The following is a 113,717-nucleotide window of genomic DNA, read 5'->3' as shown; positions in this document are numbered from 1 at the left end:
CGGACCTCGCCGGTGGTGCCCGGGTTCGACAGCACGACGCCGACCAGCGGCACGGCGGTCTCGGCTGCGCCGTCATCTCCGCCGTGCACCCCGGTCGCCTCGGCCAGCGCGGCGGGGACGTCGTCGCCGATCTCGGCGATGCGCACGTCGATGCCGGCGGCTTCGGCGCGGGCCAGCGTGACGGTCAGGCTCTGGCGGTGCAGCGCGGCGTCGAGCAGGATCACGCCGCCCTTCTTCGCCGCCTTCGCGTTGCCGCGGGCCATCATCTGGACGGCCTCGGCGACGGCGGTGGCTTCGTCGAGAAGCGACGCGCCCGCCACCGGCAGCCCCGTCAGGTCGGACACGGCGGTCTGGAAGTTGAGCAGCGCCTCCAGCCGGCCCTGCGAAATCTCCGGCTGGTACGGCGTGTAGGCCGTGTACCAGCCGGGATTCTCCACGACGTTGCGGCGGATGACCGCCGGCGTGACGGTGTCGTAGTAGCCGGCGCCGATGAGCTGCTTCTTCAGCGTGTTCTTGGCGGCGAACCCGCGCAGCGCCGCCAGCGCGGCGGTTTCGTCGAGGGCGTCGGGCAGCGGCGTCGGCTCCGCCTGGGCGATGTCGGCGGGCAGCGCCGCCGCGGCGAGCTCCTGGGTGGAGCCGTAGCCGAGGAAGTCGAGGATCTCGGCCGTCCCGGCGGGGTCGGGGCCGATGTGGCGGTGGACGAAGGCATCGTGCGGTGTGGCCATGAACTGGGCTTTCCGGTCGCGGGGCAGGGGAGATCGCCTCCCCGCTCTGTCGACGGTGCCTGAGAGCTTTCGCCGGCGCGCGCCGGTTTTCTCCTTCGGCGGTCACGGCGCAGACGAGTGCGCGCGACTCTTTCCAGAGGTGCCTCGCTGCGACGGTGCTGGTGCCTGAGAGTGTTCCGGGGAGGAATTGCCCCTACGGCGGCCGGGCGTGGCGCTCCGGCCTCTCCCGCCGCAGCTGCTGGCGGCGTATGCGGTTGTGGCGTGCGGGGCGGCGTCGGCCGCCGCCCTCGTTGCCCCCGCGATATTACCCGCGTCACACTCCGTGGCCGGGGGTTTCGGGTGTGAATTCCTCGTTACGCTTTCGGCTGGTGGCCGACGGGCTTTGCGACGGGACCGTCGTCAAGCCCATCCGCCCCATCCCTGGCATCCGCCGCCCGCAGGGCGCAGACGATGAGCGCGACGAAGGCCAGACCGCCGAAAATGCCCTGCAGATTGCCCCACACCCACTCGGCCGGGTTGAGGGCGAAGCCCCACGGGTTGCCGGGGAAGGTGTCGTACGGCGCGAGGAAATGCGCGACGTAGAAGCCGGCGGCGAGGAGGATCTGCCACGGGCGGCGCAGCGTGAAGATCAGCGGCAGGAAGATCATGGTGATCGACCAGTGGTGGCTGACCGTGTACGGGCCGACGAAGCAGACCGCCAGCGCCACGACCGCCAGGGAGGCGACGCGCAGGCCGCGCTGCTCGAAGCGGAAGGCGGCGACGCCGGCGAGGACCGCGCCGAGGACGAAACAGCCCATGACGATGATGTTCAGCGCCGGGTCCTCGAGGGTCGCCCGCGCCAGCAGGCCGGACAGCGCCTGGTTGGCCTCGTAGGTCGGGGCGCCGCCGCGGTTGCCCTCGAAGAATTCGTCGGTCCAGAAGTAGATGGACTCGTCGAAACGCATGGCGAAGCCGATGGCGACCGTGACCAGGAACCACAGGAAGCTGGTGAGCACCGCGCGGTAGTCCTTGCGCACCAGGAAGACCAGGGCGTAGGCCGCCGGGGTGATCTTGATGCCGGCGGCGACGCCGATGCCCAGGCCGCGCAGCTTCTTGGGCAGGAAACCCAGGACGTCGGCGACGACGAGGACGGCCAGGAACACGTTGATCTGGCCGAAGTTGATGTTCTCCGACAACGGGTCCATGAGCAGCGCCGGGCCCAGCAGCAGCGCCGCGATCAGCGCCGGGGCGGGCATGCGCAGACGCTTGGCCACCATCCACAACATCGCCCACACCGCCGCGATGGTGGCGGCGGTCCAGATGATCTGCAGCGTCACCGGCCCCGCCCACGTCATGGGGTAGAACAGCAGCGCCGCGAACGGCGGATAAATGAAGCGGTAACCCGAGCGGGTTGGGAAGTCCTCCGAATACAGGTCCTGGCCGCGGCGCAATGCCCAGCCGGCGTCCTGGAAGACCTCGACGTCCATCATGTAATACGTCGCCGCGCGGTACATGTGGAAGCCGACCACGGCGATGGCGAAGATGGCGCCGACGACGGCGATGAGGCGTCGCGACCGTTCCGGCAGCGCGATCAATCGATCCTGGAGCATGAATCGAACGTACCGCACCGCCCGGATCGCACCCGGGTGGCGGCGGCGGTGACGGGACGGTGGCCGACCGCTCCGGCCCGCGATGGTCGGGCGGGGGCGGATCGGCGCGGCGGTAACCTCGGGGTCATGGAGCACAACGAGCACGCTTCTCCCGCCAGCCCCGCGGAGGTCACCGCCCGCCATGACGCAATCCGGGCGCGCATCGACGACGCCGCCCGCGCCGCCGGCCGCGACCCGTCGGAGATCCGGCTGCTGCCCGTGAGCAAGACGGTGCCCGCCGAAGCGGTGCTCGCCGATTGGCCCGCGCTGCGCGACGCCGGCTGCCCGACGCTCGCCGAGAACCGCGTGCAGGAGGCGTCGGCGAAGGCGGAATTCTTCGCCGCCGCGGCTGCTGGAAGTGACGCTGCCGGTTCCTCCGACGCCGGCACCGCAGCCTCTTCCGCCATCACTCCCCTCCCGAGTTGGGCGGTGATCGGCCCGCTGCAGACGAACAAGGCGGGCCAGCTCGCCGCCTTCGCCGACGAGTTCCAGGCGCTCGACCGCCCCAAGGTCGCCGCCGCCCTCCAGCGTCGCCTGGCCGACGCCGACGCGCCCGCCTCCGCCCCGAACTCCTCCGCCGAACTCTCTCCCGGAATCACCGGCCGCACCCTCGACGTGCTCATCCAGGTCAACACGTCGCACGAACCCCAGAAGGCGGGCATCGCGCCGGAGAACGTGGAGGCGTTCGTCGCCGACTTCGGCGAGGACGGCCCCTACCCGAATCTGCGCCTGCGCGGCTTCATGACCATGGCCATGATCGTCGACGCCTCCTCCCCCAACGGCGACGACGACGTGCGCCGCTGCTTCGCCACCCTGTGCGAACTGCGCGACCGGCTCGCCCCCAACGCCCCCGACGGCGTCACGCTGGACGAATTGTCGATGGGCATGTCCGGTGACTTCGAGCTCGCCATCGCCGAAGGCGCCACCACCGTCCGCGTCGGCCGCGCCATCTTCGGCGAACGCCCGAAGCCGTAGCGCCGCACCCCGGGTTCCGGCCGGTCGGGTTGGCGACGGGCCGTCGTAAAGCAATGCCCCGCCCGGTACCCTGAAAACCATGAACGACACGGCAGCCCCCAAGTTCACCTGCTCCCGCCGAGGCTTCCTGCTCGGCACCGCCACCACCGCCGCCGGCGCCCTCCTCGCCGCCTGCGCGCCCGGCTCCGACGTCGAACGCGTCGCGGCCACCGACGTCCCCGTCGGCGGCGGCACCATCGTCGGCGACTACGTGGTCACCCAGCCCGAAGAAGGCGTGTTCAAGGCATGGTCCGTGCGCTGCCCGCACCAGGGCGGCAGCATCAACGCCGTGCGCGACGGCGTCATGATCTGCCCCGACCACAACTCGCACTTCGACATCGCCACCGGCGACGTCGTCTCCGGCCCTTCGCGCCAGCCCGCCGGACCCGCGAAGATGGCGGCGGAGGACGGCGAGCTCGTCGTCGGCTAGGCGGTCTTGCCGCCCGCCCCGCGGCGCCGGATGCCGCTCGTGCCCACCAGCGCGGCGGCGCCCGCGAGGACGAACAACCCCACCAGCCAGCCGATGAGCACCCCCCAGCCGCCCCAGTCCAGCACGTGGCCGGAGAACCACCCGACCACCGACGACCCGAGGTAGTAGCTGAACAGGTACATCGAGCTGGCCTCCGCACGGTCGGCGGTGGCGATCAGCCCCACCGACGACGACGCCAGCGAGTGCGCCACGAAGAACCCGCCCGTGAACAGCGCCACGCCCAACAACAGCGTGACCAGCCACGGGGTCGCCGTCAGGGCCAGGCCCGCGATTCCCGCGGCGATGGCAGCGAGCATTGCTTGACGACGCCCCAAGCTCCGCGCATACGCCCCCGCCCGCGCAGACGACCACGTGCCCGTGAGGTAGAGCAGGAAGACCATGCCGGCGACCGCCGCCGAGAGGCCGAACGTGTCGCCCAGGCGGAAACCGACGTAGTTGTACAGCGACACGAACGCGCCCATCGACAGGAACGCCAGGGCGTACAGGCCCACCAGGCGCGGATTGCCCAGGTGGCCGACGATCGCCCGGAACTCGCCGCCCAGCGTCAGCTTCTTCGGCGTGAAACGGCGCTGGCGCGGCAGCAGCCACACCGTGGCCAGGGCGAAGGCGAGGGCGACGAGGGAGGAGGCGACCGTCGCCACGCGCCAGCCCCCGAACTCCAGCACCACCGACGGGATGATGCGGCCCAGCAACCCGCCGACCGTCGTGCCCGCCACGTACAGGCCCATGATGCGGGGCACGTGATCGGGGTGGACCTCCTCGGAGACGTAGGTCATGGCCACCGCCGGCACGCCCGCGATGATCAGCCCCTGGGCCAGGCGCAGCGCGATGAGGGACGCCGCGCCCGGGGCCAGCGCCAGCGTGAGGCCGAGTACCGTGGCCAGCACAGCGCCGATGAGGATCAGCGGGCGGCGGCCGAAGCGCTCCGACAGCACCGACACGGGGATGACCGCGCAGGCCAGGCCGCCGGTGGTCGCCGAGACGGTCAGCGCGGCGGTGGCCGGGCTGATGGCCAGGTCCTGCGTGAGCACCGGCAGCAGCGCCTGCGTCGCGTACAGCGCCTGGAAGGAGGCGATGCCCGCGAAGAGCACCGCGACCAGCGCACGCCGGAAGCCGGGGTCGGCGGGCGTGAGGCCCTCCGGCGGCGGGGCCGGGATCGCGGGAGAGGGGTGCGCGTTGCTCATGCCCGCCATGGTGCGCCGCGGTCTCCGATACGTCCAATGCATTGGGGGGCGCGTTGTGTTGCGCGCTTGACATAGGCGGAGGTGGGCTACCGTGATTTCATGCTGCCCACCGACCTGGATTGGTTTCTCGACCTCGCCCGCACCGGCCACATGGGCGATTCCGCGGCGAATCTGGGCGTCCCGCAGCCGACTCTGTCGCGGCGTCTGGCGCGGCTGGAGGCGACGCTGGGCGCCCGGCTTTTCGACCGCCACGGCCGCGGCCTCGAGCTGAACACCCGCGGCCGCGCATTCGCCGACGCCGCCGCCGAGGCCACCGGTGCCCTGCGCGCGGGTGCCGCCGAGGTCGCCCGTCTGGTCAATCCGGACCACGGCCCGGTGCGCCTGGACTTCATGCATTCGCTGGGCACGTGGATGGTGCCGGAGATCCTCCGCACCGCCCGCGCGACCAGGCCCGATGCGGCGATTTCCCTGCATCAGGGTGCCGCGCGCCTGCTCGTCGAGCGCGTCCTCGCCGATGAGGCGAACCTCGCGCTCGTCGGCCCCCAGCCCCCGGAGTCGCTCGGCGGCGGCGCGCTGGAGTGGACGCCCCTGGCTCGTCAGCGCCTGGCCATCGGTCTGCCCGCCGATCATCGCCTCGCGGGTTCGACCGCGCCGTTGCGCCTGCGGTCGGTGGCCGACGATCCGTTCATCGCGATGCTGCCGGGGTACGGCACGCGGTTGTTGCTGGATTCGCTTGCCGACGCCGCCGCCTTCCGCCCCCGCCTCGTCTTCGAATCGATGGAGCTGACGACCGTCGCGGGCCTGGTCAGCGCCGGTTTGGGAGTGGCGTTGCTGCCCATCGACGACCCTTTCCTCTCCGTGACGGGGGTCGTCCTGCGCCCGATTGCCCCGGCCGCCCATCGCGAGCTGGGCATGATCCGCCGGCGCGACGCCGACATGACCCCGCCGGTCGCGGCGCTGTACGACGACGTCGTGGCCCTCGCCGCCTCCGATCGTTGGGCCCAGCAGTAACTCGGCCCCAAAAACCCCTCGCCACCCCTCCCCGCCGCCGCCGTCAGTTCCCCTACGCCGAACTCCCCTGCCCGCACGCACCGCCCCCTTCCGCAGCCGCACGCCCCACTTCAAACTCCCCCGCGTCTCCCCACTCCCCACCAAGCCCGCCGCCAACTTCCCCGCCCTCGCCGCCAAATCCCCCGCCCTCGCTCCCCCACGCCGAACTCCCCCATCACCGCCGCCAACTCCCCCGCGCCCGCTTCGCCCAACCAATTTCACGCGGTGAATGGCACTAACTGCCGACGCTTCGGCGTTTTCATGCAACGAAATCGCGGAAGCGTCGGCAGTTAGTGCCACTCACCTCGTGCAGCCCCCGCCTTCGCGACCGACTCATGCCAATCCCCGCCCCTTTGCGCCCGGCCGAACCGAAACCAATCCCCTCGCCAGCGACTCTGGGCAGCGCCGCGCCTTCACGGGCCGTTGAATTCAACTTCATCCCGTACGTGTGGCGGATCCTCGACGCGCACGGGACGAGATTGAATTTTTCGGGGGCCATTTCTTCAACTTCATCCCGTGCGCCATTCGCCCCGGCGCCACCTACGGGACGAAATTGAATCCGTGGGTCTGCGCCCACCAATCCGCACGCTTTCCGACGCCGTGACCTGCGCATATGCCGAGGCTCCGCACAAGGCCCTCAGCGCGCTTCAGCCACACGGGAGGTCACGCACACGGCTCCGACGGCGCTACGGGGCACACAGCGCACGCGGCCCAAAATCGCAGAGTTGAGGAGCGCGCCGACGATAAGGGAGCGCTCGACGACGCACGCATGGTGGCGGACGCATGGTGACAGACATGCGACACGCGGCCCGCGCTACTCGTACAGATAGCCCGTCATCGACAGCGATCCCATCGCGCGGCCCTCATCGATGACGCGCACGCCACGAGCTCCGCCGGCGCCCACACCTGCCCCGTCGGCAGCGTCGGATCCGCCAGCGCCCACACCTGCTCCGCCGGCAGCGCCAGCAGCGCCAGCACCGCCACCCTCACGCACCGCATCGCCCGCGGCGCCAGCGACGTAGGCCAGCGGCAGGAAGTGGTCGGGCGTCGGCACGGCCAGCCGGTAATCGCGGTGCCCGCGCAGGTCACCGAGCGTCGACGGGTCGCGGAGCATCACCTCGCGCGCGGCCTCGTCGAACCGGTCGGCCCAGTCGAAGCCGCCGCCGGGATTGCCCCAGTCGATGGCGCGCAGGTTGTGGACGACGTTGCCGGACCCGAGGACGAGCACGCCCTCATCACGCAGCGCCGACAGCTTCCGCCCCAGCTCAAGGTGGTAATCGAGCGGCTTCTCGGCGTTGATGGACAGCTGCACCACGGGCACGTCGGCGTCGGGCATGAGGTGTTTGAGCACCGACCACGTCCCGTGATCGAGCCCCCACGAGTCGCGGTCCTGCCCCACCCAGTCCGGCTTGAGCACGTCGCCGATCCGCTCGGCGAGTTCGGGGGATCCGGGTGCGCGGTATTCGACGTCGAAAAGCGCCCGCGGGAAGCCGTAGAAGTCGTGGATGGTCCGCGGGTCGGGCATGGCGGTGACGGCGGTCATGTTGCCGTACCAGTGGGCGGACACGGCGACGATGGCGGCGGGTTTGTTCCGCGCGAGTTCCGCGCCCAGTTCGGCCCATGCGCGCGAGTGGCGGTTGTCCTCGATCGCGTTCATCGGCGAGCCGTGGCCCAGGAAGAGGGCGGGCTGGCGGGTGGGGGCGGCCGTATTTGTTGTCATGTCACCTACTTTACGACGGTCAGCCCACAAACACCAGACCCGCACACCGAAGAGATGTGCGGGCCGGGGAAACGGGGACGCCCACCGGGGGTGACGGTGGGCGTCGTAAAACGAAAAAGGTGGGGCTTTAGAGCTGGTCGAGGGCCTGCGCCAGATCGGCGATGAGGTCGTCGACGTCCTCGATGCCCACGGACAGGCGGACGAGATCGGCGGGGATCTCCAGCTGCGTGCCCTCCGTCGACTGGTGCGTCATGCCGGCGGGGACCTCGATGAGCGACTCCACGCCACCCAGCGACTCGGCGAGCAGGAACTCGCGGGTCGACTCGCACAGCTTCGCCGCCGCCTCCGCGCCACCGGCCAGGCGCGCGGAGATCATGCCGCCGAAGCGCTTCATCTGGGACTTCGCCACCTCGTGGTTCGGGTGGGACGCGAGGCCCGGGTACAGGACCTGCGTAACCTCCGGGCGCGACTCGAGGAAGGCCGCGACCTTCTCGGCGTTGTCGCAATGGCGGTCCATGCGCAGGCCCAGCGTCTTCAGGCCGCGGGCGGTGAGGAACGCATCGAAGGCGCTCGGCGTGGCGCCGACGCCGCCGCGGAGGAAGTCGAGCTCCTCGTCCAGCGCGGCATCGTTGGTGACCACCGCGCCGCCGATGACGTCCGAATGCCCGCCGATGTACTTCGTCGTCGAATGCAGCACCGCATCCGCGCCCAGCTCCAGCGGGCGCTGCAGGTACGGCGAGGCGAAGGTGTTGTCCACGACGAGCTTCGCGTCGGCGCCCAGCTCGGCGTTGGCCTCCTTGACGGCCGCCGCGATGCCGGCGATGTCGCCGACGGTGAGCAGCGGGTTGGTCGGGGTCTCGATCCACACGACCTTCGTGTTCGGCCGGATCGCCGCGCGCACCGACTCGATGCTGCCCAGGTCCGCCACCGAGTATTCCACGCCCCAGTCGCCGAACATCGTGTCCACCAGGCGGAACGTGCCGCCGTAGGCGTCGTTCGGGATGACGATGTGCGACCCCGGCCGCAGGTACGCGCGCAGCAGGATGTCCGTCGCCGCCATGCCCGAGGCGAACGCCCGGCCGAAGCGAGCGCCCTCCAGCTCGGCTATCGCGCCCTCCAGCGCCGCCGACGTCGGATTGGCCACGCGCGTGTACTCGAAACCGCCGCGCAGCACGTTGACGCCGTCCTGCGCGAACGTCGAACTGGCGTAGATGGGCACGTTGACCGGCCCGTACAGCGAATCCGGGTGGTAGCCGGCGCGGACGGCCGCGGTGTCGAAGCGCCGCTCCGGGTGGGTGATCTCGTGGGTCGAGTCGTAGTCGGCGCCGTCCTTGGGGGCGTGGGACTGGTCGGCGTCGGCCTGGCTCATCTGCGATCTTCTCCGTGGTCGTGACTGGTGCGCGCCGCCGGTCGCCGCGGGGTGCGCGGCCGGCCGACGGCGTCGGGCTGCACGCCATTATGCCCTTAGACCAAGCTGTCTACAAAAGAACGCCGGAAACGCCGCGAGAATGCCCATTCGCCGTTAACGTGGGGCCATGACACGGGACGAAAACACTTCTGACCGCACCAACCACTCCGACCGCGCCCAGGCCGACGGCGCCCAAGCCACCGGCGCCGCCGCACCGGACCGCGCCGACCGCGCCCACGACATCGTGGTGTTCGGGGCGACGGGGTTCGTGGGCGAGCTCGTCGCAAAGCATCTTGCCGCCCACGCGCCGGCCGGGACTTCCATCGCATTGGCCGGCCGCGACCGGGACAAGCTCGCCGCCCTGCGCGACGACCTCGCCGGCGCGCCCGGGGCGACCGCCGCCGACTGGCCGCTGATCGTCGCCGACGCGTCCTCCGACGCCGACATGCGCGACCTGGCCGAATCCGCCCGCGTGGTGCTCACCCTCGTCGGGCCCTACGCCCGCTACGGCCACGCGCTGGCCCACGCCTGCGCCGCCGCGGGCACGGACTACGTCGACCTGACCGGCGAGGTCCTCTTCGCGCACGACTCCATCGCCGCCAACCACGAGCTGGCGCAGTCCACGGGCGCGCGCATCGTGCACTCGTGCGGGTTCGATTCGATCCCGTCGGACATCGGGGTGAAGGTGCTTCACGACGCCGCCGCCCAGGCAGGCGACGGCAACCTCGGAGAGACCACCCTCGTGGTCACCCACATGCGAGGCGGGGTGTCCGGGGGCACGATCGACTCGATGCGCCAACAGCTCAAGGACATCAAGGCCGACAAGGAGCGGGCGCGGATCGCGCGGTCGGCGTACTCGCTCAACCCGGGGATGGCCGGGCCGGGGCCGTCGCGGCAGGATGACGTGCCCATCGTCGCCCGCGAAGAGGTCTACGCCGGCGAGACCGGCGCATTCGCCCCCTTCTTCATGGCGCCGTACAACACGCGCATCGTGCGCCGCACCGCCTCGCTGCTCGACGCCGATGCCGGGCGCGCCGGCGTCGAGGGCGACCCCGGGCCCGACGGCGCGGGCATCGAGGGCGCCAACGTCAGCGGCGCCAACACCGGCGACTCCGCCGGCTACGGCGAGGGCTTCCGCTACCGCGAGGTGATGAACGTCGGCCGCGGCCTCAAGTCCGCCGCCCGCGCCCGCGGCGTCAAGGCCGGGCTGGGCGCGCTCATCGGCGGCATGGCGTTCGGCCCGACCGCGAAACTGCTGGACAAGAAGCTGCCCGCCCCCGGCGAGGGCCCGTCGGAGGAGAGCCGGGCGCGCGGCCGCTTCACCATCGACGTGCATTCGCTGACGCTGTCGGGCGCGCAGTGGGCCAGCCGCGTCGAGCTGGAGAAGGACCCCGGCTACGACGGCACCGCCATGATGATCTCCGCCGCCGCCCTGGCGCTGGCCTTCGACCGCGATCGCCTGCCGGACCGCGCGGGCGTGCTCACCCCGGCGGCCGGCATCGGCGACGCGCTGGTCGACCGCCTGCGCGAGGGCGGCATGAAGATCGACGCCCGGAAGGTGAAGTAACCACCATGGCCCTGCCCCGCACGTCCCTCACCCACGGCCCGAAGCTGCCGGCGGTCACGGCCGGCTCCGGCGGCGGCGGCAGCGTTGGTGGTGGCGGCGGTGGTCAGGCGCCGCGCGCGCTGGTCACCGGCGCGTCGTCGGGCATCGGCTGGGCGTGCGCGGAGATGCTTCGCGACGCCGGGTTCACCGTCATCGGCACCTCCCGCAAGGGCGTCGAGGCGCCGCACCCCGATGGCATCGGGATGATCGCCCTCGACATGGGCGACCCCGCCTCCATCGCCGCGGCCGCCGACGAGGTTCTGGCGGGTGGGCCACCATTCGTCGTCATCGCCAACGCCGGCGAAAGCCAGTCCGGGCCCTTCGAGGAGTTGCCCGCCGAGGCCCTGAACAGGGTGTTCCAGGTCAACGTGCTGGGCCAGGTGGATCTGGTGCAGCGGCTGCTGCCGGCTATGCGCGCCGCCGGGCGCGGCCGGGTGATCCTGGTCGGTTCGATGCTCGGCGGACTGCCGCTGCCGCACCGGTCGTCGTACGTGGCCACGAAGGCGGCGCTGCGCGGGTTCGGCCTGTCGCTGCGCGGTGAGGTGTCGCGCTTCGGAATCGGGGTGACGGTCGTGGAGCCGGGCAGCATCAACACCGGCATTTCCACTAGGCGCACCAAGTACGGCGCGGCCGAGGGCTCCCCCTACCGCGAGGACACCACCACCATGGTAAACAACCTCGACGCCAACGAGGCCAAGGGAATCTCCGCCGCCGACGTCGCCGCGACCGTCATGGAGGAGGTCGCCGCCGAGCGCCCGTTGCCCCTGGTCGCGCGGGGTTCGCGGGCCGGGTTGGTCGTGCCGTTGACCAGGGCGCTGCCCACGGAGGCGACGCTCGCCCTCATGCGCCGCGTCCACGGCCTGAAGTAGTCCCGCCGCGCCCCATCCCCCGCGGTCTCGTGACGAGGGGATGCCACCAATTTCGGCGACCTGCGGAAACGCAGTAGGCGACGCGGCGTTGGTATCTCCTCGGCACGGGGCCCTGAGGCGGCGACCGAATTGGCGACCGAATTGGCCGCCGTCACGGGCGATGCTCGAGGGCGCCGGTCACATGCGCCGGTCGTCGTCAAGCGTCTCGCTGCGGTGCTCGCGCAGCTCGATGCGGGGCCGCTCGTCGCGGGCGCGCTTGGCCTCGGCCTTCTCGCGCATCGATCGCCGCACCGCGAACGCCACGAACACGACGGCCGCCACCGCGCACAGCACGTAAATCACGGTGGAGAACCGGTCGATCCACTCGCCGACGATGTGCCACTGGTTGCCCAGCAGCACGCCCAGGTACACGAGCACGCCGTTCCACAGGGCCGAGCCCGCCGTCGTGTACAGCACGAACTTGCCCAGCGGCATCCGCTGCAGCCCCGCGGGAATGGAGATGATCGACCGGATGCCCGGCACCATGCGCCCGAGGAACACGGACGCCTCGCCATGCCGGCCGAACCAGTCGAGGGCCTTGTCCACGTCGGACACCTTGGCCAGCGGGATCTTGTCGGCGATCGCCCGCACGCGATCCGCGCCCAGCGCCGCGCCCGCCCAGTACAGCAGCAGCGCGCCGAGCACCGAGCCTCCGGTGGCCCACGCCACGGCGCTCCACCAGCTGAACTTGCCGGTCGTCGCGGTGAACCCGGCCAGCGGCAGGAACAGTTCGGACGGCACGGGCGGGATGATCGTCTCGATGAGGATCGCCAGCGCCACGCCCGGCGGCCCGAGCGTGCCCATCAGGGAGACGGACCAGTCGATGATCGTTTGCACGGGACTCCTCTTTCGTGGCGGCGCCATTGCGCGCGCGGCTTCGGGCACGGCACCGGGCACCGCGGCGGGGCGCTCTTTCGCAGTCTGGCACCCGAATCGAGCCGCCCGCAGTGATTTTCGCGCTTGCGGGGACTCCTCCACAACTCCCGCGCGCCGCCGATGGTTCCCGCACCCGCCGCCGGGGGTAGCGTGCGCACTACCGGGATACGGGCCCGCAGGCCACTGTATTTTCGCTGGTGGAGCGGTGGAATTGGGTCAGACGGGGCAACCGGGCCCCGCACCGGGATACGGAAGGACCCGCCATGGACACCATGCACGTACACGACACTTCGCTTTACGACGACGCCGAGCGGCGCGGGCACCAGACCGTCGCAAAGCAATCCGAGAGGCGCGGCAGCGGCGCCGCGACCCTGGGCGCGGCGCTGGCGCGGCCGAGCTACCTGTTTTCGAAATGGCCGTGGCTGGCGCTGGCCAACATCATCGTGGGGCTGGCGCTGGCGTCGGTGATCGGGTCGGTGATCCTGCCGCTGCTGGTGCTGAGCATCGTGCCGCAGATCCGGAACCTGGTGTGGCCGGGGCTGCTGCGCGTCGAGGTGTGGCGGCTGAGGCTCATCGACCGGCCGGGGGCGGATGAGATCGCGCCGCCGATCGACAGGCTCGCCGAGAAGGGCGGCACCCCGACGTTCGCGCAGTTCGCGCACCTGGCGCTGGTGGTGTTCCTGCTCATCCCGTTCACGGTCGGGGCGGCGTTCCTGCCGATGCTGTTCACCATGCTGTTCTCCCCGTGGCCCTTCTTCGACGGCACCCCCGTCGAGGCGCTGGGCAACGACGCCACCGACGCCGAGGTCGCGCAGGGCGTGTACGACACGTTCATCGCGCCGCTGCCGACGTGGGTGCTCATCGCGTGGGTCGTCGTCGCGGCGATCGTCTTCGCCGTCGCGCTGCTCTACGCCGCCGGCCTGTGGGCGTGGGCGACCGGGAAGCTGGCGCGGACCCTGATGGCGCCCGACGAGGGGCAGCTGCGCGCCGACGTCGACCGCCTCGAATCGGCGCGGTCCGACGTTCTCGACGCCGCCGCGATGGAACGCACGCGCATCGAGGGCGCCCTGCACGACGGCGTCCAGCACCGGCTGGTCGCGCTGACCATGAAGCTCGGCATGGCCGAGGCCGAGGACCCCGACGGCCCGACCGGCAAGCTCGCCGCCGATGTCCACGGCGACGTCGACGCCGTGCTCGCCGACCTGCGCCGCGTCATCCGCAACATCCAGCCGCGCGCGCTGTCCGAGCATGGGCTGCGGGCGGCGGTGGCCGATCTCGCCGCGGGCATGCCGATGCCCGTCGACGTCGACGTCCCCTCGGTGCGCATGCCGCGCCACATCGAGGAGGCCGCGTTCTTCTTCGCCTCCGAGGCACTGTCCAACGTGGCCAAGCACTCGGGCGCGAGCCGGGCGACGGTCGTCGCCGGGATCGACCCGGTCGCGGGAATCGGCGGTCATGGCGGCCATGGCGGCGCTGACGTCACGAGCGGTGCAGCCGGCGCGGTGCTCACGGTGACCATCGCCGACGACGGCCGCGGCGGCGCGGCCGAAGATCCCGCCGGGGCGCACGGCGCCGGCCATGGCCTGCGGGGAATGCGCCAGCGCGCCGCGGGCGTCGACGGTACCGTGACCGTGACCAGCCCCGACGGGCGCGGCACGACGGTGACGCTGACGTGCCCGACGCGGGTTCTCGAGGTCGAAAGCCCGACCACCCCGACCGGCCCGACTAACCCGGCCACACCGGCCGCCCCGACCACCCCGCTCCCCGAGGAGGATCAGCCCCGATGACCGCCGCCACCCCCGCGCGCGAGCCGCTGCGCATCGTCCTCGCCGAGGATTCGCCCCTGCTCCGCGCGGGGGTGGAGGCCGTTCTGGGCCGCGGCGGCCATGAGGTCGTCGCGGCGGTCGGCGATGGTGTGGCGCTCGTCGACGCCGTCCGCGCCACCGTCCCCGACCTGGTCATCACCGACGTGCGCATGCCGCCGGGCCATTCCGACGAGGGCCTTCGCGCCGCCGCGCAGATCCGCCGCGAGCGCCCGTCGCTGCCGGTGATCGTGCTGTCGCAGTACGTGTCGGTGGCCTACGTCGACGATCTCATGGCCGGCGGCGGCCGCGGCCTGGGTTACCTGCTCAAGGATCGCGTCGCGCACGTCCGCCACTTCCTCGACGCCGTCGGCAATGTCGCGGCCGGCCAGACCATCATCGATCCGGAGGTCGTCCGCGCGCTCGTCGGCGGTGCGGCGGCGTCGGGCCCGATTGCGCTGCTCACGCCCCGTGAGCGCGAGGTCCTGTCGCTGATGGCGGAGGGCCGCACCAATCACGCGATCGCCGACGAGCTCGTGGTGTCGGAGGCGGCCGTCCGCAAGCACATCGGCGGGATCTTCTCCAAGCTCCCGCTTGACGACGGTGCCGACCGCCGCGTCTCCGCCGTCCTCGCCTATTTGCGCTCGGAAGGCCGGTAGCGGGGCGCTACCCCAGCCGCTCCCACACCTCGCGGTACGCCGCGGCCAGCGACTCGACGGTCTCGTGCGCGTTGAGCCCGCTGGGGTTGGGCACGACCCAGGTTTCCGCGCCGCCGATCCCGCGCTCTTGCTTGCCGACGCCCACCTTCTCCCCCTCCGCCGTCGTCGCCCCGAATGCCGTGCGGAATGCCCCGATGCCGGCGACCATGACGATCTCCGGGCCGCCGCGCTGCTCTCGCTGTCGGGCGACCTTGTCCTCGAGAATGCGGCCGCCGTCGCGGATCTCGGCGTTCGACAACTCGCCGGCTCGCGCCGTCGCACGGGCCACCACGTTGGTGAAGCCGAGGCCGGCGGATTCGAGGTGGCGGAGGTCATCGTCGGAAAGCCCGTCCCGCGCATCGATGAGCCGGGGCGTGATCCCCGCGGCGTGCAGCGCCGGCCAGAAGCGGTTGCCGGGGCGGGCGAAGGGGGCGCCGACTTTGGCTGTCCACAGGCCGGGATTGATGCCGACGACGAGCAGGCGGCAGCCGTCGACGTTGATGTCGTCGATGACGGCGCCGCGGAAATCGTCGAGGTCCCCGCTCACCGGCGGCGCTCCTCCGCGCCGAAGAGCACTGCGCGGCCAGTGCCACCGGTGCGATCGGCGTCCTCACGGCGGGCAGCGATGGCCAGCTCCACGGTGCGGTCGAAACGGGCGCCCATGGCGGGCACGTCGGCCAACGGCACCCAGGCGACCTCGGTGTTCTCGCCGTCGGCGGGATGGGGCGCGGTGGTCTCCCCCGGCACCCCGGAATCCCCGGCGTCCCCCTGCGCCACGGCCTCTCCGGAAGGCACGGCCTCCCGCGCCAGGAACGCGTGGTCCAGGTACTGGGCGCGATCCCCGTTGGGGTACTCGATCTTTCGGGTGACCTGGACGGACAGGAGCTCGTCCACCTCGACGTGCAGCGCCGTTTCCTCGGCCACCTCGCGCACGCCCGCGACGTCGGGTTCTTCGCCGGGATCGACGATGCCGGTGACGGGCGTCCAGCGGCCGTCGTCGGCACGCCGCACGAGCAGCACTTCCTCGGCGCCGGCCTCGCCGCGCACGACGATCATGGTCACGCCGAGCAGCCACAATTCCGCGTGCCCGACGTGACGGCGCAATTCCACGATGAATTCGGGGGTCATGGCCCCCACGGTAGGCCCCGGCGCACGCCTGCGCTGTCGGGCCGGAGTCGGGCCGGAGTTGGTCCGGAGCCGGGCCAATCGGGAAGCCCAGACTGCCGAGCCCGCCCGCGCTACTCCGCCAGTGCGCGGATCTCCACGGTGTTGGCGCACGCCTCGGCGGCCTCGGTGGCCAGGTTGAGGGCGGCTTCGTCGCCGTCGGCCTGGATGATCCAGAAACCGCTGGGGAACGTGTCGGCGTCGAGGTACGGGCCGTTGACCACGGAGCCGTCGGGAAGCACGGTCTTGGCGGATTCCGGCGGCACCAGCCCGCCGGCGAGAACCCAGTGGCCGCGGTCCTGCAGGGACTGGTTGAATGCACCGACGCGCTCGAACGCGGCGTGCATGTCCTCGTCGGAGTCGTAGGGGTTGATGTCCCGTCGCCCGTGGACGCTCAGGAGATACTGCATGGCGTTCCTCCATTCCGGGGCCGGCGCCCGCTCGCCGTCTTGGCCGACGGCTGCGGGCGTGATCGCGCCGCCCCTGCATTTGCCTACGAAATGGTAACACCGGATCACCATCGGGGGCAGTGCGCGAATCCGCCCGGATCACCGATGATGGGGCCATGAGCACCGACCAGGCCCGAAATTCCGCCAACCCCGATGCGTCCGCCGATGCCGGCCGCCCCGCCGATGCGCGGGTGAATCTGCTCCGCGAGGGCGGCGCAATCTACAAGGCCCTGATCAAGGTCGCGGGCGAGTCGCGCCAGTACGCCGCCGACAGCGGCATCGACCGGGCGCTCGCCGAGTTGATCAACGTCCGCGCCAGCCAGCTCAACGGCTGCGTCGCCTGCCTCAACCAGCATCTTCCGCAGGCCCGCGAGGCCGGGGTGTCCGAGCAGAAGCTCGACCTCCTGCCGGCGTGGCGGGAGTCGGAGCTTTACGACGACCGCGAGCGCGCCGCCCTCTCCCTCGCCGAATCGCTGACGCTCATGCCGTCCCACGCCGAGCGGCAGCGCGCGTATTCGTTCGCCGCCCGGCACTTGGGCGACGCGGAGATCGCCGCGGTGGAGTGGACGGCCATCGCCATCAACGCGTTCAACCGCGTGTCCATCGCCAGCGGCCACCAGGTCCGGCCCCGCGACTGAACCGGGACTGAACCGGGGATTGCGCCGGTGGTGGTGGCGGGCTACCGCACCCACACCCACAGCATGGTGATGGTGACCACCGCCCCAACGAGGAAGTTCAGCCACAGGAACACGGTCCAGCCGCGGTGGGCGTCTTCGCAGTCGGCGTCGGTGATGGTCCAGAAGCGGCCCGCGTTGACGGCGTAGGTGGCGGCCGCGGCGGCGACGATCCACGCCGGCGCCGGCAGCAGAAGGAGGAGTGCGGCGGCGAGGGCGTACGTGACCGTCGCCAAGCGGGACGTCGCGCGCGCACCGAGGGCCGTCGCAATCGAGCTGAGACCACCCTCCCGGTCGGCGCGGACGTCCTGAACCGCGCCCAGCGCGTGGCTGGCCACGCCCCAGAGGAAAAACGAGGCGATGGCGACCCAGAAACCCCCGGTCAGGGAGTCGGGCGCCATGGCGCCGCCGACGAGCGCGGGGGCGACGAAGTGCGTCGACGACGTCACCGAATCGAGGAACGGGCGCTCCTTGAAGCGGAGGCCCGGCGCGGAATACGCCACCACCGCGAAGAGCGCGACCGTCAGCCACGCCGCCGACGCCCACGTGCCCGCGGCGTAGAGGTACACCGCGAAGGGGATGACCGTGATCGCCGACGCCCACAACAGCGCCGAATGCAGGTCCTTCGACAGCACCGCACCCTCGACGCCGCCCTTGCGGGGGTTGCGGATGTCGGACTCGTAATCGAAGACGTCGTTGATGCCGTACATCGCGATGTTGTACGGCACCAGGAAAAACACCGTGCCCAGCCAGAAGGCCAGGTCGAACCCGCCGCCGGCGATGAGGTACGCGGCACCGAAGGGGAAGGCCGTGTTCACCCAGCTGATCGGGCGCGAGGCGCCGAGCACGCTCAGGATCGTCCTCATGCGGGGTCCGCCTTTCGCGTGTCCGAAGTGGCGGTGCCGTGTTCTGTGGTGCCGCGTTCTGTGGTGCGACCCCGTCCGGCCCGCGCGTGCCCCGTCCAGATCGCGGGCACGGCGATGGCGGCGACGATGGCGTAGAGCAGGTCCTCCACGGGCATCACGCCGATGTACAGGCCGCTCATCCGGGCGTCGTCGTAGCCGACCAGACCGGCGAGGATCATGAAGTTGTCGAAGATCGTCGTCAGCAGCACCAGCACCGCGACGACGATGGCCGTCACCGCAAGCTGCCGGGGCGCGCTGCGGCGGCGCCACAGCCAGACGGCCAGCGCGAGGACGATGAACGGCACGCTGATGAGCAGGTACGTCATCGCGCCACCTCCCGCGACGCCAGGATCAGCCGCGCCCCCGACGTCAGGTTCATGGTCAGGTACGTGAGAAAGAACAGGAAAATCGGCTCCTCCAGCGGCATTTCGGGGGCGAGGACGACGCCGGTCATGAACGGCGACCCGCCGCGGAAGAACACGCCGGTCATGATCCCCAGCGCGTCCCACGCCAGGAACAGCGCGAGCATCACGGCGCTGACCGCCCACGCCCGCCGCGCGTCGTGGAAGAAGGTCAGGCGCCAGCGAAAGTCGCACAGCACCATGCAGACCAGCGTGGCCAGCAGGATGATCAGGTAGAGCCAGGGTTCGAGGGCGTCAGGAATCATGCGCGCCACGCCCCATCCGGGCCGCCGCCACGGCCGCCCGGCCGGCGATGGCGGCCTTCGTCGGGCCCGGCACGCGGATCCTGGTGGTGGCCACGAGCTGCGCCGGGGTGCCGCGCAGCCGCCGGGACAGCTCGGCGAACAGGTCGGTCGCGGCGAGCACGCCGGCGCGGGCGGCGCCGGGCAGCAGCGGGATGGCCACGCGCGCGTCGGCGAGGTCGGCGTCGATGTCGTCGAGAAGCTTGTCCTTGACCGGCTCGGTCAGCGCCCGCCCGTCGAGCTCGTCGAAATACGTGCGCCCGAGTTCGCCGGTGTCCTCGGCGAGGTCGCGCAGGAAGTTGATCTTCTGGAACGCCGCCCCCAGGCTGCGCGCACCGGCGACCATCCGCGCGCGATCCTCCTCGGACGGCGGGTTGTCCGCGAGGAAAATGGACAGGCACATCAGGCCGATGACCTCGGCGGATCCGTAGACGTACTCGTCGAGCGCCTCGTGGTCGTAGGTCGATTCGGTCAGGTCGCGGCGCATCGACCGGAAGAACGCGCGGACGTGCTCCTCCTCGATCCCGCAGCGCCGCACCGTGCCCGCGTACGCGTGCAGCACGGGGTCGGGGTGGAAGGGCATGGTCGGCGCGTGGAGCACCAGCGCCTCGTAGTGGTCGAGCAGCTCGCGGACCTGCACGGGCGTGCAGCCGGCTTCTTCGGCGGTGCCGTCGACGATCTCGTCGGCGATGCGCACCATCGCGTACAGGTTGCGGATGTCCTGCCGCTCCCGCGCGCCAAGCAGCCGCGTGGCCAGGGAGAACGACGTCGAGTACGTGCCGATCACCGTCGAGCTCGCCTTGCGGGTCATGCGGTTGTAGCGCGGGGTGAATCGCTTTCCGACGTCCCGGCGCCGTTTCTCAGCGGCCATGCTTCACCAGGCTCCCTTCGATCGAATCGGCGACGCCCGACAGCCCGGACGCCACCTCCCCGGGCAGATCCGCGGCGGCGATGGCGCGGCGCGCGCGGTCGAGGTACCCGCGGCCTTCGGCGATGACCTCGGCGATGACGTCGGCGTCGGCGCCGTCGCGCATGGTCACCAGGGTGGTCCGGCCGCGGGCGACGTCGCCGGCGGCGGTCTTGCCGGTGTCGGCGGTGGCACCGAAGACGCCGGCGAGGTCATCGGCGGCCTGGTACGCGCGGCCGAGGTTGCGGCCGATGGGCACCATCGCCTCCTCGTCGAGCCCGGCGACCATCGCGCCGAGCTGCAGCGGGGCCTCGAAGGTGTACACGCTGGTCTTCATCCAGCTGCTGTCGCGGACGTCGTCGCCGGTGGCGCCGGACGGGCGGGCGCCGTGGATGATGTCCATCATCTCGCCGCCCAGCGTCACCGTCATGGCGTTGCCGACGATCCGGAGCGCCCGGCGCGCACGTTCGTCGGAAAGCCCCGAGGACAGGATCATCTGCTGCACCCCGACCAGGGCCAGGTCGCCGGCGATGATGCCCATGGACGTGCCGTCGTGGGCCGCGGCATCGGCATCGGCACCGGCGGCGGCGAGCTCGTCGCGCACGGAGGCGTGGATGGTCGGCTCGCCGCGACGCAGGTCATCGCGGTCGATGATGTCGTCGTGGATGAGGAACGCCCCGTGCAGCAGGTCCACGCAGGCGCCGAGCAGGATCGCCGCGTCGGCGTCGTCGCCGTCGACGGGGCCCGCGGCGATGTGGACCAGCCGCGCCCGCAGGTGCTTGCCGCCCAGCGCCGCCCGGCCGATGCCGCCGAGGACGTCGGCGAGCAGGCCCGGCCGGTCGCCCGTCGCGCCCCTGATCTGGCCGTCGAGGACACCGCGCAGGAGCTCGACGGACGCCTCGGTCCGCCGGGCCACGCGATCGGCGGCGGTCCCGCCTGTTCCGCTCATCGCGTCATCGCCGCCGGCAGAAGGCCGCGGGCGCCGAGGCGCCGCGGCGGTTTCTGGTCGCGCCAATTGACGCGGATGGTGTGCGCCCCGCGCCGGAACCGGCGGACGATCTGCCGCGCGCCGACCAGCGCCCGCGGGTCCATGTCCAGCACCAGATCGGGCTGGAACCACACCGTCTCGTGCGGCCGCACGGCGAACGACAGGTGCATGTCCTCGTGGACCTCGACGTCGGAGAAGTCCACGCCGCCGCGCACCTCCTCCCACCAGGTCCGGCGGATGGAGTAGTTCGTGCCGAAGAACGGCTGATGCCCGAGCGCCGAACCGACGCTGGCGCGGTAGGCGCCGAGGTACATGGCCGTCGTCACGCGCCCCCACATCCCGGGCAGCTCGAAGCGCCCGGACCCGGTGACCCCGACGACGTCGCGCTGGCCGTGCGCCGGCCCGGAGTTGGCGTCGGCGGCGTCCCAGGCGGCGTGGAGGTCGGCCACGAAGTCCGCCTCCGGAGCCACGTCCGCGTCGGTGCGCAGCATGACGTCGCAGGTCGAAGCGTCGAAACCCGCCGCCGTCGCCCACGTGATGCCGCGGCGGGGTTCCTCCACGACGCGTGCGCCGAACTCGCGGGCCACCGCCGCGGAGTCGTCGGTGGAGCCGTTGTCCACGACGACGATCTCGTCGGCCGGGACGGTTTGCGCGGCGAAGGCCGCCAGGCAGCGCCGCAGAAGCTCGCCGTCGTTGAGGCAGGGGATGACGACGCCCAGCGTTCGGGATCGGGTCACTGAAGTCCTTTCGGGGGTGATGGTGACCAGCCTAGCCGTGTCACCCGGTGCAGGTGTCCGGCGTTCAACTCCGCGACTCCCGACAGAATTTCCTAGGATGTTTCCCATGGGAATGCTTCGCGTCGGGATCATCATGATGACGGTCTTCACCGTCTTCTGGTCGAGCTGGGCCTGGCCCCACCCCGACCCGGCATTGCGCATCTCCGGTTTCGCGCTCGCGGCAGCTGCGGTGCTGATGTTCGTGGTCTCGCTGGTGGGCGGACGCGGCAGGGCGTCGCAAAGCAAGGACAAACCCGTGCTTGACGACGCCCACCGCCCCCGCGACCGCCGCGGCGCCGGGAAAACCACCCTCATCGCGATCGCGGTGGAGGTCATCGCGATTTTCGCCGTCGTGCGCTGGCTCGGCGCCGTGAACCCGGATCTGATCCAGCCGGCCATCGCGCTCATCGTCGGCGCGCATTTCCTGGTGTTCCAGTTCAGCCCCGCGACCCGCGGCGGCGTGCACGTGGTGACCACCGTGCTCGGCGTGACCATCGGCGCCGTCGGCCTGCTGATGATCAACGGCGACCGGCCCGCCGACCTCGTCCACGCGCTCGTCGGGCTCGGCATGGCCGCCATCACCCTGGGCTACGGGGTGCTGTTCACCCGCGCAGTGCGCTGATCAGCTCGTCCTTGTTCATGGATGAGCGGCCCTCGATGTCCAGCTCGCGGGCGCGGTCGCGCAGGTCATCGACGGTCCAGTCCTCGTAGGAGCCGGACTCGCCGCCCTTGCGGCCGACCTTTTCCCGCGACGAATTCGCCGCGGCGTTGGCGATGCGCGCGGCCTTCTCCTTGCTGGCGCCGTCGTCGCGGAGTGCCTCGTAGACCTCCGGGTCCTTCACGGACGGGCCCGGATCTTCCCTCTTCCCCGAACCGCCGCCCGAGTTGCTGCGGGAGTTCTTGCTGCCCGAGTTCTTGCTGCCCGAATTGTTGCTGCCGTTGCCTGCCATGGTCGCGCTCCCCTTTCGGTGGCTTCCGCCGCCCGAGCACCGGGCGGCCGAGTGTGCGCGATGGTAGCGGGATCGGGCCCGGTGCGTGGGCGTGCCCGGCCCCGCCCGGCCCCTCCCCGGCCCCGTCCCGGCATTCGTTCGCCAATGCTCCGACCCGTTTTACGACATCTCGATAGAATGGCATTCACCTTTCCGACGAGAATCGAGGCCCGATGACCACCGCGGAACACGCACTCGTCACGCCCGCGCCCGACCCGGCCGGCCCGCCGACCCCGCGCGGCCCGGCCAGCGCGGCGCTGCTCGGCCTGCTGACCGGCCACGACGACCACACGCCGGCCACCATCGCCGCGATCGCGGACCACGTCGATGCCGCCCTGGCCGAATGCACCGGCGCCGCCAATTCCGGCACCACCGCCAACACCGGCGCCGCCAACTCTGACGCCAACATCTCCGCCGCCGACGACGCGCTCCTGCACCACGATGATCTGCAGCTGACGCTCTTCCTCCTCTATCTCCTCCATTACGGCCCGGCGCCCTACGTCACGGGCGACTTCGAGTGGGATCCGGATCTGCTGGCCATCCGCACGCGCATCGAGGACGCCTTCGAGCGCGTCCTCCGCGACATCGTCGACGTCCCCGACACCGCGCCGGACGGGAACACCTCCCCGACCAGCGGCGATCAATCCCCCGGCGCCTCGGTGACGGAGGCGCTGTTCGCGATGACGGATGCCGTCGCAAAGCCGAAGCTGGCCATGTGGGCCGGCCGCAAGGCGACCGAGAAGCAGCTGCGCGAACTGCTGATCCTGCGCACTATCTACACGCTGCGCGAGGCCGACCCGCACTCGTGGGCGATCCCGCGGCTGCGGGGGCGCGCGAAGGCGGCGCTGGTGGAGATCCAATCCGACGAGTACGGCAACGGCCGCCCCGGCCGCATGCACGCCGAGATCTTCGCCGGCACGCTGCGCGGGATGGGCCTGTCCGACGCCCCCGACGCGTACGTCGACCGGGTGCCCGCGATCACGCTGGCCTCGCTGAACATGATGAGCTTCTTCGGCCTGCACCGCCGCCTGCGCGGCGCGATCGTCGGGCACCTCGCGGCGTTCGAGATGACGTCGTCGATCCCCAACAAGCACTACGCCCGCGCTTTCCGACGCCACGGGCACGGAGACGACGTCACCTGGTATTTCGACGAACACGTCGAGGCCGACGCCGTCCACGAGCAGATCGCCGGGCGGGATCTCGCCGGCGGCCTGGCCGATGACGAGCCCGCGCTCGCCGGCGACATCCTCTTCGGCGCCGCCGCAAGCCTGCACATGGACGACCTCATCGGCGGGCACATGGACGCCGCGTGGTCGAGTGGGCGGTCCGCGCTGCGCGATGTCGCGGATGCGGCGAAGGGGGAAGGGGCGGGTGCGCGATGAGCGGGAGCTCCGGCGATGTGCCCGCCGATGTGGAGATGCCCGAGCACGAGACCGCCGGCGACGTACCCACCGATGCCGCCCGTGCCGGCGACGCGGGAGCCGTGATCACCGCCTGCCCGAACGGTCCGCTGCTGGTCCGGGGCGATTTCGCCATCGCCGCGGAGCCCGGCGCGGACCCCGAACGTGCCGAGCGCGCCGTCGTGGCGCTGTGCCGCTGCGGCGCGTCGAGCATCAAGCCGCTGTGCGATGGGACGCACAAGCTGATCGGCTTCACCACGGAGAAGTCCGGCGACACCTCCGGCGGGGCCTCCGAGCGGACGAGCCCCGACCGGCGCAGCTAGCCTGACGCGGCCTTCACCCCGGCGCGGCCCCTTTTCACGCCGGCCCCACCCCCGGGGCGGCCATTTTCACGCCGGCCCCGCATTCCGTAGCCGACGACTGCAGCCACACGATTTTTCCACCTGGGGTTTTACCGGCGTTCACTCGGCGTGTGGCTGCATTCGTCGAATTGGGACGCGTAGCGGGGACATGGTGGGACGCGTAGCGGGGCACATGGTGGGGACGCGTAGCGGGGCACATGGTGAGGCGGGTAGCTGGGCACGTGGTGGGTCCCCGACGAATGGCGGCCGGTCGCAGCCCACAGACCGCGACCGGCCGAGCCGCTAACTCGGGTCGAGGACCAGCAGCAGATCGCCGCCGGTGACCTGCGTGACGCCGGCCAACGGCACCTCCGTCACCGTGCCCGCGACGGGCGCGGTGATGGACGCCTCCATCTTCATGGCCTCGATGGTCGCCACCTGCGCCCCGGCCTCGACGACGTCGCCGACCTTCGCCGTGACGCTGACGGCACCCGCGAACGGCGCGGCGACGTGCCCCGGGTTCGACGGGTCCGCCTTGCTCACCTCGGCGATCTCCGGGTCAATCGAATGGTCGCGGACGTCGACCAGGCGCAGCTGGCCGTTGAGCGCGACCATCACCGTGCGCATGCCCTTCTCGTCCGGCCCCGAAATCGCCTCGAGCGTCACCAGCAGCCGCACGCCCTTGCCCAGCGAGATGACGTGCTCGCGCTCCGGGGTCAGCCCGTAGAGGAAATCGCGGGTGTGCAGCGACGACAGATCGCCGTACTTCGCGCGGTGCTGCAGGAAGTCCCGGGTCGGCCCGGGGAACAGCAGCCTGTTCAGCGTCGCGCGCCGGGTCGCCGAATCGGAACGGAGGGCCGCTGCATCATCGTCGGAAAGCTCCTTGATCCCCGCGGTGACCGTGCGCCCGCGCAGCGCCCTCGTGCGGAACGGCTCCGGCCACCCGCCCGGCGGCGTGCCCAGCTCACCGGCCAGGAAGTTGACCACGGAATCGGGGATGTCGAAGTTCGCGGGGTCGGCGGCCAGCTCGGCCGGGTCGACGCCCATGCCGACCATCGCCAGCGCGAGATCCCCGACGACCTTCGACGACGGCGTGACCTTGACCAGGCGCCCGAGGATGGAATCGGCGGCGGTGTACATGTCCTCGATGGCCTCGAAACGGTCGCCCAGGCCCAGCGCGATGGCCTGCTGGCGCAGGTTCGACAGCTGGCCGCCGGGGATCTCGTGGCGGTAGACGCGGCCGGTCGGGGCGCTCAGCCCGGACTCGAAGGGGCGGTACATGGTGCGGATGAGCTCCCAGTACGGCTCCATCGCGGAGATCGCCTCGAGCGGAATGCCGGTGTCGCGGTCGGTGTGCTCCAGCGCCGCGACCAGCGCCGACGCCGAGACCTGCGAGGTGGTGCCGGCCATGGAGGCGTCCGCGACGTCGACGGCGTCGACCCCGGCCTCCACCGCCGCCATGATCGTGGCCAGCTGGCCGCCGGCGGTGTCGTGGGTGTGCAGGTGGACGGGGAGGTCGAACCGCTCGCGCAGCGCCGTGACCAGCTTCGACGCGGCCGCCGGGCGCAGCAGGCCGGCCATGTCCTTGATGGCCAGGATGTGCGCGCCGGCGTCGACGCAGCTCTGCGCCAGGTCGAGGTAGTAGTCGAGGGTGTACAGGTCCTCGCGCGGGTCGGTGAGGTTGCCGGTGTAGCACAGGGCGACCTCGGCTACGGCGGTGCCGGTGGCGCGCACGGCCTCGATGGCCGGCCGCATCTGCTCGACGTCGTTGAGGGCGTCGAAGATGCGGAAGATGTCCACGCCGGTCTCGGCGGCCTCGCGGACGAACGCCTCGGTGACCTCGACGGGGTACGGGGTGTAGCCGACGGTGTTGCGGCCGCGCAGCAGCATCTGGATGGGGATGTTCGGCATCGCCTCGCGCAGCAGCCGCAGCCGCTCCCACGGGTCCTCGCCGAGGAAGCGCAGCGCGACGTCGTAGGTCGCCCCGCCCCACGCTTCGACGGACAGCAGCTGCGGCAGGGTGTGGGCGTAGGCGGGTGCGGCGGCGAGCAGGTCGCGGGTGCGCACGCGCGTGGCCAGCAGCGATTGGTGGGCGTCGCGGAAGGTCGTCGACGTCACGGCGACGGCGCGCTGGCGGCGCAGGGCCGCGGCGAACCCTTCGGGGCCTTCGTCGATGAGCACCTGGCGCCACCCGGCCGGCGGCACGTGGCGCGACGGGCCGTCGAACGGCGAGCGCAGCGGTTCGTCGAGCTTGTCGCCGGGGTGCCGGGGCAGCTTGGCGCGCGGGTCCGGGCCCGCCACGGGGTCGCCATGGGGCTTGTTGACGGTCACCTCCGCCAGCCACGTCAACGCCTTCGTGCCGCGGTCCGCCGACGCCTGTCCCTGCAGGAGCTCGGGGCGCTTCTCGATGAAGTCCGTGGTCACGTTGCCCGCCAGGAACTCCTCGTCGGCGACGACCGCGCGGAGGAAACCGATGTTCGTGGCGACGCCGCGGACGCGGAACTCGGCCAGCGCGCGGCGGGCGCGGCGGACGGCGGCCTGGTGGTCGCGGCCGCGGCAGATGAGCTTGACCAGCATCGAGTCGAAGTGCGGGGAGATCTCCGCGCCCGCGTAGATCGTCCCGCCGTCGAGGCGGACGCCGGCGCCGCCGACGGAGCGGTACGCGGAGATGCGGCCGACGTCGGGGCGGAAGTCGTTGGCCGGGTCCTCCGTGGTGATGCGGCACTGCATCGCCGCGCCCCGGATGCGCAGGCGATCCTGCGCGATGTCCAAGTCGGCGAGCGTCTGGCCCGCGGCGATGCACAGCTGCGCCTGGACCAGGTCGACGTCGGTGATCTCCTCGGTGACGGTGTGCTCGACCTGGATGCGCGGGTTCATCTCGATGAAGACGTGCTCGCCGGCGCGCTCGCCGACGGTGTCCACGAGGAACTCGACGGTGCCGGCGTTGACGTAGCCGAGCTCCTTGGCCAGCTTCACGGCGTCGCGGTGCAGCGCCTGGCGGATGTTCTCGTCGAGGTTGGGCGCCGGGGCGATCTCCACGACCTTCTGGTGGCGGCGCTGGAGGGAGCAGTCGCGCTCGAAGAGGTGCACCGTCTCGCCGGTGGCGTCGGCGAGGACCTGGACCTCGATGTGGCGCGGCCGCAGCACCGCCTGCTCGAGGAAGACGGTGGCGTCGCCGAAGGCGGTGGCCGCCTCGCGCATGGCGGCGCCGAGGGCGTCGGGAAGCGCCTCGCGCGTCTCCACCCGCCGCATGCCGCGCCCGCCGCCACCGGCGACGGCCTTGACGAAGATGGGGAACCCGATGTCCTCGGCCTGCTCCAGCAGCGCGTCGACGTCGTCGGACGGGTCGGTGGAGCGCAGCGTGGGGATGCCCGCGCGCTCGGCCGCGCGCAGGGCCTCGACCTTGTTGCCGGCCAGCTCCAGGACCTCGGCGCGCGGGCCGATGAAGGTGATGCCCGCGGCCTCGGCGGCGCGCGCCAGGTCCGGGTTCTCCGACAGGAAGCCGTAGCCCGGGTAGATCGCGTCGCACCCGGACTCGGTGGCCACGCGGATGATCTCGTCCACGTCGAGATAGGCGCGCACGGGATGGCCCTCGACGCCGATCTGGTAGGCCTCGTCCGCTTTTTGACGATGGATGGAGTAGCGGTCTTCGTGCGGATAGACCGCCACGGTCTTGATTCCGAGCTCGTAGGCCGAGCGGAAGGCGCGGATGGCGATTTCACCGCGGTTGGCGACGAGGATCTTCGTGAACATCAGTCTGTTTTCCATTCCTCCCCGGGGGCGGCGGGTCGCGCCGGCCGGGGCAGTGTTCGGGCGGGTGTGTCGGGTGCTTTGTCGGGTGCTTTTGACGGGTGCCGTGTGGGGTGGTGTTGGAGCCGTTCCCGCTCAGCCGAGCAGGATGACGTCGAGGCGGCGTGGCCCGTGGACGCCTTCGACGCGCTCGAGCTCGATGTCGGACGTCGCCGACGGGCCGGAGATCATGGTGATCGGCGCGGTCGGCTCGACCCGGGCGAGCGCCTCGGGGACGAGTTCGACGACGCTGCCCACCGGCACGACGCAGATGTGGTGGTCGGGCACGAGGCTGATCGCCCGGCGGCCCTCGTCGGCGCGGCCGGACAGGAAGATGGTCCCGGTCTCCGCGCACGACACCGTCGAGGAGGTCACCACGGCGTCGATGGTGTCGTTGAGCTCGCGGACGCCGAGCGGCTTGTCGACGTCCTCGGCGTGGAACCGACCGCCGCCGCCGGGGCCGTCACCGCCCGCGATTCCGCCGCCGGGCAACCACGCCGGGTCCAATCCGGAGGGGACGATGATGCGGTGGGTGTCGCCAAGCAAATCCTCCAACCTGCCCGGGAGCGACGCCGGGGTCTCGCGGAAAACGGCGGCCTTGTAGTCGAGCAGGCGGTCCTCGAGCATGTCCAGGATCGCGGCGCGCTCGAGCGCCGACCGCCTGCGGTAACCGCGCGGGACCTGCGGGGCCACGGGCGCATCGGCGAGGGCCGTGCGGATGCGGCCGAGGATGTCGTTCTTGGCGTCGCTCACTGCTGCTCCTCGTTTCCGGTGGTGCTCGTGTCGGTGGTGCTGGCGTTGGTGCTTGTGCCGGAGTTGGTGCCGGCCCTGCCCCCGTGCCTGCGCCACCAATGGCGGAAGGACTGCTTCGGCGGCGCGGGGATGTCGCGCTGGTCGGTCCATCCGGCGGCGATGCCCGGCAGGCGGCCGATGCGGCGGTCGCGGCCGGCGAGGATGCGCCCCAGCGGCAGGCCGCGCTCGAGCAGCGACATGCGGGAACCGGAGGACATCGCGGCGGACGCGGCCTTCATCATCAGGTCCATCTGCGACGGCACCGGCCCGCGGTCCGCCTCGACGGCCTTCGCGCGCAGGTGGACGAGGATCTCCGGGATGTTGATTTTGACCGGGCACACGTCGTAGCAGGCGCCGCACAGCGACGACGCGAACGGCAGCGACGCGTTTTCCTCCGACTCGATGCCGGTGAGCTGCGGCGACAGGATCGCGCCGATCGGCCCCGGGTACGTCGACCCGTAGGAGTGCCCGCCGGCGTGCTCGTAGACCGGGCAGACGTTGAGGCACGCCGAGCAGCGGATGCAGTGCAGCGCGGCACGGCCGACCTCGTCCTCCAGGACGGCGGTGCGGCCGTTGTCCAGCAGCACCACGTGCACGTCCTGCGGCCCGTCGCCGGGCGTGACGCCGGTCCACATGGAGGTGTACGGGTTCATGCGCTCGCCCGTCGACGACCGCGGCAGCAGCTGCAGGAACACCTCCAGGTCGGTGAACGTGGGCACGATCTTCTCGATGCCCATCACCGTGATCAGCGTGTCCGGCAGCGTCAGGCACATGCGGCCGTTGCCCTCGGATTCGACGACGGTGAGCGTCCCGGTCTCGGCGACGCCGAAGTTGGCGCCGGACACGGCGACGGTGGTGCCCAGGAATTTCTCGCGCAGGTGCAGCCGGGCGGCTTCGGCGAGGTCGCGCGGGTCGGAGGTCAGCGATTCGTCGGTGTCGGGCATCTCCTCGAGGAAGATGTCGCGGATCTCGTGCCGGTTGCGGTGGATCGCGGGCACGAGGATGTGCGACGGCTTGTCGTCGCCGAGCTGCACGATCAGCTCCGCCAGGTCGGTCTCGGTGGCGGTGATCCCCTGCTTTTCCAGGTGCGCCTCCAGGCCGATCTCCTGGGTGGCCATGGACTTGACCTTGATGACCTCGCTCGACCCCGTCTCCCGGATCAGCTTTGCGACGATGCCGTTGGCCTCCTCGGCGTCACGCGCCCAATGGACCGTGCCGCCCCGGGCGGTGAAATTGCGCTCGAATTCCTCCAGCAGCGCCGGGAGGTCGGCGGCGACGGTCTGCTTGAGGGCGGATCCGGCGTCGCGGAGCAGCTCCCAGTCGGGCAGCTCGCCCGCGACGGCCGCGCGCTTGCCGCGGATGGTGTGCGTGGCGTGGCGGATGTTCGCGCGCATCTGGGTATTGCGCATCTGCTCCTTCGCCGCCGCCGGGAAGGCGGTGGTGGCGTGGAGGTTGCCGTGCCCGTGGGCCGGGCGGGCGGCGGGGATGCCCAGGTTGATGGAGGTCATCGCGCACCCCCGAAGGCCGCGGCGAAGCCCGAGCGGCGGGCGGCGGCGAAGCGCCCCGCACCACCTGCTTTGCCCGACCTGCTGCGGCGCGGCGGATTCGGGATGGACAGCTCGACCGGGCCGGTGACGTCGAGCGGCTCCTCCCTGGTGGAGGCGAGGATCTCGGCGAGGTGGACCGCGCGGACCCCGACGTCGCGGCGGGCCATCGCACCGCCCATGTGCAGCAGGCAGGACGCGTCGCCGCCGGCGCACACCGACGCACCGGTGTCGACGATGTTGCCGATCTTCTCCTCGACCATGCCGCCGGAGACGTCCGGGTTCTTCATGGCGAAGGTCCCTCCGAAACCGCAGCACTCGTCGGCGTCGTCAAGCTCCCTGAAATCGATCCCGCCCACCGTGCGCAGCAAGCCGGCCTGGCGGTCCCCCAACCGCAGCAGCCGCATGCCGTGGCACGACGGGTGATAGGTGACCGCGTGCGGGAAATGCGAGCCGAGCTGCTCGGCGGCGTCGGTGATGCCCAGGACGTCGACGAGCAGCTGCGACAGCTCGTAGGTGTTCGCGGCGACCTCGGCGGCGCGCTCGGCCAGGCGCTCATCGCCGCCGGCGCGGGCCACCATGGGCTGCTGGTGGCCGAGCGAGGCGACGCACGAGCCCGAGGGGGCGACGGCGACGTCGTAATCGGCGGCCGAGAAGGCCTCGACGTGGTTGCGCACGACGGGCAGGGCCTCCGGCAGGTAGCCGCTGTTGACGTGCATCTGCGAGCAACAGCCCTGGCCGGCGGGGAAAACGACCTCGTGGCCGAGGCGTTCCAGGATGCGGACGGTGGCCAGGGCGACCTTCGGGTACATCGCGTCGACGATGCACGTCGAGAAGAGCGCGATTCTCATCGGACCTCCAAAGTGGGTGGGTTCGGCACGGCGGCGGGGCGGGGCTGGGACGGCGAGGCGGAGCGGAGCAGGCCCTCGGCCGGGCTGTGGGCGGCCTCAGCCCCCGCTGTGGCTGGCCTCGACCCCCGCTGTGGGCGGCCTCAGCCCCCGCTGTGGTCAGACCACACTAAACCAGTGAGCCACGTCACGCAAACTTCCGGGAAATTTCGTTTTGGTGCTTGATTTACGTGACCGCAGTCACATAGTGTCCTGTGGACTGACCACACGGAGTCTCGGCTCCGCATACAGAACCGGCCACCGCCTCCCCACCCGTTAGCGCGCGGACGGCCGCAGAAAGGACCGATACATGGACAATCTCGCCGTGCTGAGCTTCCTGGCTCTGCTGCCCCTGCTACTGGTGGGCGTCCTTCTCGCCGGATTCCGCTGGCCCGCCAAACTGGCCATGCCCGTCGGCTACTTCGCCGCCGTCATCGTCGCCGTCACCGTGTGGAAGATGAGCGTCACCGGCGTCCTCGCCGCGACGATCGAAGGCGTCATCGTCGCCGGAACGATGCTCTACATCGTCTTCGGCGCCCTCCTGCTGCTGTCGACGCTCACCGTCGGCGGCGCGATGGCCACCATCCGGGCGGGGTTCAACAACATCTCCGCCGACCGCCGCATCCAGGCGATCATCATCGGCTGGCTGTTCGGCTCCTTCATCGAGGGCGTCTCCGGCTTCGGTACCACCGCCGCCGTCGTCGCCCCGCTGCTGCTGGCCATGGGCTTCCCCGCGATGTCGGCCGTCATGGTCGGGCTCATCGTCCAGTCCACGCCCGTCAGCTTCGGCGCCGTGGGCACCCCGATCCTCGTGGGCGTGGCCAGCGGCCTCGGCGGCGACCCCGCCGTCGCACAGCGCGTGGAGATCCTCGGCGTGACCATGCCGGAGTTCGTCAACTCCATCGGCTTCTACACCGCGGCCATCCACACGATCGTCGGCGTGCTCATCCCGCTGATCATCGTCACCCTGCTCACCGGCTTCTTCGGCCCCGACCGCCGCTTCCGCGACGGCCTGGTCATCTGGCCCTTCGCCATCTACGCGTCACTGGCGATGACCATCCCCTACCTGCTCGTGGCCAAGTTCCTCGGCCCGGAGTTCCCCTCCATGTTCGGCGGCATCATCGGCCTGGCGCTGGTCATGTTCACCTCCAGCAAGGGCTTCCTCATGCCCGCCGACACCTTCCGTTTCGAGCCCCGCGAGAGCTGGCCGTCCCGCTGGATGGGCACCATCGAGCCGGCCGAGGCCACCGACGTCTCTTCCCGCATGAGCCTGACCCGCGCCTGGGCGCCCTACGTGCTCATGGCCGCTCTCCTCGTGGCCACCCGCGTCATCGCACCGCTCAAGGAGTGGCTGACCGGCCTGGCCATCCCCTTCGAGAACATCCTGGGCACCGAGGTCACCACCACCGTCCAGCCGTTCTACCTGCCGGGCTTCGTGCTCATCCTCACCTCCGTCTTCGCCTACGTGCTCCACCGCATGAACGGCGCGCAGATCCGCCAGACCATCGGCATTTCGGCCGGTCAGCTCGCCGGCACGGCGGCGGCCCTGATCTTCGCGGTGCCGCTGGTGCGCGTGCTCATCCAGTCCGGCCCCGCGCTCAACGAGTCCGGCCTGTCCAGCATGCCGGTCACCCTCGCCGAGGGCGCGGCCCTGGTCTCGGGCTCGGCGTGGCCGGTCATCGCCCCGTGGATCGGCGCCCTGGGCGCGTTCATCGCCGGCTCGAACACCGTCTCCAACCTGACGTTCTCGCAGTTCCAGTACTCCACGGGCGTGGCCATCGGCCTCGAGCGCCCGGAGCTGGTCGTCGCCGCCCAGGCCATCGGCGGCGCCGGCGGCAACCCGATCGCCATCCACAACATCGTCGCCGCGTCCGCGACGGTGGGCCTGCTCGGCCGCGAGGGCGATCTGCTGCGGCAGACCATCCTGGTGACCACCTACTACTGCCTCGCCGGCGGTGCCGTGGCCTACCTGTTCATCTACGGATTCGGCCTCAACCTGGGCACGGTCATGCTCGCCGCCCTCATCGTCACGCTGGGATTCATCGCCATGAAGCTGTGGCGCAAGGAAACCCCGGCCAAGGTCGCCGCCCGGGTCTGATCCGGGTAACCGGCCGTCACTCCCGCGAGGGGCGGTCGGCCCGGGCCCGGGCGCCGGGCCTAGAATCGACGGAAGTCGTTTCTGCCAGGAGGACCGCCCATGCCCGCGACCACCGCCCGCGCCTACACCGTCGTCCTCGATTGGCTGGAGGAGCGCCTCCGCAGCGGCAAGATCTCCGTCGGCGACAAGTTGCCGGGGGAACGGCAGTTCGCCGAGGACTTCGGCATTTCCCGGGCATCGGTCCGCGAGGCCATCCGCGTTCTCGACGCGATGGGCCTGGTGCGCTCGTCGACGGGCTCCGGCCCGAAGGCGGGCGCCGTCGTCATTTCGGAGCCGTCGGCGGCGCTGGCGTGGGCGCTGCGGATGCACGTGGCCACCCGGTCCCTGCCGGTCCGCGATCTGGTGCAGACCCGCCTGCTGCTGGAGACCCAGTCCGCCATCGAGGCCGCTTCCGCCCCCGATGACGATGACCGCGCCCGCACCCTCGCCCGCGCCGCCGAGCTTCTGGAGGTCATGGACGACCCCGACCTGCCGGCCGCGAAGTTCCACGCCCACGACGCCGAGTTCCACGTGCTGTTGGCCTCGCTGGCCGGCAACGTGGTCGTGGAGACGATCATGGCCTCCCTGCGCCAGGCGACCATCGGCTACGTGCAGGAAACGGTCTCCGGCCTGGACAATTGGCCCGAGATCAGCTGCGGGCTGCAGGACCAGCACCGCGAGATCCTCCAGGCCATCCGCGAGCGCCGCGGTGACGATGCCGCCGAGCTGCTGCGCCACCACATCACCTGGTTCTACGGCTTCAGCGAGAAGAAGGCCTAGAATTACGAGGGCCCGCGACCCCTCAGCCCCCGAGAACCCGTTGGCACCGACCCATCGATTCAATTTCATCCCGCGCGTGTCTCTTCCGAAGGTCGCGTACGGGACGAACTTGAAGAAAAGGGGGCCCAAGAGTTCAATCTCATCCCGTAGGCGGCTCCCCCGAAGGTCATGCACGGGACGTTCTTGAATAGTTTTTTCTCAGGTTCATCCCACGGAGGATTCCGCCTCGCTTGACGACGCCCACCGCCCCCGTGACCAGCGCAAACGAAAAGTCGACGCTGTGCGCCCCTCAGCGCCGTCGGCCGGTGCCGGAGTGCGTGCGGCGGCCCCTGTGGCGGCTGCGAGCCTTCTGACGTCACGGCCTCGATGGGCCCCGATCCCCGACGTCATTTCGCGGCCACCGTCCCGGGTTAAGGGACAGGATGTGGTGGAAAACCGCCCCCGAGACAGCGGAAAACCCCGGACTCTGTACGAATCCGGGGTTTTCCCGTGGTGGGCGAAGGGGGACTTGAACCCCCACGTCCCGAAGGACACTGGCACCTGAAGCCAGCGCGTCTGCCATTCCGCCACTCGCCCGTGGCAACGAGGAATACAATAACACCAGCAGTCCCACCGACACCAAACCCGCAGGCCACGTACCGTTTCCGGCCACCCTTGCGCACCCCTTCCGCAGGTCGCGCGCATGCCCGCGGCGCTTGCGACTTGGGGCTCCCGGGCCCCGCCGCCCCTATACTGGTGGGCGCACATACGCACGCACACGCGGGCGCCGCAGTCGCAGCCGTCACAGCGGTCACGGCGGGCGCGTCCGCACCCGATTGCCCGCGCCCGCCTCCCCCGGTTGGCTCGGGGGAAGGCGAAACGACCCGCAGATGGATTTTCTGGGACGCATCAGGAAGCTCGACAGCTCGCTGCAGCGCGGGCTGGACAATGGCTTCGCGCGCGTTTTCGGCGGCAAGGTCGTGCCGAATGAGCTGGAGGAATGCCTGAAGCAGGAGATCGAGGATTTCCTGATGCAGGATGCCGAGGGCCGCTACCTGGCCCCGAATGATTTCCGCATCGGCGTGAGCCCGAAGGATTTCGCCAATTTGTCGGCGGGTGGCCCGGAGCTGCCGTCGGAGTTGGCGGATCGGATGGGCCGCTATTGCCGCAATAACGGGTGGTCGATGTCGGGTTCGGTGTCGGTGCGCATTCAGCAGGTCGATGCGCTGCACACCGGCCAGTTGAAGACGGCCAGCCAGTTCACGGAGGGCTTCCGCGACGAGTCGGGGTTCATCGGGGAGGACGGTCAGGCGGTGTCGGCGGGTTCCCGTCCGTCGTCGCTTGACGACGGCCCCTCCACAGGTTCCGCACCCGCCCACCCGCAGGCCGCGTCGGAGCAGTTCGGCGGGGACGGCGCCGGTGATGCCGGTGCCGCCGCCGGATCCGCCGGAGCTGCGGGAGCTGGCGGTGCTGCAGCTGGCGCTGCAGCGGGCGCGGGTGTTGCAGGTGCCGCAGGAGGTGCAGGTGCTGGAGGCGCCGGCGCCGGTTCGGCCGATGCGTCCTTCGTTCCCGGCGGCGCGTCGGAAACCGAGGTCCGCTACCGCGATCCGGCGGAGGAGTACCCGGCGGAGCCGCAGGCGGGCGCCACCGGTTCTCCCAACGCCACCAACTCCCCCGCCGGCGCCTACGCCGACGAGGATTTCGCGGCACCGGATGGGGTGGCCGGGCCGTCGGAAAGCAAGGCCCCGACCACCGGCGACCGCCCGGTCCAGGTCCCGCCCGGACCGTCGTCGCCGGAGGAACAGCAGCTCACCGTGATGCTGCTGCTGCAGGACGGCTCTAACCGCACGTTCGAGGTCAAGCCCGGATCGAACATCATCGGCCGCGGCACCATCTCCGACTTCCGGCTCCCCGACACCGGCGTTTCCCGCCAGCACGCCGAGATCACCTGGGACGGCCGCGACGCCGTACTGGTGGATTTGCACTCGACAAATGGCACGATGGTCAACGATTCACCGATCGACAACTGGCTGCTCGCCGACGGCGACGTGATCTCCATGGGCCACTCGGTCATGGAAGTCCGCATCCGATAACCGGGCCGCACCCGGGCCACCACCGGCCCGGGCACCGGGAGGGCAACCACCCACCGGCCGGTACACAGGCGCCGCACGGCGCCGCGAAGAGGAGGTAAGTACGTGGAGGCGATCGTCTTCCTGCTGTCCCGCATCGCCGTCCTGGTCGTGCTGTGGTTCTTCATCTGGATGACCCTGCGCGCACTGCGGGCCGACGCCAACGCGGCATCCGGCCTGCGCCCGGTGCGCGCCGTCTCCGCGCCGTCGCTGCGCGGCCGCCCGTTCCAGCGCTCCCAGACGCCCCAGCAGCTGCTGGTCACCGCCGGGCCGCTGGCGGGGTCGCGCATGAACCTGGCCAACCAGCGGGAGATCACCATCGGCCGCGCCGACGACTCCGCCTTCGTGCTCAACGACGACTACGCCTCCTCGCACCACGCCCGCCTGATCCCCCGCGACGGCGACTGGTACCTGGAGGATCTTGATTCCCGCAATGGCACGTTCCTGAACGGCCAGCGGGTGGAACAGCCCGAGAAGCTCCAGCCAGGCATGGAGATCCGCATCGGCCGAACGACTTTGAGGTTGCAGCCGTGAATTATTCGCTCGATTACACCGCCATTTCGGATCGCGGCCTGGTCCGGCAGAACAACGAGGACTCCGCCTACGCGGGCCCCCGCCTGTTGGCGCTGGCCGACGGGATGGGCGGCCACGCGGCCGGCGAGGTCGCGTCGCAGCTGATGATCGCCCAGGTGTCCAAGCTCGACGCGGATCAGCCGGACGCCGATCTGCTCGATGCGCTGGCCATGGCCTGCGCGGAGGGCAATTCCTCCATCGCCGAGGAGATCGACGCCAATCCCGCCACGGAGGGCATGGGCACCACGCTGACCGCGTTGCTTTTCGACGGCGAGCGCGTCGGCCTGTGCCACGTGGGCGATTCCCGCGGGTACCTCCTGCGCGATGGTGAGCTGACGCAGATCACCAGGGACGACACCTACGTCCAGTCGCTGGTCGACGAGGGGTCGCTGACCGCGGAGGAGGCGTCGGTGCATCCGCAGCGGTCGCTGATCCTCAAGGCGCTAACCGGCCGGCCGGTGGAGCCGACGCTGAAGTACCGCGAGGTCCACGCCGGCGACCGGTACCTGCTGTGCTCCGACGGCCTGTCCGATCCGGTCTCCGCCGAGACGATCGGCGAGGTCCTCGCCGAGGGCACCCCGGCCGAGGCGGCCAACCGGCTCGTGGAGCTGGCGCTGCGCTCGGGCGGCCCGGACAACATCACCATCATCATCGCCGACGTCGTCGACGCCTCCGCCGACACCCCGGTCGAGCCGGCGCTGGCCGGTGCGCTGGGGTCGCTGGATTCGGAGGCTCCGCGGCCGAACACCTCCGCCGGCCGGGCCGCCGCGATGCGCCCGCCCGCCGAGCAAGAGCGCGCCGTGACGTCCGGGCCCGTGGACGAGCCGCCGAAGCAGCGCGGCCGCTGGCTGGTGGCGACGGTCGTCGTCCTGGCCCTGGCGGCCGCGGCGGCCGTCGGCGTGTGGGGCTGGCGCAAGAACGATTCGATGTACCACCTCGCCGTCGAGGACGGCGTCGTCCAGGTCATGCACGGCGCCCCCGGCAGCCTGCTGGGGATCTCCCTGGACTCGCACCACCAGTTCGTGTGCCTGTCCGACGACAACGACGTGACGCTGCCGGACCCGGCCACCGACCGCGCGGCACTGGACTGCCACCTGATGACGCCCGAGGACCTCGCACCGTCGGCTCGCGCGCAGCTCGATGGGCTGCCCGCCGACTCCTACGACGAGATCCGCGGTCAGATCGGCCGGCTGGCCGAGCAGGCCCTGCCGGTGTGCCTGACCGTGGCGGAGCGCCGCAACGACGGCGCCGAGGGCGGCGAGGGTCGCGAAGGCGCCGAAGGCGACAACGCCGGCAGTGCCGCCAATGCCGACAACGCAGACGATCCGGGCACCGGTTCCGAACCGGGGGTCAACTGCCGGGAGGTGCGCCGATGACCGCCACCCGCACGGAAACCCCCGCCCGACCGGGACGCGGCCGCGAGCTGGTCATGCTGCTGCTGGCCGGCGCGGTGACGCTGCTGGCGCTGATCTCCACCGAGCTCGGCCAGGGCAACACGGCGACCATCGAGATGCTGTGGATCCTCGGCGGCTTCATCCTCGTCTTCGGCGTGGCCCACATGCTGCTGCGCTTCTTCGCGCCCTGGTCCGACCAGGTGCTGCTGCCCGTCGTCGCCGCACTCAACGGCTTGGGGCTGGTGATGATCCACCGCCTCGACATGGCCAACGGCACCACCCTGGTGCGCAGCCAGGTGATGTGGACGGTGCTCGGCGTCGGCATGTTCGTCGCCGTCATGGTGCTGCTGCGCGACCACCGGTCGCTGTCGCGGTACTCGTACATCCTGGGCCTGCTGGGCCTGATCCTGCTGGCGCTGCCGCTGGTGTGGCCGTCGTCGATCAACTCCGACGCCCGCATCTGGATCTCCATCGGCCCGTTTTCGGTCCAGCCCGGTGAGTTCGCCAAGGTGCTGCTGCTGATCTTCTTCGCCCAGCTGCTGGTGAACAAGCGCTCGCTGTTCAACGTCGCCGGCAAGCGCGTGCTCGGCCTCGACTTCCCGCGCCTGCGCGACCTGGGCCCGATCCTCGTGGTGTGGGGCATCGCCCTGGTCATCATGGCGCTGCAGAATGACTTCGGCCCGGCGCTGCTGCTGTTCGGCACCGTGCTGGGCATGCTGTTCATCGCCACCGCCCGCGGGTCCTGGCTGATCATCGGCCTGGTCCTCGTCGCCATCGGCGGCTTCGGCGTGTACCAGATCTCCGCGAAGATCCAGGACCGCGTCAACCACTTCCTCGACCCCATCGCCAACTACGACTCCGGCGGCTACCAGCTGTCGCAGGCGCTGTTCGGCATGAGCTGGGGCGGCGTCACCGGCACCGGCCTGGGCAACGGGTACCCGCAGAACGTGCCGGTCGCCCACTCCGACTTCATCCTCGCCTCCTTCGGCGAGGAGCTCGGCTTCGTCGGCCTGGCCGCCATCCTCCTGCTGTTCGCCATCCTCATCGCCCGCGGCATGAACGCCGCGATGCAGGTGCGCGATTCCTTCGGCAAGCTGCTGGCCTCCGGCCTGGCGCTGACCATCGCCATCCAGGTCTTCGTCGTCGTCGCCGGCATCTCCAAGATGATGCCGCTGACCGGCCTGACCACCCCCTTCATGTCCGCGGGCGGTTCGTCGCTGCTGGCCAATTACATCCTGCTGGCCATCGTGCTGCGCATCTCCGATTCCGCCCGCCGCCCGTGGGGGGCCGGCGCCGGTGCCCCGGCGCCCGAGCCGGCCGAGGAGGTGGCCGCGCGATGAACAAGTCCATTCGCCAGGTCATGTTGTTCACGGTGGTGCTCATCGTGTTCCTGCTGGCCAATCTCACGTGGGTCCAGGCGTTCCGCACCGAGCAGTACGCCGAGAACCCCCTCAACTCCCGCCAGTTCCTCGAGGAGAAGTCCCGCCACCGCGGCCAGATCAGCGCCGGCGGCGAGATCCTCGCCCGTTCGGAGCTGGGCGCCGACGGCTACTACTCCCGCGTCTACGAGACCAACCCCGCGGCGTACGCCCCGGTGGAGGGCTACTTGTCGGACATCTACGGCTCGAGCGGCCTGGAGCGTTCGCAAAACGACATCCTCAACGGCTCCGACCCGTCGCTGTTCGCCTCGCGGGCCATCGACACGATCACCGGCCGCGAGCGCGCCGGCGCCAACCTCGAGCTGACCCTGCTGCCCGAGGCCCAGGAGACCGCCTACCGCGCGCTGGCCGACAACGGCTACGTCGGTTCGGCGGTGGCCATCCGCCCCTCGACGGGCGAGATCCTGGCCATGGCGTCGACCCCGTCGTTCGACCCGAACGACATCGCCGCCAACGATTCCGACGAGTGGCAGCGGCTCAACTCCGACGCCGACGCCCCGCTGCTCAACCACGCGACCCAGCGGCCCCTGCCGCCGGGTTCGACGTTCAAGGTGCTCACCACCATCGCCGCCGTGGAAAACGGCGCCGGCCCGGACACCCCGGTCACCGGCGCGTCGGAGATCACCCTGCCGGGCACGAACACGACGCTGGAGAACTACGGCGGCCAGTCCTGCGGCGGCACGACGAATCTGCGCACCGCCTTCGCCCGCTCGTGCAACACCGCGTTCGCGGAGCTGGCCATCAACACCGGCGCGGACCCGCTGCGCGACGCCGCCGAGCGCATGGGCGTCGGCGAGGACCTCGACGGCCTCGGCGTCCCGCAGGAGCCGTCGACCCTGGGCGAGATCCCGGACGACGCCGCCCTGGGCCAGACCTCCATCGGCCAGCGCGACGTGTCCTTCACCCCGCTGCAGAACGCGATCATCGCGGCGACCATCGCCAACAATGGCGTGCGCATGGAGCCGCACCTGGTCAAGTCCGTGCAGGGCCAGGACCTGTCCCCGCTCAAGACCATCGAGCCCAAGGAAGTCAACGAGGCCATCCACCCCGACACCGCCGCGATCCTCACCGATCTGATGCGCGGGTCGGAGAACAACTCCGGCGGCAACGGCTCCGTCATCGCGTCCAAGACGGGCACCGCGGAGCACGGCTCCGAGCGCGGCGCGCTGGCCCCGCACGTCTGGTACATCGCGTTCGCCCCGGATTCCGACGTCGCGGTCGCCGTGGTCGTCGAGTCCGGCGGCGGCCAGGGCCAGTCGGCGACGGGCGCGTCCGTCGCCGCCCCGATCGGCCGCGAGGTCATCGCCGCCGTCGAAAGGTCGGTGCGCTAACCATGAACGACGCAGCCAATCCCCCCAATCCCCCCAATCCCGCAAACCGGTCGACCGACCCCGCCGACCGCCCCACCAATCCCGCCGGCCAGCCCCTCGACGCCGAGGCGGCGGCGGTCCAGGAGGCGCTCGGCACGTCGCGCTACCGCATCCGCTCGGTGCTCGGCCGCGGCGGCATGTCCACGGTCTGGCTCGCCGACGATCTGACGGCCGGCGACCGCCCGGTGGCGGTGAAGGTGCTCAACCGCGAGTTGGGCGACGACGAGGAGTTCCGCCAGCGCTTCCGCAACGAGGCGTCCGCGGCCCGCAGCGTCGACAGCCCCAACGTCGTGGCCATCCATTCGCACGACGAGCCGGGCCCCGGGGCCGACGGCCCCTGCTACATCGTCATGGAGTACATCCGCGGCGAGTCGCTTGCCGACGTCCTGCGCCGCCGCCGCACGCTGCCCGAGCACCTCGCGCTCGACGTCGTGGAGCAGACGGCCCACGGCCTGTCCGCGATTCACGCGGGCGATCTGATCCACCGCGACATCAAGCCGGGCAATCTTCTGGTCACGCCGGAGGGCACGGTGAAGATCACCGACTTCGGCATCGCGAAGGCCGCCGAGGCCGTGCCGCTGACCCGCACGGGCATGGTCGTGGGCACCGCCCAGTACGTGTCCCCGGAGCAGGCGCAGGGCAAGCAGGTCACGCCGGCGACGGACGTCTACTCGCTGGGCTGCGTGGCCTACGAGATGGCCGCCGGCCGCCGGCCGTTCGCCGGCGACACCACCGTCGCCGTGGCGGTGGCGCACATCAACGAGCCGCCGCCGGCGCTGCCGCAGACGGTGCACCCGCACATCCGCGAGCTCATCGGCATCATGCTGCGCAAGGATCCCGCCCGGCGCTACGCCGATGGCCGGGAGCTGGCGCAGGCGGTGCTGCGGGTGCGGCAGGGCCATCGCCCGCCGCAGCCGGCCGGGGTGCAGCCGAGCACCCACCGCCAGTCCGATGCCGCGCATCCGGCCACCAGCGAACTGGGCGCGCTCACGTCGCCCGCCCTGCGCCAGCCGCCGGAGACCGGCCTGCTCGGCGCGGGCGCTGCCGGTGCTGCGGCGACCGGCCGGACGCGGGCACACGACGTTGCGCGACCCGATCGACGCCCCGCCCCGCGGCCGCAGCGGCGCAAGAAGAGCAACGCCGGACTGTGGATGACGCTGATCCTCCTGCTCGCGGTGCTGGCCGGCGCGGTGTGGGTGGTTATGGGCATGATGTCCGACCGCGGCACCGGCGCCCCGACCACGAGCACGCGGACGACCACGGAGTCGGTGACCGAAGAGTGGACCGGCCCGACCGGCACCACCGAGGACGCGCCCACCGAAACGACCACGCCCGACGAGCCCACCGAAACGCAGACGCCGACGCAGACTCCGACGGAAACGGAGACCCCCACCCCGGAGGTCCCCGAGGTGCCCACCCTGCCGGGGATCGAGGACCTCCCCGGCCTCGGCGGCGGCACCGGCGGCACGGGCGGCGGTGGCGGCGGCAACGCCGACGTCAACGGGGCACCCGAGTTTCCGGGTCTCCCGCTTTCGCCCGGATTGACGGGATGATGGACGTGGCACGATGATTTTTCACCGAAACCAAAAATCGGCCGACAATCTGCGCGAGCATTCGAACGAAACGTCACTAGCACCACCACATGAACCTCCACAGCATCACCTGACCGAAGGGAGTCTCCGATGACCAGCGGCGACGAACTCCTCTCCGGCCGTTACCGGCTCGGCGGGCTCATCGGCGTCGGCGGCATGTCCGACGTCTATTCCGCCAACGACACGTTGCTCGGCCGCGAGGTCGCGGTGAAGATGATGCGCGCCGATCTCGCGAGGGAAGAGAACTTCCTCGAGCGGTTCCGTCGTGAAGCGAAGAACGCGGCGTTCCTCAACCACCCGGTGATCGTCTCCGTCTTCGACACCGGCGAGACCGAGGGCCCGATGGGCACGGTGCCGTACATCGTCATGGAGCTGGTGCAGGGCGAGACGCTGCGCGACATCGTGCGCCGCGAGGGCCCGATGGACCCGCGGCGCGCGTCGTCGATCCTGGCCGACGTGTGCGATGCGCTGAATTTCTCGCACGAGCAGGGCATCATCCACCGCGACGTCAAGCCCGCGAACATCATGCTGACCAACACCGGCGCGGTGAAGGTCATGGACTTCGGCATCGCCCGCGCGCTGGGCGATTCGACCACGATGACGCAGACGGCGGCGGTGATCGGCACGGCCCAGTACCTGTCGCCGGAGCAGGCGCGCGGCAAGGCCGCCGACGCCCGCTCGGACATTTACAGCGTGGGTTGCGTGCTCTTCGAGACCCTCACCGGCCAGCCGCCGTTCACCGGCGAGACCCCGCTGTCGGTGGCGTACCAGCATGTCCAGGACGATCCCCCGTTGCCGTCGACCCTGGTCAAGGGGCTTTCCGACGACGACGGCACGGCGTTGGACGCCGTCTTGCTCACGGCGATGGCCAAGGATCCCTCCGAGCGGTACGACACGGCGGCGGATTTCGCCGAGGAGCTGCGCCGCATCAGCCGGGGCGAGGTCCCTCTTGCGGCGCTGCCGCATCTCGAGGATGACGGCGATGACGGCCACGACGATCCCCGCGGCTCCGACGGCCGTACCCGCGTCGGCTCGGCGGTCCCCGCCGCCGCGGCCGGTGCGGGGGCGGGCGCCGCCGCCGCGAGGCCGCGGCGGAGTGGGGCGGCGCCGGCTCGTCGCCAAGCACGCGAGCCCGAGCCCCGCGACCGCGAGGACGAGAAGAAGAAGGGCGGCATGTTCGCCACCGTCGCGTGGCTGGCCATCGCGGCGCTGCTGCTCGGCGCCGTCGGCGTGGTGTCCTACAACCTGTTCACCGACACCGGCCAGACCGAATCCGTGGCGGTGCCGCAGGTCGAGGGCATGTCCGCCGACCAGGCGCAGGAAATGCTGGAGCAGGCCGGCTTCGTCGTCGACCGCCACGATGAGCCGCACCCGGACATCCCGCGCAACTTCGTCATCGCCACCGAGCCCGCCTTCGGTTCGGGGTTGCCGGAGGGCTCGACGGTGGTGCTGAAGGTGTCGTCGGGCCGCGAGATCACCGACGTGCCCGACGTGCGCGACACCCCGGCCGAGGAGGCCCGCCGCCTGCTGGAGGAAGCCGGCCTGCAGGTCGACCCGCAGCTGCGCGAGGAGCCGTCCGCCGACATCCAGCGCGGCCACGTCATCGACCAGTCGCCGTCGGCCGGCGCGCAGGTGTCCAAGGGCACGCGCGTGAACCTGACGGTGTCCTCCGGGCCCGAGACCAGGACCGTCCCCGACGTCACCGGCCAGAACCTGGAGTCGGCGCGGGCGACGCTGGAATCGGCGAACTTCGTCGTGCGCGTCACCGAGATCGACTCGACGGAGCCCGAGGGCCGCGTCCTCGAGGTCCCGCAGGCCGGCGAGCGCCTGCCCACCAACTCGACGGTGGAGCTGCGCGTCTCCCGCGGCAACCAGATGCGCATGCCCTCCGTCGAGGGACGCAACGCAGGCGACGCCGAGCGCGCGCTGCGCGACGCCGGATTCACCGGCACCATCAACCGCAGCACCGTGACCACCCTCGACCCGACGCGGGTGGACACCGTGGAGACCCAGCGCCCCGGCCGCGACGCCGTGGTGAACAAGGACGGCGACGTCGAGCTGGTCGTCTTCGTCCTCGGCGTCGACGCCCCGCCGCCCCCGGAGGGCGGAGGCGGCGGCATCAACCTGCCGGTGCCCGTCCCCGTGCCGGGGTTGCCCGACAATTGAAGGTGGTAGCCACGTAGGCGCCGCCGACGACCGAGGCCCGGTCCCTCTCCAGGAGGGGCCGGGCCTCGGCGCGTGGGTGGTGGGGGTGCGCGGCGGTGGGGCGGCGATGGGGGCGGCTCAGCCGGCTACCACTCAGCCAGCCACTACTCAGCCAGCCACTACGTCGTCGAACGCCCGCTGGTAGCCGGCCTGCTCGTCCTCGAGCGCGCCGAGCAGGGCCTCGGAGTAGGTGCCGCCGGCCTCGGTCAGCCAATTGGCCAGCATGCGGTGCCCGAACTGGGTGAGCACCGATTCGGGGTGGAACTGCACGCCGTGGATGGGCAGCTCACGGTGGCGCATGGCCATGAGCATGCCGGAGGGGGTGTGGGCGGTGGCGATGAGCTCGCTCGGCAGCGTCGACTCGTCGACGGTCAGCGAGTGGTAGCGGGTGGCGATGAACGGATTCGCCAGCCCGCGCAGCACCCCGGTGCCGTCGTGCGAGACGGGGGACGTCTTGCCGTGGAGCAGCTCGTCGGCGCGGGCGACGGTCGCGCCGAAGACTTCGCCGATGGCCTGGTGCCCCAGGCACACGCCGAGCAGCGGGGTCCCGGCGTCGGCGCAGGCCCGGACCATCGCGGGGGTCTGCCCGGCATCGGCGGGCGTCCCGGGCCCGGGCGAGAGCAGCACCGCGTCGAACTCGCGGGCCACGGCGGCCGGGTCGGCCAGGCGCTCGTCGTCGTTGCGCCACACGGTCGTCGACTCGCCGAGCTGGCCGAGGTACTGGACCAGATTGAAGACGAAGCTGTCATAGTTGTCCACGACGAGGATGCGCATGAGCCAGAATCATACTGGTAGATTGGTCGCCGATACGCCGACGGGTCGCTGCTCGACGCCGTCGCGCGGCAGATCACGGCACGACCGACTACTAGATGGAATGGGGATCCGATGCCCAAGGCAAAGGTGAATCGCACGACCAACGCGCCGGCCGGCGGCTCCGGGATCAGCCGCACCCCGGTGAAGATCAACTCCACCCAGACCCCCACCTGGTACAAGATCGTCATGTTCGGCCTGATGGCCATCGGTCTGCTGTGGCTGGTGGTCAATTACATCGCGGGCCCGTCGATCCCGTTCATGGTGGAGCTCAACGCCTGGAATTACGTCATCGGCTTCGGCATGTTCGTCGTCGGTCTGCTCATGACCATGGGTTGGCGCTGACGCCCCCTTTTTCCCCGGCTTTTCCCACGCCCCGCGCCTCGTGCGCGGGGCGTCGTCGTTTGTCCGGGTACGGGGGTGCTTGACGACGCCTCGTCGCCCCCGTTTCGGGCATGCAACCGCACATTTCCCCGATCTGGGCGCCGGCGGGTGCTGCGCGATCCTTCCACAGAAAGCTGTGTACCAACGGTGTAATTTGTGGATGAACGTGGACCGCCGCCTGTGGACGCCTGTGGATGGATTCGGCGCCGGGTTCCGTAAAGTCGGCCCGCGGCGGCCGGTGGAAACTGTCCACATCATCCACAGCCTGTGGATGATCCTGTGCACAACAACGCCGTATACCCCTGTGGGTCTCCGGGTAACCGTGTGTTCACGTCGTTTTCACGTGTTTCGCACGGCTTTTCGTAAATTACAACAGTGGAATTATCCACAAGTGTGGACATCCCTGTGGAGCTTTGTTGAACGGCGGAGTACGCCCGCGTGGGCGTCGTAAAGCGACCGAAACGTTGGCGGAAGGGTGGATGACTGCCGGAAGAATCCATCCACAGGGCTGTGGACATGTGGATCAACACCCCTCCCCCACTACCCCCTGAAGTACACATTGAGAGTTCACCGGAGGGTGCGGCCCCGATTCACCCCGGTCCTCCGTGCCCGCACACGCTCGGAGCCTGTCTCTGAGCCCGCCTCCGACCCTGCCTCTCTGCCTGCCTAAAAGCCCCCGCCCCCTCATGGGCGCACGAAAAAGCGCCGACGGACGCGAAGTCCGCCGGCGCTGCAGCCGGAATGGGTACCGGGGTTACTTGGCGATGTCGATGCCCGTGATGACGACCGGCTCCACCGGGCGATCCCAATGATCGGTGGCGATGCGCGCGATGTCGTCGACCACCTTGCGGGACTCGTCGTCGGCGACCTCACCGAAGATGGTGTGGTTGCCGTTGAGGTGCGGGGTCGGCACGACGGTGATGAAGAACTGCGAGCCGTTCGTGCCGCGGCCGCCGCGCTTGCCGGCGTTCGCCATGGCCAGCAGGTACGGGCGATCGAACTGGAGCTCCGGATGGATCTCGTCGTCGAAGTTGTAGCCCGGGCCGCCGGTGCCGGTGCCCAGCGGGTCGCCGCCCTGGATCATGAACCCGGCGATGATGCGGTGGAACACGGCCTCGTCGTAGAACGGGCCCGACTCGGTGCCCGACGCGTTCTGGCCCGAGTACTCCTTGGTGCCCTCGGCCAGGCCGACGAAGTTGTCGACGGTCACGGGAGCGTGATTGCCGAACAGGTCGATGACGATGTCACCGTGGTTGGTGTGGACGGTTGCAGTGGCGGTTTTCATGGTCACCCCGCCGAGGATACCGGCGATTCGGCGCGGCGTTCAACGAAGGTGCGGCGAAGGCTCGATGAAAGCAGGATCACGATCCGCCAACATCTTCCCGGACCGCCACCGCAGAGCGCGGAAACGAATACGCTGGATGGTGAACACCGTGCCATCGTGCGCCCCGAACGGGCGCCCGGCGGCCACGGAGATTGTCCACACTGACGAGGAGAGCACCACACCATGTACCCCAGCACCGTTTCGCTGGCTCTCAAGGGCGCCAAGTCGGCTTACGAGGCTTACGCCGACTACCGCGACAAGAAGGCCGCCGAACTGTACGACACGATGCAGGACGCCAAGAAGGTCGCCGACAAGCGCAACAAGGAGACCATGAAGAAGGCGTCGGCGTTCGCCGATGACGCCCGTGGCCAGCTCCAGACCCTCGGCGACGACGTCGTGTCCGAGGCCGAGGCCCTGCGCGACCGCGCCACCGATGGTGTCGCCGACCTGAAGAAGGCCGGCGAGAAGAACCGCAAGCAGTCGGCGAAGAAGGTCGCGAAGATCCGCAAGAACGCGGAGAAGAAGGGCTTCAAGGCGAACCGCGATGCCAAGAAGGCGCGCAAGAACGCCGAGAAGCAGGCCGCCGCCACCCGCAAGGATCTGGCCAAGCGCGCCAAGGCCGGCCGCAAGGACGCCGCCAAGCTGGCGAAGTCCACGCGCAAGGACCTGGAGAAGAAGGTGCAGCAGACCGCCGACAAGCTCTCCGGCAAGGAGGCGCGCCGCGCGAAGTCGGGCCGCATCGCCACCGGTTCCATCGTCTTCGCCGTGGTCGCCGCGGTCGTCGCCGCGATCGTGTGGAAGCTGAAGTCCGGCGGCAAGCTGCCGGTCGATCCGGCCCCGGTCAAGCAGAAGGCCGCGGAGGTCAAGGAGACCGTCGCCGCCAAGGCCGGCCAGGCCAAGGACGTCGCCGCCGACAAGGCCGCCGAGGTCAAGGACGCCGCCGCGAAGAAGGCGGACGAGGTCAAGGACGCGTCGGCGAAGAAGGTCGACGAGGCCAAGGATGCCTCCGCCGAGAAGGCCGCCGCCGCGAAGTCCACCACCGCCGGCGCCCAGGCCGATGCCGCCGACAAGCGCGCCGACGCCGCCGAGGCCGCCGCCGACAAGGCGGACGAGGCCAAGAAGGCCGCCGAAGCCAAGGCCGCGGAGGAGCGCGCCAAGGCCGAGGAGAAGACCCAGGAGGCCAAGGCCGCCGAGGAGACCGCCGCCAAGGAGGCCCAGAAGGAGGCCGACAAGGCCGACGAGTCGAAGGCCAATGACGGCGACGTCTCCGGTGACGTCGCCCCGACCGAGGTGAAGGTCCAGTCCGAGGTCAAGGCCCCGAAGGCCAACGCCCCGAAGCCGGGCGGCGCCAAGGGTGCCGCGCCGAAGCCGGGTGCCGCGCCGAAGCCGGGTGCCGCGCCGAAGCCGGGTGCCGCCAAGGGCAAGGGCGCTGCCCCGAAGCCGGGCGCCCCGAACCCGGGCCAGATGCCGGAGCAGGTCGACGAGGCCCCGAAGCCGATCATCGACGACGAGAAGTAGTCGCCGGCCGCCGGGCCTGACCCCTCCGCGCGGAACATCGCGCAACGGCCGGCCCGGCACCACTGCCGACACCGGCACCGAACGACGAAGCGGCGTCCTCCCGAATCACTCGGGAGGGCGCCGCTTTCGCATGCCGCCCCTTCCGCACGCTGCCGCTCCCGCATGCCGCCCCTTCCGCACGCCGCGGCTACCGCACGCCGCCGCTTTCGCATGCCGCCTCTTCCGTACGCCGCTGCTACCGCACGCCCCCGCTTCCGCATGCCGCCACTTCAGTACGCCGCCCCCACCGTGCCTCCCGCACCCCAACTAGCCGAAACCCCGACATGAACGGCACTAACTGCCGACGCTTCGGCGATTTCGTTGCATCAAATCGCCGAAGCGTCGGCAGTTAGTGCCGTTAACCCCCCTCCCCGGCCCCTCCCCGGCCCCTCCGCCGGACCGAAAGCCCGCTCATCCGGGTTAAGGGAACGGCCAAGGGACGGGTAAAGGGAAGCGTCAAGGCACAGGATGGGGCCACGGGACAGCATGCGCTGATCCCCACCCCGAAATCGCGAAAAGGGCCGACGTCAATCGTCGGCCCTTCCCTCTTCTCGTGGAGCCTAGGGGAATCGAACCCCTGACCCCCACCTTGCAAAGGTGGTGCTCTACCAATTGAGCTAAGGCCCCGGTTCACGGCGACGGAAAAACCCCGCGCCGACGAGCTGTGGCTTCGTCGGCGCGGGGCCCGTTCGTGGTGGGCCTAGGAGGACTTGAACCTCCGACCCCTTCGTTATCAGCGAAGTGCTCTAACCGCCTGAGCTATAGGCCCCTGAACCGGGATATAACTTAACCCGGAATCTCGGGGGAAACCAAATCGGCTGGTCAGCAACCTTTTTCGGCGCTTGCTCGCGAGCGTCGCCGGAGTGTGCCGGTCCCCGGCTTCGGCTTGACGACGCCTGCCCGCTAACCCACCTCGAATGACCTAACCCACCCGTTACAACAGGCCATTCTCGCCATTCGGGGTGGGTTAGCCGGAGAGGAGTCGGGCCTACCGAGGAGGGGCGGCCCTTTCGGGGAGGGGCCGCCGCCCACCCCCTATTCGACGTCGTCGAGCGTGACCGTCACGCCGCCGACCAAATCGGAGCAGGCGTTGTAGACCACGGCACCGAGGGTGGCCAGCGCGGTGATGAGCACCGCCCACAGCACCCCGATGCCCGCCGCGACGGCGAAGAGCAGGCCGGCGCCGAGGGCCGCGTCGCCGCCGAGGAGGTCGTTGAAGCGGTCGCGGAAGCCCATCGCCTCGAAGAGGAGGTAGAGCACCGCCACCGCCACCATCCAGGCGAGGAACCCGATGACGCTGATCGCCGCCGAGACCCGCAGCGTGGTCCACGGGCTGATCCGGCGGACCAGCAGTTGGGTGTCGGTCATGGGCTACTCCTCGTCGCCCTCGTCGGCGTCACCGGCGTCGGCGGGCTCGTCCTCGTTGTCGGAGGCGGAGACGCCGCCCGGGCGCGGGTCGACGATGTCGAGGGTGCCGGTCTCGGAGACCTTCACCGCCGTCTCCTCGCCCTCGTCCTCGACGTTGCGGTCGATGGCCAGCAGCTCGGTGCCGTCGGCCAGGTTGACCAGGCGGACGCCCTTCGTGGCCCGCGACGTCGCGCGGATCTCGTTGACGCGGGTGCGGATGATGTCGCCGGCGGAGGTGACGGCGAAGATCTCGTCGTCGTTGGACACCACCAGCGCGCCCATGATCGCGCCGCGCTTCGGGTCGTACTTCAGGGTGAGCACGCCCTGGCCGCCGCGGCCCTGCGGGGCGTACTCGTCCAGCGGGGTCTTCTTGCCGTAGCCGCCGGTGGTGGCGACCAGCAGGTGCTGGCCCTGCTCCACGACGACCATGCTCAGCAGCTTGTCGTCGCCCTTGAAGCGCATGCCCAGCACGCCGGCGGTGGCGCGGCCCATCGGGCGCAGCGCGTCGTCGGAGGCGGTGAAGCGGATGGCCTGGCCGCGCTCGGAGATGAGCAGCAGGTCGTCGTCGCCGGAGCACAGGCGGGCGCCGATGAGGGAATCGCCCTCCTTGAGGTTGATGGCGATGAGGCCGGCGCTGCGGGCGGAGTCGTACTCCTCCAGGCGGGACTTCTTCACCTTGCCCTCGGTGGTGGCCAGCACCAGGTACGGGGAGTCCTGGTAGGTCTGGATCTGCAGCACCTCGGCGATGCGCTCGCCCGGCTGGAATTCCAGCAGGTTGGCCACATGCTGGCCGCGGGCGGCGCGGGTGGCCTCGGGCAGCTCGTAGGCCTTGAGGCGGTAGACGCGGCCGCGGTTGGTGAAGAACAGGATCCAGTCGTGCGTGGAGCAGACGAAGAAGTGGCGGATGATGTCGTCCTGCTTCAGGTCCGCCCCGCGCACGCCCTTGCCGCCGCGGCGCTGCGACTTGTACGCGTCGACCTTGGTGCGCTTGGCGTAGCCGGTCGAGGTGATGGTGACCACGACGTTTTCGCGAGCGATGAGGTCTTCCTCGGTGACGTCGCCGATGGCGCCGATGATCTGGGTGCGGCGGTCGTCGCCGAACTTGTCCACGACCTCGGCGAGCTCGTCGCGGACGATGGCGCGCTGGCGGTCGGGGCTGGCGAGGATGTCCTTGAGGTCGGCGATCTTGTTCTCGAGCTCGGCGAGCTCGTCGATGATCTTCTGGCGCTCGAGGGCGGCGAGGCGGCGCAGCTGCATCGCCAGGATGGCGTCGGCCTGCACCTCGTCGATGTCGAGCAGTTCCATCAGGCCGGTGCGCGCGGTGTCGACGGTGGCGGACCGGCGGATCAGCGCGATGACCTCGTCGAGCATGTCCAGGGCCTTGACCAGGCCGCGGAGGATGTGGGCCTTCTTCTCGGCCTCGTCCAGGCGGTACTGGGTGCGGCGGACGATGACTTCGATCTGGTGGTCCACGTAGAGGCGGACCATCTGGTCGATGCGCAGGGTGCGCGGCACGCCGTCGACGATGGACAGCATGTTGGCGCCGAAGCTGGTCTGCAGCTGGGAGTGCTTGTACAGGTTGTTGAGCACCACGCGCGGCACGGCGTCGCGCTTGAGCTTGACGACGATGCGCATGCCCCACTTGAGGTCCGATTCGTCGTCGATGGAGGAGATTCCGGCGAGGCGGCCGTCGCGGACCTGTTCGGCGATGTTCGCGATGAGGCGGTCGGGGTTGACCTGGTACGGCAGCTCGGTGATGACGATCGACTGGCGGGTGCCCTCCTGCTCGATGGAGGTCACGCCGCGCATGCGGATGGAGCCGCGGCCGGTGGTGTAGGCGTCCTGGATGCCCTTGTCGCCGACGATCTGGCCGGCGGTGGGGAAGTCGGGGCCCTTGATGTGGCCCATGATGGCCTCGAGCGCGGACTTGTCGTCGGCGTCGGGGTTGTCCAGGCACCAGTTGATGGCGGCGGCGACCTCGCGCAGGTTGTGCGGCGGGATGTTGGTGGCCATGCCGACGGCGATGCCGCCGGAGCCGTTCATCAGCAGCTGCGGCACGCGCGACGGCAGGATGACGGGCTCGGTGGTGCGGCCGTCGTAGTTGGGCTGGAAGTCGACGGTGTTCTCGCGGATGTCGCGGACCATCTCCATGGCCAGCGGGGTGAGGCGGGCCTCGGTGTATCGCATGGCGGCTGGGCCGTCGTCGCCGCGGGAGCCGAAGTTGCCCTGGCCGTCGACGAGCGGGTAGCGCATGGACCACGGCTGGGCCATGCGGACCATGGTGTCGTAGATGGCCGAGTCGCCGTGGGGGTGGTAGTTGCCCATGGTGTCCGAGACGGGCTTGGCGGACTTCACGTAGCCGCGCTCGGGGCGGTAGCCGTTGTCGTACATGGCGTAGAGGATGCGGCGGTGGACGGGCTTGAGGCCGTCGCGCACCTCCGGCAGTGCTCGGCCCACGATGACGGACATCGCGTAGTCGATGTAGCTGGACTGCATCTCGTCGTTGATGTCGATGGGGCGGATCTGGTCGCCGCCGCCGCCGACGCCGCCTCCGAAGAGGGTGCCGTTGTCGTCGCTCACTCGTTGTACCTCCGGGTTGTCCCGCGCTCTGCTAGTCCGCATGGTCCGCGCCGGTTGTCCCGGGGTCGGGTGGCGCGTGCGGGGAGTTTGACTCCCCCATCATACGCTGCGCCGTTGGCCCTGAAGGCCGTTGGAGGGCCTGCTTTGCGACGTTTCCCCGCCCACCCGGTATCACCGTGATACCACTTTTGCGCCGCGGGCGTTATTCTGGCGCCATGGCGATGACGTTGCGGCTCAGCCCCGCCGAAGATCGGGCACTGGCGTTGCTGGCGGCCACGGCCGGCACGTCGAAGCAGGAGGCGGCCCGGCGGGCGATCGTGGAGGCCGCGGCCCGCTCGGTACGGGATGCGGAGGTGCGCATGCTCGCCGCCGAGACCGTCGAATCCCACGCCGCGGTGCTGCGGCGCCTGGCCCGCTGATGCCGATCCGCCCTCTGTCCGCCGAAGACCTGGTGTCGGTCGTCGACGTGCTCGCCGAGCTGCTGCCGGAGTTCGACGGCGCCGCCATCGTGCGACCGTGGGCACTGTCCGCGGCGGCCGCCGCGGAAGAGGGGTCCATCGCCGGCGTCGACGTGCACGCCGGGCTCGAGGATCGGCTGCGGGCGATGGCGGAGACTTTGCGCCGGCTCAAACCCCTGGACCGCGGCAACGATGCCTTCGCGGTGACGGCGGTGATGGTGCGGGGCCGGCTGGCGGGCACGCACATGTCCTTCGACCGCGCCGCGGCCATCGCGGGCGTGCGGCACCCCGCTCACTGAACCGGGGCTGCGCCATCACCATCGCCGCCGCCACCGTTACCGGCCGACGGCTCCCCCGGCGCACCGGGGATTGGGGCGATCAGGGCCAGGGCCGGCCGTCGTCAAGCTCCTGGATCCACGTCTCGAAGCGATCCGCAACCGCCTCCGGCTCGCGCGCCCAGCGGTTGTGGCCGAGGCGGCGGTCGACGAACTCGAAACGGGCGGCCTTGGGCAGGCGGGAAGCCAGGTCCATGGCGGAATCCGGGGTGCAATCGCGGTCTCCGTCGCAGGTCAGCATGAGCACGGGCGTGGTGACCTTGGGCATCTCGCGCTCATAATCCTGGTCCGCCTTCGTCGGGTGCAGGCGGCCGTTGCGGGCGAACATGGCCCACTCGCGGACGTGCCGGCCCGACTGACGGCCGTACCGGGCCAGGTCCCACGGACCCGCCGGCCAGTAGCCGAGGATCGTCGCCGCGGTCCACATCACCGGCCCGCCCCAGCACAGGCGGATGTACTCGCGGCCCGCGAAGCGGATGTAGTGGGGCGTTCCGGAGCCGACCGTGATCATGCCGTCGACGTCGGCCTCCGGGCGCGACAGGTACAGCGACCCGATCTGCCCGCCCATCGAATGGCACATGAGATAGAGGGGAAGGCGCTCGCCGGGCTCCTCGAACTCGGTGCGCGCGGCAGCGACGGCGGCCGGGAAGTCGATGGCGGCCAGCTCGTGGTAGCCCCACTGCTGGCGCCGCGTCGCCCGGGCGGTCTGGCCGCCCTGGCCGTGGAGCTCGGAGACGAGCACCGCGTAACCGCGATCGCGCAGCTCCTGCGCCATCGGCCAGTAGTAGCGCGCGCCCATGCCGAAGCCCGGGAAGAACACCACGATCGCCTGGGGCTTTCCGACGGGCCGATGCACCTGCATCGGGGTGACCGAACCGTCGAGGAGGACGCGCTCGATCATCTCCGGCTCCTCGCGGGTGCGGGAGACGGATTCGACGCGCTCGCCGTCGGCGCCCGGGACGATGTCCCCGGGAATCTCCGCGGCTTCGGAATTCGCCTTGTCCTCGTGTTCGTTCACGGGCGATACGATATCCCCGGTTGCGGCGGGGGGAAAACCGGGCCGGCGCCGAGAACGGTGTTGCGCGGGAGTTTCGACGTTCCACTTCGCTGATGTACCCGTCAAATTCACTGGCAGCGAGGGGTTTTTCGCGAAAACGTCCGCACGCTAGTTTACGTTTGTGAATAATCCGGAACATGCGATCCTCGACTCGATTCCGGCGCCGCGCCGCCGCCGCGTTCCTTGCCAGCACCATGACGATCGGGGGCCTGCTCACCCCGGCCGCCGCCGCCCCGAACCTCCCCGAGCTGCCGGGTCTGCCGGGTGCGACCGGGAGCCCTGAACTGCCGGGCATGCCGGGCCTGCCGGGTGCCGGTTCCGCCGGGTCCTCGGGCGGCTCCGGCGGAGGTGCCGGCGAAAACGCCGACGCCTCGGCCGGCGACAAGGTCCCGTACGACCCCTTCTACGACACGACGACGGTCACGGCCGGCGCCCCGGGCTCGATCCTGCGCACCACCCCGGCCACGGCGTCTCCCCTGCCGCCGGAGCTGCCGTACCCGATGCCGGAGTCGGTGACCAAGGTGCTGTACTCCACCACCGACATGCACGGCAACGCCGTGCCGGTCAGCGGCTACATGGTCGAGCCCGCGACGCCGTGGATGGGCCAGGGCGAGCGCCCGACCGTGGTCATCGGCCGCGGCACGGTCGGCCAGGGCGATCAGTGCGCCCCGTCGCGCAATTGGCCGCTGGACAACCACGCCGATCCGATCAGCTCGGGCCGCCTGGTCAACCTGGAGGGAATCTACGACCGCGTCTTCGCCGCCGCGGGCGTCCGGGTGTTCGTCACCGATTACATCGGCATGGGCACGCCGGGCATGCACACGTACATGAACCGCGCCGAGCAAGCCCACGCGATGCTCGACGGCGCCCGCGCCGCCCGCAACATCGCCGGCGGCACTGGCCAGGTCGCCTTCTACGGCCACTCGCAGGGCGGCGGCGCCTCCGCCGCGGCGGTCGAGGCCGCCACCGCCTACGCCCCGGAGCTCGACGTCGCCGCCGCCTACGCCTCGGCGCCCCCGGCCAACCTCGACGCGGTGCAGCGCAACATCGACGGATCCGACCTGGTCGGCGCCATCGGCTTCACCATCAACGGCCTGGCCGCGCGTTACCCGGAGCTCGCGCCGATCATGGACCGCCACATGAACCAGCGCGGCAAGGACACCCTCGAGGACCTGTCCACCATGTGCACCGATGAGATCACCAAGAAGTACGGCAACCAGCGCACCAACGAGTGGACCGAGGGCGGCCGCAGCCTCGACGAGACCCTGGGCGACATCCCCGAGGGCCGCAAGGCCATGGACGACCAGTACATCGGCCACGGCGTCCCCGCCGCCCCGACGATGATCGTCTCGGGCCGCCACGACCTCAACGTCGAGTACCACCAGGCCCGCGACCTCGCCGACCAGTGGTGCGCGGCCGGCGGCCAGGTGTTCTACCGCGATGACGTCCTGCCGAAGATCAACACCTACAACCACTTCGCGCAGGCGGTCAGCGGCGCGCCCTTCGGCGTCGGCTTCATCCTGGCCATGTTCAACGGCGCGCCGGCGACGGGCGCCTGCTCGGGCGCCGTCATCCCCGGCGGCTCCGGCGAGATCCCGATCCCGTCTTCGTCCGAATAGGGTCCGGGTAGGGCCCGAGTAGCCGTCCGGCTGCTTTGCGACGGCCACCGCTAAAAACCGGTGGCCGTTCACGATAATGGGGCGCCGTCAACCATTCTATTTCGGAACGGTTGCCGGCGCCCCATCGGCGTCGTAAAGCAACAGGTCGGGGCCGGTCCAACCGGAACCGGCCCCGGGACCCGTGTGCGGCCTAGACGTCCAGGAAGCGGACGTCCTTGGCGTTGCGGGTGATGAAGGAACGGCGCGACGCGACGTCATCGCCCATGAGGATGGTGAACAGCTCGTCGGCCTTCTGCGCATCCTCCAGCGCGACCTGGCGCAGCACGCGGTGATCCGGATCCATGGTGGTCTCCCACAGCTCCGAGGCGTTCATCTCGCCCAGGCCCTTGTAGCGCTGGATGCCGTCGTCCTTGTTGATCTTCCGGCCGGCGGCCAGGCCCTCGGCGACCATCTGGTCGCGCTCGGCATCGGAGAACGCGAAGCCCGGCTCGCCCTTGCCCCACTTGAGCTTGTACAGCGGCGGCTGGGCCAGGTAGACGTGGCCCTCGTCGATGAGCGGGCGCATCAGGCGGAACAGCAGCGTGAGCAGCAGCGTCGCAATGTGCTGGCCGTCGACGTCGGCGTCGGCCATGAGCACGATCTTGTGGTAGCGCAGCTTGGACAGATCGAACTCGTCGTGGATGCCCGTGCCCAGCGCCGTGATGATCGCCTGGACCTCGGCGTTCTTCAGCGTCTTGTCCAGGCGCGCCTTCTCCACGTTGAGGATCTTGCCTCGCAGCGGCAGGATCGCCTGGAACATGGAGTTGCGGCCCGACTTCGCCGAACCACCGGCGGAATCGCCCTCCACCACGAACAGCTCCGACTTCATCGGATCCTTCGAGCGGCAATCCGCCAGCTTGCCGGGCAGGCCGCCCAGATCCGTCGCGGACTTGCGGCGCACCAGGTCACGGGCCTTGCGGGCCGCCTGGCGGGCATGGGCCGACGCGATCGCCTTGTTGACGATCGCCTTCGCCTCCGCCGGATTCGCCTCCAGCCAGTGCGCGATGTGCTCGTTGGTCATGCGCTGCACGAAGGAGCGGATCTCGGTGTTGCCCAGCTTCGTCTTCGTCTGGCCCTCGAACTGCGGGTCCGCCACGCGCACGGAAATCACCGCGGCCAGGCCCTCGCGGGCGTCCTCGCCGGTGAGGTTGGCTTCCTTGTCCTTGAGCAGCTTGTGCTCGCGGGCGTAGCGGTTCATCAGCGACGTCAGCGCGGAACGGAAGCCCTCCTCGTGGGTGCCGCCCTCGATGGTGTTGATGGTGTTGGCGAAGGTGTGCACCGACTCCGAGTAGCCGTTGTTCCACTGCATGGCGATCTCGACCTCATGGCCCTCGCCGCCGGCCTCGAAGCTGATGATCGAGGGGTGGATGATGTTCTTCGACTTGTTCAGCGACTCGACGTAGTCCTGCAGGCCGTTCGGGAAGTGGTAGACCTTTTTCTTCTCGCGGCGCTTCTTCGCCTTGGCCACCTGGTCCTCGGTGCCCTCGCCGGCGCCGTTGCCGCCCTCGGCGTCGTCGACCAGCGCGGCCGACTCCTTCTCGGCCTGCTCGGCCAGCGCCTCGGCCTCCAGCTCAGCCTCCGACACGCGCTTGTCGGTGAGCGTGATGGTCAGGCCCTTGTTCAGGAACGCCATCTCGCGCAGGCGGCGGGCGATGGTGTCGAAGTTGAACTCGGTGGTCTCGAAGATCTCCGCGTCCGGCCAGAACCGGATGGTCGTTCCCGAGCCACGGGCCTTCTTGCCCTGCACCAGGTCTTCCGGCACGGCGGTGTTGAAGTTCTGGAACCACACGTTGCCGTCGCGGATGATCTCCGCCTCGACGCGCGTCGACAGCGCGTTGACCACGGAAATGCCGACGCCGTGGAGGCCGCCGGACACGGCGTAGGACTCGGAGTCGAACTTGCCGCCGGCGTGGAGCTGGGTCATGACGACCTGCACCGTCGGCGCGCCCGTCGGGTGCATCTCCACCGGGATGCCGCGGCCGTCGTCGACGACCTCGACGCCGCCGTCCTCCAGCAGCGTCACCTTGACCTCGGACGCGTACCCGGCCATCGCCTCGTCGACGGAGTTGTCCACGACCTCCCACACCAGGTGGTGCAGGCCGCGCTCGCCCGTCGAGCCGATGTACATGCCGGGTCGTTTGCGGACGGCCTCGAGCCCCTCGAGGATGGTGATCGATGAGGCGTCGTAATGGTTTTCGGTGGCAGCCACTGTGGAACCGGTCTCCCTTTGTTGGTGCGCTTGATATACCGCTCCATCTTACCCCGTAGTCCCCCACCGGACGCGCATCAGGGCGCGGGAAAAAGGCGTTCAGCGCCGATTTTCGCGAAATCCGCTCGGTGTGATCCACCATTGCGCGGCGAATACAACCGGATCCGGCGGCCTATCCGTAGGTGTCGCGCGGCCCGCGGCCCTTCACCCGCAGGCGCCCCTTGGTCCAGCTCGGCCCCGACGGGCCCTTGATCTGCAGCTTTTCGACGATCCCGTCCCCGACCTCCTCCGCGATCGTCTTCAGGATGGCCGATTGCGCCAGCCGCAGCTGCGTCGCCCACGTGCTCGAGGCGCATTGCACCACGAGTTCGCCCTCCTTGAACTCCACGACCTCCGCGTGATCGGCGATGACCTCGCCCACGATCTCCGGCCATTTCGACATGATGATGCCGTTGGCGATGTTGCGCCGCCAGCCCCGCTCGTCCGACTGGCCTGCGAGGATCGCGCCGAAGGCCAGCGGGCTGCGGTCGCGCTGCCGGCGGATGCGGATGCCCTCCCGGTACAGCAGCCGTTGCGGCACGCGCGTGCCGGCGCGATCGCGGACGACGGGGACCGTTTCCCCGCTGCCGGAGACCGCATCGCCGTCCTCGTTTCGCTTGACGACGCGCGGCCCCGCCTCCAGCGTGAATCCCGAGTTCTTCCGGGCAGGGCGCTGCAGGGATGGAGGGTTCTTGCCTCCCATTTTCGCCGTCGACCGCATGCGGCCGAATACGTCGCCGACCAGGTCCGGAGCGTCCCCGTCGGTCATGGCGCACCGCCATCGGTTTCCGGATCCGCGGTGGCGGACTCTTCGTCGCCGGTGCCTTCTCCTTCTCCATCGTTCGGTTCCGCATCGTCCGATTCCGCATCGAGGACGGAGATCCGTCCCGACCCGGTCTCTTCGACGGAAACGACGTGCGTGCTCAGGTTCGCGACGTCGGAAAGCCCGTCCGGGAGCTCCTCGCCGACGGCGGAGGTGATGAGCACCTGCTCGGCCTGCTTCGCGATGCCAACCAGCGCCTCGCGGCGATGGCGATCGAGCTCGGCGAAGACGTCGTCGAGGACGAGCACCGGGTCCGGGCCCTCCTCGCGGAGCATGAGATACGCGGCCAGGCGCAGCGACAGCGCGAACGACCAGGTCTCCCCGTGGCTGGCGAAGCCCTTGGCCATGTCGTTTCCGAGGTTGAGCTGCAGGTCATCGCGGTGCGGGCCGACGAGGCTGAGGCCGCGCTCGATCTCACGGTGGCGGCGGGCGCCGAGCTCGGTGAGCAGGAGTGCCTCGATGACCTCGGCATCGGCGGGGACGTCGTCGACCGGCAGCTTCGTGCGGTAATCGACGGTGGCCGGCCGCGACGAGGGGGCGAGCGTTGCATACGCCTCGACGACGCGCGGGCCGAGCTCCTGGACCAGCGCGATGCGGGCGGCGGTGATGATCGCCCCGACGTGGGCCAACTGCGCATCCCACGTATCCAGCGTGGCCAGCGCCGCCTGGCCCTCCGCCGTCGAGTAGCCGCGGCGCAGCGAACCGCCGGCGGTCTTGAGCAGCGCGTTTCGCTGGCGGAGAATGCGGTCGTACTCCAGGCGCGCCCCGGCCATGCGCGGGCGGCGCACCGCCAGCAGGTCATCGAGGTAGCGCCGGCGCTGCGCCGGCTCGCCCTTGACCAGCTCCAGATCCTCCGGAGCGAAGAACACCGACCGCACGGTGCCCAGCAGCTCGCGGGGGCTGCGCAGGCGGGTGCGGTTGAGCTGCGCCTGATTGGCGCGGTGCGGGTTGATCAGCAGGTGCGCGGTGAGCTCGCGGCCGTCGTTGACCGCCGTGGCCGAGATCCGCGCCGTGTCCGCACCCGACCTGACCAACGGCGCATCGGTGGAAATGCGATGCGACGACAGCGTGGACAGGTAACCGACGGCTTCGACGATGTTGGTCTTGCCGTACCCGTTGCGGCCGGTGAACACGGTGATGCCGGGTTCCAGCTCAAGGCTCAGGTCCGGCCACGACCGGAAGTCGCGCAGGCTCAGCGAACGCAGATACATGTCGGCACCGCGGGGACCGCGCCCCGCATCCCTTCCGCCCGGTCGGCGCCGGTCAGCCCGGAAGGCGGACGGGCATCAGCAGGTACGTGAATTCCGTCTCCGGGTTCGGGAACATGCCGTCCTCGCCGGCCTCCGGCAGCTCATCCGGCTCGGGGATGAGCACCGCGGGGCGCGACGGCTGCGTGAAGCCCATGACCACGCGATCGGTGTGGATCGCCGACAGGCCGTCGGACAGGTAGCCCGGGTTGAACGCGATGAGCAGCGGCTCGCCGACGAAGGCGCATTCCAGCACTTCCTCGGCCCGGCCGGCTTCGTCGCCGTGGGCGGACAGGACGACCTGGCCCTCGGAGAAGTCCATGCGGATCTGGGCGCCGCGATCGGCGACCAGGGACACGCGGCGGATGGCCTCGCGCAGCGGATCGATGCGCACCGACGCCAGCGACGAGTGCTGCTTCGGCAGCAGCGGCCGGAACTTCGGGAATTCCGCGTCGAGCAGGCGCGTGGTGGTGCGGCGGGGATCGGCGAGGATGCCCAGCAGGCCATCGGCGCCGACGGTGCGGCCGTCGGATCCATCGCCGAATGCCAGGGTGACCGGCTCACTGGAACCTGAGTCCAGCGAGCGCGCGGTGTCGGCCAGCGTCTTGGCCGGGATGAGCAGCTCGGCGTTGCCGTCCGGGATCTGGTTCCACTGGAACGTGCGCACGGCCAGGCGGAAACGGTCGGTCGCGGCCATGGTGACCGTGTCGCCCTCGGTTTCCATGCGGATGCCGGTGAGCATCGGCAGCGTCTCGTCGCGGCCGGCGGCCACGGCCACCTGGCCGATGGCCTCGGTGAACAGCTGCGGGTCGATCGTGCCGGTGGCGGCGGGCACCGACGGCAGCGCCGGGTAGTCCTCCAGCGTCATCGCGGGCAGCTCGAATCGCGACTTTCCGCAGGTGACCAGCACCTTCGTGCCGTCGTAATGCATGTCGATCGGCTTGTTGGGCAGCTTGGAGACGATGTCGGAGACCAGCTTGCCGTTGACCGCGAAACGACCGGTCTCGGAGATCTCCGCGGCGATGCGGATCTGCGTGGACACCTCGTAGTCGTATCCGGTGATCTCCAGGCCGTCGTCGCCGGCGGTGAAGACCATTCCGCGGAGGATCGGCTGCGTCGGACGCGTCGGCAGATTACGTGCGACCCACCCCACCGCGTCAGCGAGATCGTCCTTGGCGGCGCGGAGACGCACGTCCGTCTGCTCCATCGTCCCTCCATGAATTCCACGAATCGTCATCCGCCCGCGGTCGCGGGCGGTCCGGCCTTCGCCGGTCTTTCTTCGAACCCCAACCTTAACCCAGTTTCGCCCGGGCCATGACCGGGGTCTCCGAGATCTTGTCGTTCGGCGCGCGGCCGGCGTCGGTCGCTGCGCGGTTTGTCGACATGCCCCTTTTTCTCGGACGTTGATTGAGATGAAAGGTTGGAAGAAGTAGTAGGGGCTGTGAATTCTGTGAGCCGCCGTCCGCGCCGCAGGTCGGCTCGGAGATCCTCGTGTGGAGCGAAAGTTGATGATTCTGTGGATGAACCGGGCGTTCTGTGGATGGATCAGCGATCTCCGGATTCTTCCACAGAAGACGCGTTTTCATCCACAGGTCGGTGAACCGAAATCGGCTGGTTGACCACAGGTTCGGTGTGACGCGGCTCTCCGAATTACACAGAAGTAATTACACGCATTAAGTAAGGAATGCGCCGTGATGGTCGCAAAGCAAGCGCGCTGTCCCGGCACCCCGCCCTGGAATCAGCCGACGGTGCGGGAGCGCTCGCGGATCCGCGTGGTCAGGTCGTTGACCTGGTCGTGGGTGGCGCGCTTGTCGGTGATCTCCTTCTGGATCTTCCGGTGCGCGTACAGCACGGTCGAATGATCGCGGTTGCCGAAGACCTTGCCGATGGCCGGCAGCGAAATGTCGATGAGCGACCTGGTCAGGTACATGGCGACCTGGCGGGCGTGGGAGACCGGGCGGGTCTTGCCGGGGCCGGTGAGGTCGGCGACGGTGAGGCCGTAGAACTCGGCGGTCGCGGAAATGATGATGTCGGGCGTGATCTCGACCTCGGCGCTGTCCGAGCCGATGATCTCCTCGGCAAGTGCCAGCGACACCGGCATCTTCAGCAGCGACGCCTGCGCGGTGACCTGCAGCAGGCGGCCCTCGAGCTCGCGGATCGACGAGGCGGTGTGCTCGGCGATGAACTGCAGGACATCGTGCGGGACGTTGAGGCGGTCGAGCTGGGCCTTCTTGGACAGGATGGCGATCCGCGTCTCCAGGTCAGGCAGCTGCAGGTCCGGGGTGAGGCCCCACTCGAAGCGGGTGCGCAGGCGCTCCTCCAGCGTCTTCAGCTCGCGCGGAGGGCGGTCCGAGGACAGCACGATCTGGCGATCTGCCTGGTGGAGGGCATTGAACGTGTGGAAGAACTCCTCCTGGGTGCCTTCCTTGCCTTCCAAGAACTGGATGTCGTCGACGATGAGGATGTCCAGGTCGCGGTAGCGGCGCTTGAAGCTCTCCTGGGCGTCGTCGCGCACCGAGTTGATGAAGTCGTTGGTGAACTCCTCCGACGACACGTAGCGAACGCGCAGCTTCGGGTCCAGGGCCGTGGCGTAATGGCCGATCGCGTGGAGCAGGTGCGTCTTGCCCAGGCCGGAGCCGCCGGAGATGAACAGCGGGTTGTAGGCGCGGGCCGGCTGTTCGGCGACGGCGGCGGCGGCCGCGGCGGCGAAGCGGTTTTGCGGGCCGATGACGAACGTTTCGAAGGTGTACTTCGGGTTCAGCGTCGGCTCTTCCACCGGCTGGCTCATCGGGTTCTGCAGCTCCGACAGGTGGTACTTGCCCTGGCCGAAGAGGTCGGCGGCCGTGCCCTGGTTCTGCGCGCCGGCACCGTGCGTCGCCGCCGGCGGCTGATGGCCGAGCGGGGTGCGGGAAACGTGCTGGCCGGGGGCCTGCTGGGGCATCTGCGTCGAGCCCTGGCCATGGCCGGCGACTCCCCCAGTCCGGTGGCGCGGATCGCCGATTTCAGCCGACTCGCGGGCGTCGCGCTCGAATTCGAGGGTCTGCCACGCGGTGGTGCCGCGGTCATCTGCGGGTCGGGAACCGGGCTGATGTCCCGGAGCCTGGTGTCCCGGAGTCTGATGCCCCGGGTGCTGGCCGCCGGCCTGGGGACCCGGGATGTGCTGCCCCGGGTTGTGCTGCCCCGCCGCACCGCCGGGCATCGCGCCGGCGCCGGTCGCCGCGGCGCCATCACCGGATTCGCCGGACCCGGATTCCTCGGAGATGGTCACCACGACCTGCTGCTGGTCACCGGTGATGATGCCCAGCGCGCTTTCGATCCGCGCCGCGAGCTCTTCCTTGACCAGGGTCTGCACCATTTCGCTGCCGGTGGCCAGCAGCACGAACCCGTTGACCTGGCCGACCGGCTGCACCGACCGCAGCAGGGCCTTGTGGTTCGTCTTCAGCGGCTGCGGTTCCCCGTCGCGCACGTCGGTGCCCTGGATGAGCATGTCGACGACCTGGGTCCAGGTGTCGTGGAAATCTCGGCTGGGGGTGGTCAACGAAATGGTCCTTCGGGGGTTGTTCGGCTGTGGGATTTCGGTCCACACCGTGTTGGGCCGATGGCCAGGGCTTCCACACCTTGATGCACAGGTGTGGAGCAATTTTCGGCCGCGATTTCTCAACAGTCTATCCACACCCCGTGTTGCCGCGGGATTCGGGGTTTTGCCGCCCCGCGACCTGCATGTTTACAGTGAACGTGCAGGTCGCGTGTTACTGGTGTGACAACAGTTATCCACAGTTGCGGCCACTTTCGGGGCTGTGGATTCATGTGCACGGCTCAGCATCGTCACAGGTCGCGCCGCGTGTCGCCTGGCGCCGGAGTGTCATCCCCCGCGACGCGCGGAGGGGTGCCGGATTTGTATTGGCGGCGCGCGTCAACGTACCCTGGTCAGGTCTGTCATATCCGCGACCCCGGGTGCGCCCTGGGTCGCCGATGTGTTCACCGCATCTGCGCGGGCGCCGATTCCACCGGTTCCTGCGCCTAGCGGGCCCGCCGCAGGGGATGTCCGGCTTCGCCGGCCGGTTTCCGCGGGGGGTGTGAAAACAATCGTTCGGGCCGGTTTCGCGTTCACCCGCGGTCCCGGTCCCTGAAACCAAGGAGTGACACCGTGTCCAAGCGGACGTTCCAGCCGAATAACCGCCGTCGTGCCCGCGTGCACGGCTTCCGTACCCGCATGCGCACCCGTTCGGGCCGCGCCGTGGTCGCCGCCCGCCGCAACAAGGGCCGCGCCCGCCTGACCGCCTAGCAGCGGATCCGAACCGTGCTCCCCGCGCAGCACAAGCTGCATCGTTCCGGAGATTTCTCCGTCACGGTCCGCCGGGGCCGCAGGTTCGGGCGCAGGACCATCGTCCTGCATTACCTCGACGCCGCCGACGCGCCGATCTCCCGTTCCGGGGGTCCGCGCGTCGGCTTCGTCGTTTCCAAGGGCGTCGGCAATTCGGTGGTCCGGCATGCGGTGACCCGCAAGCTCCGGCACGTGGTTCTGGAGTTGCTTGACGACGTCCCCTCCACCGCGGACCTCGTCATCCGCGCCCTTCCCGCTTCGGCGGCCGCCACCAGCGAGGAGTTGGCCACCGATGTGCGCAAGGCACTCGACCGGGCCCGAAAGCGCTGACCCGGCGGACGACGGAGAGGTGGGCGTCGCAAAGCAGGCGCGCGGGCCCCTGGCCCGCCTGGCCGAGACGGCGATCCTGTTCTACCGCCGGCGCCTGTCCCCCGCCAAGGGCACCGGCACGTGCCGGTTCGAACCGACGTGCTCGGCCTACGGGCTCGAGGCCGTCCGCCGCCACGGCGCGATCCGCGGCCTGTGGCTGACCCTGCTCCGGATCTTCCGCTGCGCCCCGTGGCACCCCGGCGGCTGGGATCCCGTGCCCCGCACCTATCCCGGCCTGGGTTCCTGGTGGCGGCGCATGCACGGGTAACCTGGGCGCCGAGGCTGACGCGTAGACGGCCGCAATCCCCCACGACAGGAGACACACCAGACCGTGCTTAACTTCGTCTATTGGCCGATTTCGGCCGTACTCTGGTTCTGGCATCAGGCGTTCGGCCTGTTCCTGGACCCGGCTTCGGGAATTTCCTGGGTGCTCGCCATCATGCTGCTGGTGGCGACCATCCGAATCCTGCTGATCAAGCCGATGCTCAAGCAGCAGCGTTCCGCCATCAAGATGCAGAAGATGCAGCCGAAGATGGCGGAGATCAAGAAGAAGTACAAGAACGACCAGCAGGCCCAGGCCATGGAGATGCGCAAGCTCCAGAAGGAGATGGGCGTCAACCCGCTGGCCGGCTGCCTGCCGCTGCTCGTGCAGATGCCGGTGTTCATCGGCCTGTTCCACGTGCTGCGCTCGTTCAACCGCACCGGCGAGGGTGCGGCGGCCGTCGGCCAGAGCTCCATGTCCGTGGAGCAGAACTGGAACACGGCGAACTACTTCTTCAAGGTTCCCGACGTCCAGTCGTTCCTGCTGGCGCGCGTGTTCAACGCTCCCCTGTCGGCCTCGGTCGGCATGGACCAGTCGCAGTACGCGGCCTTCACGGAGCCCGGCACCGCCGCGGACTTCACCCGCATGGACATCATGATCGTGGCCATCCCGCTGATGATCATCTCGGCGGCGACGATCCACTTCAACGCCCGCATGTCCATCAGCCGCACCCAGCGCCGCCAGGCCGCCGGCCTGCAGCAGCAGGCCGAGGGCATGATGGGCCAGCAGATGGACATGATGAACAAGATGATGCTCTGGTTCATGCCCATCATGATTCTGGCGACGGGCTTCCTGTGGCACATCGGCCTGCTCGTCTACATGGTCACCAACAACGTGTGGACCTACTTCCAGCAGAAGTACATCTTCAACAAGATCGACCGCGAGGAAGAGGCGGAGCTGGAGGCCGAGAAGGAGGCCAAGCGAATCTCCCAGGAGAAGATGGCCCCCAAGGTCGGCGTCAAGCCGAACAACCCGAAGAAGGGCGGCAAGAAGGCGGCCAAGAAGAGCCACCTGCCTCAGTCCCCCGCCTCGAAGGCGTCGGAGGGTGCCTCGGCGTCGGCCGCCGATTCCACCGGTGCCGCCGACGCTGCCGTGAACGCCGATGCGTCCGCCACCGCGTCGGGAGACGCTGTGGCCGCTTCCGAGACCGGAGCCGCGCAGTCGACTCCGGCGCCCGGACAGAAGCCGGCCCCGGGCCAGCGGAAGTCCTCGAAGAAGAGCCGCAAGAACCGGCGGTAGCCGCTGACGCCCGTCGTCTACGCAACCCAGGAAAGAACGCCCCACCGATATGGTGGGGCGTTTTTTCGTGCCCGTACACTTGGGGCGTTGATCGGAAGCGGCCGCCGTATGGCGGGAGCCCATCGTCGATCATCGTGTATTGGTCGGTTTTCCGGGACGGCGAATGACATGGATGTCATTTCGGCTCGGGCGTAGCGGCATCGTGTCCGTCGAATGATCTGCCGGGTCGCCGTTGGATGGAGTTCGCGATTCGATGGTTCGGAGGTTCGGACTGATGCGGTCGGCGAGAGTTGCGATGTTTCACGTGAAACATCGGGCGCGGGCGTCGGGTCCGGTTCGAACGCGCTAACTTGCGTTGTGCAGATCGCGCCGGAACGCCCACCGGTGGCCTTTTGACCAGAATTCAAGATCGGCACCTAGCGCACATTGATGAACATCTACCGCACATTGATGAAGAAGGATGGCAAGTACATGACCCAGGCAGAAGGCAACGCCCGAGACGAGGCGGCCTCCGAGGATGGTGCAGTCGCGAACGAGGAGTACCGAGCGGAGGATGTCATCCGCCCGGACGACGCGATTCAGGACGCGTTTCGCGATCGTGAATCCCTCGCCGACCGCTACCACTGGTGGCTCGCCGAGCATGCGACCGTCCGGGGCTTGATCGGACCCCGCGAGGTCCCCCGCCTGTGGGACCGCCATATTCTCAACTGCGCCGCGCTGGCGGACGTCATTCCCGACGACGCCACCGTGGCGGACATCGGCTCCGGTGCCGGGCTTCCGGGCATTCCCCTGGCGATTGCGCGGCCCGACGTCGACGTCATCCTCATCGAGCCGTTGCTGCGCCGCACGACCTTCCTTGACGAGGTCGTCGCCGACTTGGGCCTGGACAACGTCCGGGTGATCCGGGGCCGTGCCGAGGAAAAGGCCGTCCGCAAGGAGGTTGGGCTCGTCGACGTCGTGACCTCGCGCGCGGTTGCTCCACTGGGCAAGCTCGCCGGCTGGTCGCTGCCGCTCGTGCGCACGAACGGCCAGATGATCGCCATGAAGGGATCGTCCGCAGCCGAAGAGATCGAGCGCGATGCGAAGCTCATCAAGAAGTCGAAGGGCCGCCATCCGGTCATCGTGGAGGTTGGCAAGGACCTGCTCGAGACTCCGACGTACGTCGTGCAGATCCGGAAGATGTAGCCACCCCTCCCCCGATGTTTCACGTGAAACATCGGGCGCCCTGTGGCATTGAGGCTCATCCGGGCGAAGGGCTAGAGTGAGAGCCATACGATGGACCCCGCGGGGGATCTCCCCTCGGAGGTCCTTCCCGCATGTGGACCAAGGGAAATTTGGTTGAAGACCCGGAGTGAATCCGGAGCTGAAGGGGATAATTGATGGCCCGCAAGTCGTGGGAAGATTCGCCGATCGCAGCAGCTGCTCGACGCGCGGCACAGGTCAAGGGGCCCAACAAGCTCACGTTGCCCAAGCCGGAGAACACCCGGCGGATTGCCTTCGCCAACCAGAAGGGCGGCGTCGGCAAGACCACGTCGGCGGTGAACTTCGCCTCGGCTCTCGCCCATCATGGCCTGAAGGTTCTGGTCATCGACAATGATCCGCAGGGCAACGCGTCGACCGCCCTCGACGTCGAGCATCTCAGCGGCACCGTGTCCACATACGAGGTGCTGATCGGCGAAGTCTCCCCGGAGGAGGCGATGCAGCAGTCGCCGGAGAACGAGAATCTGTGGTGCATCCCCGCGACCCTTGATCTCGCCGGCTCGGAGATCGAACTGGTCAACCTCTTCAATCGCGAGCGTCGCCTGCGCCAGGCCATCACCGATGAGTTCCTGCAGGAGCACGGGTTCGACTACCTGATCATCGATTGCCCGCCGTCGCTGGGCTTGCTGACCCTGAACTCCATGACCGCGGCCTCCGAGGTCATCATCCCCATCCAGTGCGAGTTCTACGCGCTGGAGGGGGTCACCCAGCTGCTCAACAACGTCCAGATGATCCGCCAGCACCTCAACCCGGATCTTCACATCTCCGCGGTCTTGCTGACCATGTACGACGGTCGCACCAAGCTTGCCGACGAGGTGGCCAACGAGGTGCGCCGGCACTTTGGCGACGCCGTGCTGCGCAACGTCATCCCCCGTTCGGTGAAGGTGTCCGAGGCCCCCGGCTACGGCCAGACGATCATCAGCTACGACCCTGGATCCCGGGGAGCGCTCGCCTACATGGATGCGGCGAAGGAACTCGCCGCTCGCGGCGACTATGTCCCCTCCCCCAGCAGCGGTGCCATCGGCGTCGCTCCCGAGAACCACTAGACGGAGGACCGCTCAATGGCACAGGACAAGAAGGAAACCCGCCGCGGCGGCCTTGGCCGCGGTTTGGCCGCGCTCATCCCGACCGCGCCGGAACAGAACCCGGCCGTCGGCGCCGATGCCGCCGACATCATTTTCGGCCCGAAGTCCCGGCGGTCGGCATCCTCCGGTCTGTCGGAGGATGGCGGGGATGCTGCTTTCGCCGACCGTCGATCGGCGGCGGCCGGCGACAATTCTACAAAGCGTCACAGTGACGTAAAGGACTCGTCCGGCGGGAGTGGCTCAAAGCGTCACAGTGACGATACGCAGAATCGTCGTAAAGCAAGCGATGATGTTTCACGTGAAACATCCGCGGGGAAGACGGGCGCTCATCGGGGTGCCGGTGCGGCCGCCGGCAATCGGGTCGAGAGCGGAACCGTCGGCAACGCCACGACCGAGAGCGGTGCGGCCGACTCCGGTGTGATGGACGGCGGCGCGACCGAAGTCGACGCGAATGACATTGGCGCGTCGTATCGGGAGATTCCCATACCGCTGATCGTCCCGAACCCGCGCCAGCCGCGCGAGGTGTTCGACGAGGAACCGTTGCGCGAGCTCGCGCACTCGATCCGCGAGTTCGGCTTGATGCAGCCGATCGTCGTCCGGCCCATCGGCGATGACGTCCGGGAGAAGGCGTTCGAGGATGCCCGGGCGAAGGATCCGGAGGCGCCGCAGCCGGAGTTCGAGATCATCATGGGCGAGCGCCGTTGGCGCGCGAGCCAGCTCGCGGGCCTCGACGCCATTCCGGCGATCATCCGCGAGACGTCCGACTCGTCGATGCTGCGCGACGCCCTGCTGGAGAACATCCACCGCGTTCAGCTGAATCCGCTGGAAGAGGCCGCCGCGTACCAGCAGCTGCTCGAGGAGTTCGACGTGACGCAGGCGCAGCTCGCCGACCGCATCGGCCGGTCCCGCCCGGCGATCACGAACATGATCCGCCTGCTCCAGCTTCCCGTCGACGTGCAGCGGCGCGTCGCGGCCGGCGTGCTCACCGCCGGCCACGCTCGCGCACTGCTCGGCGTGAAGACGGGACCGGAGGATCAGTCGGCGCTGGCCGCCCGCATCGTGTCCGAAGGCCTGTCGGTGCGCGCGACGGAAGAGGCGGTGACGCTGATCAATCGCGGCGAGGATGCGGCCTCGCCCCGCAAGCGCGAACCGCTCCCCCAACCGGAGAAGCTCACGGTGTGGGCGGACCGGCTGTCGGACAGCTTCGACACCAAGGTGTCGGCGACGATGGGGAAGCGCAAGGGGCGCATCGTCATCGAGTTCGGCGACCTCGAGGACTTCGACCGGATCATGTCGATGATCGACGACTCCGGCGAGCACTGAGTCGGCCCCCATGTCCCCCGGATTCATCGGGCCGATCGACCTGGCCAACCGCCGGACGATCCACCCCGACACGATGCGCAGCCTCTTCTGGGAAGTCGAGCCCGAAGAGTCCCGTCCGGCGGCGGGTGCCGGTGCACCGGCTGGCCCGGAAGATCCGGTGGCCGACCCGAACCGCGTCGTCGGCAATCCGTGGCGCAAAATGGGCCTCCAGGGCGGCCCTGAGGGGACGGGGACGCCGATGGGCACCAAGAGCGGGTCCGGCGGCTCCGGAGGCCCCACGGGGCCACTGGGGCCGCTGGGGCCCGGATCGGGCGCCCACCGCACCCAGGGGGGAATGGACGCCGAGCTGGAGAAGGAGCTCTGGCTCAATCGCGTGCGCGTCGATTGGGGCCTGTGCGGCTTCAGCATGTCGGAAGAGGCGAGCAAGGGGGTCATGGCGACGATCCTCTTCGTCCCGCCGCGATTCGCGCCGACCTCCCGCCGCATGCCCACCGGCCCCGTGGCCGCGGATGCGGTGATGCTCACCAGCCTCCACATCGACCCGATCATGGCGGATCAGGGCATCGAAGAATCGCTGGTCGGCGCCGCCGTGACCCACCTGGCCGGCCGCGGCATCAAGGCGGTCGAGGCATTCGGCTGCTCAGGCGGCGGCGACGACGGGGAGAACGCCATCCCCCGCGAGGAGATGTCCCTGACGGAGTCGATCCTCCATTCGGTCGATGCCCCGCGGGCGCCGCACCGCTGCGAGTCGACGGCGCTCGGCGCGGTCAATCACGGGGCGGGCGACGTCATCCCCACCCGCGTGCTCATCAATTCCGGTTTCACCGTGGTGGCCCCCCACCCCACGCATCCGCGCCTGCGCCGCGAACTCGACCCCGAGCTCGACTGGGCCGCGGCCGTCACCGATGCGCTCGACCAGCTGGTCGCCGCGCAGTTCTACGCGTCCTTCTCCGCTTCCAGGAGTTCGACGAAGCTGTAGGTGCCCGTCAGCGGCTGATCGTCCTCTTCGGTGAGGTAGAGCCGCTTGACGCCGATGACGATCGCCTCGGCGATCTGGTCGCGGCGGTCGGGGGACGTCAGCACCTCGACGTCATCGGGATTGGTCAGGTAGCCCACGACGACCTCGACGGTGGGCATTCGCGTCAGGCGCATCAGATCCCACGTGCGCGCATGGGTGCGGCAATCCGTCAGCGGCGTGCGGGCGACGATCTCGCGCTGGATCAGGCCCGAGAGCTGCTGGCCCAGAATCGAGCTGTTGCCCACCATCGAACCGAAGTAGAAGGTGGCCAGGCCAGAGGCTCGCTCATTGGGGTAGCGGTCGGCGCGCAGGGAGATCATGACGTCCGCGCCGAAGGCGTTGGCCATCTCGGCGCGCTCCTCGATCGACGGATCGCCGGTGCGGGGGCGCGACAGGATCGTCTCGGCTCCGGCGGCGACCAGGCGGCCCTCCACGCGGGAGGCGAGGTCCCACAGGACCTCTTCCTCGGTGATGGACCCGTACGGGCCCTGGACCGACATGCCCGGATCGGTGCTGCTGCGGCCCGGATCGATGACGACGCGCTTGCCGGACAGCTTCGGGCCGGCCGCGCGCACCTGCTCGCGCTCGTGCATGGCCACGTGGGAGCCGCCCTTGACGCGGCGGCCCAGGTAGCTCAGCGCCCGGAACGTCACGGGGCCGCAGATGCCGTCGGGCTCGAGTCCGTAGTTGAGCTGGTACTCGCGCACCGCGGCGTCGGTGAGTGGGCCGAAGTGGCCGTCGACGCGGGTGTCGAAGAACCCCAGCTCCTGCAGGACGTCCTGCAGCTGGCCGATGTCATCGCCCGTCAGCGGGCCCAGCGGGTCGAACGACAGGACGCGGGCGCCGAGGACGTAGGACGCCTCGCGCAGCGCCTTGAGTGTCGAGTCGCGGATGACGCCATCGGCGTAAATGCCGCGGGACTGCTGGAACTCCAGCAGGGCGTGGCGCAGGCCGTCGTCGAAAAGGTCGTCATCGCCGCTCCATTGCGGCGAATCCTGCTGGACGGCGTCCCCGGCGTACTCCGGCAGAAGGCCAAGTCTGGCCAGCGTGGTGCGCACCTCCGCTACACGCGGCGATCGCTCCCCCACCTGCAGATACTCCGGCACCGGGCGTCCCCTTCCTTGGCATGCTCCGATGGGCACCTCGATCAGACGCCCATGTTCACACGCTACCAGTTAGAGCTGAGCTTCAACCTTGCGGCGGATCTCGGCCTTGGGCTTGACGCCGACGATCTCGTCGACCTTCTGGCCGCCCTTGAAGATCAGCAGCGCCGGAATGGACATGATCTGGAACATCGCGGCCAGGGTGCGCTCGGCCTCGATGTCGCACTTGGCGATCACGGCCTGGTCGCCCATCTCGGCGGCCAGTTCCTCGACGACGGGGGCCAGCTTGCGGCAGGGGCCGCACCATTCGGCCCAGAAGTCGACGAGGACCGGCTTGTCGGACTCGATGACCGTGGACTTGAAGTTCGCGGCGGTGACGGTGACTACGGACATGATTCTCCTAAAAGTTAATCGAAATTATATTGGACAAGTATATCAGGAGCGGTGGCCTACGTCAGCGACGCCAGGTGGTGCTCGGCGTCGATGGCGGCGGTGCAGCCCGTGCCGGCGGCGGAAATGGCCTGCTGGTAGTGGGAATCGACCAGGTCGCCGGCGGCGAAGACGCCGGGCACGGAGGTGCGCGTCGACGGCGAGTCCACCTTGACGTAGCCCGACTCGTCCAGGTCGACCTGGCCGACGATCATCTGCGAGCGCGGGTCGTGGCCGATGGCCACGAACATGGCGGTGACCGGCAGCTCGGAGGTTTCGCCGGTGACGGTGTCCTTGAGCTTCAGCGCGGTGACGGAGCCCTCGCCGACGACCTCCTCGACGACCTTGTTGGTGGCGAAGCGGATCTTGTCGTTGTTGCGGGCGCGCTCCTCCATGATCGCCGACGCGCGGAACTCCTCGCGGCGGTGGACGATGGTCACGGACTTGGCGAACTTGGTCAGGAACGTCGCCTCCTCCATCGCGGAGTCGCCGCCGCCGATGACGGCGATGTCGTGGTCGCGGAAGAAGAAGCCGTCGCAGGTGGCGCAGGAGCTGACGCCGTGGCCGAGCAGCTCCTGCTCGCCGGGCACGCCGAGGTAACGCGGGGCGGCGCCCATGGCGAGGATGACGGTGCGGCCCTTGTGCTCCTCGTCGCCGACCCACACGGACTTCACGTCGCCGCTCAGGTCCATGCGGTCGACGAGCTCCATGCGCAGGTCGGCGCCGAATCGCTCGGCCTGGGCGCGCATCTGGTCCATGAGGTCGGGGCCCTGGATGCCCTCGGCGAAGCCGGGGAAGTTCTCCACCTCCGTCGTGGTCATCAGCGATCCGCCGAATTCGACGCCCTCGAACACGACGGGCTTGAGCTCGGCGCGGGCGGCGTAGATGGCGGCGGTGTATCCGGCGGGGCCGGAGCCGACGATGATGACGTCGTGGATGGTGTCGGGCATTGGGTGTTCCTCCTGCTGGGCGCTCGCTTTGTCAGGGGCAGCCTACCCGGGGGCGCCGATGGTCCGGTGCACGACCGGTGGCGCGGGGTCGGTCCCGCATGTGTTCACGGTCAACAACACGGTGACGCGCCCGTGCATTCCCGCGGACAGGACGAACAGCTGGCCGACGCCGTCGCCGTGGGCCATGGGTGCGGCGCCGAGCAGGGCCCCTTCGCTTTCGCCGTGCTGCGCCAGGCAGGCGGCGGCGAGCGCGGGGTCGCGCAGCCCGCCGAGGTCCCTCTCCCCCATCGCTTTACCCGCGGCGGGTCCGAGTGCGGCAAGGTCGATGTCCGGTTGCGCGGGGCCGGGTTGCGCAACCGTGCTTGACGACGCCCCGTCCCCCACCTCGCCGCCCGCGTCCCCCGGGCCTCCGGGCAGGGTGAGCCATGCCCCGCCGGCGAGGATCACGACGGCGGCCGCCGCAGCCGCCGCAGGTGCGAACTGCGACCGGGCACCCCGCCCGGGAAAGCGGAGAACGGACGCGGAGCCGCCGTCGCCGATCGCCGCGTGATGCTCTTTCCAGTGGCGGTGGACGGACGGTGGAGGGGCGTCGTCGCAAAGCAGGGAGGAGGCGAGGTACTCCAGCGAGGCGTCGTCGAAGTGGGTATCGGGGCGGCGGCGGGTCATCGGGCGACCTCCGGTTCGAGGCGGCGCAATTGGCGGCGCAGGGTGGCGCGGGCGCGGGCCCGGCGGGATTTGACGGTGCCCTCGGGGATGCCCATCCGGCGGGCGACGTCGGCGAGCGGCCAGCCCAGGACGTCGACCTCGATGATGACGTCGCGCTGCTCGGCGGGCAGGCGCGACATGGCCTGGCGCATGACGACCGTCAGCGACGGGTCGGCCGCGTCGGGGATCAGCGGGGTTAGTGCGGCGCGTTCGTCGACGACGCCGTCGGGCGGGCCGTGGCGCCCGCGCATGCGGTCGTGGCAGCTGTTGACCACGATCTTGTGCAGCCACGTGGCCACCGACGAATCCCGCCGGAAGGATGTGGCGCTGCGCAGTGCCTTGACCAGTCCCTCCTGCATCGCGTCGGCGGCGTCCGACTCGGTGCGCGAGTGGCGTTGCGCCGACCACCACAGCTGCCGCTCGTGCCGGTCGATCAGCGCCGGAAATGCCCGCGCGTCGCCGGCGAGATGCGCGGTGAGCAGATCGAGATCGCTGCGCTCGTCCGGCGGCGCCCCGCCCGCCTGCTCATCCGTGGTCCCGCCCATGTTCCCGTGGTCGACCAGCGCCGCCGGCGCGGTGACCCTCCCCCCGAAGTTCACGCGCCCATCCCACCACGGGCGGGACGGGCGCGCCATTCGGGGACAGGAAGGACATCAGATTCGCGAAGAAGCTTTGTTATGCGAATGTGATCCCTTGGACCAAACATCCGTAGCAAGGATATGTATGATCGGTTTTACCCGGTCCGACAACCAAAGGCAGGTGTTTATAATGATCACCAAATCTCCGGGCTCGATCGTTTACGCACGTTTTATTGCACTAACTTTCTCGCTTCTCCTTTCCGTTGCGGGGCTTCTTTTTGGGGCGAACGCCTCGGCAGCCCCCGCTGCTGTCCAATCGGAAACGAGCAACGGGCAGACGGCTACCTATCCGACTGAGACTGAAATCCATCTCACTCTCGAAAAATACGCAACGACCAATGCAGATGGGTCGGTGTACTACGACACGCGAACAGCAGAAAATGACAATGTTGATCGGCGAATCGTGGAGGTTGCCGAGCTGGTAAACCAGCTTGAACGAGAAGCCTCGTCAGAACCTGGCCAGATTCAGCCCAATGATCTGAATCCGACGAACTATGGCCGGTGGTGTGGCAAGAACAACTCTGGTCCTGGCGACCCGATCGATGAACTCGATCGCGCGTGTATGGGGCATGACCACTGCCTTAACATCAATCGTCCGACTTGCGACTGTGATCGTGAGTTTGTGAATCGGCTCCGTCAGATTCGCGGGCAGTTTTCGGGGTGGTCTCGAACTTACTTGGAGGCGGCGATCATCGCGGTCCCGCGATGGCATGGGTGCCGCGTCTAACGGAAGCGGATCGAAATGAAAACATCGACTTCTCAACGTCCAACGGCTTTTGAACGACCGCGCCTGTGGGGTTGGGGTGCAACCGTCATCGCATTCCTGCTGGGCTACGTCTTCTGGATCGTATCGAAAGAGTGGTGGTTGCCGTCCCTGATCATCTTCGGGCTGCTGTTCGTGGCCATCTGCGGTTTCAACGTGTATCTCGCCATTAAAACGAAGGCCTTCGATCTAATCGTGGCAGCCGCACTTTCCCTGCTCGCTCCCGCGATCGTGATTTTCGTGGCGTTCGGATTCTTCTTCTCCGGCCCGCTGTCGTAGACCGATCCGGAACCCAAAAACGCCACGAGCGCGAAGAGATTGCATCTCTTCGCGCTCGTGGCGTTGAGGACGTCAATAGCCAACAATTGCTTGCGTTCGCTATCGCGCCGCGGTGACCTCCGCGATGGAGGCCGCCTGCGGCATGGGCAGCTCGGTGACCCAGATCAGCAGGTGGCGGGCCTTCGTGGCGCCGTCGACCTCGATGACCGTGTCGCCGTCGCCGAGCCGGCCCTGGCCGAGCACCGCCGTCCCGGCGAGATCGCCGGTGCCGGCCTCGGCGGCGTCGGCGGGGATCGACCGGATCTCCACCATCGCGCCGGGCGAGCCGGCAATGGTGACCTTGCCGGGCTTGGCGTCGACGTCGAACGTCAGCACCAGGCCGATGCCCGGCTTCAGCGCGTCGGGGCCGGTGCCCAGCTGCGCGTTGTACACCGACGTCGTCCAGGCCGTCGCCGCGTCGCCGTCGACGGCGAGGGCGGCGCCCTCGGGATCGTCGGGCCCGGCGATGGGGTTGGGGTTGGTCGCCTGCCATTCGCGCGCGCCGGCGATTTCGATGGGCCCGACGGGCAGCGCCTGCTCGGCGGCCTCGGGTCCGCGGCGCACGGAATCCGGCGTCAGCGGCGAGTCGTCGGCGCGGTTGAGCCACGCGAACACCGCCGCCAGGATCAGAGCCACCACCAGCACGAAGCCGACGACGATCGCACCGGAGCCCCACAGCTTGCCGCGCGTGGTCGACGTGACCTGCCGCAGCCGCTTGGGCGTCGCCGGCGCGTCGACGTCTTCGGCGATGACCTGCAGCTGGCCCGAATCCGGGCCGAGCGCCGCCTCGCGCAGCTTCTTCGCCAGCACCAGGCCGCGGTTGGCGGTGGTGGTCTCATCGCCGTTGTCATCCCCGTCGCCGGTGCTTTGCGACGTCCCGGCCCCGGCATCATCGCCGCCATCCCCGGTAGAGGCCGTGACCTCCCGGGTGGCCTCCCGGGTGGCGTCGTCGAGGATGCCGAGGATGTCGGCGGGCACGTGGCGGCAGCCGCTGAGAAGCGACGACAGGGCGCGGCACGCGACCTCGAGATCGCCGTCCATCGTCGCCGCCGGCAGCGGCGCCGGGAACGCCAGCGCCACGCGGCCGTCGACGCTGATGCGCAGGCGATCGAGATCATCCGCGCCCAGCGGGATGCCCCGGGCGTGGGCGCGGCCCGCGGCCTCCGCCAGATCGGCCACGGCGAAGGCGGCCGCGTCGGCGTTGGTGCCCTCCCCCACCGTCGACAGCGGGATGCCCGGCACCCAATCGGCGGCGACGATGACGTCCGTGCGGCCCAGGTGCACCGCGCGGATCCGGGCCAGGCCCGGGCCCTCCGCACGGCGCAGCGCCTTGGCGCCCTCCGCGATCTTCACGGCGGCGCCCGGCGCCGTGTAACCGACGTGCGGCGCGACGAGGGTGTCGACGAACGTCAGGGCGACTTCGTCGTAAAGCTTCTTTCCGGTCTCGTCGACGCGGACCGGGCCCGACCGGTCGACCGCGCGCCAGAAGCGCACGCCCGGGCGGGAACCCTCCTCCGACAGCAGGCGGTACCGGCCGCCGAAGACCATCTCGCCCGGGACGAAACGCGTGGGGCGCGACGCCTCCGAGGGCATCGGCGGCAGCATCGGCGAGGCCGTGAAGCCCTCCGACGCCATCGCCGCATTCTCGCCCGCGGCCGCCGACGGCCCGCCCACGACCGCACCCGCGATGGCGGCATCGGCGTCGGACGCGTCGGGGGAATCGGGGTCCGCCGGCTTCGGGGCGAAGCGGCGCAGGCCCGGGATGCGGCCCAGGAAACCGCCGAGGGTGCGGACCTCCGGCAGCGGCGAGCGCGACAGCACGATGCCGGTGACGACGAGGAACAGCACGCCCGACAGCGCCACGCGCAGCAGCGAACCGACCGAGCCGAGGGCGTCGAGCGGCGGGCCGATGACGAAGGAGTCCAACGCCATGGCCACCGCAATGCCCACCAGCGCCGACGCCAGCGCCCAGATGCACGTGCGGATGACCTCGCGGCCCCGCAGATTGCCCAGCGTCCGCCGCAGCAGCCACGCGCCGATGATCGCGCCGGCGACGAAGCCGAACCCGTTGGCCGCGCCCAGCAGGACGACGACGAGCTCCGTGCGGGAGGCCAGCAGCGGCGCCATCATCGACAGCGCCACCTTGACCACCGTGATGCCGAAGATGATGAAGGTGGGGGTCCAGGCCTCTTCACGCGCGTAGAACACGCGCAGGTGCAGCAGCACCAGGGCGTAGGGGATGAGCGTGAACGCGGAGAACGACAGCGTCCAGCCGAGGATGTCCGCGGTCTCCTTGGGGAACATGCCGTAGGCGAACAGCGCGTTGGCGATGGGCACGCCGAAGGCCGTGAAGAACACGACGATGGGAATCAGCGCGATCATGGTCAGGCGCGTGCCCACCGACAGGTCGCGGACGACGGCCTTGTCGTCGCCGTCGGCGGCATTGCGCGACAGGCGCGGCATGATCGCCGTCAGCAGGGTGACGCCGATGATGCCGTAGGGCACCTGCAGCAGCAGCCACGCCTGCTGGTAGACGCCAGGGGCGGCGGCATCGGCCGTGGAGGCGATCCGGTTGGTGACGATGTACCCCGCCTGCGAGACAGCCACGTACACGACGATGGCGATGCCCATGCCGCCGAACTGCTTGATGCGGTCGTCGATGCCCCACAGCGGCCGCAGGTCGATGCCCAGGCGCCGCAGCGGCGGGATCATGATCGCCGCCTGGATGACCACGCCCAGCGTCGTGCCCAGGCCCAGCAACAGGATGTGCGGGTCGGTGATCGTGCCCGGGTGATCGACCGGCAGGGTGCCCGGCAGCAACCAGTAGAGCAGGAGCGTCGCGATGGCCACCACGTTGTTGGCCACCGGCGCCCAGGCCCCCGGTTTGAACACTCCCTTGGTGTTCAGCACCGCCATGAGCAGAGAGAACACGCCGTAGAACACGATCTGCGGCAATAAGAGGAACGCGAAGGACGTCGATAGCGGGACGTTGACCTTGCCGTCGGCATTGAGGCTGATCCTGGTCAATATCGGCGCGGCGATGACCGCGGCGACGGTGACGACGCCCAGCAGGGTCAGCGACAGCGTCAGCAGGCGCCGCACGAACGCGGCCCCGCCGTCGGCGTCTTCCTTCTGGGCGCGCACGAGCACCGGCACCACCAGGGAGGTGAGCACGGCGCCGAGGACGATCTCGGTGATCAGGTTCGGGAGCGTGTTGGCAGTGTTGAACGCGGACATGATCGCCGGCCCAAGCGTGATGCCGATGAGCGCTGTGCGGACGAATCCCGTGATGCGGGAGATCAGCGTGGCGATGGCCATCGAGCCCGTGGAGCGCACGACGTCGGCGTCGCTGGCCTTCCCGGACTCCCCTGGCATGGAGGAGCCGGTGGAGTCGGCGGCGCCGGTGGAACCGGCGGATCCGGCGGGCCCGGTCGATCCGGCGGGGCCGGCGGAACGCGTGGAGGCCGCAGAGCCCGCGGCTCCACCTACACCGCCGGATGCGCCCGTGCCTCCCGACCCGGCCGTCGCCGTGGCCGTCGCGGAGGCCCCGCCTGAGCCGGCGCCGGCGACGGCCACCGTCGCGGCGCCCGCCGCGGCCGATGGACCGGTCCGCGTCGTCGGCGGGCTGAAGAGATCGGGCGCCTGCTCCTCGGGCCGCGCCGCCGGAGCGGTGCGGGGCGCGGGAGCGGGCGCCGGAGGCGCGGGCCGCCGGATGCGGCCGCGCTGCCCGGAATGTGGCGCGTCGGGTTCAGTCACGTCCCCATTGTGTCCGAATCCGCCTGAATCCTTCGAATCGTCCCGTGCGCCACAAGGCGAACGCGCCGACGATGAGGGGCAGCAGCACCGACGCGAAAAGCAGCGTCCGGGTGCTCGGCCCGGTGCGGGCGACGATCTCCACCGGCGCCGAGATCTGCTGGCCCTCGGCGGTCTCCAGCCACAGGTGCAGCTGGTTCTGTCGCTCCCGATCGACGTCGGGGCCCGGGTCCTGCGGAGTGACCTGGAGCGTCAGCGAGCCCTTGGCGGGCAGCAGCGCCTCATGGCGGCTGGCGGTTTCGGCGTCGCCGACGCGCACCCGGGCGTAGGCGGGCACGGGCAGCGGCAGCCCGTTGCGCCCGACGATGACCACCGGAGACATGTCGGTGGCGCGGGTGTAGACGCCGCCGGGGGCGACGAGCGTCACGGAATCGCGCAGCTGCTGCAGCATCTCCCCCATGCCGGACATCGTGGCGGCGGCGCGGTCGGCATGGTCGACGTGGGTGGCGGCGTTGCGCCGACCCGTGCCGCTGACGGCGCGCAGGATGTCGCGGCGCAGCGGCCGGGTGAAGCCGTGGCGGGTCAGGGCCACCTGGGGGTCGTTGGCCATCATCGCGGTGAGGTCGGTCAGGTACCCGGACTGCTGGTCGGCGCGCCCGACCTCGGTGCCGGACACCGCCCCCGGATCGGGGTTGGGCGACGACGTCTGCGCCCGGCCGACCGAGTGCTCCCCCGCCGATTGCGCCAGCGCGTCATCGAGTTGGACGGGTTCGGCGATGCCGTCGTCGAACGTCGCGGCCACCGCGCGCAGCAGGGTGCGGGCCTCTTCCCCCGTCGCCGACCAGCCGGCGGGCGGCATGGCGACGACCGGCGCGGCCCCCGCCTCGCCCGCGCCGAGGGATGCGTCCGCGATTTCCTGGTGCAGGGTGCCCACGGCGGTCTGCATGCGTGCGACGCCGGAATCGGCGGGGAGGTCGAAGCGCCCGGCCACCGCGGCATACCCGGCGACCTCGGGCGCCGTGCCCGTCGCCGCCAACGCCGACGACAGCGGCACCGGCAGCCCGAACGCCGCCGCGCCGGGCGCGATCTCCGCGGTCTCGCCGGGGCGGGCGATGCGGCCATCGTCGAGGGTCAGCGAATTGGCCGCGACCAGCGACGTGGAGCGCGCGCCGGCCGGCGGCCACGTGCCCAGCCCGGCCTCCAGGCTCTCGAATGCGGCGTCGGGGTCGACGGGCACGGCGGTGTCGGCGAAGGCGGTCACGCCCACCGAACCGGCGTCGAGGTACCCCTCCGGTGGGATGGCCACCGACGGCACCGCCGGCCGGCCGAGCACCCGCTCGACGACTTCCCCGCCGGTGGCCAGCGCCTCGGTGGCCAGCTCTGGGTCGCCGGTGGCGGCGACGGCGTTGAGTTCGGCGCCGGACCACGGCAGCGTCACCACGCACAGGTCGCGGGTGACGGCTTCCAGCCGGGCGATCCACTTCGCGGCGGCGTCGGCACCCTGGCCCTCGCGCAGGTCGAGATCGTCCCCCGCGCCCCACGAATCGCGCAGCCGCGTGCTGCCCTGCACGGGGCTGGGGCGCTCGGAGCCGATGCGGTAGCCGTCGGCCATGCGGTCGGCGACGTCGAGCAGCTCGGGGTCGACCGCCACGCACGTCGACGAGCGAAGCGCCGGGCCCGACTGGCCGGCCAACTCGGACTCCAGCGCCCCGACCAGCTCGTCGAGGCGCCCGCCGGGCGACATCTCCGACGACAGCGACTCGCCGGACATGATCAGCTCCGGCCGCCCCGGGGCCTCGCCGGTCTCCCCCGGCACCAGCGGGATCTCCGCGGCCAACGGCCACACCAGCGACACGGGAGCGGGCTCGGCGGCGTCGTCCTGCTCGTCGGCTGCAGGCGAATCGGCCTCTCCCGTGCCGTCGGCGCCGGCACCATCCCCGCCATCTCCATCTGCCCCGTCACCCGGTTCACCGGGGCGGTCGGGGTCGGCGTCGGCGTCGTCAAGCGGGGCCCCGACCGGCAGGAGCATGCGCGTCTCCGCGAGGAACTGCTCGATGTCGTCGCCCGGCCGGCCGTTGGCGTTGATCAGCATGGGGTACACGCCGGCGCGGTCGATGCCCAGCCCCGCCGGGGCGGCCGCGGCCAGGGGGACGGACAGGGTCACCGTGCGGGACTCGCCGGCGCCGAGGTCGAAACCGTCGCGGAAGGCCGTGGCCACCCCGAACGACTGCTCCGGGGCCGCCATGGCCAGCCGCGCGCCCGCCGCGCCCTCGAGGCGGTCGGCGCGCTGCGTGCGCAGGATGATGTTCTCCACCGCCGCGCCGGAGGTGTTCGCCACCGTCACGCGGACGCTGACATCGCCGTCGAGGCGCGGGGCCTGCGGCGTGATGGCGTCGACCTGCAGGCTCAGCGGCTCCCGGGCGGCCGCCCGCCCGGCGTCGGCGCCCCACTGCGCGGAGATCGACGGGTCGGTCGGGTCGGTCGGCCACGGCGGCGGCGCGGCTGCGGCCTGCGGCACGACGGGCGCGGCGACGAGGGCCAGTGCGCCCGCCGCCGCCGTCGCGACCATGCGCACTGCGGGGCGCCGCCCGCGCCGGGTCACCGCGGAGTCGCCTTTCCGGCGTCCTTCTCCGCCTTGGCCAGGTCCGGCAGCAGGTCGTGGGCGCGCCGGGCGAGCTTGCGCTCATCGGCGTACGCCAGGCGCTCGACCAGCGTCGATGCGGGGAACCAGGTCACTTCGGTGACCTCGGGGTCCTCGTCGTTGAGGTCGCCGTCGACGTAGCGCAGCAGGTGGTGGTGCACCGTCTTGTGGATGCGCGTGCCGTCGGAGATGAACCAGTAGTCGATGACGCCCAGCTCGGCGATGACCTCGCCGTGGATGCCCGTTTCCTCCCACACCTCGCGTTCGGCGGTGGAGTCGTGGGCTTCGCCGGGTTCGACGTGGCCCTTGGGCATCGACCACAGCAGGCGGCCGCGGCGGTCGAGCCGGCCGATCAGCGCGACGTAGATGCGCGACAGGTCGACGCTGCCGTCGTCGCGCACGGCCTCCGCCAGGCCGGAGACGACGAGGCCGCCCGCGGACGTTTCGATGGACGTCCGCATCCGGTCCCGCTGCTCCGCGCCTCGCTGGGCGGGGCGCCCGCCGGCCGGGCGGCGTCCGGGGCGTCCCTTGGACTGGTTCGCTTGACGACGCCTCTGCGCCCCCCGACCCGACCCCGACTTCGATCCCGACCGGGAGCCCGAGCGCTGCGAGCCCGAACGCTGGGAGCCCTTGCCGGAGCGGGACTTGCCGCCGGAATTGTTCGGGTTGGAGGCGTTGGCCGATGCGTCCTTGGCGCCGGGGTCCTTCACGGCGGTATCGGCGTTGGTGGAGCCGCCGGAAGTGTTGGCGTTATTGGCCCTGTTGGCGCTGTTGGCGTTGTTCGCGTTGTTGCCGCCGGACCGGTTGCCGGAGCCCTGGCCACGGCCGCGACCGCCGCGGCGGCGACGGCGCGAGCGATTGCCCGAGCCGGAGCCGGAGTTCGAGTTGGAGCCCGCATTGGAGCCGGGGTTGGACCCCGAATTGGAACCGGAGGCCGACTGCTGCGCGCCGCCCTGCTTGCCGCCGGAGTTGGAGCCGGAGTTGGACCCCGAATTGGATCGGCCACCGCCGGAGCCGGAGTTGGAGCCGGAATCACCCGAGCCGGAACCGCCCGAGCGCGAGCCCGCGTTCTGCTTCGGCCCCTGGCCGCCGTCCTGCGGGCGTCCGCTGCGCCGACGCGAACGGCGGCGGCGCCGACGCTGCGGCCCCGCCGTGCCCTCGTTGCGTTCGGCTTCGTTCATTACACAGAGACTACCGGGCCGCTCCGAGCCTGCGGGTATTGTGTCGCACGTGACCGACGCCCCGACTCCCCAGCGCACCCCCGACCACGGCGATCCGGAGGTGAGGCGCACCGCGATGCTGGCGGTGGCGGACCAGGCGATCGGGCGGGAGGCCGATCTGCTGGCCCCGTTGGCGGCGGCGTTCGCGGAGGCGGGCCACGCCCTGTACCTCGTCGGCGGCTCCGTGCGCGACGCGTTGATGGGGCGGTTGGGCAACGACCTCGACTTCACCACGGGCGCCCGCCCGGACGTCGTCGCGCGGATCCTGGAGGACTGGGCGGAGACGACCTGGGACACGGGCATCGACTTCGGCACCGTGTCGGCGGAGAAGAAGGGCCGGCAGGTGGAGATCACCACCTTCCGCTCCGATGAATACGACCAGATCAGCCGCAATCCCGAGGTGACGTTCGGCGACACCCTGGAAGGCGACCTGGTCCGCCGCGACTTCCGCTGCAACGCCATCGCCGTGGAGCTGCATGCCGACGGCTCGCGGTCCTTCCGCGATCCGCTCGACGGTTTCGACGACGTCGTCGCCGGCGTCCTGGACACGCCCGGCCCGCCGGAGGTCAGCTTCGGCGACGACCCGCTGCGCATGCTCCGCGCGTGCCGCTTCACCTCGCAGCTCGGCTTCGGCGTCTCCGACCGGGTCCGCGCGGCGATGGCGGACATGAACGCCGAGATCACCCGCATCACCGCCGAGCGCGTGGCCACCGAGCTGGACAAGATGATCCTCGGCGCCGACCCGTCGGCGGGCATCGACCTCATGGTGGACACCGGCCTGGCCGGCCACGTCATGCCGGAGATCGCCGACATGAAGATGACGCAGGACGAGCACCGCCAGCACAAGGACGTCTACCAGCACTCCCTGCAGGTCATGCGCCAGGCCATCGAGCAGGAGGAACCCGGCGAACCCGACCTCGAACTGCGCTGGGCCGCGCTGCTCCACGACTGCGGCAAGCCCGCCACCCGCTCGTTCACCGAATCCGGCAACGTCTCCTTCCACCATCACGAAGTCGTCGGCGCCAAACTCGTGCGCCGCCGGCTGCGCAAGCTCAAGTACCCCAAGCGCGTCACCGAGAACATCGCGCAGCTGATCTACCTGCACATGCGCTTCCACGGCTACGGCGACTCCGCATGGACGGACTCCGCCGTGCGCCGCTACGTCACCGACGCCGGCCCCTTGCTGGGGAAGCTGAACAAGATCGTGCGGGCGGATTGCACGACGAGGAACCGTCGCAAAGCAGCCCGCCTGGCCCGGGCCTGCGACGACCTGGAAACCCGCATCGCCGAGCTCGCCGCCGCCGAAGACCTGGCGAAAGTCCGCCCCGACCTCGACGGCAACGACATCATGCAGATCCTCGACCTCGGCCCCGGCCCCGAAGTCGGCGAAGCATGGAAGCACATGAAGGACGTGCGCCTGGACCAGGGGCCGCTCGAGCGCGAGGACGCCATCCTCGAGCTCAAGCGGTGGTGGACCGAACGCGACGGCTGAGGCGGGCCGGGGTACTGGATCGATCCGCCGCGCCGGGCATAATGGGCGGGGTGGAGCAGGAAAACCTATTCGGAGACCGCCTTTTCAACTGCCTCGAGCGCAACGACGCCGCGGCGGGCATGCTGCTCGTCGCCGCCCCGGGCATGGAGTCGCCGGAGTTCGCCCGCAGCGTGGTGTTCATCATCGAGCACGACGAAGCCGGCACCCTCGGCGTCGACCTGACCACGCGGTCGCAGACGCCGGTGCACAACGTCCTCGAGCCGTGGGCCGACGTGATGTCGAAGCCGCCGGTCGTCTACGTCGGCGGGCCCGTCAACCAGACCCAGCCCGTGTGCGTCGGCGTGCTGCGCACCGGCGCGGACGTCCCCGAGGGCCTCGACGAGACCACCGGCGCCCCCCTGATGGAAAAGCTCGCGCACCGGTTCGCGCTGGTCAACCTCGGCGTCGAGCCGTCTGACATCGCGCCGCACCTCGACGGCGCGCGCCTGTTCGCCGGCTACTCCGGCTGGTCGCCCGGCCAGCTCCACGACGAGATCGAGCGCGGCGACTGGTACGTCGCCCCCGCCCTGCCCAGCGACGTCCTCGCCCCCGGCGCCGCCGACGTGTGGGGCGACGTCATGCGCCGCCAGCCGTGGCCGCTGCCCCTCTACTCGACGTACCCCGCCGACGTTCGTGACAACTGACGGGGTGGGCGGTGGCCGTCGCAAAGCAGAAGGCCCCGTGACCGACCCCCACCCCATCCGCGGCGGCATCGCCGAAGCGTGGCCAGTCGGCCTGGGCCTGGTGCCGCTGGGCCTGGCGTTCGGCGTGCTGGTGGTGCAGACCGGGTTCGCGTGGTGGTGGACGCCGGTGTTCTCGATCCTGGTGTACGCGGGGTCGATGGAGTTCCTGGCGCTCGGCCTGGTCATGGCGCACACGGGGCTGATCGGGTCGGCGGTGACGGCGTTCATGGTCAACTTCCGGCACATCTTCTACGGGCTGACCTTCCCGCGCGACGTCATCGGCGGGCGGTTCGGGTGGCTCGGGCGCGCGTACTCGACGTACGCGCTGACCGACGAGTCGTATGCGATCGCGTCGGCCCGGCCGTCCGGGGCGCCGTTGAGTGGGGCGCGGCTGGTGACCATCCAGCTGTTCTGCCAGCTCATGTGGGTCATCCCGGGGATCGTCGGGGCGCTGGCCGGGCGGGCGCTGCCCCCGGACCTGGTCGGCTTCGAGTTCGCGCTGACCGCCCTGTTCACGGTCCTGGCCATGGACGCGTTCCTGCTCAACCGCGACTGGTCGCTGCCGCTGTCGGCGCTGGCGTGCGTCGCGGTGGGGTGGCTGATCAATCCCGGGCAGATGCTGGTCATCGGCCTGGTCCTGTATTTCTGCGTGCTGCTGGCGCGCGTGTGGTCGCCGCGGCTGGACCGCGCCATGCGGTGGGGCGGTGGGTCGGCTTCGGGTTCGCTTGACGACGCCCCCGTCCCCGCCCCCGGCCTCGACCACCCGCACGGCCGGAAGGAGACGCCGTGATGCCCGACTCCGGATACGTGCTGGTGTCCCTGCTGGTCATGGGCGCCGTGACCGTTGCGCTGCGATGGGCCCCCTTCGCCTTCATCCGCGTCCTCCGCGGCTCGGAGCTGGTGAGGTTCCTCGGCGTGACCATGCCCGTCGGCGTCATGGTGGCGCTGGTGGCGTACACGCTCGTCGATCGGATGGGCCTGGTCGGCGGCGGCGATGGCGGCGGTCACGGCGGTGCCGCAGTGGAGGCCGCCGCCGGCGATCCCGGCGGATGGTGGGCCGCTCCCCTGGCCCTGGCCGTGACGGTCGGGCTGCACCTGTGGCGGCGCAACTCGGCGCTGAGCATTCTCGCCGGCACCGCGGTCTACGTGGTGCTGGTCAACGTCGTCGCCTGACGTCGTCGCCTGACGCCGCGGCCTACGCGCGGAGGTGGCCGACGCGCTCCCAGGCCGGATCCTCGGCCGCCACGATCTCGTGATCGCCTTCGGACCACGTGTCCACCAGCGACGCCAACCGCTCGGCGGCGTCGGTCTCGGGGTCGACGTAGAAGTGCAGCAGGCGCATCCCGTCGGCGGTTTCGGCGGCGACGTGGATGCCGTCGTCGGCAAGCGTGGCCATGGCCTCCTCGCCGAAATCCGCCAGAGCCTTCGCGGAGGCCTCGCCGGCCTGGCCGTCGTCGAGGACATCGGAAAACAGCAGCTGCATCACCACATGGCGCGTGTACAGCGGTCCGACCAGCGGCGACAGCGGGGCGCGCGTGCGCACCAGCACCGGCTTGCCGTCGGCCTGGCCCTGCAGCGTCAACCACCGCGGGCACGCCCCGGCTAAACGGTCGATGAAGCCCGGCAGCTCCGACAGCGGGATCGCGCCCTCCGGCTCCTGCGCGGCGAAGGCGAAGGACCGCAGCCACAGGCCGAAGTCTTCCTCGCCCAGCGCCAACTGCAGCAACATGAACCCGACGTGGGCGACGTCGCGCTCGCCCTCCTCGCCGGCCGCCACCAGATTGGCGAACACCGGGTGGAACAGCCGCACGTCCGCGACGCCCTGACCGGCGGCGACGGCCACGCGGGCCTCGGCCGGATCGATCTCGTGGCCCGCCCACGTCACCGTGGAAATCGGCTCGGCGGTGCGCAGGTCGGTGAAGGACCACACCGGGCCGTCGTCGGGCGCGGCGTCCAACCAGCGGCGCGCGATGTGGCGCACCAGCGGATCACCGGCGGCGGTGACCGTCAGCAGGTGCCGGGAGAACGGCTCGCCCGCGCCGAAGCCCCACACCAGGCGCTCGTCGATCGCGGCGATCCGCGGCCCGACCTCCGCCTGGATGTCCATGGGCCCCGCCGCGCCGAACCCGCCGCCGCCGAAGTCCGCGCCGCCGGTGAACGCCGCATCGAGGCGATCGGCGCCCTCGGCCGACCACCAGTCCCAGAACGCCGCGATCGCCCCGTCGCGGGCGGCGGCGTCCTGCGCGGCACCGGTCCCGGCGTCTCCCGCTTCGCCTGCGGTTCCCGGCGTTTCGGTCATGGTGGCACTCCCCTTGTCGACGGACCGTGGTTATCTGCGACCACGCTACGTTACGCCGGGCGAACGTTCAGGGCGCGCCACCCGCCCCGCACCCGCCGTCTAGCTAACGGCGTCGGCGGTGGCGCGCTCCTCGAAGTCCTTGCCCCATTTGGCGGCGTAGAAGGCGCACATCATCAGCTGGATCTGGTGGAAGATCATCAGCGGCAGGATGATCACGCCGGCCCCGCCGGAGCCGAAGATGACCGCGGCCATGGGCAGGCCGGTGGCCAGGGACTTCTTGGAGCCGCAGAACTGGATGGCGATCTGGTCGCGGCGGTCGAAGCCGGCCCGCCGGGCGATGAACCCGGACAGGCGCAGCAGGAATTCGACCAGGACGACGGACAGGACGCACAGGATCACGATGTCCAGCACGGGCACGCGCGACCAGATGCCGTCGACCATGCCCTCGGAAAACGCGGCGTAGACGACCATCGCGATGGAGATGCGGTCGACGTTCTTGGTGGCCTTGGCCTTGGCGAATGCCTTGGTCCACCGCCGCACCAGCTGCCCCAGCGCGAACGGCAGCAGCAGCTGGACGGAGATGTCCAGGAACACCGACCCGTCGACTTTGACGCCGTCGCCGGTGGCCATGAGCAGCATGACCAGCACGGGCGTGACCACGATGCCGAGCAGGTTGGACGCCGACGCGCTGACGATGGACCCGGCGACGTTGCCGTGCGCGATGGACGTGAAGTTCACCGACGACTGCACGGTCGACGGCACGAGCGTCATGTACAAAATGCCCAGGTAAAGGCCGGGCGCGAGCACCCAGTCGAGTGGTTTGAGCGCCAGCCCGATGACCGGGAACAGCACGAACGTCAGCGCGAGGATGGTCAGGTGCAGCCGCCAGTTCTTCAGGCCGTCGAGCGCCTCGCGGGGGCTCAGTCGCGAGCCGTAGAGGAAGAACAGCAGGCCGATGGCGATCCTCGTGGCCAGGCCGAACCCGTCGGCGAAGGCGCCGCGCGCGGGCAGGAGGATCGCGATGATCACGGCGAGCACGATCAGCACGATCAGGGGATCGGGGCGCCACGAGCGCAGACGGTTCCACATGGGGAACAAGGTTATCCCCTGCCCCGGATTAACCCACCCCGAATGCCCAAACCCACCCGCTGCAACGGGTGGGTTAAGTCATTCGAGGTGGGTTAGCCGGACCCTGCTTTACGACGGCCCGGCCCCTCCCCTATTTCCCGTCGTTTGCGCGGGCAGCGCGGCGCAGTGCGTCGCGGTCGACGGCGGCGGAGCCGAAGGTGGCGTTGCCGTCCTCGCACATGCCGTTGAGGCTGCACGAGCCGCAGCCGCCGGTCACGCCGCAGTCGGCGGAGGGGTCGCGGGGTGCGTCAGCGGCGGCGGCCTCGGCGGGAGTGCAGCATGCGTCGGCGCCGGTGTTCGCGTGTCCGGTCGCCGCCTCGGCCGAACCGCAACCGCAGCCCGAACCGCATGCGCCGGCATCGGCACCCGCGCCGGCGGAGCCGCCGGACGAGCAACATCCGGCGGAGTCGTTCTCGGCGGACTTCTTGGCGTCGTAAAGCGCAATCGTGTGGGAACCGATCGCGCCGCCGACGCCCAGCATCGCCAGCCCCAGCAGGCCCGCGACGGCGACCCACAGCCACATCCAGCCCGACGCCTCCGGGCGGATGGCCACGAACGCCAGCGCCGCAGCACCCGCGAACGCCAGCGCCGAGACGGCCCACGGCGGGCCCGCCACGCGATGCGTGATGTCCCAGTACTCGCGGGACTTGCGGGCCTCGGGCGCGCGGATGCCCACGTACGAATTGCCCGGGAGCTTCGCGGACCACGCCAGGCCCGCCACCACGGCGACAACGAGCGCCACGACCAGCAAAATCACCGGAATCACCATCATGGACTCCAGTTTAAGGCCCCGAGGCGCCACCACGGCAATCGCCCGCGCCACCCGCCCACTATGCTGTGTACCCATGACCAACAGCGGGAACCCCGAGAACAGCACCACGTCCGCCTCGTCTGCGGCGCCCGCCGCGGCGGCCTCCACCGACGCCGAGGGCACCGGCCACCGCTACACCCCGGCCGTCGCGGCCCGGGTCGAGGAGGATTGGCAGCGGCGCTGGGCGGACCAGGGCACCTTCCACGCCCCCAACCCGGTCGGCGACCTCGCGCCGGCGGATGGCGCGGAGCTGCCGTCGGACAAGCTGTTCGTGCAGGACATGTTCCCGTACCCGTCGGGCGTCGGCCTGCACGTCGGCCACCCGCTGGGCTACATCGCCACGGACGTCTTCGCGCGCTTCCACCGCATGCGCGGCGCGAACGTGCTGCACACGCTGGGTTATGACGCCTTCGGCCTCCCCGCCGAGCAGTTCGCCGTCCAGACCGGGACGCACCCGCGCGTGACCACGGAGGCGAACATCGCCAACATGGAGCGCCAGCTCGGCCGCCTGGGCCTGGGCCACGACAAGCGCCGCGCCTTCGCCACCACGGACACCGATTACTACCGGTGGACGCAGTGGATCTTCCTGCGCATCTACAACTCCTGGTTCGATGAGCGCGATGGCAGGGCGCATCCCATCGAAGAGCTTGTCGACGCCTACGCCTCCGGCCAGGTGGCCTTGCCCGCGGAGTTCGCCGGCCGCACCTGGGCCGACCTCGACCGCGTGGAGCGCGAGCGCGCCCTGGAGGCCCGCCGCCTGGTGTACCGCTCGAACTCGATGGTCAACTGGTGCCCCGGCCTGGGCACGGTGCTGTCGAACGAGGAGGTCACGGCCGAGGGCCGCTCGGAGCGCGGCAACTTCCCGGTGTTCCGCAAGCGCCTGGGCCAGTGGATGATGCGCATCACCGCGTACTCGGATCGCCTGGTCGATGACCTGGAGCTGCTGGATTGGCCGGAGAAGGTCAAGTCCATGCAGCGCAACTGGATCGGACGCTCCCGCGGCGCCGAGGTCGTCTTCGAGGCGACGGCGGCGGACGGGTCGGCGCGCCCGATCGAGGTGTTCACCACCCGCCCCGACACCCTGTTCGGCGCGTCCTACATGGTGCTGGCCCCGGAGCTCGACCTGGTCGACGAGCTCGTCGCCGAGTCCTACCCCGCCGACGTTGACCCGCGCTGGACCCTCGGGGAGGACTCCCCCGCCGCCGCCGTCGCCGCATACCGACGCTCCATCGCCGCCAAGTCCGACCTGGAGCGCCAGGAGAGCAAGGAGAAGACCGGCGTCTTCACCGGCGCCTACGCCACCAACCCGGTCTCCGGCGAGCAGGTCCCCGTCTTCATCGCCGACTACGTGCTGGCCGGCTACGGCACCGGCGCGATCATGGCCGTCCCCGGCCACGACGACCGCGACCACGAGTTCGCCACCGCCTTCGGCCTGCCCATCCGCGAGGTCGTCGCCCCCGCTGCCGGCGCTGCCGCCGCTCCCGCGAATGCGGCGGAGGGTGAGAACGGGGGCGTCGCAAAGCAGGCATTTACCGGCGAAGGCAAGGCCGTGAACTCCGCCAACGACGCCGGCCTGGACATCAACGGCCTGGGCCTGGCCGACGCCAAGGCCGCCACCATCGACTGGCTCGAGGCCAACGGCGCCGGCCGCGGCACCACCCAGTACAAGCTGCGCGACTGGCTCTTCGCCCGCCAGCGCTACTGGGGCGAGCCGTTCCCCGTCGTCTACGACGAAGACGGCGTCGCGCACCCGCTGCCCGAATCGATGCTGCCCGTCGAGCTGCCCGAGGTCGAGGACTACAAGCCCGTCACCTTCGACCCCGACGACGCCGACACCGAACCCCAAGCCCCCCTGGCCAAGGCCACCGACTGGGTCAACGTCGAACTCGACCTCGGCGACGGCCCGAAGCAGTACCGCCGCGACACCAACGTCATGCCCAACTGGGCCGGCTCGTCCTGGTACCAGCTGCGCTACATCGACCCGAACAACGACACCGCGCTGTGCGACGTCGACAACGAGCGCTACTGGACCGGCCCCCGCCCCGACGTCCACGGCGAGGGCGACCCCGGCGGCGTCGACCTGTACGTCGGCGGCGTCGAGCACGCGGTGCTGCACCTGCTGTACTCGCGCTTCTGGCACAAGGTGCTGTTCGACCTCGGGCACGTGACGTCGAAGGAGCCGTACCGCCGCCTGTTCAACCAGGGCTACATCCAGGCCTACGCGTACACCGACGCGCGCGGCGTGTACCAGCCGGCGGAGGACGTCGTCGAGCGCGATGGCGCGTTCTTCATCCCGGGCGCCGGCGAGGGCGGCGCCGACCTGGAGGTTTTCCAGGAGTACGGCAAGATGGGCAAGTCGCTGAAGAACGCCGTCTCTCCCGACGATATCTGCGACAACTACGGCGCCGACACCCTGCGCGTCTACGAGATGGCGATGGGCCCGCTGGACACCTCCCGCCCGTGGGCGACGAAGGACCTCGTCGGCGCGCAGCGGTTCCTGCAGCGCGCGTGGCGCCTGGTGGTCGATGAGGCGACGGGTGGGCTGTCGGTCACCGACGCCCCGCTTGACGACGACGACCTCAAGGCCCTCCACCGCACCATCGACGGAGTGACCGGGGATTATGCCGGCCTGCGCGACAACACCGCCGTGGCGAAGCTGATCGAGTACGTCAATTACCTGACCAAGGCGTACGGCACGACGGGCGCCCCGCGTGCGGCGGTCGAGCCGCTGGTGCTGATGCTCGGCCCCGTGGCCCCGCACATCGCCGAGGAGCTGTGGTCGCGGCTGGGCAACGATGATTCCCTGGCGCACGGCCCGTGGCCGGTGGCCGAGGAGAAGTGGCTGGTCGACGACACCGTCGAGCTGCCCGTGCAGGTCAACGGCAAGGTGCGTTCGCGCGTGTCGGTGGCCGCGGATGCGTCGCGCGAGGACATCGAGGCGGTGGCGCTGGCCGATGAGAAGGTCTCGGCGTACACCGCCGAGGGCACGGTGGCGAAGGTCATCGTCGTGCCGGGCAAGATGGTCAACGTGGTGGTGAAGAAGTAGCGGCGGGAACCAAGCGGCGGACACCACCGCCGCAGCTCCCCGGTCGGCGACCCCTGGCCACATTCCCACCGGCCAGGGATGTCCGCCGACCCTGGCCGCATTCCCACCGGCCACCGCCGCTCCCCCGTCGACCCTGGTCGCAGCTCCCCCGTCGCCCCCTGGCCGCATTCCCACCGGCCAGGGATAACGGCCGACCCGGGAAGCCGCCGTAGACCCTGGCCGCATTCTCATCGTCGCCGGCCCGGGTTAACCGCCGGCCACCACCCCGGCGCCGACCACTACCGCCCCTCCCCTGTTGACCCGCGCGGGCCAGAGAAACCACTGCTCGGCAGGTGGCGTTTCCCCGGGCCAGAGTCTCAGAGGGTAATTGATCGTCACCGATGGTAGGCCTGCGCCAATCATTGCCTGCATCCATCATGGCGATCTCGTAGGCCAGGCCCGTTCCCACATGCCCGTTGGTGAGGTCACGCTAGCCCGGTCCATTCCCACGTACCTGCGGTCGTATTCTCACGGCCGGCCGCACTCCGGCGCGGTTTCCAGACCGCCGAGCCACATAAGAAATTCTTACACAACCTGCGTGACTCCGAGTCGCCGAAATCGGCCAATATCGGCCGTTTGGAGTCACGAAAGTTGTGTAAGAATTTCTCAGGTCGATTGGGCGAGGAGAAGGACCTCCCGAACGGACAATCTCGGGCTGCGAACAGGGGATCTCTGGGTCGCGAAAGCGGTGGAGAGCGTGGAGCGGGCCGCGGGCGAGGGGAGATGACCGCGCGGGCGGGGAGGGCGGGGTCAGCCGCGGAGGATCTTCTCCATCTTCTTGCCCTTCGCCAACTCGTCGACGAGCTTGTCCATCCAGCGGATCTTCTGCATCAGCGGATCCTCGACCTCCTCGACGCGAACGCCGCAGACCACGCCCGTGATCAGATCCACGTTCGGGTTCAGCGCCGGCGCATCGTCGAAGAAGGCCTCGAGGGTCGCGACGGAGTCGGCCGCGGCGCGGAGACCGGGAATGTCATAACCCGTGAGCCAGGTCAGGACCTGATCGAGCTCATCGACGGTGCGGCCCTTGCGTTCGACCTTGGCCACGTACAGCGGGTAAATGTCACCGAACGGGGTGCCGAAAATGCGGTGACCGGTCATAACAGTTCTCCTTGCACTCCAGATGGGTTGCCGCCACTGCGCTCGACCTTGGCCACGTACAGCGGGTAAATGTCGCCGAACGGAACTCCGAAAATGCGGTGACCGGTCATGAGAGTCCTCCTTGGTCACCGAACGGGGTACCGAAAACACGGTGCCCGGTCATGATGGGATCCCGCCCTCGACGCCGAACATGGCGATGGAGAACGTCGACGTCATCCACGCCAGGGTCCACGGCATGAGCACCCAGCACATCGCCAGCCACGGCCGCCAGTTGCCGAACGCCTTCCAGCGGCGGTAGGTCATCCAGAAGCAGCCGAGCGCGCCGATCAGGCTCACCGCGCCGGGGACCAGCGGCAACGCGAGCTCCGCCCATCGCGAGCAGATGAACACGTGCGATCCATCGTCGCAGTTGGGGCCGCCCTGGATTGCGCTGATCACGCCGATGACGATCGCCGTCAGGAACGTCGCGCCGACGACGGCGCCCGCGTACTTCAGCGCCGGCCGCCAGGAGTATTCCTTGCGCTCGAGGTGCTTCAGCGGGTCGTCGTCGGGGTGTTCGGGGGCATGGTCGTCGCGCATGCCCCCACCTTACGTGGCTGCGCGGGGCACTTTGCGGGGCACTTTGCGGGGCACTTTGCGGGGCGCTTTGCGGGCTGCTTTGCGACGAGCTTTACGACGGCGTGATCAGCGTGGGCACGGGGCAGTGCCGCACGATCTGATTGGTCGACGAGCCTATGAACACCCGACCGAACGGGCCGAGCGTCGAGGAGCCGACGATGAGCAGGTCGCCCTTCTTCCACTTCAGGGCGCTGAGCGCCTCTTCCCAGCCGTGGCCGCTGCCGACGTCGGCTTCGACGTGGAGGTCGGGGTAGCGGGTGTGGGCGCGGTCGATGCCGCGGTCGATGAGGGCGAGCGCCTGTTCGCGCCATTCGATCATCAGGTCCGCGGACGACCCGAACCCGTCCTCGGTGGGGTACATGGTCGCGCCGCGCGGGGTGAAGGCCAGCAGGCGCAGGGGCACGTCCCATTTCATGGCCAGGTCGGCGGCGCGCTTGAGTGCGGTGTGCGACTGCGGGGTGTCGATGTAGGACACGTTGATCCTGGTCACGCCGTTCTTGGACAGCCTCCGCCCCCGCGGCGACAGTCCCAGCCCGATGGGCGAATAGTGCAGCAGGGCGTCCGCCGTCGACCCCGCGCGGAACCGGCCGGCGGGGGAATGGGCCTGGCTGCCCAGCAGGATCACGTCCGCGCCGAAGTCATCGGCCATTCGCGTCAGCGCCGTGGCCTCGGAGGAGGATTCGATGCTGACGAACGCGTCGTCGTCAAGCATGCCCTTGCGGATCCCGGCGGCCTTCAGCGCCGCCCGCGCGGCCCGCTCGGAATTGCGGCCCTCGCGCTCGACCCACGAATCGTGGTCGGACAGCCGCGCCAGCGACGTCAGCGGCCAGCCGCGCGACAGGACGGTGGCCACGCGGATCCGGACCTCGCACGTGCGCGCCAGCCACGCGGCGCAGTTCATCGCCTCCGCGCCGTTGCGGCCGGGGCGCCAGGCGACCAAGATGCGGAGCGGGCTATGCGGCATGCGAACCTCCTGGGGGCGGAGCCGGTTCGCGGCTCGGGGCAGTGGCGTTCGGGCGCCCACTTTCGTGGTGCACCGTCAAGCCTAGCGGGCGCCTATTCGGCGGCCGGGGCGCGGTCCTCGCCGTAGGTTTCCAGGATGCGCTTGAGGATGGGCACGAGGCTCGCGCCGATCTGCAGCTCGTCGGGGGACAGGGCGGCGAACATGGCGGCCATCTGCTCGTTGCGCTCGTTGGAGACGCGGTGCAGCTCGGAGACGCCCTTCTCGGTCAGTTCGACGCGGACGCCGCGGCGGTCCTTGGTGTCGCGGACGCGCTCGACCATGCCGGCGTCCTCGAGGTGGTGGACGGCGTTGGAGGCGGTGGGCATGCGGATCGCCTCCGCCTGCGCGAGCTGGTTGATGCGGCACGGGCCGAGGGCGTCGAGCGTCATCATGATGGACAGCTGCGCACGGCTGAGCTGCGACTCTTCGGATCGGCGACTGTAGAGCAGCTCGGCCCGGGTCAGCAGGGGGCGAATTTCCTTGGCAAGGTCAAGGGGGGTCATCGCTCCGGCCGCGTTGGCGGCGGTCTCATTGGTTTCGCTCATGGGCGCAATCGTAGCCAAAGGGCGGCCGTCATTCCCAGTGCAAAATAGTCATGATCTGCTAGTTATTATGAAAAACACAGACTTTTCGGCCCGGGTCGGTGCATCGTTGCTGGTCGGGGCTTTACGACGTCGTGGTCGGCCAAGATTCTCAGCCGCGAACGGGGGTGAAATCGCCTCTAGCCGTTACACCCCTGTAACGGGCGTAACGGCTAGTGCGATCGGGTCGGTGCCGCGGGGCTACTCGCCGGCGATGAACTTCTCCAGCTCCGCGCGGGCGGCGTCGTCGCCCATCTGCTTCGGCGGGGACTTCATCAGGTAGGCCGCCGCCGGGAAGATCGGGCCGCCGATGCCGCGGTCCTTGGCGATCTTCGCCGCGCGCAGGGCGTCGATGATGATGCCCGCGGAGTTCGGGGAGTCCCAGACCTCGAGCTTGTACTCCAGGTTCAGCGGGACCTCGCCGAAGGCCTTGCCCTCGAGGCGGACGTACGCCCACTTGCGGTCGTCGAGCCAGTCGATCCAGTCCGACGGGCCGATGTGCACGTTGCGGTCGTCGATCTTGCCGGCCAGCGGGCCCGTCAGGTTCGAGGTGACGGCCTGGGTCTTGGAGATCTTCTTGGACTCCAGGCGCTCGCGCTCGAGCATGTTCTTGAAGTCCATGTTGCCGCCGACGTTGAGCTGCAGCGTGCGCTCCAGGCGGACGCCGCGGTCCTCGAACAGCTTCGCCATCACGCGGTGGGTGATGGTCGCGCCGACCTGGGACTTGATGTCGTCGCCGACGATCGGGACGCCGGCGTCCTCGAACTTCTTGGCCCACTCCGGGTCGGAGGCGATGAAGACGGGCAGGGCGTTGACGAAGGCCACGCCGGCGTCGATCGCGCACTGGGCGTAGAACTTGTCGGCCTGCTCCGAACCGACGGGGAGGTAGGACACCATGACGTCGACCTCGGCGTCCTTGAGCGCCTGCACGACGTCGACGGGCTCCTTGGCGGACTCGTCGATGGTCTCCGCGTAGTACTTGCCGATGCCGTCGAGCGTCGGGCCGCGCTGGACCTCCACGCCGAGGGTCGGGACGTCCGCGATCTTGATGGTGCAGTTCTCCGAGGCACCGATGGCCTCGGACAGGTCCTTGCCCACCTTCTTGTCGTCCACGTCGAACGCGGCGACGAACTCGACGTCCGAGACGTGGTAGTCGCCGAACTGGACGTGCATGAGGCCGGGGACGTCGTCGCCCGCCTTCGCGTCACGGTAGAACTCCACGCCCTGGACGAGCGACGAGGCGCAGTTGCCGACGCCGACGATTGCAACGCGAACGGAACTCATGAAATGCGGTCTCCTTGATTCGACTTCCGGTGTTTCGACTTCCGGTGCGGGCCCGGCACCAGGTTCCGGTCCGCGCCCCAAGTTGCTGACGCTATACCCAGTCGACTGCCCAGCCGCATTCCGCAGCCGGTGGGGGCGGAGGTGAACCGATAAAGCGGGGGTGGCGGCGTGGGGGTGCCTGCTACCCTGACCGCGTGATCAGGTGGCGCGATGAAGTCGACCACACGCTGGCCCGCAACGCGGAGCTGGCGCGCTGGCGGAGTGGAAAGGTGGCCGCGTCGGCGCTGCGCGACGCCGACCCCAGGCTCGTCGCGTCCGCGCGATTCCACGGCATTCCGGCCGACGCGGCGTGCCCGCTTTGTCGCAATGGGGACCTCCGACTCGTATCCTGGGTTTTCGGAGAGAACCTGGGGCATCGTTCCGGCACCGCGTGCGGTGCAGCCGAACTGGCCCATTTGGTCGCCGAGCGTGGCCCGTGCACCGTGCAGACGGTCGAGGTTTGCCCCGATTGCCGGTGGAACTTCCGGGTGCGCACCGCGACGGCGGAGACGTCCGGCGCAGACTGAAGCAATAACCGATTTGGAGAGAGCCCGTGAGCAAGGATCCCCGAGACAACGCGAGCGGACCCGGCGACCCCGGATCCGCCGGCGGCGAGTGGTGGGACGTCGATTCCACCGCCGGCGCCGGCCGGGCGGACCAGGGCGCCGATGACGGCGCCGGTGCTGCCGCCGGTGCCGCCCCCGGTGCCGGCCGGCATGGCGCCGACGCCGGTCGCCATGGTGCCGATGCCGACGGCCACGACGCGGATTACGGCGACGCGGAATATGACGCCGCCGAGTACGACGCCGAGTACGACGCCGAGTACGACGCCGAGTATGGCGACGCCGACTATGCCGGGGACCCCGACGACGACGCGGAGGAAGAAGTGGACGAAGGACGCGGCGGACGCCGCGGAATCTGGGCGTGGCTGGCCGTGGCCGCCGCGCTCATCATCCTGTTCCCGATCGCCATCTTCGGCATCGCCTACGTGGCGACCGACGTGCCGGAGCCCGAAGAGCTGGCCAACGACCAGATCGCGGTGATCTACGACAGCAGCGGCGACAACGAGATCGCCCGCATCGTCCCGGAGGCCGGCAACCGGCGGGCGGTCGAGCTGTCCGAGGTCCCGTCGGTGGTCCGCAACGCGGTGCTGGCGGCCGAGGACCGCGAGTTCTACACCAACCCGGGCTTCTCGCTCAGCGGCTACGCCCGCGCGGCGTGGGGCGTCGTCACCGGCAACCCGTCCGCGGGCGGCGGTTCGACGATCACCCAGCAGTACGTGAAGAACGCCGTCGTCGGCGACGAGCGCACCGTCACCCGAAAGGCCAAGGAATTGGTCATGTCGGCGAAGATGGCGCGCGAGTGGTCGAAGGACGAGATCCTCGAGGCGTACCTGAACACCATCTACTTCGGCCGCAACGGCTACGGCATCGCCGCGGCCGCGGAGGCGTACTTCGGCAAGCCGGTCGGCGAGCTCACCGCCGCCGACGCCGCGGTGCTCGCCGCGTCCATCCAGCGCCCCTCTGCGCTGGACCCGTGGACCAACCGCCCGGAGGCCGAGCAGCGCTGGAACTACGTGCTCGACGGCATGGTCGAGATGGGCGTGCTCACGCAGTCCGACCGCAACGCGCAGACGTACCCGGAGACCCTCGACCCCGCCATGGTGCCGCAGCAGGCGCCGGAGCCCGGCCCGGCCGCGATGATCAAGTCGCAGGTGCTGGCCGAGCTCGACCGCGAGGGCATCACCGAGCAGGAGGTCAACACCCTCGGCCTGCGCGTGACCACGACCATCGATCCCACCGCCCAGCAGGCGGCCCTCGATGCGGCGAACAACTACCTCTTCTCCGACGACATGCGCGCCGCCATCGTCTCGGTCGAGCCGGGCACCGGCGCCGTGCGCGCCTACTACGGCGGCGAGGACCCTAACGGCTGGGACTACGCCAACTCCGGCCTGCAGACCGGTTCGACGTTCAAGATCTTCGCCCTCGCGGCGGCGCTGGACCAGGACATCCCGCTGTCCGCGCAGTACTCCTCGGCGCCGGTGCAGTCCGGCAACGTGACCATGTACAACGCCGGCGGCGCCTCCTGCGGCGTGTGCCCGATCTCCGAGTCGCTGAAGCAGTCGCTGAACACCCCGTTCATCCGCCTGCAGCGCGACCTGGACAACGGCCCCACCGACACCGCCAAGATGGCGCACCGCCTCGGCGTCGCCGAGTCGATCCCGGGCATCGAGCGCACCCTGCTCGAGGAGAACGGCGAGGCGCTCGACGGCATCACCCTGGGCCAGTACCAGACCCGCCCGCTGGACATGGCGGTCGGCCTGGCCACCCTGGCCAACGACGGCGTCCACCAGCAGACCCACTTCGTGGAGAAGGTGGAGACGGTCAACGGCGAGGTCCTCTTCGAGCGCGAGAACGGCGACGGCGACCGCCGCGTGTCCGAGGCCGTGGCCACCAACGTCATCGACGCGATGAAGCCCATCGCCTCGTACAACAACCACGCGCTGGCCGGCGGCCGCCAGTCCGCCGCCAAGACGGGCACCACCCAGCTCGGCGAGACCGGGCTGAACAAGGACGCCTGGATGATCGGCGCGACGCCGCAGCTGTCCACCGCCGTGTGGGTCGGCAACGTCGACGGCTCCGCCCTGTACAACGCCTACGGCGGCACGATGTACGGCTCCAACACCCCGTCGGACCTGTGGAAGTACACCATGGACAACGCCCTGGTGAACTCCGACTGGGAGACCTTCACGGCGCCCGAGGCCATCAACGGCGTCGCCGGCGCCCCGGCCTGGGGCGGCGGCCCTGCGGCCCCGGCCGGCCCCGCGGCCCCGGCGGAGGAGACCACCACGGAGGAGGCTCCGGCCGAGGAGGCGCCGCCGGCGCCGCCGGAGCTGCCCGAGATCCCGGCACCGCCGGCCCCCGGTGGCGGCGGCGGAATCGGTGATCTGCTCCCTTTCCCGGTCCCTGGTGACGGAGGCGGGCAAAACGGCGGCGGAGGCGGACAGCCCGCACCCGCCCCCGGCAACTAGCCCGCTGTACCGAACCACGCCCGCGCCGGAGTGATCCGGCGCGGGTTGCATCACGAACACGGCACCACGAACACGGCGCTTCGGCCAAGCAACCACGGCCACGGCACGACGAACACGGCACCACGAACACGGTGCCGCGGCCACGACGATCCGGAAACGGGTGGGACAAATGAGCGGCATGCTGATCCTCACGATGGCGAGCGTCTTCGTGGGATTCCTCTTCTTCGGCGCGGCCTTCTACGGCTTCATGTACAAGTGGCCGCAGCGCCGCGTCTGGGGGCTGGTCCTCGCGGCCTTCTTCCTGGCCACCGTGATCCCCGTGATCATCGCGCTGTCCCACGCGGTGAGGGGCGAATAGCTTCCCGCAGGACGTCGCAAAGCAAGACGGCACAGATAAAGCAGGACGGCACGAAGCAAGCCCCGCACATCGGATTATGTGCGGGGCTTCGCCATGGGCTACCCTGGCCAGGTTGCCTGACGCAACGACCCTCCTGCCACGTGGAGGTCGGGGCGCCGACGCCGCGGACGATTCCGCGGCCACGCCCCCGTCGAACGCTCCCCGTGGCCGAAACACGAAAAACTAGACCATAGGAGGTGATGAGGTCCGTGCGTCACTACGAAGTCATGATCATCCTCGATCCGTCGCTGGATGAACGCACCGTCGGCCCGTCCCTGGAGAAGTTCCTCGACGTCATCCGCCAGGAGAAGGGCGATGTCGAGAAGGTGGACATTTGGGGCAAGCGCCACCTGGCGTACCCCATCGAGAAGAAGGACGAGGGCATCTACGTCGTCCTCGACCTCAAGTGCGAGCCGGCCGCCGTGCTGGAACTCGACCGTCGTCTCAACCTGAACGACTCCATCCTGCGCACCAAGGTGCTGCGGGGCGATCGCTAGTTTTCCCGCGGACCCGTTGCGGGTCCGCACGGGACCGTAGGATGGCGGCGTAAAAACCGTCACCGAAAACATCGCCCAATTCCGAAGAGGAGCGAACCATGGCACAGGGAGAGACCCCCATCACGCTGGTCGGCAACGTCGTCGCCGACCCGGAGCTGCGCTACACCCCGTCGGGTGCGGCCGTGGCCAACTTCCGCGTGGCGTCCACGCCGCGCGCCTTCAACCGCGACTCGGGCCAGTGGGAGGACCAGGAAGCACTCTTCCTGACCTGCAACATCTGGCGCGAAGCGGCGGAGAACGTGATGGAGACCCTGAGCAAGGGCATGCGCGTCATCGTGCAGGGCCGCTTGCGCCAGCGCGCGTACGACACCCGCGAGGGTGAGCGCCGCACGGTCTACGAGATCGAGGTCGACGAAGTCGGCCCGTCCCTCAAGTTCGCTTCGGCCCAGGTCACCCGCAACCCCCGCTCCGGCGGACAGGGCGGCGGTGGCGGCCAGGGCTTCGGCGGCGGCAACCAGGGTGGACGCGGCTTCGGCGGCGGAAACCAGGGCGGCGGCCAGAACCAGGGCAACTTCGGCGGCCAGGGCGGCCGCGGAGGAAACCAGGGCAACTTCGGCGGCAATCAGCCGGCCGAGGACCCGTGGAACTCCGCTCCCCAGTCCGGCGATTTCGGTGGCGGCGACGAGCCGCCGTTCTGAGCCGGTCCCACGCGATCACACCTAATCCGACGTTAGAAATATCCAGCGAAAGGCAGGGATCATGAAGCTGATCCTCACCGCCGCCGTCGACAAGCTCGGTGTCCCCGGGGACATCGTCGAGGTCAAGGCCGGCTATGGACGTAACTACCTGCTTCCCCGCGGCATGGCCATCGTGGCCACCCGTGGTGCTGAGAAGCAGATCGAGGGCATTCGCCGTGCCCAGGAGGCCCGTGAGATCCGGGACCTCGACCACGCTCGCGAGGTCAAGGCCAAGCTCGATGCGCTCGACAACGTCTCCGTCGCCGTGAAGGCGTCCGAGTCGGGCAAGCTCTTCGGCTCGGTCACCGCCGCCGACATTGCGGACGCCGTCCGCAAGGCGTCCGGCCAGGCGATCGACAAGCGTTCCGTGGAGCTCTCCGCCGGCCAGATCAAGGCCACCGGCAAGCACACCGTTGACATCGCGCTGCACCCGCAGATCACCGCGCATGTTTCCGTGGAGGTCGTCGCCGCGTAATTCGCGGCACCAGACGGCGGCCGGCAACCCCGGCCCATCGACAACAGCGCACCCCGGCCCCTCCCGATTCCTCGGGCGGGGCCGGAGGTGTGTCCGGGCCATTTTTCGGCCTCTTCCGCAACTCTCCAGTGCAGCTGGAAACAGAGGGGTAGAGGGTTGCGCCCGGGCGTTGGCGTGGTTGTGGAAAAACTGTTGGCGAGTTTCCGCAGGACACCACCGTCATCCCTGCGCGAATGCGAACCGCGGATGAAGCCGCGGTGGCGATTCGGGGCCATCGGGGCCGCCTCCCGGCTACCCCCGAACTTGGGTCACCCGTTGGAAAATGCCCGTGACCAGCGGGAATGGCGGTTTGTGCAGGTCATGGGCTTGGTCCCGTTTCGGCGGCCGTCGAACGCTCCACATCGCGGCCTGCGGATTCACGTTCCGTTCACAATTGCTCCCCAGGCTTATCCACAGAGCCTGTGGATAACTCTGTTGGCGGACGCCGCGGCGACCGCGTTCGAACGCCGGAAACGGCAGTCGGATCCGGACCACGGGGTAGCCTGTGGCGGAACCTGGACCGGGGTCGGCGACACCCGGATGGGGCACATTTCGGACACCACTTGGAAGGGAAGGCGGCGCACATGAGCCAGCCACGGGAATCGACGGATGATGCGGCGTACTCGGCGTCGTACGACGACGTTCCGCCGCCGCCCCCGGAGTCGGACGGGTACGACGGCGGATACGCGGGCGGCGGGCCGTCGCAAAGCGGAGGCGGCCAGGGAGGTTTCGGCGGCCGCAAGGGCCGCGGCAACGGCGACCGATCGCGCGGCGAGCGCGCGACGCAGGGCGTGGACTTCGGCCGGCAGCCCCCGCACAACATCGAGGCGGAGCAGGGCGTGCTCGGCGGCATGCTGCTCAGCCCCACCGTCATCGCCGACGTCTACGAGCTGCTGAAGCCGGAGGACTTCTACCGGCCGGCGCACCAGGCGGTCTACGAGGCAATCCTGCACCTGTACGGGGAGTCATCGGAGGTCGACCCGATCCTCGTGGCCGGCCGGCTGGACCGCACCGGCGACCTTGAGCGCATCGGCGGCGCCCCGTACCTGCACACGCTCGTGGCCATGGTGCCCACCGCGGCCAACGCGCACTACTACGCCAAGATCGTGGCGGAGAAGGCGACCATCCGCCGCCTGGTGGAGGCCGGCACGCAGATCGTGCAGCTGGGCTACGCGGGTGCCGAGGACTCCGAGCCGGAGGTGCTGGTCGACCAGGCGCAGCAGATCGTCTTCGGCGTCGGCCGGGACTCCGAGAAGGCGGACTACGCGTCCATGTCGGAGCTGATGGACCCGGCGCTGGAGGAGATCGACCTGATCTCCCAGCAGGGCGGCCTGGCGCAGGGCGTGCCCACCGGCTTCCACCGGCTCGACGACCTGACCAACGGCCTGCACGGCGGGCAGATGATCATCATCGCGGCGCGCCCCGGCGTGGGCAAGTCCACCATCGCGCTGGACTTCATGCGCTCGGCGTCGATCACCCACGGCAAGGCCAGCGTCATCTTCTCGCTGGAAATGTCGAAGATCGAGATCATGATGCGCCTGCTGTCGGCGGAGACCGAGATCGACCTGTCCAAGCTGCGCTCCGGCAACATGGAGCCGGGGGACTGGAACAAGCTCGTCGAGCGCACCGAGCAGATCCGCGAGGCGCCGCTGTTCATCGACGACTCGCCGAACCTGACCATGATGGAGATCCGCGCGAAGGCGCGCCAGCTCAAGCAGAAGCACGACCTCGAGCTGATCGTGCTGGACTACCTGCAGCTGATGTCGTCGGGCAAGCGCGTCGAGTCCCGCCAGCAGGAGGTGTCGGAGTTCTCGCGCCAGCTCAAGCTGCTGGCCAAGGAGCTCGACGTGCCGCTGATCGCCATCTCGCAGCTCAACCGTGGGCCGGAGGCCCGCACCGACAAGAAGCCCCAGGTCGCCGACCTGCGCGAATCGGGCTCGCTGGAGCAGGACGCCGACATGGTCATGCTGCTCTACCGCCCCGATTCGCAGGAGGTCGACCACGAGCGCGCCGGCGAGTCCGACATCATCCTGGCCAAGCACCGAGGCGGCCCCATCGGCACGGTGACGGTGGCCAACCAGCTGCGCTACTCGCGCTTCGTCAACATGGCGCACGAGTGATTCTTAGGTTCGCCTAAGGGGGTGTTCCCACTCACGTTCACTTCCTTGTCCTGGTCAGGGTGGGTAAACTGCCTTATCCGCGACAACGGGACGACAATTCGCGCGCTCGGGCTGCCTTGTACGGGGCGCCCGGCAGCGGATGAACGGGAGGATTCTTGGCGGGAACCGTAGCTGCCAACACGACCGACGCGAAGGCCGCGGGACGGCCGCGCGTCGACTGGGTCGATTCCGCGAAGGGGCTCTGCATCCTCCTCGTGGTGCTCGGCCATGCCATCACCGAGTTGGCCAACCACGGTTACTCCACGGGCATCTGGGAAGACGTGAACTTCATGCTCGGCCCGATCCGCATGCCCCTGTTCTTCCTGCTCTCCGGGCTGTTCGCCGCCAAGGCGCTGTCGGAGTCCTGGCACCGGCTGGCCAACCGCCGCATTTGGGTGATGGTCTGGCTGTACGTGCTGTGGGTGCCGCTGCGCGACGTCATTCTGGCGCTGCTGCCGCACTCGCACGTCACCGAGTCGGGTTTCACGGCCGCGCCGCGCATCCTCGACTCCGCCAACTGGGGTTCGCTGTTGTACAACTCGCTGCACGCCCTGGTCGAGCCGACGTCGTACCTGTGGTTCCTGTGGGCGCTGGCGCTATTCGCGATCCTGTCCAAGGCCACGCGCCACGTCCCCCCGGTCGCGCAGATCGCGGCCGCCGCGGCTGTCAACGTGTTCGAGCCGTTCGCGTCGGTGAGCTGGTCGTGGGATTTCGTGTCCAAGATGTACGTGTTCTACCTGCTGGGCATCTACGGTGCGCCGATCATCTTCCGCATGGTCGCCCGCCGCCCGATCTGGTTCCTGGTGGCGTCGGTGTCGGCGTACGCGGTGGTGGCCACGTGGATCGTGGTGAATTTCCCGTCCTTCAACGCGGGCAACCAGGGCGTCGTGCGGTTGTTCCTGTCGACGGCGGGCGTCTTCGCGGCGGTCAACATCATGGCGATGCTGCAGGGGACGGTGCTGGTCGCGCCGTTCGAGAAGATCGGGCGGAGGACGCTGCCGGTCTTCCTCATGCACATTCCCATGCTGTCGATCCTGGCGATCACCGCCGACCAGTTCCTTTCCGAGGATCCGGGCATCCCGTTCCAGCCGGTCATCGCCGCGGTGGCCGCCGCCGCGATGTGCCTGGGCGCGTACCGCTTGATCCTGCGCTCGGGCGGCGGGTGGCTGTTCAAGCGCCCCGAGTGGGTCGTTGGCTTGACGACGCCCACCGTCGCCCCCGCAGCCGCCTCCCCGTCGGGTGCGGCGGGGCAGGCCGCTCCGGCGGGCGATGCCGGCGCGACCGCCGTGCGCCGGTCCTCCGGGGGTGAGGGCCGATGAAGCTCGCGACGTTGCGCCTCGATGGCGCGATGCGGGCGGCGGTGCTGCTCGACGGCTCCGCCGTCATCCTCGACGCCGGGTGCGTGGGGGAGCTGCTGTCGATGGACGGGTGGCGCGAGCACGCCGAGGCGGCCATCGCCGATCCGGACCCCGGGCGCGTCGTCCCCGAGTCGGAGTGGGCGCTGGCCCCGTTGATCCCGCGGCCGGGCAAGATCTTCTGCGTTGGCTTGAACTACGCCGCGCACATCGATGAGATGGGGCACGACCGCCCGGATGTGCCGACGTTGTTCGCGAAGTTCGCCGACGCCCTGGCCGGCCCGCGCGACGACCTGATGGTCCATGCGGATGCCGCGGGCGCGCTCGACTACGAGGGCGAGCTGGCGGTGATCATCGGCGAGACGACCTACCGCGTCGACGAGGAGGAGGCCGCCTCCCGCATCGCCGGGTACGCCATCCTCGACGACTTCACGCAGCGCGACGCCCAGTACGCCACGCAGCAGTGGCTGCAGGGCAAGACCCTGCAACGCACGTCGGCGTTCGGCCCGTGGCTGGCCACGCCGGAGGAGTTCGACGCCGCCACCGCGCGCGTGCGCACGTGGGTCGACGGCGAGCTGCGCCAGGACGCACCCATCGCGGACCTGGTCTTCCCGGCGGCGGCGCTGGTGTCCTACGTGTCGCGGTTCGTGCAGCTGAACCCCGGCGACGTCATCTCCACGGGCACGCCCGCGGGCGTCGGCCACGGGATGTCGCCGAAGACGTACTTGCGCGACGGGCAGGAAATCCGCGTCGCCATCGAGGGCCTGGGGGAACAGCGCAACATCGTGCGCATCCGGTAGCGTTCCGGGGAGTGGCACCACGCGGGGGAATGCCCCGCGCCCACCCGATGAGCAGAGGAGCCCCTTTCATGGCGACCATCGACGTCACCAACGACACGTTCGCCCAGACCATCCAGGACAACGACATCGTCCTCGTCGACGCCTGGGCCGAGTGGTGCGGCCCCTGCCGCCAGTTCGCGCCGATCTTCGAGCAGGTCTCGGAGAAGCACGAAGACGTCGCGTTCGCGAAGCTCGACACCGACGCCAACCAGGAGATCTCCGCGGCGCTGGGCATCCAGTCGATTCCGACGCTGTTCCTCTTCCGCGAGGGCATCCTGCTGTTCCAGCAGGCCGGCGTGCTGCCGCCGCAGGCGCTGGAGGATCTTCTCTCCCAGGCCCGCGAGCTGGACATGGCCGACGTCCGCCGCCAGATCGAGGAGCAGATGGCCGCCGACGAGGCCGCCCGCGGCGAGGCGCAGGAGTAAACCCGCAGGCTCAGTTGGCGGTGCGGCGCATCATCCAGCCGACGCCGAATCCCGCCGCCGCCGCGGCGAGCAGCGCGAGCATCCACGGCGCGGACGAGCCATCGTCGGCCGCCGCCGCGACGTTGACCGCGGTCGCCTGGCGGATGGCCTCATCGCCGCGCTCTTCGACGGCCGTGCCGCCCTCGGGGAACACGTGCGCGATGGCGTCGGTGAACTCCTCCGGGGAGACGTCGCGGGACAGCACGGCCATCACGTACCGGTCGTCCTCGCCGAAGAAGCCGGCCGACGTGCGGATCTTCGGGTCGTACCAGCCGCCCTTGACCCCGACGAACTCGTCGGGAAGCGCGGCGCGCAGGCCGATGTTCTGGTCCGCGTTGCCGTAGGAGTACCGCGGCAGCGAGTACATCAGCTGCACCAGGTAGCGGGTCTCCACCTCCGACAGGTCGCCCTCGCCGGAGAGCACACCGTCGAAGAACGTCACCATGTCCGCGGCCGACGACTTCGTCGAACCCCAGTCGGGGTTCGGGATGGTCGCATCGGACAGCCCGTAGCGCTCGGTGACGTTGTCCACGATCGCGGTGCCGCCGTAGCGGGACCACAGAGCATTGGTGGCCTCGTTGTCGGAGTAGCGCACCATGTCGTCGCGAAGCATCGCGTCGGCATTGCCCTCGACGGGCATGTCCCCCTCGCCGCGCTCGATCTTCCCGCGGCGGCCCGGGCTCTCGTAATTGGTGTAGCCGACGACCTCGGCGATGAACACCTTGGACAGGCTGGCCAGCGCAAACGAATCCAGGCACTGGTCGTTGCAGATCAGCTCGCCGGTCTCGCGGTCGAGGAACGCCATGCCGATCAGGCCGCCCTCGTCGGCGATCGTCTCCGTCGCCTCGTCCATGCGGGCCTCGATCTCGCGGCCCACGTCCGTGGTCGGCGCGGGGCGCGAGGGGGCGTCGTCCTCGGAAGTCTTCTCGGACTTTTCCGCCGCGTGCGCGCTGGGGGCGGCGAAAGGGGAGGGGGTCGTCGTCGGAACGGCGACGGGCGCGGCGACGGCGAACAGGGCCGCGCAGGCGGACGCGGCGATGACGCGCCGGCCCGGGATCCGAGGGTTGAACATGATCCGAGACTTTACATCGCGGGCGCAAAGCGTTCGCCCCGAGGTCGGGCCGTTTATCGGGGGCCCCGGGGCAAGTGCTCCGGCCCAGCCGGGTGACGACGGTTTTACGTAGACTCCGGGGCGACGACACCGAAAGGAACCCGCGCCATGGCAAACCCGTTCAGCAAGGGCTGGAAGTACATGATGTCCTCCTTCGACAAGAAGATCGAGGACAATGCAGACCCGAAGGTGCAGATCCACCAGGCCGCCGAGGCCGCGCGCCAGCAGCACCGGCAGATCCAGCAGCAGGCGGCGTCGGTGATCGGCAACCGCAACCAGCTGGAGATGACGCTGGCGCGGCTGCAGAAGGAGCGCGAGAAGCTCACCGGCAACGCCCGCACCGCCGTGCAGCAGGCCGACTCCGCCCGTGCGGCGGGGGACGAGGCCAAGGCGCAGGAGTTCGAGAAGAGCGCCGAGATCTTCGCGTCGCAGCTGGTCAGCGTGGAGACGGAGATCGAGCAGACCTCCGAGATGCACGGCCAGGCCGTGCGCGCCGCCGAGGAAGCGCAGCAGCAGGCCAAGCAGTCGCAGGTGCGCTACGAGCAGCTGAAGACGGAGATCCGCGAGCTGGAGTCGCAGGCGGATCAGGCGAAGATGCAGGAGACCACGTCGCGCACCCTCGAGGGGATGCAGGGCGTGAGCGACAACCCGAACGTGCCCACGCTCGACGGCGTGCGCGACAAGATCGAGTCGCGCTACGCCAACGCGCTCGGCGCGCAGGAGCTCGCGCAGAACTCCCACGAGGGCCGGATGGCCGAGATCGAGGCCTCGGGTGCCGACGCCCGCGCCGATGCGCGCCTGGCGGAGATCCGCGCCCAGATGGCGTCGGAGACCGGCGACAAGCAGTTGGGCAAGGGCTCGGCCGGCGCGCTCGAGTCCGGCGCGGATGATGCAGCCGCCGCGAATTCAGCGGATGCGGCCAACGCCGATGCGTCCTATGCCGATGCGCCGGCCGCCGATGATGCGGCCGACGTCGACGACGCCGACGTCACCCTCGAGGACCTCGACGCGGGCAACGACACGCCCCGCGCCTGAGGCCCCCGAGGGCGCCGGCGCCGGTGATCAGCCCCTCTCGTTTCCGGAGGGGTTGTTCCGCCGGTTGAGCAGCACGCCGCGGATGCCGGCGTGGAAGCCGTCGCGAAGATTCACGCGCTGGCCATCGGTCAGCGTGTATTCGTGCAGCGTCTCGCAGGCGAACTGCAGCAGCGGGCGATCGATCTCCGGCGGCAAACCGCCACCGGAGAGCAAGTGCGCGTCGTCGCGCTGGCGATCGGTCGCCGCGGCCTCGTACCACCACAGCGCGTACTGCTGGCCCACGTCGAACGGCGACTGGAAGCCTGCCGACGCCCAGACCTCGTTGGGCAGGGGCACGTAGCGCGACCGCAGCTTGCGGCGCGGCGCCATCATCGACGGGTTGGGCCGCGGCCCCGGTCCGGGGGTCGGCCCCGGCTTCGCGGGCGAGGGAGCGGACTCGGCGGACTCATCGGAGGCCTCGCCGCGGGATTCGCGGGGGTCACCGGAACCATCGGAGTGGTGGGGCGCCGGCGATTCGGGGGCGGGCTGAGCAGGCCCGGCAGTCTCCCCGTCCTTTTCCCCGCTCTTCGCTCCGTCCTTCTCGCCGTCCTTCTCTCCACCCTTGTCCCCGGCCTTCGCCGCAGCCGCAGCCGCCGCCGCGGCAACGGCGGCCATGGCCTGCGCCGGATCACGCGGGGCGCGCTCGCCCGACACCCCGGCCCGCTCCGCCGCCGCATGCTCGGCTTGCGCGGGGATCTCCCGTGCGCCGGCCTTCGCGGCCGCCTCGGTTTCCGCCACCTTCGGCGCATCGGCTTGGGCGGTGGGCGTCGCGGCGTCGGCATCATCACCCTCAGTGGGCGAATCCGGGTCGGCGGTGGACGGGTCGTCGTCAAGCGTCGTTCCCGGAGGCGCCACCCGCGTATCCGGGACCTCCGTGGCGCCCTGCTCCTCCGGGGGCTCGCAATCGCCCATGGGCTTGTCGCGCACGATCGGCGGCAAAGGGCCCTCGAGCACGTTGAGCTGCATGGACTCGGCGAAATCCTCGCGGGGATCGAGGATCGTCGTGGAATCGCACGCATGCCGCAGCGCCGACGACATCGAATCCCAGCCGAAGCCGTACAAGTGCACGCGAACGCCGGCATTCGACGCCTCCGCCACGCCCGGCAGCATGTCGGCGTCGCCGGACACCAGCACGAAATCCGACGCGTGCCCGCGCACGCCCGACAGCACCATGTCCGCCACCAGCCGCGTATCCACGGCCTTCTGCGTGCGGCGATCGCCCCACTCGATCAGCTGGCCGGCGCGCAACTGCACGCCATCGATGGTGCGCAGGGAACGTTGATAACGGTGCGGCCCCGACTCCGGGATGCCGTCGTACCAGAGCTGCCGCTGCACCGGCTGCCCCAGCTGCTGCGTGATCATCCGGTCGAGAACATGGACCACCTCTCTGAGATCGATTTCCAATTGCCCGCGGGCGCCGGTCTCCCACGAGTTGTAAAAGCTCGCGAGCAGATAAGACGTGTCGACGTACACCAATGTGCGTTCAAGCATGGGCTCCTTCAATCCGTTCATTGCTAACTAAAGTCAGATTCGTTCACGTCCCAGGATGCATGAATTTCGCCGGGCCGTGGCCGGAACGCCCGAGGGGTACGGTTGACCACGGCCGGGGGGCGATTCGAGCGCGGGAAGGTGGCGGGCCGGGTGAAACGGTGGTTCGCGATGCTCGTGGCGGTGACCGTCGTCGGGCAGGCCGTGTTCAACGGCGGGCGCGTGCTGCTGAGCTACCGCGTGCTCGATTTCGGGGGCGATGCCGTGACCGTCGGTGTGTTCACCGCGGCGTTTTCGCTGGTTCCGCTGCTGATCGCGCTGCGGGCCGGGCGGTTGGTCGATGACGGCCACGCCCCGGCGGTCATGCGCGCCGGGCTGGTCGCGACCGTGGCGGCGACCGCGGTGATGGCCTGGTCCGGCGGGCTCGGCGTGCTGCTGGCCGGGTACGTCGCGCTCGGCTTCGCGCACATGACCACGCTGGTGGCGGCGCAGGGGATGGTGTCGCGGTTGCGCGGCACGACGTCCGGGCTCGACTCGCTGTTCGCGTACTTCACCTTGGGCATTTCGGTGGGCCAGCTGCTGGGCATCGCGTTTTCCGGGTGGATCGCCGCAGGTGGGCAGGGTGCCGGTGGCGTGGACACGACCCCGGCGCTGCTGTGGCTCACCGCCTTGGGGGCGGTGGCGCTGGTGGGCGGGTGGCCGGTGGCCTCTGCTTTCCGACGCCTCGTCCCCCGCGTCGAGCAGCCCGCCGACGGGGCGCCGGCGCATGTTCCGGTGTCCGCGATGCTGGGGTTGCCGGGGATGCCGGCGGCGATGGCGGCGTCGATCTCCGTGATCGTGGCCATCGACCTGCTGACCGCCTACATGCCGGTGCTCGGCCAGGAGATGGGCTTGTCCGTCGGCGAAGTGACGCTGATCCTCGCCGCGCGGTCGGGCATGGCGGTGGTGTCGCGCGCGCTGATGCCGTGGGCGTTGGCGCGGGTGAACAGGGAGCGCGTGCTCGTGGGCATGATCGCCGCCGGCGCGATTCCCCTGATGGTCACGCCCTGGCTGGGGCAGGCGTGGATGCTGGCGGTGGCCACGGGGATCTGCGGTTTCGCGTGGGGATTCGTCATGCCCATGACCATGACCTGGGTCTCCTCCCTGGTGCCCGCCACCGACAAGGCGATGGCGCTGTCGGTGCGCTTGATGGGCAACCGGCTCGCTCAGGTCGTGCTGCCCGCTGGGGCGGGTGCACTCGCCGCCGGTGCGGGCGCTGCGGTGGTCTTCGTCGTCGCCGGGGCGGTCCTGGGCGGCTCGGCGGTGGGTGCCGCGCGTGCTTTGCGACGCGATGGAGAAGCCGAATCCGTGGCGTGACGTGGCGTTTTGCGTTCGCGAACGGCCCGTGTGTAATGTTCTGGGAGTCAGCGAGGCCGACGCCGCAAGGCGACACGGAAGCTGGCTGGGGGAAGAGCCACAAACAATCTGGCCGACACCGTTTGCGCGGTGGAGATCGGATGTGCTAAGTTCTTCTCTTGCTGCTCAA

General features: G+C 69.9%; 100 protein-coding genes, 3 tRNA genes and 1 riboswitch (1 of these 104 running past the window's edge). Of the genes, 52 read left to right on the top strand and 51 right to left on the bottom strand.

Annotation, left to right across the window (positions count from 1 at the left end):
* A protein-coding gene (gcvP, locus tag ACFWGD_RS10510; RefSeq protein ID WP_377778644.1) for an aminomethyl-transferring glycine dehydrogenase crosses the window boundary here: on the bottom strand, positions 1-725 show its start. Its footprint begins 2,299 nt before the window's first position; only the first 725 of its 3,024 coding nucleotides appear in the window; its start codon is at positions 723-725; its stop codon lies beyond the left edge, outside the window.
* Between the two features lie 143 nt (positions 726-868).
* Positions 869-964, bottom strand: a riboswitch (glycine riboswitch).
* A 114-nt stretch (positions 965-1,078) separates the two neighbouring features.
* Positions 1,079-2,314 (bottom strand): glycosyltransferase 87 family protein, encoded by a 1,236-nt coding sequence (locus ACFWGD_RS10505; RefSeq protein ID WP_377778643.1) that lies wholly within the window; start codon positions 2,312-2,314, stop codon positions 1,079-1,081.
* Positions 2,315-2,440: 126 nt separating this feature from the next.
* Between ACFWGD_RS10505 and ACFWGD_RS10500 the strand changes: the two genes are divergently transcribed.
* Together ACFWGD_RS10500 and ACFWGD_RS10495 are read left to right on the top strand one after the other, a co-directional pair.
* On the top strand, positions 2,441-3,328 hold the full coding sequence (locus tag ACFWGD_RS10500) for a YggS family pyridoxal phosphate enzyme (RefSeq protein WP_377778642.1): 888 nt from the start codon (positions 2,441-2,443) through the stop codon (positions 3,326-3,328).
* Between the two features lie 79 nt (positions 3,329-3,407).
* The gene (locus ACFWGD_RS10495) at positions 3,408-3,797 is read left to right on the top strand and encodes a Rieske (2Fe-2S) protein (RefSeq protein WP_377778641.1); all 390 of its coding nucleotides are present in this window, start codon (positions 3,408-3,410) and stop codon (positions 3,795-3,797) included.
* On the opposite strand, the gene ACFWGD_RS10490 is transcribed toward ACFWGD_RS10495, so the two are convergent.
* The gene (locus ACFWGD_RS10490) at positions 3,794-5,041 is read right to left on the bottom strand and encodes an MFS transporter (protein WP_377778640.1); all 1,248 of its coding nucleotides are present in this window, start codon (positions 5,039-5,041) and stop codon (positions 3,794-3,796) included. The two genes, ACFWGD_RS10495 and ACFWGD_RS10490, sit on opposite strands and share 4 nt — an antisense overlap.
* A gap of 99 nt (positions 5,042-5,140) precedes the next feature.
* On the opposite strand from ACFWGD_RS10490, the gene ACFWGD_RS10485 reads away from it, so the two are divergent.
* Positions 5,141-6,052, top strand: coding sequence for a LysR family transcriptional regulator (locus ACFWGD_RS10485; RefSeq protein ID WP_377778639.1), 912 nt, complete (start codon positions 5,141-5,143; stop codon positions 6,050-6,052).
* An 853-nt stretch (positions 6,053-6,905) separates the two neighbouring features.
* Here ACFWGD_RS10485 and ygiD read toward each other — a convergent pair.
* On the bottom strand, positions 6,906-7,811 hold the full coding sequence (gene ygiD / locus ACFWGD_RS10480) for a 4,5-DOPA dioxygenase extradiol (RefSeq protein WP_377778638.1): 906 nt from the start codon (positions 7,809-7,811) through the stop codon (positions 6,906-6,908).
* A gap of 127 nt (positions 7,812-7,938) precedes the next feature.
* Positions 7,939-9,180: a cystathionine gamma-synthase gene (locus ACFWGD_RS10475; protein ID WP_377778637.1), complete on the bottom strand. Its 1,242-nt coding sequence runs from the start codon at positions 9,178-9,180 to the stop codon at positions 7,939-7,941.
* Positions 9,181-9,346: 166 nt separating this feature from the next.
* Between ACFWGD_RS10475 and ACFWGD_RS10470 the strand changes: the two genes are divergently transcribed.
* Both ACFWGD_RS10470 and ACFWGD_RS10465 read left to right on the top strand, forming a co-directional pair.
* Positions 9,347-10,786, top strand: coding sequence for a saccharopine dehydrogenase family protein (locus ACFWGD_RS10470; protein WP_377778636.1), 1,440 nt, complete (start codon positions 9,347-9,349; stop codon positions 10,784-10,786).
* A gap of 5 nt (positions 10,787-10,791) precedes the next feature.
* A complete protein-coding gene (locus ACFWGD_RS10465; RefSeq protein WP_377778635.1) occupies positions 10,792-11,694 on the top strand; it encodes an SDR family oxidoreductase in 903 nt (300 codons plus the stop codon).
* A 177-nt stretch (positions 11,695-11,871) separates the two neighbouring features.
* On the opposite strand, the gene ACFWGD_RS10460 is transcribed toward ACFWGD_RS10465, so the two are convergent.
* Positions 11,872-12,570 (bottom strand): DedA family protein, encoded by a 699-nt coding sequence (locus tag ACFWGD_RS10460; protein ID WP_377778634.1) that lies wholly within the window; start codon positions 12,568-12,570, stop codon positions 11,872-11,874.
* 302 nt (positions 12,571-12,872) lie between these two features.
* On the opposite strand from ACFWGD_RS10460, the gene ACFWGD_RS10455 reads away from it, so the two are divergent.
* Together ACFWGD_RS10455 and ACFWGD_RS10450 are read left to right on the top strand one after the other, a co-directional pair.
* Entirely contained in the window at positions 12,873-14,396 is a 1,524-nt protein-coding gene (locus ACFWGD_RS10455; protein WP_377778633.1) for a sensor histidine kinase, read from the top strand.
* The gene (locus tag ACFWGD_RS10450) at positions 14,393-15,070 is read left to right on the top strand and encodes a response regulator transcription factor (RefSeq protein ID WP_377778632.1); all 678 of its coding nucleotides are present in this window, start codon (positions 14,393-14,395) and stop codon (positions 15,068-15,070) included. The genes ACFWGD_RS10455 and ACFWGD_RS10450 overlap by 4 nt, the downstream gene beginning before the upstream one ends.
* A gap of 7 nt (positions 15,071-15,077) precedes the next feature.
* On the opposite strand, the gene ACFWGD_RS10445 is transcribed toward ACFWGD_RS10450, so the two are convergent.
* From ACFWGD_RS10445 to ACFWGD_RS10435, 3 genes are all read right to left on the bottom strand, one after another.
* Entirely contained in the window at positions 15,078-15,656 is a 579-nt protein-coding gene (locus ACFWGD_RS10445) for a mismatch-specific DNA-glycosylase (protein ID WP_377778631.1), read from the bottom strand.
* Positions 15,653-16,237, bottom strand: coding sequence for an NUDIX domain-containing protein (locus ACFWGD_RS10440; protein WP_377778630.1), 585 nt, complete (start codon positions 16,235-16,237; stop codon positions 15,653-15,655). Before ACFWGD_RS10440 ends, ACFWGD_RS10445 begins: the two co-directional genes overlap by 4 nt.
* Positions 16,238-16,347: 110 nt before the next feature.
* The gene (locus ACFWGD_RS10435; protein ID WP_377778629.1) at positions 16,348-16,683 is read right to left on the bottom strand and encodes a YciI family protein; all 336 of its coding nucleotides are present in this window, start codon (positions 16,681-16,683) and stop codon (positions 16,348-16,350) included.
* Between the two features lie 155 nt (positions 16,684-16,838).
* On the opposite strand from ACFWGD_RS10435, the gene ACFWGD_RS10430 reads away from it, so the two are divergent.
* The gene (locus tag ACFWGD_RS10430; protein WP_377778628.1) at positions 16,839-17,360 is read left to right on the top strand and encodes a carboxymuconolactone decarboxylase family protein; all 522 of its coding nucleotides are present in this window, start codon (positions 16,839-16,841) and stop codon (positions 17,358-17,360) included.
* Between the two features lie 41 nt (positions 17,361-17,401).
* On the opposite strand, the gene ACFWGD_RS10425 is transcribed toward ACFWGD_RS10430, so the two are convergent.
* The 6 genes from ACFWGD_RS10425 to ACFWGD_RS10400 are packed head-to-tail and all read right to left on the bottom strand — an operon-like array spanning position 17,402 to position 21,636.
* Positions 17,402-18,262, bottom strand: a complete 861-nt coding sequence (locus tag ACFWGD_RS10425; RefSeq protein ID WP_377778627.1) for a prenyltransferase — start codon at positions 18,260-18,262, stop codon at positions 17,402-17,404.
* On the bottom strand, positions 18,259-18,627 hold the full coding sequence (locus ACFWGD_RS10420) for a lycopene cyclase domain-containing protein (protein WP_377778626.1): 369 nt from the start codon (positions 18,625-18,627) through the stop codon (positions 18,259-18,261). Before ACFWGD_RS10420 ends, ACFWGD_RS10425 begins: the two co-directional genes overlap by 4 nt.
* Positions 18,624-18,968 (bottom strand): lycopene cyclase domain-containing protein, encoded by a 345-nt coding sequence (locus ACFWGD_RS10415; RefSeq protein WP_377778625.1) that lies wholly within the window; start codon positions 18,966-18,968, stop codon positions 18,624-18,626. Before ACFWGD_RS10415 ends, ACFWGD_RS10420 begins: the two co-directional genes overlap by 4 nt.
* Positions 18,958-19,875, bottom strand: a complete 918-nt coding sequence (locus ACFWGD_RS10410) for a phytoene/squalene synthase family protein (protein WP_377778624.1) — start codon at positions 19,873-19,875, stop codon at positions 18,958-18,960. Before ACFWGD_RS10410 ends, ACFWGD_RS10415 begins: the two co-directional genes overlap by 11 nt.
* A complete protein-coding gene (locus ACFWGD_RS10405; protein WP_377778623.1) occupies positions 19,865-20,860 on the bottom strand; it encodes a polyprenyl synthetase family protein in 996 nt (331 codons plus the stop codon). Before ACFWGD_RS10405 ends, ACFWGD_RS10410 begins: the two co-directional genes overlap by 11 nt.
* Positions 20,857-21,636 carry a glycosyltransferase gene (locus ACFWGD_RS10400; protein ID WP_377778622.1) on the bottom strand — a complete coding sequence of 260 codons (780 nt, stop codon included), beginning with the start codon at positions 21,634-21,636 and terminating at the stop codon, positions 20,857-20,859. The genes ACFWGD_RS10405 and ACFWGD_RS10400 overlap by 4 nt, the downstream gene beginning before the upstream one ends.
* Positions 21,637-21,742: 106 nt before the next feature.
* Between ACFWGD_RS10400 and ACFWGD_RS10395 the strand changes: the two genes are divergently transcribed.
* A complete protein-coding gene (locus tag ACFWGD_RS10395; protein WP_377778621.1) occupies positions 21,743-22,297 on the top strand; it encodes a hypothetical protein in 555 nt (184 codons plus the stop codon).
* Here ACFWGD_RS10395 and ACFWGD_RS10390 read toward each other — a convergent pair.
* Positions 22,278-22,517 (bottom strand): Rho termination factor N-terminal domain-containing protein, encoded by a 240-nt coding sequence (locus ACFWGD_RS10390; RefSeq protein ID WP_377778668.1) that lies wholly within the window; start codon positions 22,515-22,517, stop codon positions 22,278-22,280. The two genes, ACFWGD_RS10395 and ACFWGD_RS10390, sit on opposite strands and share 20 nt — an antisense overlap.
* A 320-nt stretch (positions 22,518-22,837) precedes the next feature.
* Between ACFWGD_RS10390 and ACFWGD_RS10385 the strand changes: the two genes are divergently transcribed.
* Positions 22,838-24,046, top strand: a complete 1,209-nt coding sequence (locus tag ACFWGD_RS10385) for an iron-containing redox enzyme family protein (RefSeq protein ID WP_377778620.1) — start codon at positions 22,838-22,840, stop codon at positions 24,044-24,046.
* On the top strand, positions 24,043-24,387 hold the full coding sequence (locus tag ACFWGD_RS10380) for a CDGSH iron-sulfur domain-containing protein (protein ID WP_377778619.1): 345 nt from the start codon (positions 24,043-24,045) through the stop codon (positions 24,385-24,387). Before ACFWGD_RS10385 ends, ACFWGD_RS10380 begins: the two co-directional genes overlap by 4 nt.
* A 321-nt stretch (positions 24,388-24,708) precedes the next feature.
* On the opposite strand, the gene ACFWGD_RS10375 is transcribed toward ACFWGD_RS10380, so the two are convergent.
* The 4 genes from ACFWGD_RS10375 to ACFWGD_RS10360 all read right to left on the bottom strand — a co-directional run bounded on the left by ACFWGD_RS10375 (position 24,709) and on the right by ACFWGD_RS10360 (position 31,381).
* Positions 24,709-28,158, bottom strand: coding sequence for a pyruvate carboxylase (locus ACFWGD_RS10375; protein ID WP_377778618.1), 3,450 nt, complete (start codon positions 28,156-28,158; stop codon positions 24,709-24,711).
* A 132-nt stretch (positions 28,159-28,290) separates the two neighbouring features.
* Positions 28,291-28,947 carry a lactate utilization protein C gene (locus tag ACFWGD_RS10370; RefSeq protein WP_377778617.1) on the bottom strand — a complete coding sequence of 219 codons (657 nt, stop codon included), beginning with the start codon at positions 28,945-28,947 and terminating at the stop codon, positions 28,291-28,293.
* Positions 28,944-30,494: a LutB/LldF family L-lactate oxidation iron-sulfur protein gene (locus ACFWGD_RS10365; protein WP_377778616.1), complete on the bottom strand. Its 1,551-nt coding sequence runs from the start codon at positions 30,492-30,494 to the stop codon at positions 28,944-28,946. The genes ACFWGD_RS10370 and ACFWGD_RS10365 overlap by 4 nt, the downstream gene beginning before the upstream one ends.
* Positions 30,491-31,381, bottom strand: coding sequence for a (Fe-S)-binding protein (locus tag ACFWGD_RS10360; protein WP_377778615.1), 891 nt, complete (start codon positions 31,379-31,381; stop codon positions 30,491-30,493). Before ACFWGD_RS10360 ends, ACFWGD_RS10365 begins: the two co-directional genes overlap by 4 nt.
* A 346-nt stretch (positions 31,382-31,727) precedes the next feature.
* Here ACFWGD_RS10360 and ACFWGD_RS10355 point away from each other — a divergent pair, with 346 nt between their 5' ends.
* Entirely contained in the window at positions 31,728-33,515 is a 1,788-nt protein-coding gene (locus ACFWGD_RS10355; RefSeq protein WP_377778614.1) for an L-lactate permease, read from the top strand.
* A gap of 99 nt (positions 33,516-33,614) precedes the next feature.
* Positions 33,615-34,334, top strand: coding sequence for a FadR/GntR family transcriptional regulator (locus ACFWGD_RS10350; protein WP_377778613.1), 720 nt, complete (start codon positions 33,615-33,617; stop codon positions 34,332-34,334).
* Between the two features lie 490 nt (positions 34,335-34,824).
* On the opposite strand, the gene ACFWGD_RS10345 is transcribed toward ACFWGD_RS10350, so the two are convergent.
* Positions 34,825-34,910: transfer RNA gene (locus ACFWGD_RS10345), tRNA-Leu, on the bottom strand.
* Positions 34,911-35,203: 293 nt separating this feature from the next.
* Between ACFWGD_RS10345 and ACFWGD_RS10340 the strand changes: the two genes are divergently transcribed.
* The 7 genes from ACFWGD_RS10340 to pknB all read left to right on the top strand — a co-directional run bounded on the left by ACFWGD_RS10340 (position 35,204) and on the right by pknB (position 44,976).
* Positions 35,204-36,406, top strand: coding sequence for a DUF3662 and FHA domain-containing protein (locus ACFWGD_RS10340; protein WP_377778612.1), 1,203 nt, complete (start codon positions 35,204-35,206; stop codon positions 36,404-36,406).
* Positions 36,407-36,508: 102 nt separating this feature from the next.
* A complete protein-coding gene (locus ACFWGD_RS10335; protein ID WP_377778611.1) occupies positions 36,509-36,976 on the top strand; it encodes an FHA domain-containing protein in 468 nt (155 codons plus the stop codon).
* Positions 36,973-38,391: a PP2C family protein-serine/threonine phosphatase gene (locus ACFWGD_RS10330; RefSeq protein WP_377778610.1), complete on the top strand. Its 1,419-nt coding sequence runs from the start codon at positions 36,973-36,975 to the stop codon at positions 38,389-38,391. Before ACFWGD_RS10335 ends, ACFWGD_RS10330 begins: the two co-directional genes overlap by 4 nt.
* Complete coding sequence (locus tag ACFWGD_RS10325) at positions 38,388-39,749, top strand: FtsW/RodA/SpoVE family cell cycle protein (protein ID WP_377778609.1); 1,362 nt, start codon at positions 38,388-38,390, stop codon at positions 39,747-39,749. The genes ACFWGD_RS10330 and ACFWGD_RS10325 overlap by 4 nt, the downstream gene beginning before the upstream one ends.
* The gene (locus ACFWGD_RS10320) at positions 39,746-41,179 is read left to right on the top strand and encodes a penicillin-binding transpeptidase domain-containing protein (RefSeq protein ID WP_377778608.1); all 1,434 of its coding nucleotides are present in this window, start codon (positions 39,746-39,748) and stop codon (positions 41,177-41,179) included. Before ACFWGD_RS10325 ends, ACFWGD_RS10320 begins: the two co-directional genes overlap by 4 nt.
* A gap of 2 nt (positions 41,180-41,181) precedes the next feature.
* Positions 41,182-42,771, top strand: coding sequence for a serine/threonine-protein kinase (locus ACFWGD_RS10315; RefSeq protein WP_377778607.1), 1,590 nt, complete (start codon positions 41,182-41,184; stop codon positions 42,769-42,771).
* A gap of 129 nt (positions 42,772-42,900) precedes the next feature.
* On the top strand, positions 42,901-44,976 hold the full coding sequence (gene pknB / locus ACFWGD_RS10310; RefSeq protein ID WP_377778606.1) for a Stk1 family PASTA domain-containing Ser/Thr kinase: 2,076 nt from the start codon (positions 42,901-42,903) through the stop codon (positions 44,974-44,976).
* Between the two features lie 147 nt (positions 44,977-45,123).
* Here pknB and ACFWGD_RS10305 read toward each other — a convergent pair whose 3' ends face one another.
* Positions 45,124-45,789 (bottom strand): aminodeoxychorismate/anthranilate synthase component II, encoded by a 666-nt coding sequence (locus tag ACFWGD_RS10305; RefSeq protein WP_377778605.1) that lies wholly within the window; start codon positions 45,787-45,789, stop codon positions 45,124-45,126.
* Between the two features lie 111 nt (positions 45,790-45,900).
* Here ACFWGD_RS10305 and crgA point away from each other — a divergent pair, with 111 nt between their 5' ends.
* Positions 45,901-46,170 (top strand): cell division protein CrgA, encoded by a 270-nt coding sequence (gene crgA / locus ACFWGD_RS10300; protein WP_377778604.1) that lies wholly within the window; start codon positions 45,901-45,903, stop codon positions 46,168-46,170.
* 793 nt (positions 46,171-46,963) lie between these two features.
* Here the strand turns inward: crgA and ACFWGD_RS10295 are convergent.
* Positions 46,964-47,494, bottom strand: a complete 531-nt coding sequence (locus ACFWGD_RS10295) for a peptidylprolyl isomerase (RefSeq protein ID WP_377778667.1) — start codon at positions 47,492-47,494, stop codon at positions 46,964-46,966.
* A gap of 222 nt (positions 47,495-47,716) precedes the next feature.
* Between ACFWGD_RS10295 and ACFWGD_RS10290 the strand changes: the two genes are divergently transcribed.
* Positions 47,717-49,051 carry a hypothetical protein gene (locus ACFWGD_RS10290; RefSeq protein WP_377778603.1) on the top strand — a complete coding sequence of 445 codons (1,335 nt, stop codon included), beginning with the start codon at positions 47,717-47,719 and terminating at the stop codon, positions 49,049-49,051.
* A gap of 593 nt (positions 49,052-49,644) precedes the next feature.
* Here the strand turns inward: ACFWGD_RS10290 and ACFWGD_RS10285 are convergent.
* The 4 genes from ACFWGD_RS10285 to gyrA form a co-directional block, all read right to left on the bottom strand.
* A tRNA-Ala gene (locus ACFWGD_RS10285) sits at positions 49,645-49,717 on the bottom strand.
* Positions 49,718-49,782: 65 nt separating this feature from the next.
* A tRNA-Ile gene (locus ACFWGD_RS10280) sits at positions 49,783-49,859 on the bottom strand.
* Positions 49,860-50,125: 266 nt separating this feature from the next.
* Positions 50,126-50,458: a DUF3566 domain-containing protein gene (locus ACFWGD_RS10275; protein WP_377778602.1), complete on the bottom strand. Its 333-nt coding sequence runs from the start codon at positions 50,456-50,458 to the stop codon at positions 50,126-50,128.
* Between the two features lie 3 nt (positions 50,459-50,461).
* Positions 50,462-53,077 (bottom strand): DNA gyrase subunit A, encoded by a 2,616-nt coding sequence (gene gyrA / locus ACFWGD_RS10270; RefSeq protein WP_377778601.1) that lies wholly within the window; start codon positions 53,075-53,077, stop codon positions 50,462-50,464.
* A 215-nt stretch (positions 53,078-53,292) separates the two neighbouring features.
* On the opposite strand from gyrA, the gene ACFWGD_RS10265 reads away from it, so the two are divergent.
* Positions 53,293-53,496, top strand: coding sequence for a CopG family transcriptional regulator (locus tag ACFWGD_RS10265; RefSeq protein WP_377778600.1), 204 nt, complete (start codon positions 53,293-53,295; stop codon positions 53,494-53,496).
* A complete protein-coding gene (locus ACFWGD_RS10260; RefSeq protein WP_377778599.1) occupies positions 53,496-53,834 on the top strand; it encodes a hypothetical protein in 339 nt (112 codons plus the stop codon). Before ACFWGD_RS10265 ends, ACFWGD_RS10260 begins: the two co-directional genes overlap by 1 nt.
* A 79-nt stretch (positions 53,835-53,913) precedes the next feature.
* Here the strand turns inward: ACFWGD_RS10260 and ACFWGD_RS10255 are convergent, their stop codons facing one another.
* Positions 53,914-54,888 (bottom strand): alpha/beta fold hydrolase, encoded by a 975-nt coding sequence (locus ACFWGD_RS10255; protein ID WP_377778598.1) that lies wholly within the window; start codon positions 54,886-54,888, stop codon positions 53,914-53,916.
* Positions 54,889-55,064: 176 nt separating this feature from the next.
* Here ACFWGD_RS10255 and ACFWGD_RS10250 point away from each other — a divergent pair, with 176 nt between their 5' ends.
* Positions 55,065-56,546 (top strand): lipase family protein, encoded by a 1,482-nt coding sequence (locus ACFWGD_RS10250; protein ID WP_377778597.1) that lies wholly within the window; start codon positions 55,065-55,067, stop codon positions 56,544-56,546.
* 190 nt (positions 56,547-56,736) lie between these two features.
* Here the strand turns inward: ACFWGD_RS10250 and gyrB are convergent, their stop codons facing one another.
* The 5 genes from gyrB to dnaA all read right to left on the bottom strand — a co-directional run bounded on the left by gyrB (position 56,737) and on the right by dnaA (position 64,441).
* Complete coding sequence (gene gyrB / locus ACFWGD_RS10245) at positions 56,737-58,794, bottom strand: DNA topoisomerase (ATP-hydrolyzing) subunit B (RefSeq protein WP_377778596.1); 2,058 nt, start codon at positions 58,792-58,794, stop codon at positions 56,737-56,739.
* Positions 58,795-58,966: 172 nt separating this feature from the next.
* Positions 58,967-59,602, bottom strand: coding sequence for a DUF721 domain-containing protein (locus tag ACFWGD_RS10240; RefSeq protein ID WP_377778595.1), 636 nt, complete (start codon positions 59,600-59,602; stop codon positions 58,967-58,969).
* Positions 59,599-60,867 carry a DNA replication/repair protein RecF gene (recF, locus tag ACFWGD_RS10235; protein WP_377778594.1) on the bottom strand — a complete coding sequence of 423 codons (1,269 nt, stop codon included), beginning with the start codon at positions 60,865-60,867 and terminating at the stop codon, positions 59,599-59,601. Before recF ends, ACFWGD_RS10240 begins: the two co-directional genes overlap by 4 nt.
* 52 nt (positions 60,868-60,919) lie before the next feature.
* Complete coding sequence (gene dnaN, locus ACFWGD_RS10230) at positions 60,920-62,110, bottom strand: DNA polymerase III subunit beta (RefSeq protein WP_377778593.1); 1,191 nt, start codon at positions 62,108-62,110, stop codon at positions 60,920-60,922.
* A gap of 531 nt (positions 62,111-62,641) precedes the next feature.
* Positions 62,642-64,441 (bottom strand): chromosomal replication initiator protein DnaA, encoded by a 1,800-nt coding sequence (gene dnaA, locus ACFWGD_RS10225; protein WP_377778592.1) that lies wholly within the window; start codon positions 64,439-64,441, stop codon positions 62,642-62,644.
* Between the two features lie 609 nt (positions 64,442-65,050).
* Between dnaA and rpmH the strand changes: the two genes are divergently transcribed.
* From rpmH to ACFWGD_RS10185, 8 genes are all read left to right on the top strand, one after another.
* Positions 65,051-65,188 carry a 50S ribosomal protein L34 gene (gene rpmH / locus ACFWGD_RS10220; protein ID WP_046650975.1) on the top strand — a complete coding sequence of 46 codons (138 nt, stop codon included), beginning with the start codon at positions 65,051-65,053 and terminating at the stop codon, positions 65,186-65,188.
* A gap of 15 nt (positions 65,189-65,203) precedes the next feature.
* Positions 65,204-65,557 (top strand): ribonuclease P protein component, encoded by a 354-nt coding sequence (rnpA, locus tag ACFWGD_RS10215; protein ID WP_377778591.1) that lies wholly within the window; start codon positions 65,204-65,206, stop codon positions 65,555-65,557.
* Positions 65,520-65,864, top strand: coding sequence for a membrane protein insertion efficiency factor YidD (gene yidD, locus ACFWGD_RS10210; RefSeq protein ID WP_377778590.1), 345 nt, complete (start codon positions 65,520-65,522; stop codon positions 65,862-65,864). Before rnpA ends, yidD begins: the two co-directional genes overlap by 38 nt.
* Positions 65,865-65,927: 63 nt before the next feature.
* A complete protein-coding gene (gene yidC, locus ACFWGD_RS10205; protein WP_377778589.1) occupies positions 65,928-67,157 on the top strand; it encodes a membrane protein insertase YidC in 1,230 nt (409 codons plus the stop codon).
* Between the two features lie 558 nt (positions 67,158-67,715).
* Entirely contained in the window at positions 67,716-68,342 is a 627-nt protein-coding gene (gene rsmG / locus ACFWGD_RS10200) for a 16S rRNA (guanine(527)-N(7))-methyltransferase RsmG (protein WP_377778666.1), read from the top strand.
* Between the two features lie 194 nt (positions 68,343-68,536).
* Positions 68,537-69,463, top strand: a complete 927-nt coding sequence (locus ACFWGD_RS10195; RefSeq protein ID WP_377778588.1) for a ParA family protein — start codon at positions 68,537-68,539, stop codon at positions 69,461-69,463.
* Between the two features lie 15 nt (positions 69,464-69,478).
* On the top strand, positions 69,479-70,825 hold the full coding sequence (locus tag ACFWGD_RS10190) for a ParB/RepB/Spo0J family partition protein (protein WP_377778587.1): 1,347 nt from the start codon (positions 69,479-69,481) through the stop codon (positions 70,823-70,825).
* Positions 70,826-70,835: 10 nt separating this feature from the next.
* A complete protein-coding gene (locus ACFWGD_RS10185; RefSeq protein ID WP_377778586.1) occupies positions 70,836-71,804 on the top strand; it encodes a hypothetical protein in 969 nt (322 codons plus the stop codon).
* On the opposite strand, the gene ACFWGD_RS10180 is transcribed toward ACFWGD_RS10185, so the two are convergent.
* The 5 genes from ACFWGD_RS10180 to sigM form a co-directional block, all read right to left on the bottom strand.
* Positions 71,762-72,949 carry an N-acetylmuramoyl-L-alanine amidase gene (locus ACFWGD_RS10180; protein WP_377778585.1) on the bottom strand — a complete coding sequence of 396 codons (1,188 nt, stop codon included), beginning with the start codon at positions 72,947-72,949 and terminating at the stop codon, positions 71,762-71,764. The two genes, ACFWGD_RS10185 and ACFWGD_RS10180, sit on opposite strands and share 43 nt — an antisense overlap.
* Positions 72,950-73,018: 69 nt before the next feature.
* Positions 73,019-73,342, bottom strand: a complete 324-nt coding sequence (gene trxA / locus ACFWGD_RS10175) for a thioredoxin (protein WP_377778665.1) — start codon at positions 73,340-73,342, stop codon at positions 73,019-73,021.
* A 53-nt stretch (positions 73,343-73,395) separates the two neighbouring features.
* A complete protein-coding gene (gene trxB, locus ACFWGD_RS10170; RefSeq protein WP_377778584.1) occupies positions 73,396-74,325 on the bottom strand; it encodes a thioredoxin-disulfide reductase in 930 nt (309 codons plus the stop codon).
* A gap of 42 nt (positions 74,326-74,367) precedes the next feature.
* Entirely contained in the window at positions 74,368-74,991 is a 624-nt protein-coding gene (locus ACFWGD_RS10165; RefSeq protein ID WP_377778583.1) for a hypothetical protein, read from the bottom strand.
* Positions 74,988-75,629, bottom strand: a complete 642-nt coding sequence (sigM, locus tag ACFWGD_RS10160; RefSeq protein WP_377778582.1) for an RNA polymerase sigma factor SigM — start codon at positions 75,627-75,629, stop codon at positions 74,988-74,990. Before sigM ends, ACFWGD_RS10165 begins: the two co-directional genes overlap by 4 nt.
* Before the next feature lie 169 nt (positions 75,630-75,798).
* On the opposite strand from sigM, the gene ACFWGD_RS10155 reads away from it, so the two are divergent.
* On the top strand, positions 75,799-76,395 hold the full coding sequence (locus ACFWGD_RS10155) for a hypothetical protein (protein ID WP_377778580.1): 597 nt from the start codon (positions 75,799-75,801) through the stop codon (positions 76,393-76,395).
* A gap of 15 nt (positions 76,396-76,410) precedes the next feature.
* Positions 76,411-76,710: a hypothetical protein gene (locus tag ACFWGD_RS10150; protein ID WP_377778578.1), complete on the top strand. Its 300-nt coding sequence runs from the start codon at positions 76,411-76,413 to the stop codon at positions 76,708-76,710.
* A 99-nt stretch (positions 76,711-76,809) separates the two neighbouring features.
* Here the strand turns inward: ACFWGD_RS10150 and murJ are convergent, their stop codons facing one another.
* The 3 genes from murJ to ACFWGD_RS10135 are packed head-to-tail and all read right to left on the bottom strand — an operon-like array spanning position 76,810 to position 84,324.
* Positions 76,810-80,505 (bottom strand): murein biosynthesis integral membrane protein MurJ, encoded by a 3,696-nt coding sequence (gene murJ, locus ACFWGD_RS10145; protein ID WP_377778576.1) that lies wholly within the window; start codon positions 80,503-80,505, stop codon positions 76,810-76,812.
* Complete coding sequence (locus ACFWGD_RS10140) at positions 80,498-83,104, bottom strand: hypothetical protein (protein WP_377778574.1); 2,607 nt, start codon at positions 83,102-83,104, stop codon at positions 80,498-80,500. Before ACFWGD_RS10140 ends, murJ begins: the two co-directional genes overlap by 8 nt.
* Positions 83,101-84,324, bottom strand: coding sequence for an NUDIX hydrolase (locus tag ACFWGD_RS10135; protein WP_377778573.1), 1,224 nt, complete (start codon positions 84,322-84,324; stop codon positions 83,101-83,103). The genes ACFWGD_RS10140 and ACFWGD_RS10135 overlap by 4 nt, the downstream gene beginning before the upstream one ends.
* A 115-nt stretch (positions 84,325-84,439) precedes the next feature.
* Between ACFWGD_RS10135 and ACFWGD_RS10130 the strand changes: the two genes are divergently transcribed.
* From ACFWGD_RS10130 to ACFWGD_RS10115, 4 genes are read left to right on the top strand one after another with little or no spacing between them, the layout of a single operon-like run.
* Positions 84,440-85,855, top strand: a complete 1,416-nt coding sequence (locus ACFWGD_RS10130) for a CCA tRNA nucleotidyltransferase (protein ID WP_377778664.1) — start codon at positions 84,440-84,442, stop codon at positions 85,853-85,855.
* A 41-nt stretch (positions 85,856-85,896) separates the two neighbouring features.
* On the top strand, positions 85,897-86,538 hold the full coding sequence (locus tag ACFWGD_RS10125; protein WP_377778571.1) for a YqgE/AlgH family protein: 642 nt from the start codon (positions 85,897-85,899) through the stop codon (positions 86,536-86,538).
* A gap of 37 nt (positions 86,539-86,575) precedes the next feature.
* The gene (locus tag ACFWGD_RS10120) at positions 86,576-87,367 is read left to right on the top strand and encodes an AzlC family ABC transporter permease (protein ID WP_377778569.1); all 792 of its coding nucleotides are present in this window, start codon (positions 86,576-86,578) and stop codon (positions 87,365-87,367) included.
* Positions 87,367-87,750 carry a branched-chain amino acid transporter permease gene (locus tag ACFWGD_RS10115; protein ID WP_377778567.1) on the top strand — a complete coding sequence of 128 codons (384 nt, stop codon included), beginning with the start codon at positions 87,367-87,369 and terminating at the stop codon, positions 87,748-87,750. Before ACFWGD_RS10120 ends, ACFWGD_RS10115 begins: the two co-directional genes overlap by 1 nt.
* Positions 87,751-87,772: 22 nt before the next feature.
* Here the strand turns inward: ACFWGD_RS10115 and ACFWGD_RS10110 are convergent, their stop codons facing one another.
* From ACFWGD_RS10110 to ACFWGD_RS10100, 3 genes are all read right to left on the bottom strand, one after another.
* Positions 87,773-88,876, bottom strand: a complete 1,104-nt coding sequence (locus tag ACFWGD_RS10110) for a DUF695 domain-containing protein (protein ID WP_377778565.1) — start codon at positions 88,874-88,876, stop codon at positions 87,773-87,775.
* A gap of 99 nt (positions 88,877-88,975) precedes the next feature.
* Positions 88,976-89,965: a bile acid:sodium symporter family protein gene (locus ACFWGD_RS10105; RefSeq protein ID WP_377778563.1), complete on the bottom strand. Its 990-nt coding sequence runs from the start codon at positions 89,963-89,965 to the stop codon at positions 88,976-88,978.
* Positions 89,966-90,095: 130 nt separating this feature from the next.
* Positions 90,096-90,776: an SdpI family protein gene (locus ACFWGD_RS10100; protein ID WP_377778561.1), complete on the bottom strand. Its 681-nt coding sequence runs from the start codon at positions 90,774-90,776 to the stop codon at positions 90,096-90,098.
* Between the two features lie 73 nt (positions 90,777-90,849).
* Between ACFWGD_RS10100 and leuS the strand changes: the two genes are divergently transcribed.
* Positions 90,850-93,861: a leucine--tRNA ligase gene (leuS, locus tag ACFWGD_RS10095; protein ID WP_377778560.1), complete on the top strand. Its 3,012-nt coding sequence runs from the start codon at positions 90,850-90,852 to the stop codon at positions 93,859-93,861.
* Between the two features lie 789 nt (positions 93,862-94,650).
* Here the strand turns inward: leuS and ACFWGD_RS10090 are convergent.
* The 5 genes from ACFWGD_RS10090 to ACFWGD_RS10070 all read right to left on the bottom strand — a co-directional run bounded on the left by ACFWGD_RS10090 (position 94,651) and on the right by ACFWGD_RS10070 (position 98,487).
* Entirely contained in the window at positions 94,651-95,001 is a 351-nt protein-coding gene (locus ACFWGD_RS10090) for a DUF2200 domain-containing protein (RefSeq protein WP_377778558.1), read from the bottom strand.
* Positions 95,002-95,160: 159 nt separating this feature from the next.
* Positions 95,161-95,580, bottom strand: a complete 420-nt coding sequence (locus tag ACFWGD_RS10085) for a hypothetical protein (RefSeq protein ID WP_377778556.1) — start codon at positions 95,578-95,580, stop codon at positions 95,161-95,163.
* A 91-nt stretch (positions 95,581-95,671) separates the two neighbouring features.
* A complete protein-coding gene (locus ACFWGD_RS10080) occupies positions 95,672-96,583 on the bottom strand; it encodes a universal stress protein (protein WP_377778554.1) in 912 nt (303 codons plus the stop codon).
* Between the two features lie 92 nt (positions 96,584-96,675).
* A complete protein-coding gene (locus ACFWGD_RS10075; protein ID WP_377778552.1) occupies positions 96,676-97,167 on the bottom strand; it encodes a MarR family winged helix-turn-helix transcriptional regulator in 492 nt (163 codons plus the stop codon).
* Positions 97,168-97,404: 237 nt separating this feature from the next.
* Positions 97,405-98,487: an inositol-3-phosphate synthase gene (locus ACFWGD_RS10070; protein ID WP_377778551.1), complete on the bottom strand. Its 1,083-nt coding sequence runs from the start codon at positions 98,485-98,487 to the stop codon at positions 97,405-97,407.
* 194 nt (positions 98,488-98,681) lie between these two features.
* Between ACFWGD_RS10070 and ACFWGD_RS10065 the strand changes: the two genes are divergently transcribed.
* From ACFWGD_RS10065 to trxA (ACFWGD_RS10020), 10 genes are all read left to right on the top strand, one after another.
* Positions 98,682-99,053, top strand: a complete 372-nt coding sequence (locus tag ACFWGD_RS10065) for a DUF5318 family protein (protein ID WP_377778549.1) — start codon at positions 98,682-98,684, stop codon at positions 99,051-99,053.
* 359 nt (positions 99,054-99,412) lie between these two features.
* Positions 99,413-101,557, top strand: a complete 2,145-nt coding sequence (locus ACFWGD_RS10060) for a transglycosylase domain-containing protein (protein ID WP_377778663.1) — start codon at positions 99,413-99,415, stop codon at positions 101,555-101,557.
* 178 nt (positions 101,558-101,735) lie between these two features.
* The gene (locus ACFWGD_RS10055; RefSeq protein ID WP_377778547.1) at positions 101,736-101,915 is read left to right on the top strand and encodes a hypothetical protein; all 180 of its coding nucleotides are present in this window, start codon (positions 101,736-101,738) and stop codon (positions 101,913-101,915) included.
* Between the two features lie 248 nt (positions 101,916-102,163).
* Positions 102,164-102,451 (top strand): 30S ribosomal protein S6, encoded by a 288-nt coding sequence (gene rpsF, locus ACFWGD_RS10050; protein ID WP_377778545.1) that lies wholly within the window; start codon positions 102,164-102,166, stop codon positions 102,449-102,451.
* 98 nt (positions 102,452-102,549) lie between these two features.
* Positions 102,550-103,149: a single-stranded DNA-binding protein gene (locus ACFWGD_RS10045; protein ID WP_377778544.1), complete on the top strand. Its 600-nt coding sequence runs from the start codon at positions 102,550-102,552 to the stop codon at positions 103,147-103,149.
* A 61-nt stretch (positions 103,150-103,210) separates the two neighbouring features.
* Positions 103,211-103,663 carry a 50S ribosomal protein L9 gene (rplI, locus tag ACFWGD_RS10040; RefSeq protein WP_377778543.1) on the top strand — a complete coding sequence of 151 codons (453 nt, stop codon included), beginning with the start codon at positions 103,211-103,213 and terminating at the stop codon, positions 103,661-103,663.
* A gap of 623 nt (positions 103,664-104,286) precedes the next feature.
* Positions 104,287-105,822, top strand: a complete 1,536-nt coding sequence (dnaB, locus tag ACFWGD_RS10035; protein WP_377778542.1) for a replicative DNA helicase — start codon at positions 104,287-104,289, stop codon at positions 105,820-105,822.
* A 155-nt stretch (positions 105,823-105,977) separates the two neighbouring features.
* Positions 105,978-107,180 carry an acyltransferase family protein gene (locus ACFWGD_RS10030; protein WP_377778541.1) on the top strand — a complete coding sequence of 401 codons (1,203 nt, stop codon included), beginning with the start codon at positions 105,978-105,980 and terminating at the stop codon, positions 107,178-107,180.
* Positions 107,177-108,016: a fumarylacetoacetate hydrolase family protein gene (locus ACFWGD_RS10025; protein ID WP_377778540.1), complete on the top strand. Its 840-nt coding sequence runs from the start codon at positions 107,177-107,179 to the stop codon at positions 108,014-108,016. The genes ACFWGD_RS10030 and ACFWGD_RS10025 overlap by 4 nt, the downstream gene beginning before the upstream one ends.
* Positions 108,017-108,084: 68 nt before the next feature.
* Positions 108,085-108,480 carry a thioredoxin gene (gene trxA / locus ACFWGD_RS10020; protein ID WP_377778538.1) on the top strand — a complete coding sequence of 132 codons (396 nt, stop codon included), beginning with the start codon at positions 108,085-108,087 and terminating at the stop codon, positions 108,478-108,480.
* A 10-nt stretch (positions 108,481-108,490) separates the two neighbouring features.
* Here the strand turns inward: trxA (ACFWGD_RS10020) and ACFWGD_RS10015 are convergent, their stop codons facing one another.
* On the bottom strand, positions 108,491-109,591 hold the full coding sequence (locus tag ACFWGD_RS10015; RefSeq protein ID WP_377778537.1) for a serine hydrolase: 1,101 nt from the start codon (positions 109,589-109,591) through the stop codon (positions 108,491-108,493).
* A gap of 147 nt (positions 109,592-109,738) precedes the next feature.
* On the opposite strand from ACFWGD_RS10015, the gene ACFWGD_RS10010 reads away from it, so the two are divergent.
* Positions 109,739-110,665: a PspA/IM30 family protein gene (locus ACFWGD_RS10010; RefSeq protein WP_377778536.1), complete on the top strand. Its 927-nt coding sequence runs from the start codon at positions 109,739-109,741 to the stop codon at positions 110,663-110,665.
* 27 nt (positions 110,666-110,692) lie between these two features.
* On the opposite strand, the gene ACFWGD_RS10005 is transcribed toward ACFWGD_RS10010, so the two are convergent.
* Positions 110,693-112,195, bottom strand: coding sequence for an NYN domain-containing protein (locus ACFWGD_RS10005; RefSeq protein ID WP_377778535.1), 1,503 nt, complete (start codon positions 112,193-112,195; stop codon positions 110,693-110,695).
* Between the two features lie 150 nt (positions 112,196-112,345).
* On the opposite strand from ACFWGD_RS10005, the gene ACFWGD_RS10000 reads away from it, so the two are divergent.
* Positions 112,346-113,548: an MFS transporter gene (locus tag ACFWGD_RS10000; RefSeq protein WP_377778534.1), complete on the top strand. Its 1,203-nt coding sequence runs from the start codon at positions 112,346-112,348 to the stop codon at positions 113,546-113,548.
* Positions 113,549-113,717: the final 169 nt, after the last annotated feature.

This window comes from Corynebacterium sp. NPDC060344 (assembly GCF_042725215.1).
In the GTDB taxonomy this organism is placed as follows: domain Bacteria; phylum Actinomycetota; class Actinomycetes; order Mycobacteriales; family Mycobacteriaceae; genus Corynebacterium.
This window is presented reverse-complemented; position numbering and strand designations above follow the sequence as displayed.

What these genes read in the sequence shown, in the direction of transcription:
- ACFWGD_RS10295 (WP_377778667.1), bottom strand. Translation starts at nt 47,494, where the DNA reads ATGAAAACCGCCACTGCAACCGTCCACACCAACCACGGTGACATCGTC.
- ACFWGD_RS10365 (WP_377778616.1), bottom strand. Translation starts at nt 30,494, where the DNA reads ATGACCTCCATCAACCTGGGCATCCCCGCCGCCCGCCCGGCCCACGGG.
- ACFWGD_RS10305 (WP_377778605.1), bottom strand. Translation starts at nt 45,789, where the DNA reads ATGCGCATCCTCGTCGTGGACAACTATGACAGCTTCGTCTTCAATCTG.
- leuS (WP_377778560.1), top strand. Translation starts at nt 90,850, where the DNA reads ATGACCAACAGCGGGAACCCCGAGAACAGCACCACGTCCGCCTCGTCT.
- ACFWGD_RS10005 (WP_377778535.1), bottom strand. Translation starts at nt 112,195, where the DNA reads ATGCTTGAACGCACATTGGTGTACGTCGACACGTCTTATCTGCTCGCG.
- ACFWGD_RS10385 (WP_377778620.1), top strand. Translation starts at nt 22,838, where the DNA reads ATGACCACCGCGGAACACGCACTCGTCACGCCCGCGCCCGACCCGGCC.
- ACFWGD_RS10045 (WP_377778544.1), top strand. Translation starts at nt 102,550, where the DNA reads ATGGCACAGGGAGAGACCCCCATCACGCTGGTCGGCAACGTCGTCGCC.
- ACFWGD_RS10025 (WP_377778540.1), top strand. Translation starts at nt 107,177, where the DNA reads ATGAAGCTCGCGACGTTGCGCCTCGATGGCGCGATGCGGGCGGCGGTG.
- ACFWGD_RS10125 (WP_377778571.1), top strand. Translation starts at nt 85,897, where the DNA reads ATGGGCGGGGTGGAGCAGGAAAACCTATTCGGAGACCGCCTTTTCAAC.
- ACFWGD_RS10315 (WP_377778607.1), top strand. Translation starts at nt 41,182, where the DNA reads ATGAACGACGCAGCCAATCCCCCCAATCCCCCCAATCCCGCAAACCGG.
- ACFWGD_RS10430 (WP_377778628.1), top strand. Translation starts at nt 16,839, where the DNA reads ATGAGCACCGACCAGGCCCGAAATTCCGCCAACCCCGATGCGTCCGCC.
- ACFWGD_RS10130 (WP_377778664.1), top strand. Translation starts at nt 84,440, where the DNA reads ATGCTGGCGGTGGCGGACCAGGCGATCGGGCGGGAGGCCGATCTGCTG.
- ACFWGD_RS10165 (WP_377778583.1), bottom strand. Translation starts at nt 74,991, where the DNA reads ATGACCCGCCGCCGCCCCGATACCCACTTCGACGACGCCTCGCTGGAG.
- ACFWGD_RS10490 (WP_377778640.1), bottom strand. Translation starts at nt 5,041, where the DNA reads ATGAGCAACGCGCACCCCTCTCCCGCGATCCCGGCCCCGCCGCCGGAG.
- dnaB (WP_377778542.1), top strand. Translation starts at nt 104,287, where the DNA reads ATGAGCCAGCCACGGGAATCGACGGATGATGCGGCGTACTCGGCGTCG.
- ACFWGD_RS10475 (WP_377778637.1), bottom strand. Translation starts at nt 9,180, where the DNA reads ATGAGCCAGGCCGACGCCGACCAGTCCCACGCCCCCAAGGACGGCGCC.
- ACFWGD_RS10465 (WP_377778635.1), top strand. Translation starts at nt 10,792, where the DNA reads ATGGCCCTGCCCCGCACGTCCCTCACCCACGGCCCGAAGCTGCCGGCG.
- ACFWGD_RS10275 (WP_377778602.1), bottom strand. Translation starts at nt 50,458, where the DNA reads ATGACCGACACCCAACTGCTGGTCCGCCGGATCAGCCCGTGGACCACG.
- ACFWGD_RS10265 (WP_377778600.1), top strand. Translation starts at nt 53,293, where the DNA reads ATGGCGATGACGTTGCGGCTCAGCCCCGCCGAAGATCGGGCACTGGCG.
- ACFWGD_RS10450 (WP_377778632.1), top strand. Translation starts at nt 14,393, where the DNA reads ATGACCGCCGCCACCCCCGCGCGCGAGCCGCTGCGCATCGTCCTCGCC.
- ACFWGD_RS10260 (WP_377778599.1), top strand. Translation starts at nt 53,496, where the DNA reads ATGCCGATCCGCCCTCTGTCCGCCGAAGACCTGGTGTCGGTCGTCGAC.
- ACFWGD_RS10080 (WP_377778554.1), bottom strand. Translation starts at nt 96,583, where the DNA reads ATGCCGCATAGCCCGCTCCGCATCTTGGTCGCCTGGCGCCCCGGCCGC.
- ACFWGD_RS10505 (WP_377778643.1), bottom strand. Translation starts at nt 2,314, where the DNA reads ATGCTCCAGGATCGATTGATCGCGCTGCCGGAACGGTCGCGACGCCTC.
- ygiD (WP_377778638.1), bottom strand. Translation starts at nt 7,811, where the DNA reads ATGACAACAAATACGGCCGCCCCCACCCGCCAGCCCGCCCTCTTCCTG.
- dnaN (WP_377778593.1), bottom strand. Translation starts at nt 62,110, where the DNA reads ATGGAGCAGACGGACGTGCGTCTCCGCGCCGCCAAGGACGATCTCGCT.
- ACFWGD_RS10340 (WP_377778612.1), top strand. Translation starts at nt 35,204, where the DNA reads ATGGATTTTCTGGGACGCATCAGGAAGCTCGACAGCTCGCTGCAGCGC.
- ACFWGD_RS10055 (WP_377778547.1), top strand. Translation starts at nt 101,736, where the DNA reads ATGCTGATCCTCACGATGGCGAGCGTCTTCGTGGGATTCCTCTTCTTC.
- ACFWGD_RS10380 (WP_377778619.1), top strand. Translation starts at nt 24,043, where the DNA reads ATGAGCGGGAGCTCCGGCGATGTGCCCGCCGATGTGGAGATGCCCGAG.
- trxA (WP_377778538.1), top strand. Translation starts at nt 108,085, where the DNA reads ATGGCGACCATCGACGTCACCAACGACACGTTCGCCCAGACCATCCAG.
- ACFWGD_RS10440 (WP_377778630.1), bottom strand. Translation starts at nt 16,237, where the DNA reads ATGACCCCCGAATTCATCGTGGAATTGCGCCGTCACGTCGGGCACGCG.
- ACFWGD_RS10495 (WP_377778641.1), top strand. Translation starts at nt 3,408, where the DNA reads ATGAACGACACGGCAGCCCCCAAGTTCACCTGCTCCCGCCGAGGCTTC.
- ACFWGD_RS10155 (WP_377778580.1), top strand. Translation starts at nt 75,799, where the DNA reads ATGATCACCAAATCTCCGGGCTCGATCGTTTACGCACGTTTTATTGCA.
- ACFWGD_RS10455 (WP_377778633.1), top strand. Translation starts at nt 12,873, where the DNA reads ATGGACACCATGCACGTACACGACACTTCGCTTTACGACGACGCCGAG.
- rplI (WP_377778543.1), top strand. Translation starts at nt 103,211, where the DNA reads ATGAAGCTGATCCTCACCGCCGCCGTCGACAAGCTCGGTGTCCCCGGG.
- ACFWGD_RS10085 (WP_377778556.1), bottom strand. Translation starts at nt 95,580, where the DNA reads ATGCGCGACGACCATGCCCCCGAACACCCCGACGACGACCCGCTGAAG.
- ACFWGD_RS10015 (WP_377778537.1), bottom strand. Translation starts at nt 109,591, where the DNA reads ATGTTCAACCCTCGGATCCCGGGCCGGCGCGTCATCGCCGCGTCCGCC.
- ACFWGD_RS10105 (WP_377778563.1), bottom strand. Translation starts at nt 89,965, where the DNA reads ATGTGGAACCGTCTGCGCTCGTGGCGCCCCGATCCCCTGATCGTGCTG.
- ACFWGD_RS10075 (WP_377778552.1), bottom strand. Translation starts at nt 97,167, where the DNA reads ATGAGCGAAACCAATGAGACCGCCGCCAACGCGGCCGGAGCGATGACC.
- yidD (WP_377778590.1), top strand. Translation starts at nt 65,520, where the DNA reads ATGTGCGCAAGGCACTCGACCGGGCCCGAAAGCGCTGACCCGGCGGAC.
- ACFWGD_RS10355 (WP_377778614.1), top strand. Translation starts at nt 31,728, where the DNA reads ATGGACAATCTCGCCGTGCTGAGCTTCCTGGCTCTGCTGCCCCTGCTA.
- ACFWGD_RS10250 (WP_377778597.1), top strand. Translation starts at nt 55,065, where the DNA reads ATGCGATCCTCGACTCGATTCCGGCGCCGCGCCGCCGCCGCGTTCCTT.
- ACFWGD_RS10185 (WP_377778586.1), top strand. Translation starts at nt 70,836, where the DNA reads ATGTCCCCCGGATTCATCGGGCCGATCGACCTGGCCAACCGCCGGACG.
- ACFWGD_RS10375 (WP_377778618.1), bottom strand. Translation starts at nt 28,158, where the DNA reads ATGTTCACGAAGATCCTCGTCGCCAACCGCGGTGAAATCGCCATCCGC.
- ACFWGD_RS10395 (WP_377778621.1), top strand. Translation starts at nt 21,743, where the DNA reads ATGGGAATGCTTCGCGTCGGGATCATCATGATGACGGTCTTCACCGTC.
- ACFWGD_RS10420 (WP_377778626.1), bottom strand. Translation starts at nt 18,627, where the DNA reads ATGACGTACCTGCTCATCAGCGTGCCGTTCATCGTCCTCGCGCTGGCC.
- ACFWGD_RS10290 (WP_377778603.1), top strand. Translation starts at nt 47,717, where the DNA reads ATGTACCCCAGCACCGTTTCGCTGGCTCTCAAGGGCGCCAAGTCGGCT.
- ACFWGD_RS10415 (WP_377778625.1), bottom strand. Translation starts at nt 18,968, where the DNA reads ATGATTCCTGACGCCCTCGAACCCTGGCTCTACCTGATCATCCTGCTG.
- ACFWGD_RS10115 (WP_377778567.1), top strand. Translation starts at nt 87,367, where the DNA reads ATGCCCGACTCCGGATACGTGCTGGTGTCCCTGCTGGTCATGGGCGCC.
- ACFWGD_RS10485 (WP_377778639.1), top strand. Translation starts at nt 5,141, where the DNA reads ATGCTGCCCACCGACCTGGATTGGTTTCTCGACCTCGCCCGCACCGGC.
- ACFWGD_RS10110 (WP_377778565.1), bottom strand. Translation starts at nt 88,876, where the DNA reads ATGACCGAAACGCCGGGAACCGCAGGCGAAGCGGGAGACGCCGGGACC.
- ACFWGD_RS10320 (WP_377778608.1), top strand. Translation starts at nt 39,746, where the DNA reads ATGAACAAGTCCATTCGCCAGGTCATGTTGTTCACGGTGGTGCTCATC.
- ACFWGD_RS10325 (WP_377778609.1), top strand. Translation starts at nt 38,388, where the DNA reads ATGACCGCCACCCGCACGGAAACCCCCGCCCGACCGGGACGCGGCCGC.
- ACFWGD_RS10195 (WP_377778588.1), top strand. Translation starts at nt 68,537, where the DNA reads ATGGCCCGCAAGTCGTGGGAAGATTCGCCGATCGCAGCAGCTGCTCGA.
- crgA (WP_377778604.1), top strand. Translation starts at nt 45,901, where the DNA reads ATGCCCAAGGCAAAGGTGAATCGCACGACCAACGCGCCGGCCGGCGGC.
- ACFWGD_RS10360 (WP_377778615.1), bottom strand. Translation starts at nt 31,381, where the DNA reads ATGAGAATCGCGCTCTTCTCGACGTGCATCGTCGACGCGATGTACCCG.
- ACFWGD_RS10470 (WP_377778636.1), top strand. Translation starts at nt 9,347, where the DNA reads ATGACACGGGACGAAAACACTTCTGACCGCACCAACCACTCCGACCGC.
- ACFWGD_RS10100 (WP_377778561.1), bottom strand. Translation starts at nt 90,776, where the DNA reads ATGATGGTGATTCCGGTGATTTTGCTGGTCGTGGCGCTCGTTGTCGCC.
- ACFWGD_RS10090 (WP_377778558.1), bottom strand. Translation starts at nt 95,001, where the DNA reads ATGACCGGTCACCGCATTTTCGGCACCCCGTTCGGTGACATTTACCCG.
- ACFWGD_RS10135 (WP_377778573.1), bottom strand. Translation starts at nt 84,324, where the DNA reads ATGAACGAAGCCGAACGCAACGAGGGCACGGCGGGGCCGCAGCGTCGG.
- ACFWGD_RS10240 (WP_377778595.1), bottom strand. Translation starts at nt 59,602, where the DNA reads ATGACCGACGGGGACGCTCCGGACCTGGTCGGCGACGTATTCGGCCGC.
- ACFWGD_RS10070 (WP_377778551.1), bottom strand. Translation starts at nt 98,487, where the DNA reads ATGAGTTCCGTTCGCGTTGCAATCGTCGGCGTCGGCAACTGCGCCTCG.
- pknB (WP_377778606.1), top strand. Translation starts at nt 42,901, where the DNA reads ATGACCAGCGGCGACGAACTCCTCTCCGGCCGTTACCGGCTCGGCGGG.
- ACFWGD_RS10425 (WP_377778627.1), bottom strand. Translation starts at nt 18,262, where the DNA reads ATGAGGACGATCCTGAGCGTGCTCGGCGCCTCGCGCCCGATCAGCTGG.
- ACFWGD_RS10150 (WP_377778578.1), top strand. Translation starts at nt 76,411, where the DNA reads ATGAAAACATCGACTTCTCAACGTCCAACGGCTTTTGAACGACCGCGC.
- ACFWGD_RS10500 (WP_377778642.1), top strand. Translation starts at nt 2,441, where the DNA reads ATGGAGCACAACGAGCACGCTTCTCCCGCCAGCCCCGCGGAGGTCACC.
- ACFWGD_RS10350 (WP_377778613.1), top strand. Translation starts at nt 33,615, where the DNA reads ATGCCCGCGACCACCGCCCGCGCCTACACCGTCGTCCTCGATTGGCTG.
- recF (WP_377778594.1), bottom strand. Translation starts at nt 60,867, where the DNA reads ATGTATCTGCGTTCGCTGAGCCTGCGCGACTTCCGGTCGTGGCCGGAC.
- ACFWGD_RS10010 (WP_377778536.1), top strand. Translation starts at nt 109,739, where the DNA reads ATGGCAAACCCGTTCAGCAAGGGCTGGAAGTACATGATGTCCTCCTTC.
- ACFWGD_RS10410 (WP_377778624.1), bottom strand. Translation starts at nt 19,875, where the DNA reads ATGGCCGCTGAGAAACGGCGCCGGGACGTCGGAAAGCGATTCACCCCG.
- ACFWGD_RS10435 (WP_377778629.1), bottom strand. Translation starts at nt 16,683, where the DNA reads ATGCAGTATCTCCTGAGCGTCCACGGGCGACGGGACATCAACCCCTAC.
- ACFWGD_RS10190 (WP_377778587.1), top strand. Translation starts at nt 69,479, where the DNA reads ATGGCACAGGACAAGAAGGAAACCCGCCGCGGCGGCCTTGGCCGCGGT.
- ACFWGD_RS10405 (WP_377778623.1), bottom strand. Translation starts at nt 20,860, where the DNA reads ATGAGCGGAACAGGCGGGACCGCCGCCGATCGCGTGGCCCGGCGGACC.
- trxB (WP_377778584.1), bottom strand. Translation starts at nt 74,325, where the DNA reads ATGCCCGACACCATCCACGACGTCATCATCGTCGGCTCCGGCCCCGCC.